Source organism: Actinomadura geliboluensis, assembly GCF_043197915.1.
Lineage (GTDB): Bacteria > Actinomycetota > Actinomycetes > Streptosporangiales > Streptosporangiaceae > Spirillospora > Spirillospora geliboluensis.
In genome coordinates, this window is record NZ_JBICUA010000017.1 from 55904 (window position 1) to 142542 (window position 86639).

The 86639-nt window shown below is 72.3% G+C and carries 91 protein-coding genes and 2 pseudogenes (1 of these 93 cut by a window edge); 61 read left to right on the top strand and 32 right to left on the bottom strand.

Annotated features, from left to right (window positions below):
* Nucleotides 1-416: the 5' portion of a winged helix-turn-helix transcriptional regulator gene (locus ACGFI1_RS39700; protein WP_392792848.1), read on the bottom strand. It extends 1 nt beyond the left edge of the window; only the first 416 of its 417 coding nucleotides appear in the window; it begins with the start codon at nucleotides 414-416; its stop codon straddles the left edge of the window (only 2 of its three bases are visible, at nucleotides 1-2).
* An 87-nt stretch (nucleotides 417-503) separates the two neighbouring features.
* On the opposite strand from ACGFI1_RS39700, the gene ACGFI1_RS39705 reads away from it, so the two are divergent.
* The 5 genes from ACGFI1_RS39705 to ACGFI1_RS39725 all read left to right on the top strand — a co-directional run bounded on the left by ACGFI1_RS39705 (nucleotide 504) and on the right by ACGFI1_RS39725 (nucleotide 4958).
* Nucleotides 504-1151, top strand: a complete 648-nt coding sequence (locus ACGFI1_RS39705; protein ID WP_392792850.1) for an NAD(P)-dependent oxidoreductase — start codon at nucleotides 504-506, stop codon at nucleotides 1149-1151.
* A 90-nt stretch (nucleotides 1152-1241) separates the two neighbouring features.
* Nucleotides 1242-2222 (top strand): polymorphic toxin-type HINT domain-containing protein, encoded by a 981-nt coding sequence (locus ACGFI1_RS39710; protein ID WP_392792851.1) that lies wholly within the window; start codon nucleotides 1242-1244, stop codon nucleotides 2220-2222.
* A gap of 5 nt (nucleotides 2223-2227) precedes the next feature.
* Complete coding sequence (locus tag ACGFI1_RS39715; RefSeq protein WP_392792852.1) at nucleotides 2228-2725, top strand: SUKH-3 domain-containing protein; 498 nt, start codon at nucleotides 2228-2230, stop codon at nucleotides 2723-2725.
* A 1076-nt stretch (nucleotides 2726-3801) separates the two neighbouring features.
* On the top strand, nucleotides 3802-4587 hold the full coding sequence (locus tag ACGFI1_RS39720; protein ID WP_392792854.1) for a polymorphic toxin-type HINT domain-containing protein: 786 nt from the start codon (nucleotides 3802-3804) through the stop codon (nucleotides 4585-4587).
* 95 nt (nucleotides 4588-4682) lie between these two features.
* Nucleotides 4683-4958, top strand: a complete 276-nt coding sequence (locus tag ACGFI1_RS39725; RefSeq protein ID WP_392792855.1) for a hypothetical protein — start codon at nucleotides 4683-4685, stop codon at nucleotides 4956-4958.
* A gap of 99 nt (nucleotides 4959-5057) precedes the next feature.
* Here ACGFI1_RS39725 and ACGFI1_RS39730 read toward each other — a convergent pair whose 3' ends face one another.
* Nucleotides 5058-5378 (bottom strand): hypothetical protein, encoded by a 321-nt coding sequence (locus tag ACGFI1_RS39730; RefSeq protein WP_138638372.1) that lies wholly within the window; start codon nucleotides 5376-5378, stop codon nucleotides 5058-5060.
* A gap of 195 nt (nucleotides 5379-5573) precedes the next feature.
* On the opposite strand from ACGFI1_RS39730, the pseudogene ACGFI1_RS39735 reads away from it, so the two are divergent.
* A pseudogene (locus tag ACGFI1_RS39735) lies at nucleotides 5574-5726 on the top strand (helix-turn-helix domain-containing protein); the annotation flags it as partial.
* 127 nt (nucleotides 5727-5853) lie between these two features.
* Here ACGFI1_RS39735 and ACGFI1_RS39740 read toward each other — a convergent pair.
* From ACGFI1_RS39740 to ACGFI1_RS39765, 6 genes and pseudogenes are all read right to left on the bottom strand, one after another.
* Nucleotides 5854-5998 (bottom strand): annotated as a pseudogene (locus ACGFI1_RS39740) (helix-turn-helix domain-containing protein); the annotation flags it as partial.
* 48 nt (nucleotides 5999-6046) lie between these two features.
* On the bottom strand, nucleotides 6047-6403 hold the full coding sequence (locus ACGFI1_RS39745; protein WP_392792857.1) for a DUF397 domain-containing protein: 357 nt from the start codon (nucleotides 6401-6403) through the stop codon (nucleotides 6047-6049).
* The gene (locus ACGFI1_RS39750) at nucleotides 6355-6558 is read right to left on the bottom strand and encodes a DUF397 domain-containing protein (protein WP_392792858.1); all 204 of its coding nucleotides are present in this window, start codon (nucleotides 6556-6558) and stop codon (nucleotides 6355-6357) included. The genes ACGFI1_RS39745 and ACGFI1_RS39750 overlap by 49 nt, the downstream gene beginning before the upstream one ends.
* Before the next feature lie 49 nt (nucleotides 6559-6607).
* Nucleotides 6608-6862 (bottom strand): DUF397 domain-containing protein, encoded by a 255-nt coding sequence (locus tag ACGFI1_RS39755; protein WP_138638375.1) that lies wholly within the window; start codon nucleotides 6860-6862, stop codon nucleotides 6608-6610.
* Nucleotides 6859-7059 carry a DUF397 domain-containing protein gene (locus ACGFI1_RS39760; RefSeq protein ID WP_138638376.1) on the bottom strand — a complete coding sequence of 67 codons (201 nt, stop codon included), beginning with the start codon at nucleotides 7057-7059 and terminating at the stop codon, nucleotides 6859-6861. The genes ACGFI1_RS39755 and ACGFI1_RS39760 overlap by 4 nt, the downstream gene beginning before the upstream one ends.
* 34 nt (nucleotides 7060-7093) lie before the next feature.
* Nucleotides 7094-7924, bottom strand: a complete 831-nt coding sequence (locus tag ACGFI1_RS39765) for a helix-turn-helix domain-containing protein (RefSeq protein WP_240808008.1) — start codon at nucleotides 7922-7924, stop codon at nucleotides 7094-7096.
* Nucleotides 7925-8153: 229 nt separating this feature from the next.
* On the opposite strand from ACGFI1_RS39765, the gene ACGFI1_RS39770 reads away from it, so the two are divergent.
* From ACGFI1_RS39770 to ACGFI1_RS39780, 3 genes are all read left to right on the top strand, one after another.
* Entirely contained in the window at nucleotides 8154-8438 is a 285-nt protein-coding gene (locus tag ACGFI1_RS39770; RefSeq protein ID WP_392792860.1) for a hypothetical protein, read from the top strand.
* Nucleotides 8435-8842, top strand: a complete 408-nt coding sequence (locus tag ACGFI1_RS39775; protein ID WP_392792861.1) for an ATP-binding protein — start codon at nucleotides 8435-8437, stop codon at nucleotides 8840-8842. Before ACGFI1_RS39770 ends, ACGFI1_RS39775 begins: the two co-directional genes overlap by 4 nt.
* Before the next feature lie 69 nt (nucleotides 8843-8911).
* On the top strand, nucleotides 8912-9781 hold the full coding sequence (locus ACGFI1_RS39780; protein ID WP_392792863.1) for an alpha/beta hydrolase: 870 nt from the start codon (nucleotides 8912-8914) through the stop codon (nucleotides 9779-9781).
* Here the strand turns inward: ACGFI1_RS39780 and ACGFI1_RS39785 are convergent.
* From ACGFI1_RS39785 to ACGFI1_RS39805, 5 genes are read right to left on the bottom strand one after another with little or no spacing between them, the layout of a single operon-like run.
* The gene (locus ACGFI1_RS39785) at nucleotides 9771-10697 is read right to left on the bottom strand and encodes a LysR substrate-binding domain-containing protein (protein WP_392792865.1); all 927 of its coding nucleotides are present in this window, start codon (nucleotides 10695-10697) and stop codon (nucleotides 9771-9773) included. The two genes, ACGFI1_RS39780 and ACGFI1_RS39785, sit on opposite strands and share 11 nt — an antisense overlap.
* A gap of 44 nt (nucleotides 10698-10741) precedes the next feature.
* On the bottom strand, nucleotides 10742-12577 hold the full coding sequence (locus tag ACGFI1_RS39790) for an ABC transporter ATP-binding protein (RefSeq protein WP_392792867.1): 1836 nt from the start codon (nucleotides 12575-12577) through the stop codon (nucleotides 10742-10744).
* The gene (locus ACGFI1_RS39795) at nucleotides 12577-13605 is read right to left on the bottom strand and encodes an MvdC/MvdD family ATP grasp protein (RefSeq protein WP_392792869.1); all 1029 of its coding nucleotides are present in this window, start codon (nucleotides 13603-13605) and stop codon (nucleotides 12577-12579) included. The genes ACGFI1_RS39790 and ACGFI1_RS39795 overlap by 1 nt, the downstream gene beginning before the upstream one ends.
* 3 nt (nucleotides 13606-13608) lie before the next feature.
* Nucleotides 13609-13929 (bottom strand): hypothetical protein, encoded by a 321-nt coding sequence (locus tag ACGFI1_RS39800; protein ID WP_089327252.1) that lies wholly within the window; start codon nucleotides 13927-13929, stop codon nucleotides 13609-13611.
* Between the two features lie 49 nt (nucleotides 13930-13978).
* The gene (locus tag ACGFI1_RS39805) at nucleotides 13979-14266 is read right to left on the bottom strand and encodes a hypothetical protein (protein WP_392792870.1); all 288 of its coding nucleotides are present in this window, start codon (nucleotides 14264-14266) and stop codon (nucleotides 13979-13981) included.
* Between the two features lie 232 nt (nucleotides 14267-14498).
* Here ACGFI1_RS39805 and ACGFI1_RS39810 point away from each other — a divergent pair, with 232 nt between their 5' ends.
* The 8 genes from ACGFI1_RS39810 (at nucleotide 14499) to ACGFI1_RS39845 (ending at nucleotide 21199) form a co-directional block, all read left to right on the top strand.
* The gene (locus ACGFI1_RS39810; protein WP_392792871.1) at nucleotides 14499-15935 is read left to right on the top strand and encodes a 2-hydroxymuconic semialdehyde dehydrogenase; all 1437 of its coding nucleotides are present in this window, start codon (nucleotides 14499-14501) and stop codon (nucleotides 15933-15935) included.
* Between the two features lie 11 nt (nucleotides 15936-15946).
* Nucleotides 15947-16732 (top strand): 2-keto-4-pentenoate hydratase, encoded by a 786-nt coding sequence (locus ACGFI1_RS39815; protein WP_274704649.1) that lies wholly within the window; start codon nucleotides 15947-15949, stop codon nucleotides 16730-16732.
* Nucleotides 16732-17475: a 2-keto-4-pentenoate hydratase gene (locus ACGFI1_RS39820; protein ID WP_392792873.1), complete on the top strand. Its 744-nt coding sequence runs from the start codon at nucleotides 16732-16734 to the stop codon at nucleotides 17473-17475. Before ACGFI1_RS39815 ends, ACGFI1_RS39820 begins: the two co-directional genes overlap by 1 nt.
* Nucleotides 17472-17924 (top strand): RidA family protein, encoded by a 453-nt coding sequence (locus ACGFI1_RS39825; protein WP_205719498.1) that lies wholly within the window; start codon nucleotides 17472-17474, stop codon nucleotides 17922-17924. The genes ACGFI1_RS39820 and ACGFI1_RS39825 overlap by 4 nt, the downstream gene beginning before the upstream one ends.
* Nucleotides 17921-18493: a 3-hydroxyanthranilate 3,4-dioxygenase gene (locus ACGFI1_RS39830; protein ID WP_392792875.1), complete on the top strand. Its 573-nt coding sequence runs from the start codon at nucleotides 17921-17923 to the stop codon at nucleotides 18491-18493. Before ACGFI1_RS39825 ends, ACGFI1_RS39830 begins: the two co-directional genes overlap by 4 nt.
* A 10-nt stretch (nucleotides 18494-18503) precedes the next feature.
* Complete coding sequence (locus tag ACGFI1_RS39835) at nucleotides 18504-19556, top strand: amidohydrolase family protein (RefSeq protein ID WP_392792876.1); 1053 nt, start codon at nucleotides 18504-18506, stop codon at nucleotides 19554-19556.
* Nucleotides 19553-20806, top strand: coding sequence for a kynureninase (gene kynU / locus ACGFI1_RS39840; RefSeq protein ID WP_392792878.1), 1254 nt, complete (start codon nucleotides 19553-19555; stop codon nucleotides 20804-20806). The genes ACGFI1_RS39835 and kynU overlap by 4 nt, the downstream gene beginning before the upstream one ends.
* A gap of 189 nt (nucleotides 20807-20995) precedes the next feature.
* On the top strand, nucleotides 20996-21199 hold the full coding sequence (locus ACGFI1_RS39845) for a cold-shock protein (protein WP_067468803.1): 204 nt from the start codon (nucleotides 20996-20998) through the stop codon (nucleotides 21197-21199).
* Nucleotides 21200-21290: 91 nt separating this feature from the next.
* Here the strand turns inward: ACGFI1_RS39845 and ACGFI1_RS39850 are convergent, their stop codons facing one another.
* A complete protein-coding gene (locus tag ACGFI1_RS39850) occupies nucleotides 21291-22466 on the bottom strand; it encodes an MFS transporter (RefSeq protein WP_392792880.1) in 1176 nt (391 codons plus the stop codon).
* A gap of 73 nt (nucleotides 22467-22539) precedes the next feature.
* Between ACGFI1_RS39850 and ACGFI1_RS39855 the strand changes: the two genes are divergently transcribed.
* Nucleotides 22540-23559: an ROK family transcriptional regulator gene (locus tag ACGFI1_RS39855; protein ID WP_392792881.1), complete on the top strand. Its 1020-nt coding sequence runs from the start codon at nucleotides 22540-22542 to the stop codon at nucleotides 23557-23559.
* A gap of 45 nt (nucleotides 23560-23604) precedes the next feature.
* Here the strand turns inward: ACGFI1_RS39855 and ACGFI1_RS39860 are convergent, their stop codons facing one another.
* Together ACGFI1_RS39860 and ACGFI1_RS39865 are read right to left on the bottom strand one after the other, a co-directional pair.
* Nucleotides 23605-24267 carry a TetR/AcrR family transcriptional regulator gene (locus tag ACGFI1_RS39860; RefSeq protein WP_387075802.1) on the bottom strand — a complete coding sequence of 221 codons (663 nt, stop codon included), beginning with the start codon at nucleotides 24265-24267 and terminating at the stop codon, nucleotides 23605-23607.
* A complete protein-coding gene (locus ACGFI1_RS39865; RefSeq protein WP_392792884.1) occupies nucleotides 24264-25487 on the bottom strand; it encodes an acyl-CoA dehydrogenase family protein in 1224 nt (407 codons plus the stop codon). The genes ACGFI1_RS39860 and ACGFI1_RS39865 overlap by 4 nt, the downstream gene beginning before the upstream one ends.
* A 46-nt stretch (nucleotides 25488-25533) precedes the next feature.
* On the opposite strand from ACGFI1_RS39865, the gene ACGFI1_RS39870 reads away from it, so the two are divergent.
* The gene (locus ACGFI1_RS39870; protein WP_392792885.1) at nucleotides 25534-26280 is read left to right on the top strand and encodes an SDR family oxidoreductase; all 747 of its coding nucleotides are present in this window, start codon (nucleotides 25534-25536) and stop codon (nucleotides 26278-26280) included.
* 29 nt (nucleotides 26281-26309) lie between these two features.
* Nucleotides 26310-27266: a quinone oxidoreductase family protein gene (locus ACGFI1_RS39875; protein WP_138635811.1), complete on the top strand. Its 957-nt coding sequence runs from the start codon at nucleotides 26310-26312 to the stop codon at nucleotides 27264-27266.
* Nucleotides 27267-27276: 10 nt separating this feature from the next.
* Here ACGFI1_RS39875 and ACGFI1_RS39880 read toward each other — a convergent pair whose 3' ends face one another.
* On the bottom strand, nucleotides 27277-27951 hold the full coding sequence (locus ACGFI1_RS39880) for a response regulator (protein WP_138635812.1): 675 nt from the start codon (nucleotides 27949-27951) through the stop codon (nucleotides 27277-27279).
* Nucleotides 27952-28066: 115 nt separating this feature from the next.
* A complete protein-coding gene (locus ACGFI1_RS39885; RefSeq protein WP_138635813.1) occupies nucleotides 28067-29317 on the bottom strand; it encodes a sensor histidine kinase in 1251 nt (416 codons plus the stop codon).
* Nucleotides 29318-29463: 146 nt separating this feature from the next.
* Here ACGFI1_RS39885 and ACGFI1_RS39890 point away from each other — a divergent pair, with 146 nt between their 5' ends.
* From ACGFI1_RS39890 to ACGFI1_RS39905, 4 genes are all read left to right on the top strand, one after another.
* The gene (locus tag ACGFI1_RS39890; RefSeq protein ID WP_138635814.1) at nucleotides 29464-30096 is read left to right on the top strand and encodes a class I SAM-dependent methyltransferase; all 633 of its coding nucleotides are present in this window, start codon (nucleotides 29464-29466) and stop codon (nucleotides 30094-30096) included.
* A gap of 52 nt (nucleotides 30097-30148) precedes the next feature.
* A complete protein-coding gene (locus tag ACGFI1_RS39895; protein WP_387075794.1) occupies nucleotides 30149-31612 on the top strand; it encodes a sugar porter family MFS transporter in 1464 nt (487 codons plus the stop codon).
* A gap of 263 nt (nucleotides 31613-31875) precedes the next feature.
* On the top strand, nucleotides 31876-33861 hold the full coding sequence (gene thrS, locus ACGFI1_RS39900; RefSeq protein ID WP_386875886.1) for a threonine--tRNA ligase: 1986 nt from the start codon (nucleotides 31876-31878) through the stop codon (nucleotides 33859-33861).
* Between the two features lie 155 nt (nucleotides 33862-34016).
* Complete coding sequence (locus tag ACGFI1_RS39905) at nucleotides 34017-34625, top strand: hypothetical protein (protein WP_392792887.1); 609 nt, start codon at nucleotides 34017-34019, stop codon at nucleotides 34623-34625.
* On the opposite strand, the gene ACGFI1_RS39910 is transcribed toward ACGFI1_RS39905, so the two are convergent.
* Entirely contained in the window at nucleotides 34607-35236 is a 630-nt protein-coding gene (locus ACGFI1_RS39910; RefSeq protein WP_392792889.1) for an Asp23/Gls24 family envelope stress response protein, read from the bottom strand. The genes ACGFI1_RS39905 and ACGFI1_RS39910 overlap by 19 nt on opposite strands.
* 155 nt (nucleotides 35237-35391) lie before the next feature.
* Between ACGFI1_RS39910 and ACGFI1_RS39915 the strand changes: the two genes are divergently transcribed.
* Both ACGFI1_RS39915 and ACGFI1_RS39920 read left to right on the top strand, forming a co-directional pair.
* On the top strand, nucleotides 35392-36018 hold the full coding sequence (locus ACGFI1_RS39915; RefSeq protein ID WP_386875892.1) for an HIT family protein: 627 nt from the start codon (nucleotides 35392-35394) through the stop codon (nucleotides 36016-36018).
* A gap of 14 nt (nucleotides 36019-36032) precedes the next feature.
* Nucleotides 36033-36437 (top strand): thiol-disulfide oxidoreductase DCC family protein, encoded by a 405-nt coding sequence (locus tag ACGFI1_RS39920; protein WP_138635819.1) that lies wholly within the window; start codon nucleotides 36033-36035, stop codon nucleotides 36435-36437.
* Between the two features lie 23 nt (nucleotides 36438-36460).
* Here the strand turns inward: ACGFI1_RS39920 and ACGFI1_RS39925 are convergent, their stop codons facing one another.
* The 3 genes from ACGFI1_RS39925 to ACGFI1_RS39935 form a co-directional block, all read right to left on the bottom strand.
* Nucleotides 36461-37402 (bottom strand): hypothetical protein, encoded by a 942-nt coding sequence (locus ACGFI1_RS39925; RefSeq protein ID WP_386875895.1) that lies wholly within the window; start codon nucleotides 37400-37402, stop codon nucleotides 36461-36463.
* Nucleotides 37399-37854, bottom strand: a complete 456-nt coding sequence (locus ACGFI1_RS39930) for a hypothetical protein (RefSeq protein WP_138635821.1) — start codon at nucleotides 37852-37854, stop codon at nucleotides 37399-37401. Before ACGFI1_RS39930 ends, ACGFI1_RS39925 begins: the two co-directional genes overlap by 4 nt.
* Before the next feature lie 92 nt (nucleotides 37855-37946).
* The gene (locus ACGFI1_RS39935; RefSeq protein WP_387075783.1) at nucleotides 37947-40115 is read right to left on the bottom strand and encodes an elongation factor G-like protein EF-G2; all 2169 of its coding nucleotides are present in this window, start codon (nucleotides 40113-40115) and stop codon (nucleotides 37947-37949) included.
* Between the two features lie 327 nt (nucleotides 40116-40442).
* Here ACGFI1_RS39935 and pgsA point away from each other — a divergent pair, with 327 nt between their 5' ends.
* From pgsA to ACGFI1_RS40020, 17 genes are all read left to right on the top strand, one after another.
* Nucleotides 40443-41102 carry a phosphatidylinositol phosphate synthase gene (pgsA, locus tag ACGFI1_RS39940; protein WP_392792890.1) on the top strand — a complete coding sequence of 220 codons (660 nt, stop codon included), beginning with the start codon at nucleotides 40443-40445 and terminating at the stop codon, nucleotides 41100-41102.
* Nucleotides 41099-42043, top strand: coding sequence for a phosphatidylinositol mannoside acyltransferase (locus ACGFI1_RS39945; protein ID WP_392742957.1), 945 nt, complete (start codon nucleotides 41099-41101; stop codon nucleotides 42041-42043). The genes pgsA and ACGFI1_RS39945 overlap by 4 nt, the downstream gene beginning before the upstream one ends.
* Nucleotides 42044-42053: 10 nt before the next feature.
* Nucleotides 42054-43214, top strand: a complete 1161-nt coding sequence (locus ACGFI1_RS39950; RefSeq protein ID WP_392792892.1) for a glycosyltransferase family 4 protein — start codon at nucleotides 42054-42056, stop codon at nucleotides 43212-43214.
* A gap of 11 nt (nucleotides 43215-43225) precedes the next feature.
* The gene (locus ACGFI1_RS39955) at nucleotides 43226-43768 is read left to right on the top strand and encodes a hypothetical protein (protein ID WP_392792894.1); all 543 of its coding nucleotides are present in this window, start codon (nucleotides 43226-43228) and stop codon (nucleotides 43766-43768) included.
* Nucleotides 43769-43876: 108 nt separating this feature from the next.
* A complete protein-coding gene (locus tag ACGFI1_RS39960) occupies nucleotides 43877-44914 on the top strand; it encodes a DUF3048 domain-containing protein (protein ID WP_392742964.1) in 1038 nt (345 codons plus the stop codon).
* 131 nt (nucleotides 44915-45045) lie between these two features.
* Nucleotides 45046-45969: a pyridoxal 5'-phosphate synthase lyase subunit PdxS gene (pdxS, locus tag ACGFI1_RS39965; protein ID WP_364551743.1), complete on the top strand. Its 924-nt coding sequence runs from the start codon at nucleotides 45046-45048 to the stop codon at nucleotides 45967-45969.
* 107 nt (nucleotides 45970-46076) lie between these two features.
* Nucleotides 46077-46691 carry a DUF6928 family protein gene (locus ACGFI1_RS39970; RefSeq protein ID WP_138635829.1) on the top strand — a complete coding sequence of 205 codons (615 nt, stop codon included), beginning with the start codon at nucleotides 46077-46079 and terminating at the stop codon, nucleotides 46689-46691.
* 103 nt (nucleotides 46692-46794) lie between these two features.
* Nucleotides 46795-47412, top strand: coding sequence for a pyridoxal 5'-phosphate synthase glutaminase subunit PdxT (gene pdxT, locus ACGFI1_RS39975; RefSeq protein ID WP_138635830.1), 618 nt, complete (start codon nucleotides 46795-46797; stop codon nucleotides 47410-47412).
* A 3-nt stretch (nucleotides 47413-47415) separates the two neighbouring features.
* Nucleotides 47416-48171: a YebC/PmpR family DNA-binding transcriptional regulator gene (locus ACGFI1_RS39980; protein WP_387075773.1), complete on the top strand. Its 756-nt coding sequence runs from the start codon at nucleotides 47416-47418 to the stop codon at nucleotides 48169-48171.
* Nucleotides 48172-48348: 177 nt separating this feature from the next.
* Complete coding sequence (gene ruvC / locus ACGFI1_RS39985) at nucleotides 48349-48924, top strand: crossover junction endodeoxyribonuclease RuvC (protein WP_392792896.1); 576 nt, start codon at nucleotides 48349-48351, stop codon at nucleotides 48922-48924.
* Complete coding sequence (gene ruvA / locus ACGFI1_RS39990) at nucleotides 48921-49523, top strand: Holliday junction branch migration protein RuvA (RefSeq protein ID WP_138635833.1); 603 nt, start codon at nucleotides 48921-48923, stop codon at nucleotides 49521-49523. The genes ruvC and ruvA overlap by 4 nt, the downstream gene beginning before the upstream one ends.
* Nucleotides 49523-50644, top strand: a complete 1122-nt coding sequence (ruvB, locus tag ACGFI1_RS39995) for a Holliday junction branch migration DNA helicase RuvB (protein WP_392792932.1) — start codon at nucleotides 49523-49525, stop codon at nucleotides 50642-50644. Before ruvA ends, ruvB begins: the two co-directional genes overlap by 1 nt.
* A 177-nt stretch (nucleotides 50645-50821) precedes the next feature.
* A complete protein-coding gene (gene yajC, locus ACGFI1_RS40000) occupies nucleotides 50822-51328 on the top strand; it encodes a preprotein translocase subunit YajC (RefSeq protein WP_386875909.1) in 507 nt (168 codons plus the stop codon).
* Between the two features lie 42 nt (nucleotides 51329-51370).
* Nucleotides 51371-53164 carry a protein translocase subunit SecD gene (gene secD, locus ACGFI1_RS40005; RefSeq protein ID WP_392792897.1) on the top strand — a complete coding sequence of 598 codons (1794 nt, stop codon included), beginning with the start codon at nucleotides 51371-51373 and terminating at the stop codon, nucleotides 53162-53164.
* Nucleotides 53165-53167: 3 nt separating this feature from the next.
* Nucleotides 53168-54349: a protein translocase subunit SecF gene (gene secF / locus ACGFI1_RS40010; RefSeq protein WP_386875913.1), complete on the top strand. Its 1182-nt coding sequence runs from the start codon at nucleotides 53168-53170 to the stop codon at nucleotides 54347-54349.
* Between the two features lie 18 nt (nucleotides 54350-54367).
* Entirely contained in the window at nucleotides 54368-54892 is a 525-nt protein-coding gene (locus ACGFI1_RS40015; protein ID WP_387075765.1) for an adenine phosphoribosyltransferase, read from the top strand.
* A 103-nt stretch (nucleotides 54893-54995) separates the two neighbouring features.
* A complete protein-coding gene (locus ACGFI1_RS40020; RefSeq protein ID WP_449202397.1) occupies nucleotides 54996-57719 on the top strand; it encodes a RelA/SpoT family protein in 2724 nt (907 codons plus the stop codon).
* A 61-nt stretch (nucleotides 57720-57780) separates the two neighbouring features.
* On the opposite strand, the gene aspS is transcribed toward ACGFI1_RS40020, so the two are convergent.
* From aspS to ACGFI1_RS40035, 3 genes are read right to left on the bottom strand one after another with little or no spacing between them, the layout of a single operon-like run.
* The gene (gene aspS / locus ACGFI1_RS40025) at nucleotides 57781-59541 is read right to left on the bottom strand and encodes an aspartate--tRNA ligase (RefSeq protein ID WP_386875917.1); all 1761 of its coding nucleotides are present in this window, start codon (nucleotides 59539-59541) and stop codon (nucleotides 57781-57783) included.
* Nucleotides 59538-60818 (bottom strand): histidine--tRNA ligase, encoded by a 1281-nt coding sequence (gene hisS, locus ACGFI1_RS40030; RefSeq protein WP_386875919.1) that lies wholly within the window; start codon nucleotides 60816-60818, stop codon nucleotides 59538-59540. Before hisS ends, aspS begins: the two co-directional genes overlap by 4 nt.
* Before the next feature lie 11 nt (nucleotides 60819-60829).
* Complete coding sequence (locus tag ACGFI1_RS40035; RefSeq protein WP_387075762.1) at nucleotides 60830-61570, bottom strand: MBL fold metallo-hydrolase; 741 nt, start codon at nucleotides 61568-61570, stop codon at nucleotides 60830-60832.
* 213 nt (nucleotides 61571-61783) lie between these two features.
* Here ACGFI1_RS40035 and ACGFI1_RS40040 point away from each other — a divergent pair, with 213 nt between their 5' ends.
* Nucleotides 61784-62530, top strand: a complete 747-nt coding sequence (locus ACGFI1_RS40040; RefSeq protein WP_364551759.1) for a peptidylprolyl isomerase — start codon at nucleotides 61784-61786, stop codon at nucleotides 62528-62530.
* Nucleotides 62531-62602: 72 nt separating this feature from the next.
* A complete protein-coding gene (locus ACGFI1_RS40045; protein ID WP_386875923.1) occupies nucleotides 62603-63838 on the top strand; it encodes a DUF349 domain-containing protein in 1236 nt (411 codons plus the stop codon).
* Nucleotides 63839-64152: 314 nt separating this feature from the next.
* On the opposite strand, the gene ACGFI1_RS40050 is transcribed toward ACGFI1_RS40045, so the two are convergent.
* The 4 genes from ACGFI1_RS40050 to ACGFI1_RS40065 form a co-directional block, all read right to left on the bottom strand.
* On the bottom strand, nucleotides 64153-64716 hold the full coding sequence (locus ACGFI1_RS40050; RefSeq protein ID WP_364551763.1) for a TIGR03086 family metal-binding protein: 564 nt from the start codon (nucleotides 64714-64716) through the stop codon (nucleotides 64153-64155).
* Between the two features lie 65 nt (nucleotides 64717-64781).
* Nucleotides 64782-65408, bottom strand: coding sequence for a DUF305 domain-containing protein (locus ACGFI1_RS40055; protein WP_392792900.1), 627 nt, complete (start codon nucleotides 65406-65408; stop codon nucleotides 64782-64784).
* On the bottom strand, nucleotides 65405-66022 hold the full coding sequence (locus ACGFI1_RS40060) for a DUF3105 domain-containing protein (protein ID WP_392742981.1): 618 nt from the start codon (nucleotides 66020-66022) through the stop codon (nucleotides 65405-65407). The genes ACGFI1_RS40055 and ACGFI1_RS40060 overlap by 4 nt, the downstream gene beginning before the upstream one ends.
* A gap of 103 nt (nucleotides 66023-66125) precedes the next feature.
* Nucleotides 66126-66530 carry a hypothetical protein gene (locus ACGFI1_RS40065; RefSeq protein ID WP_392792901.1) on the bottom strand — a complete coding sequence of 135 codons (405 nt, stop codon included), beginning with the start codon at nucleotides 66528-66530 and terminating at the stop codon, nucleotides 66126-66128.
* Nucleotides 66531-66766: 236 nt separating this feature from the next.
* On the opposite strand from ACGFI1_RS40065, the gene ACGFI1_RS40070 reads away from it, so the two are divergent.
* The 7 genes from ACGFI1_RS40070 (at nucleotide 66767) to ACGFI1_RS40100 (ending at nucleotide 74033) form a co-directional block, all read left to right on the top strand.
* On the top strand, nucleotides 66767-68029 hold the full coding sequence (locus ACGFI1_RS40070) for a replication-associated recombination protein A (RefSeq protein WP_392743049.1): 1263 nt from the start codon (nucleotides 66767-66769) through the stop codon (nucleotides 68027-68029).
* Between the two features lie 103 nt (nucleotides 68030-68132).
* Nucleotides 68133-68549, top strand: coding sequence for a DUF948 domain-containing protein (locus ACGFI1_RS40075; RefSeq protein WP_138635406.1), 417 nt, complete (start codon nucleotides 68133-68135; stop codon nucleotides 68547-68549).
* Complete coding sequence (locus ACGFI1_RS40080; RefSeq protein ID WP_089327206.1) at nucleotides 68546-68881, top strand: hypothetical protein; 336 nt, start codon at nucleotides 68546-68548, stop codon at nucleotides 68879-68881. The genes ACGFI1_RS40075 and ACGFI1_RS40080 overlap by 4 nt, the downstream gene beginning before the upstream one ends.
* 2 nt (nucleotides 68882-68883) lie before the next feature.
* Entirely contained in the window at nucleotides 68884-71553 is a 2670-nt protein-coding gene (gene alaS, locus ACGFI1_RS40085; protein ID WP_138635405.1) for an alanine--tRNA ligase, read from the top strand.
* Nucleotides 71554-71593: 40 nt separating this feature from the next.
* Entirely contained in the window at nucleotides 71594-72052 is a 459-nt protein-coding gene (gene ruvX, locus ACGFI1_RS40090) for a Holliday junction resolvase RuvX (protein ID WP_138635404.1), read from the top strand.
* Nucleotides 72049-73218: an endolytic transglycosylase MltG gene (gene mltG / locus ACGFI1_RS40095; protein WP_386875930.1), complete on the top strand. Its 1170-nt coding sequence runs from the start codon at nucleotides 72049-72051 to the stop codon at nucleotides 73216-73218. Before ruvX ends, mltG begins: the two co-directional genes overlap by 4 nt.
* Nucleotides 73215-74033 carry a shikimate dehydrogenase gene (locus ACGFI1_RS40100; protein WP_392792903.1) on the top strand — a complete coding sequence of 273 codons (819 nt, stop codon included), beginning with the start codon at nucleotides 73215-73217 and terminating at the stop codon, nucleotides 74031-74033. Before mltG ends, ACGFI1_RS40100 begins: the two co-directional genes overlap by 4 nt.
* 13 nt (nucleotides 74034-74046) lie before the next feature.
* On the opposite strand, the gene ACGFI1_RS40105 is transcribed toward ACGFI1_RS40100, so the two are convergent.
* Complete coding sequence (locus ACGFI1_RS40105) at nucleotides 74047-75360, bottom strand: prenyltransferase/squalene oxidase repeat-containing protein (protein ID WP_392792904.1); 1314 nt, start codon at nucleotides 75358-75360, stop codon at nucleotides 74047-74049.
* Nucleotides 75361-75591: 231 nt separating this feature from the next.
* Between ACGFI1_RS40105 and ACGFI1_RS40110 the strand changes: the two genes are divergently transcribed.
* Entirely contained in the window at nucleotides 75592-76311 is a 720-nt protein-coding gene (locus ACGFI1_RS40110; protein ID WP_392792905.1) for an HIT family protein, read from the top strand.
* Here ACGFI1_RS40110 and ACGFI1_RS40115 read toward each other — a convergent pair.
* The gene (locus tag ACGFI1_RS40115) at nucleotides 76287-77225 is read right to left on the bottom strand and encodes a carbohydrate kinase family protein (protein ID WP_392792906.1); all 939 of its coding nucleotides are present in this window, start codon (nucleotides 77223-77225) and stop codon (nucleotides 76287-76289) included. The genes ACGFI1_RS40110 and ACGFI1_RS40115 overlap by 25 nt on opposite strands.
* 7 nt (nucleotides 77226-77232) lie before the next feature.
* Complete coding sequence (locus ACGFI1_RS40120; RefSeq protein WP_138635399.1) at nucleotides 77233-77727, bottom strand: NUDIX domain-containing protein; 495 nt, start codon at nucleotides 77725-77727, stop codon at nucleotides 77233-77235.
* 678 nt (nucleotides 77728-78405) lie between these two features.
* Between ACGFI1_RS40120 and infC the strand changes: the two genes are divergently transcribed.
* The 8 genes from infC to pheT all read left to right on the top strand — a co-directional run bounded on the left by infC (nucleotide 78406) and on the right by pheT (nucleotide 86503).
* A complete protein-coding gene (infC, locus tag ACGFI1_RS40125; protein ID WP_364551780.1) occupies nucleotides 78406-78933 on the top strand; it encodes a translation initiation factor IF-3 in 528 nt (175 codons plus the stop codon).
* Between the two features lie 180 nt (nucleotides 78934-79113).
* Nucleotides 79114-79308: a 50S ribosomal protein L35 gene (gene rpmI / locus ACGFI1_RS40130; protein ID WP_392792908.1), complete on the top strand. Its 195-nt coding sequence runs from the start codon at nucleotides 79114-79116 to the stop codon at nucleotides 79306-79308.
* A 70-nt stretch (nucleotides 79309-79378) separates the two neighbouring features.
* Complete coding sequence (gene rplT / locus ACGFI1_RS40135; protein ID WP_089327197.1) at nucleotides 79379-79756, top strand: 50S ribosomal protein L20; 378 nt, start codon at nucleotides 79379-79381, stop codon at nucleotides 79754-79756.
* Between the two features lie 34 nt (nucleotides 79757-79790).
* Nucleotides 79791-80606 (top strand): TrmH family RNA methyltransferase, encoded by an 816-nt coding sequence (locus ACGFI1_RS40140; RefSeq protein WP_392743004.1) that lies wholly within the window; start codon nucleotides 79791-79793, stop codon nucleotides 80604-80606.
* A gap of 307 nt (nucleotides 80607-80913) precedes the next feature.
* Entirely contained in the window at nucleotides 80914-81423 is a 510-nt protein-coding gene (locus tag ACGFI1_RS40145) for an STAS domain-containing protein (protein ID WP_392792910.1), read from the top strand.
* Nucleotides 81424-81678: 255 nt separating this feature from the next.
* Nucleotides 81679-82767 (top strand): sensor histidine kinase, encoded by a 1089-nt coding sequence (locus ACGFI1_RS40150; protein WP_240807318.1) that lies wholly within the window; start codon nucleotides 81679-81681, stop codon nucleotides 82765-82767.
* 134 nt (nucleotides 82768-82901) lie between these two features.
* A complete protein-coding gene (gene pheS, locus ACGFI1_RS40155) occupies nucleotides 82902-84011 on the top strand; it encodes a phenylalanine--tRNA ligase subunit alpha (RefSeq protein ID WP_138635395.1) in 1110 nt (369 codons plus the stop codon).
* Nucleotides 84011-86503 carry a phenylalanine--tRNA ligase subunit beta gene (pheT, locus tag ACGFI1_RS40160; protein WP_392792913.1) on the top strand — a complete coding sequence of 831 codons (2493 nt, stop codon included), beginning with the start codon at nucleotides 84011-84013 and terminating at the stop codon, nucleotides 86501-86503. Before pheS ends, pheT begins: the two co-directional genes overlap by 1 nt.
* Nucleotides 86504-86639: the final 136 nt, after the last annotated feature.

The window sequence follows — 86639 nt, forward strand, 5'->3', positions numbered from 1 at the left end:
TACTTGTCGCGATCCCCGGAGTCGGAAGAAGGCCGATTCGCGCGGTCGTACGCTTCCCGCGCCGCCGACCAGTCGTCAAGGTACGCGATCGCCCATTCCTCCAGCGCGCGCAGCGGCTCGCGCAGGGTGCGGCCCGCCTCGGTGAGGGAGTACTCGACGCGGACCGGTACTTCGGGGTGGACGGTGCGGTGCACGAGCCCGTCCCGTTCGAGCCCGCGGAGGGTCTGGGTGAGCATCTTCTGGGAGATGCCCTCGATGCGTCGGCGCAGCTCCGAGAAGCGGGCGGTGCCGTCCCAGAGGGCGCCCACGATGAGCACGGTCCAGCGGTCGCCGATGCGATCCAGGATGCGGCGGGTCGGGCAGTCCGCGCGGTAGGGACTGCCGCGGAGCACCGGCTCGTCCGGGGTGGTTACCACAAAGTGCCTTCTTCCCGATGGAGAGTTGGGCTCGTACGGTAACCACTGCGCCCGTTCGGCGCCACCCGTCCTGGAGAAAGGCACCTCATGTCTCGCATTACCGTCATCGGAGGCACCGGCTATGCCGGCTCGGCCATCGCTGCGGAGGCAGCCGCTCGCGGCCACCAGGTCACCGCACTGAGCCGCTCAGGCCCCACCGCGCCGATCCCTGACGTGACCTATGTCCAAGGCGACGCCTCCGACGAAGCAACGCTCGCCGCAGCCATCGAGGGCACGGATGTCGTAGTGGCCGCACTCGCCCCACGCGGCCCGCTGACCGGCACCTTCCGTGACGTCTACCGCGCCGTCGCGCGCCTGGCCGAGGCCGCAGGCGCGCGCCTGTTCGTCGTCGGGGGCTACTCGTCACTACGTCCCGCGCCCGGGGCGGACCGTTTCGTCACCGACCTCAGCCGCGTTCCCGAAGAGCTCCACGACGAGATCCGCGCGGGTGCGGCGCTCATCATCGAGGACCTCCCGGCCGCGCCCGCGACGCTCGACTGGGTCTTCGTGAGCCCGGCGCTCAGGTTCGGCGCGCACATGCCCGCCGAACGACTCGGCCGCTACCGGCTCGGCGACGACGTCGCGGTCCAGCCCGATGACGGCGGCGCGATCTCCGCCGCCGACTACGCCCTAGGTTTCCTCGACCTGATCGAAAAAGGCGACCACCACAGAACCCAGGTCAACCTCGCCCACTAACACTCCACCCGCACCTGGAACAGCCTGATTCCAAGAACGAGCCGTGGCCCCACCGACCCGTGAGGTGCGGCGCAAGTACGGGGTGCATCGTTGGACGGTGCTTCCGTTCAAGCCGGTGATCGATCAGATGTTGTGGGCGGACCTGGACGTGCCGCGCAAGCATTCCCCGGCGATGACGACATCCTGCGGACCAGTGACCTGCTCGCGGTCCAGCACTGCCCGATATTCGGGGACGTGTCCGGCCAGGCCGAACTGTTCTGCGGCCCGGTCACGGACGCCGGATGCGTCGGCCGTCACGCTGACCAGCAGCCCGGCGACCACCCGCGGAGCAGGGCGCCCCGCGGCCCCGACCCGACCACCGGCAAGACCGCACCCCAACCCGTCCTCGCCACCATCACCCGCACCGGAGCGAAGCACCTCGTCCAACTCACCATCGACACCGACGGCGACCACGGCGACAAGACCGGCGCACTGATCGCCACCAACAACCACCCCTTCTGGGTCCCCGCAGCCGGCAAATGGATCGACGCAGGCAAACTCAAGCCCGGCATGTGGCTCCGCACCAGCGCCGGCACCCACGTCCAACTCACCGCAACCAAAGCCTGGACCAAGTACCAGCGCACTCACAACCTCACTGTCGCCACCGACCACACGTACTATGTGCTGGCGGGGGTTACGCCAGCCCTCGTTCACAACCGCACCTGTGGCGATCCTGATCCTTTGGTGGAGTACGCCGATGGGGTTCGCAACGAACGGGGGGTGAAGTTCGTCTCTGAGTACACGTCTCCGTCGGGTCAGAAGTACTATGGGCGCGATAGGCACGGCCTGCAGGCGAAGGGTTTTCTCTCAAAGGTTTTAAGACTCGGCGGCCATCACGGAGGTTGCGCCGAGGTGCACTGCCTCATTCAGGCCCAGGCAGCCGAAGGGCGTTCCGCTATCAAGGGAGGTACGATGCGTACGGTGCACTCGAGAAATAACTCGATGCCGAACTCGAACCCGGTTGGTCATGGCGAGCCAGCTGAACCCTGCGGCCGCTGCGGACGATTGCTGGGGCTTCTTGATATCGGTTAACCGCCATGATCAGACTCAATTCGCTGCACCCCGATCTGCGGCAGGCTCTTTATAACTCTGGCTGGTGCCCCCAGAGGAGGGTGGATGCCGGTGCCTGGTTCGCCTCCTTGCGATGCGAAGGGTACGTACTAAATTCTAAGGCTGAGGATATTCTGTGTACGTTTGGCGGTCTGGCCATTGAGCCGATTAATCAATCGGGTCCAAATTTTGCCAACGATGAACCATTCAATTTCGACCCTATTTCGGCCGGTGCGGGCCAGCGCGGCTTGGCGCTAGAGATCGAAGAAGCTCTGGGTGGGAGTTATTTTCCGATTGGCGAATGGCTCAGCTATTCGAGCGTTTTTGTCGAGTCCGGCGGGACGGTTGTTGCAGCGGGCCTTGGGTGGATCTGGGGAATGGGGTCTTCTTTCGAAGCTGCATTGGAATTGGCGGTCTGTGCAAGTCGCCCCTTGATTTGTCTACATTCCGACCCAGGGCTAGACCCCTGGCCTCGATGGCAGTGAATCCGATGCCTTCGGGGCCGGGCGATCTGGCGTAACAGCTAATGCCCGGATCTACTGTGCGAATCTGGGTGATCGACAACTTGCAATTCACAGATTTGAGGCATGCGATGCAATGGCGCCTTTAATCTTTGAGTGACCTTGCAGTTCTGTAGTACTGCGATTGCCTTGACGAGATGGCTGACCTTGTCAGGACTTGCGTGGCTCGCCTATCTCGCTATTCAATTCTCAAGCTATTGCACTTATTGAGATGGTCTCGATAGTTAATTCGGCGCCGGTAGTGGTATGCTATATTCTCGAATAGTAATTGGTGTGGCAGTGTGGGTGCGCGGACGAACGGCGAGTCCAGAGATAGGCGTGGATTTCTCGGTAGAAGAAGTCTCACCGCAAGCTCGTTTTCGTGGCCTGAAGGACTCCCTGTGGCCGGTTAGCATGCCATGCACGACGTGCCGAGCGAAGCTGTGCAGCGCGTGGTGGGGTTTCTGCACCGGTATCGGTGCGAGCCGGGGCATACTCTCAAGCGGTCGTAGCAGTTGATCTCGCAGTGGTGTAGTTCTGCTCGGTGACTTATCGTCGGGGAGTTGCCGGGGCGGTGCGTCAAATGCTGACATTGCAGGACCGGGGAGGAAATCTTCCGGGGAGTCGCCGAGGGACTTGAGGGCAGGACCATCGCGGGATTCGCAGCTGGCGGCATATGCCTAGCTGCAACCAGTGGCACCGGAACCGTAGGCTGCGCCGCCGTCGCCGGATGGGTCTACGGAGCAGTCAGCTACCACCAGAACACACCCGCTGACCAACAAACTCTTTTGGGTGGCTTCAAGGCCAGCCTTACCGGCGCAGTAATAGAGGTCGGCCTAACTGTAACTGGTGCGAAAGTTGCCAAGGTCGCGGCTCCGCTACTCAAGAGAGTAGCTCCCAAGATCATCCAAAAGCTCGCAGGTAGAGCCAAGGGCGGCTCACCAGGTCGCGGCGGCAGCGCAGCAAAGAAAGCACCGGCGGCCGCCAAGAACCCGGCAAAAGCCGCAGACGACGCACCTGCCTCAGGCAGCGGAGGTGGGTGCCTCCGACCAAGCAGTTTCATGCCCGGCACCGCCGTCCTGATGGCCGACGGATCAACGAAACCGATCGACAAGATCAAGGTCGGCGACAAGGTCCTGGCCACCGATCCGACCACCGGCAAGACCGCACCCCAACCCGTCCTCGCTACCATCAGCCGCACCGGAGCTAAGCACCTTGTTCGGCTCACCGTCGACACCGACGGTGACCACGGCGACAAGACCGGCACACTGGTCGCCACCGACAACCACCCCTTCTGGGTCCCCGCAGCAGGCAAGTGGATCGACGCAGGCAAACTCAAGCCCGGCACGTGGCTCCGCACCAGCGCCGGCACCCACGTCCAACTCACCGCAACCAAGACCTGGACCCAGCACCAGCGCGTCCACAACCTCACCGTTGCCATCGACCACACGTACTATGTGGAAGCTGGCGACACCCGTGTCCTCGTGCACAACTGCCCAGAGATGGCGAGGGGGGCTCTGAATGATGAAGCGTACTCTCGAATCGAGAATGCCTACGGCCCTAAAGTTGCCGAAGGGGTGGATCATAATGTTCAGCGGATGCATGATGGTTCTGCGACTGCAGTTGATCACGATATCCCCAGGATTGGGCACGATCCGGATGCGCTTGGTGAATACTTTGCGGATTGGCTTTCGCGAGATATGACGCACGTTGATACGACGACCGGTGCACGGGTTGCATATGATTCCGAGCGTGGGGTACTTATTATCCAAACTGCGTATCGTATCCACGGATACGTTTACAACGAAGACACCTTCGAGGCGAGCGGGAGGTATGTCCTGTCGTGAGGTCATCGATTCGTGTTGTCTTTCGAAGTGGAGGCAACTATGGGCTGTTGCTAAGTGATGAGCAACGAGACGCGATAACGTCGAGCCTCGAACTCATGGCCAGTATTGTACAACCTGCTATCTCGCTAAAGGTTCAAGTGGGGGCCTCTAAGTCGGATCTATGCGAGATTGGAGAAAAAATTGGGAAGGGTGACGCCGAAACGCCTGTGGCTCTTTCTTCTCAAGAGCTGCACATCATCCATTCTGCGCTACTTTCCACGCTTATTCAATTCCGCCGAGAGGAGGACTTCTATATTCGAGTAGGATTCTTTCGGGACAACTTGATGCGATTGAGTGAAGGGATCGCAAAAGCTGCTGCTGTGGCTGGGTGATAGGGAACTTGCGGCGGTACGAGCAACTGTTCCAGGCCTCAGATGGCCATGTCGCTGGCGCTAAGTGGTCTGCGCCGTAAGTTCCTCGGGGGTGTGTGGTCAGCAACCGAGGTAGAGGCCGCAGGCGCAGTCGAGGGCTTCTTGAGGGCTGCCGGCGGTCATGCCGGTGGGCAGGATTTGGTTCTCGTACTTGCCGCTGCTGGCCAGGTAGAGGCCGAATCCCCAGATTGAGGCCGATCCGCCGTAGCGGAGCCGGATGAGCGGTAGCCGGTCCCCGCCTCCGAGTTCGCCTTCGACATAGGCGAACTGGCCGTGGTAGCGGATGTGCAGGTCGCTGAGCTGGGGCCAGTGCTCGCGGGCGTGCTGGCGCAGCCGTTGTGTCAGGGAGGTCTTGGTCGAGGCGGGGATCGCGGGCGGCATGGCGACCATCTTGCCCTTGCGGCGCGTCCGGCGCGCCTGCCGCAGACGAGCACGGCAAGATCAACACTTTCGCCGTGATCTTGTCAGGAAAGTGTCCCCGTGCCCGTTCTGTGTGCCCGTCAGATCAGTGTGACCGCCGGCGACCGGCGTCGACTCACCAAGCTGGCGTCCTCCCGCACCGCCCCGCACCAGCAGGTGATCCGTGCCCGGATCGTGCTGGCAGCCGAATGCGGCCTGTCCAACAACGCGATCTCCCGCCGCCTGGGCATCAGCGTGGACACTGTCCGGTGCTGGCGCGGCCGCTATGGCGACCACGGTTTGGCGGGACTGGCCGACCGACCCCGGTCCGGGCGACCGCCCTGCCTCAGCCCCTGCAGATCGCCGAGGTCAAGGCGCTGGCCTGTCAGCTGCCGGCCGAGACCGGGGTGCCGCTGTCGCGGTGGAGCTGCCCGGAGCTGGCCGACGAAGTCATCAGCCGCGGCATCGCGTCGGCGATCTCGGCCTCGCCCAGCTCCCGGTACCGCGTGGCCCATCGCCGGGCGGTACCGGCCGAGCTGGAACCGTTCGGCGGCCCGCCGCAGCGGCCAGCAGTCATCGACCACGCAGCGGGCCAAGCGCAAGCGTCCGGCCTTAGTTAGCGGGGCGTTACGGTGGGGTGTCGCATACCGTTACCCCCGCTGCCAGGTTGGCCACCTCAACGTAGTCTCCGGAGGGCGGGGCGCCGTCGGCGTGGAGGCGGACGGGTTTACGGAAGGTCGTACCGGCCGTCTCGAACGTTGGAGACGAATGCGGTCCAGTTCCGGGGGCTGCGGGAGAGGTGTCCGGCGTCGGGGGCCCTTGCTGTCTCGTACTCCGATCTCTGCGGCTAGTCCGGCTACCTCTACGCAGTTGCCGCCGGCGCCGTTGCTGCGTCGGCTCTTCCGCCAGGTGGTGTGTGGGAAGTCGCTGGCGTGCCTGATGTGCCTTCGGTGGTTGCCTAGTGGTCGTAGCGTCTGGCTCGTGCGCCCTTGATGAAGGTGGCCCATGCTCGGTGGCTCAGCGTGATGTGTCCGGCGTCTGGGGCCTTGCTGTCGCGGACGGCGACCGCACCGGCGATGTGGGTTATCTCGACGCAGGCGCCGTTCTGGCCGCTGCGGGTGCTCTTTCGCCATCTCGTCTGCGAGGGGTCGGTGGCGTCCATGCCGTGTCTCCGGACGTGGGTGGGCTGGTCGGCTTGGAAGCGGCCAGGCTTATGGAAGGTCGTATCGGCCGTTTCGTACGTCGGACACGAACACGGTCCAGGTCTGCGGGTTGAACGAGAGGTGCCCGGCGTCCGGGGCCTTGCTGTCCCGTACTCTGACCTTCGCGGCGAGCACGGCAACCTCGGCGCAGTTGCCGTTCTGGCCACTCCGGGAGCTTTTGCGCCATGCGGCACGGGGCGAGTTCGGGGTGTCCTTGCCGCGTCTCTGTTGGTGGCTCGAGGGCGTTGGGATGGCCGGGTTCATGGGAGGTCGTACCGGCCGCTTTGGACATCGGTTACGAACGCGGTCCAGTTCTGCTTGTTGAACAAGAGGTGTCCGGCGTCGGGGGCCTTGCTGTCCCGCACTCCGATCTCTGCTGCGAGTCCGGCTACCTCTACGCAGTCGCCGCCGGCGCCGTTGCTGCGGGTGCTCTTGCGCCAAGTGGCGCGGGAGGTCTGCATGGTTCCGCCCTCCTTGCTTCTGTAGTTGTGGGGCTCACGTCATGGTGTCGGCCGCGCGAGCGATGAGCGCCAGTGAGTCGCTTGGACGCAGGGCCGCCGCGCGCAGATGGTCAAATGCCAGCGTATATCGGTTGATTTCGTGTGCCTTCTCCAAGTAGAGGCTGCCCGTTTGAGTCTCCATGAACACCACCTTCGGGTCGGATGGCTCCGGGAACCTCAGTAGCGTGAACGAACCGCTCATCGCCGGGTGTGCGCCAGCATCAAACGGAAGGACCTGAAGCGTGACGTTGGGGAGCTTCGCCATCTCGCCCAAGTGATGAAGTTGGTCCTGCATGGTCTGGGCACCGCCGACCTGTCGGCGGATGACCGCCTCGTTGAGGACTGCCCAGAACTTGGGGCCGCCGTCTGCCGTGAGGTACTCAGAGCGCGCCATACGGAGCGCGACGCGCTTCTCTATCTCGGTCTCGTCCTCGATTGGGAACGCTGTAAAGACGCTATGTGCGTACTCGGCGGTCTGGAGTAGGCCGGGGACGTGCTCGGCGTCGTACCGCTCCATGGACACCGCGTCGGACTCAAGCCCGACGTAGACCTCGAACCATGTCGGGATGGCTTCGCCGTAGCTGTGCCACCAGCCCTTTTGGCGTGCCTCGCGGGCCAGGGCCATGAGGACGTCTCTTGCCTCTCCCTCCACGCCGTAGACGTTGAGCAGGTACTTGACGTCGCGCGGTAGGACGCCGACCCGGGCGTTCTCGATCCGACTGACCTTGGCGGTAGACCATTCGAGTCTCTCAGCCACCTCCTCGATGGTGAGACCGAGCCGCTCCCGCTGTTGGCGCAGCTCAGCGGCCAGACGGCGACGCTTCACGGTGGGTGCACTCCGCGCAGTCAAGTCGATACCCCTTGTGATCAGTATCTTGCATCTGTATGTTGCAGATGCTCTGTTCGTGCGTGGACAGTGTTCCATCGGTTGCGGAGTGTGTGCAGCCGAAACCCGAACGGCCCTGGGCCGGTGGTGGCTCACCGCGTCCCAGGGCCTCGCCCGACTGGAAAGGAGTCGGACTGTGTGCAATCTACCGAAGCCCCCGGAGCGTGAGGTGCCTGGCGGGCTGGGGCGGGACGGGGTGACGCTGGAGCGGTTCCGGGTGCTGGTTCGGCTCATGTGGGCGTTGCGGAAGGTCGGACAGGGGTCCGTGCTCTACCTCGACGCCACGGCGGAGCCCGTGCTCTCGGTTCCGCTGGTCGCGCGGCGGCGGTCGCTGGCGGTGCTCGGCGTCCAGGAGCGGGACGGGCGATGGGCCTACCTGTGGGACGCGGCCTGCAAGGTACCGGCCGAGTCGGTGCGGCTGGCCGCTCGACGGATCGCGGGGGTGTCGTCGTGATCGTCTGGGAGCGGAGGGACGTTCGGCTGTCCTCCAGCGAGGGGCTGGGTGTGCGGGACATTCGTACTTACGTGCGGCGGGCGCTGGAAGGGATTGGGCATTCGTTCGACCTGGACGACGTGGACCTGATGGTGTGCGAGATCGCCACTAACGCCGTCCGTCACACGGACAGTGGGTTGCCTGGGGGTGGGGTGCGGGTGTCCGTGCTCGTCTCGGCTACCCGGCTGCGGGTCGAGGTCCAAGACGAGGGTGGGGCGTCGGGGCGGCCGATCGTGCCGGCTCAGCGGGCCGGACTGAGCGAGTCCGGGCGGGGGCTCATGATCGTGGACGGGCTCGCCGACCGGTGGGGGATCGTCGACGGCAAGGAGGGGCTCTCCGTGTGGTTCGAGGTGGCGAGCGGATAGCAGAGTGGTGATAGCCGCCGGGTGAATCGGTATTTGCCCGGCGGCGCGGGGTGGGAGGAGGGTGGGAGCGTGGACGATCTAGATGACTGGCCGGGGAGCGGGCTCAGCGACGAGGAACTGGACGTCGCCTACAACGTGCGGCGGAAGGCCGGGCCGGAGCTCTTCGAGCGGCATATGGCGCGGTACCGGGAGCTTTCGGAGCAGGCCGTGGACGGGCTGCCCGGCCGTCCAGGGATCGTCTACGACGAGGCGAGCGGCGAGCGGCTCGATGTGTGGGGGACCGGGGACGACGGCCTGCGGCCCGTGTTCGTTTTCCTGCACGGCGGCTATTGGATGGCGCTCTCGCGGGACGTGTCGTCCTTCATGGCGCGGGCCTTGTACGAGCAGGGCGTCGCGACCGTGGTGCCCGACTACACGCTGGCGCCGAAGGCATCGCTGGACGAGATCGTCCGGCAGGTGCGGGCGGCCGTGGCGTGGGTGTACCGGCACGGACGGGATCACGGGCTCGATCCCGGGCGGATCGTGGTGGGTGGTAGTTCGGCGGGCGGGCATCTGACCGGGATGACGATGGTCGGCGGATGGCAGGACGACTTCGGGCTTCCGCGGGACGTGGTCAAGGCCGCGATGCCGTTCAGCGGGCTGTTCGACATCCGGCCGATCACTCGTGTGTATGTCAACGAGTACGTGAAGCTCGATCTGGAACGGGCTGCCGCGCTGAGCCCCGCTCTGCTGGACGCCGACTATCGGTGTTCTGCGGTCTTCGCGGTGGCTGAGGACGACGGAGACGGTTTCCTGGAGCAGTCGAGGCTGTTCCAGCCGCAGTGGGGTGCCGGTGAGTTGCTGATCGTGCCTGGCCGCGACCACTTCGACGTCGTGCTCGATCTCGCGGACCCGGAGTCGCGGGTGAGCACGGAGCTGATGCGCCTGATCAGGCGGTGAGCGCCGCCGCCTCGCGTTCGAGGTGGTCGAGCATCAGGCGGGCCGACGGCGTCGGGGTGCGGTCCGCGGGGAGCGTCACGCCGACCTGGCGGCGGACCGTCTCCAGCGGGACGGGCAGCGGCGCTATGTCGGCGTCGGTCCGGGCCACCAGTTCCGGGAGCGCGGCGATCATGTCGGTGTCGCGGACCAGGGTCCGGACGGTCAGGACGGACGTGCACTCGACCAGGTTGCCGGGGAGCGTCAGGCCGGAAGCGCGGAAGACCTGTTCCAGCTCGGTGCGCAAGGCCGTCTGCTCTAGGGGCAGCACCCACGGGTAGGCGAGGAGGTCGGCCAATGCGAGGTCGGGTACGGCGCGAGCCGGGTGGTCTTGGCGGGCCACCAGGAGAACTGGTTCGCCGTAGAGGGTGAGCTGGCGGAGGCCGCGCAGATCGTCAATCGGGTTGAGGCGGCCGAGGATCAGGTCGATCTCGCCGTCCAGAAGGCGCGGCACCTGGGCGTCGAACGTCGCCTCCTGGACGATGACCGTGATGCCCGGCCGGTCCTTCTTGAGCGCGGCGATCGCGCGGGGGAGCAGGACGTTCGAGCCCGCCAGGAGAGTGCCGATCGTGACCGTCCCGACCTCGCCGTCCGCCAGGCCGGTGATGCGGTCGCCGGCGCGGCGGAGTTCGGCCAGGACGGCGCGCGCGTGCTCGATGAACGCCTCCCCGAACAGCGTCGGCGTCACGCCGCGCGGGCCGCGGGTGAACAGGTCGACGCCGAGGATGCCCTCCACTTCGCGCAGGCTCCGGGTGACGGCGGGCTGCGCCAGGTGCAGGTGCTCGGCGGCCCGCAGGACGCTGCCTTGATCGGCGATGGCGACGACGAGCACCAGGTGCCGGAGCTTCAGCCGTCCGTTGAGGAGGTCGATCGCGCGCATGCCGACTTGGTATCACAGGACGGTGATAGCTGAATCCGCCAACCTCAAGCACTGGGTATGTCTGACGGGTCCAGGTACGCCTCGGCCTGGAGCGTGAACAGCTCGGCATAGCGCCCGCCTGCGGCCATGAGCGAGTCGTGGGTGCCGTGTTCAGCGACCTGGCCGTCCGCCAGCACGTAGATGTGGTCCGCCATCCGGACGGTCGAGAACCGGTGCGAGATCAGCAGGACGGTCCGTCCGGCGAGCAACGTCCGCAGGCGGTCGAACAACTCGTGCTCGGCGCGGGCGTCCAGTGTCGCGGTCGGCTCGTCCAGGATGACGAACGGAGCGTCCCGGAAGAACGCGCGGGCCAGCGCCACCCGCTGCCACTGGCCGCCCGACAGGTCCGTGCCACCCGCGAACTGGGGGCCGAGCAAGGTCGAATAGCCGTCCGGCAAGCCGCGCAAGAAGCCGTCCGCCCCGGCCGCGCGGGCGGCCCGCGCGATGGCCTCGGCGTCGGCTGGTGCCTCAGGGCGGCCCAGCGCGATGTTGTCGGACGCCGGGAGCACGTAGCGCTCGAAGTCCTGGAACAGCACGGCGATCGACTCGCGCAGGCCGTCAGCAGAAGCGCCCGAGACGTCCACGCCGTCGTACAGAATCCGCCCCGACTCCGGCCGGTACAGATGCGACAGCAGCTTCGCCAGCGTCGTCTTACCCGACCCGTTCTCGCCCACCAGCGCGACGACCTGCCCCGCCTCGATCCGCAGATCAACGCCGTCCACGGCAGGACGCGCGGCCGACGGATACGTGAACGAAAGGTTCTCAGCCGTCAGCACGCCGAACGGCGGAGGCGGCGAGCCGGACGGCCCGCGCTCCGGCGGAGCCAGGAACGAGGTCAGGTCCTGGACGAATGGCGCCGCGTCAAAGAGCTGGTCGGTACCCGCGGCGGACATCCGAAGACGCGCGGCCAGCAGCATTACGGCGGTGGCGGCGGCGCCCGCGTCGGCCACCGGCATTCCGCCCGTCGCCGTGTACGCCAGCAGCAGCCCGAGCACCGCACCGAGCGCGATGCCGCTCACGCACCGCGCCGCCAACGTAATGCGCAGGCGGGTTCGAACCGTGCGGCGGATCTCCTCAAGACGCTCCTCGGTCCGCGCCTCCCAGCGGCCGCGCAGATGCGGGGCCAGGCCGAACGCCCGGACCTCCGCAGCCGAGCGGCGGCTGGTCAGCACATCCTGCAGATAGCTGCGTTCCCGCTCGGCGGGCGTGAGCCGGAACAGTGCGCCGTACAGCACCTGCCCGCTCTTCAGCCCGGCCAGCCACAGCGGCGCCCCGGCGGCCAGCGTCGCGGGGACGAGCCACGGCTCGATCGCCGCGAGCGCCAGCGCGACCCCGGCGGTGGCCATCAGCGCGCTGGTCAGCGCCCCCAGCCCCTGGACGACCTGGTGCGGCCGGATCCGAGCGCTCATCGAGGCGCGCTCCAGCCGGTTGTGGAAGGCGGGACGCTCGAATTCCGCGAGGTCGACCGTGCAGGCGACGTCCAGGATCCGGCCCATCGCGTACCGGTTCAGCAGCTCGCTCAGCACGTCGTCCCGCGACGACGCGACCGAGACCGCGACGGCGATCAGCCCCGTCATTGCGAGGACGACTGCGCCCTGCACCAGGACGTCGGCGATATCGGCGCCGCCGAGCGCCTGGTCGAGGAGGCGCCGCCCGCTGAGGAGCGGCAGCACGAGGCCGAGGCCGGCGACGGCCTGGAGCGCCGTGATGAGGGCGTACTCCCGGGGCGCCGCCGACGCCGCGAGGCGGACGGCGCCCCAGACGAGCCGGGGCAGCCGCCGCAGGCCGACCTGCGGCGGCTGCGACCACTCGGCCGCGGTGACGGGCGGTGGATCGTCCATCAGTAGCCGATTTGCTCCACTTCACCGCGCCGGCCCGCATGGCCCTTCATCAGCAGGTCGGCGATGCGGTCGCTCATCGGCAGCCCGAGGTCGTTCTGCATCCACATGAACTGGCCGTTGGGGTTGGACTCCAGGAACACGTGCTCGCCGTCCGGGGTGACGATGAAGTCGACGGCGGCGTACACGAGCCCGAGCTCGTCGAGCAGTGCCCGGGTGCGGCGGATGACGTCCTCCGGCAGCGGCCGGTAGTCGCCGTAGTTCATCTGGATGTCGGCCCGCCAGTCGACCTTGGTCCGCTCCGCGCCCTGCGAGTCGATCACCACGGGGAAGTAGCTGTCGCCGATGACGGTGAGCCGGACCTCGTACGCCTTCTCGATGTACTCCTGGAACTGGCAGATGGTGTGCCGGACGCGAGGCAGGTGCTCGTCGATCTCCTCGCCCAGCACGGCTGTGAACAGGCCGGACGGGAACGCGCCCGGGTAGTGGATCACCCCGCCGCTGAGCGACTTGTAGACGAGCTTGCCCTCGCCCTCCTGCTTCGCCAGCCGCGCGACCTCGTCCGGGTCGTTGGTCAGCAGTGTCCGCGGGACCCGCAGACCGGCCTTCTTGGCGAGCTTCAGCTGGTAGGGCTTCAGGTCGGCGACCGCGTCCAGGTCGGGTCGGTTCATCCAGAGGGCGTCGGTCGAGCGGAAGATGCCGCCGACGCCGTGCTGTGCCTCGTAGCGGGCGAACTCGCGCTCGGCCTCGCCCATGTCGTCGCCGAACTCGAACGCGGTGGGCCGCCGGTACCAGACGCCGGACAGGGCGTTGAGGTCGACCTCGCGGTCGATCTCGCCGTCGTGGTGGCGCATGACGGCCCGGTCCACGCCGTCGAAGTCGGACGTGGCGAAGCTGAGCCGGCGGGGGAAGTAGCTGGTGTCGACCCGGAAGACCCGGGCGCCCTTGGCCGTGAGGCTTCGGACGACCGGGTCGACCGTCGGGTCGAAGTCCTGGGTGAGGATCAGGACCTCTGGCCGATCGTCGTTCACGCGTCAGGCGCACACATCGTCGAGGATCTTGTCGCCCCACGGCGGTTGGCCCGAGCCGGTGACGGTGTACGAGCTGTACCCCGCGGTGATGTCCTCACCGTTGGGGCCGACCCAGGTCTGGGTGGCGGGGTCGTAGTGCCCCGCCTGCGGGTCGGCGGCCGGGGCGCCCTCGTCGGGCGTCCCCCACGGGGTGGAGTAGGCGTAGCCGAACGGCCGCTCGTCGCCGTCCGGGGTCGGGATCGCCGCCGGGTCGAAGCCGGCGTGGTCGGGTGAGATGAACGCGCGGGTCGTGCGCAGGGCGGGCCTGGTCAGGGTTCCGGGCATGGCTGTGCCTTTCGGGACGGGGTGTGCCGGACACTCGTGCGCGGGGCCGCTACGGGGAGGTGGGCTCGGTGAGCCCGATGATCCCCGGGATGTCGCCGGAGAACGACCAGGTGAGGGTGGTCGTGTCGTAGTGGCCGGCCGCGAGTCGGGTGGTGTGCTCGGGTTCGTGCTCGTCCGGGGCCTCGTAGAGGTAGGCGAGCGGGGCGGAGGGGCTGGTTCGGGTCCGGGCGCGGGACGCGGTCGGCCGGGCGCGGACGACGAGGTCGCCGCCGTCGAGTTCGGGCGGGTCGAGGCGGAGGAAGGACGGCGGGTCGAGGGGGCCGGTGCCGTGGGTCATGCTCCGGTGCCGTGGGTCATGCTCGGGGCCTCCCGAAGATCACCGGCGGTACATGATCAAAGTGACATGGGCGGCGGGCCCCGGCAAGCCCGCGATCTTGGCCGCATCCGGCCACCCGGCCGGCCGGCGAATCTATATCCGATGAGTGATAGCGCTTGGGGGATTTGGTATTTGCCAGGCATAGCTCGCGGGGCAGAGGATCGGACCTGTCGAGCCATGCGGGAGGACACGGATGAAGGCTGAGCACTACGTCGGCGGCGTCTTCCGCTCGGACGGACCCGGCTTCCCGCTCGTCGATCCCGTGACCGGCGCCGAACTCGGCACCGTCCCCGAGGCCACCCGCGAGGTCGTCGACGACGCCGTCACGGCGGCGCGGGCCGCGCTGAAGGGCGGGTGGGGCGCGGCCGGCGCCGAGGAGCGGGCCGCCGCGCTGCGGCGCGTCGCCGACGGCATCGACGCCCGGTTCGAGGAGTTCGTCGAGGCGGAGGTCGCCGACACCGGCAGGCCCCGCTCGTTCGCCGAGACCGTCGACGTCCCGCGTGCGGCCGGGAACTTCCGCGCGTACGCCGACCTGCTGTACGGCCGTCCCGAGCGGGCCTACGTGACGCAGATCCCCGGGTGGAGCGCGGGCACGGGCGAGGCGCTCAACTACACCGTGCGGCGGCCGCTCGGCGTCGTCGCGATCATCTCGCCGTGGAACCTCCCGCTGCTGCTGTCCACCTGGAAGATCGCCCCGGCGCTCGCGTGCGGCAACGCCGTCGTGGTCAAGCCGTCGGAGGAGACGCCGTCCACCGCGACGCTGCTCGCCCGCGTCATCGACGAGGCCGGGGTGCCGGACGGCGCGTTCAACCTGGTGCACGGGCACGGCGCGGGCGCGGCCGGCGAGTTCCTGACAGGGCACCCCGGAGTGGACGCGATCGCGTTCACCGGCGAGTCGGCGACCGGCGCCGCGATCATGCGCAACGCCGCCGAGCACGTGACGCCCGTGTCGTTCGAGCTGGGCGGCAAGAACCCCGCGCTGGTCTTCGCCGACGCCGACCTCGACGCCGCCGTGGACGGGACGGTCCGCTCGTCCTTCACCCACTCCGGGCAGATCTGCCTGTGCACCGAGCGCGTCTACGTCGAGCGGCCCGTCTACGAGGAGTTCGTGGAGCGGCTCGGCGCCCGTGCGCGCGAACTCGACGGGTACGGGCCGATGATCTCGGCCGAGCACCGCGACAAGGTCCTGTCCTACTACCGGCTCGCCCGCGAGGAGGGCGCCACGGTCGTCGCGGGCGGTGGGGTGCCGGAGTTCGGCGACGAGCGCGACGGCGGCTTCTTCGTCGAGCCGACCGTTCTCACCGGCCTGCCCGAGACCGCCCGCACCGTCCGGGAGGAGATCTTCGGGCCGGTGTGCCACGTCGCGCCGTTCGACACCGAGGACGAGGCCCTCGCGCTCGCCAACGACAGCCCCTACGGCCTCGCCTCCACCGTCTGGACCACCGACCTGTCGCGGGCGCACCGGGTGGCGCCGCGCGTCGAGACCGGGATCGTCTGGGTGAACTGCTGGAACCTGCGCGACCTGCGCACCCCGTTCGGCGGTGTCAAGGCGTCCGGAATCGGGAGGGAAGGGGGAGAGTACTCCCTGGACTTCTTCTCCGAACCCGTCAACGTCTGCATCCAGATCTGAGAGCGAGCCCCGTGACGACCACCATCGACCAAGCCGCCGACCGGCTGCTCGGCGCCTACGCCGCCGGCACGCCGTGCGCGCCCGTCCGCGACCTGATCACCACGGCCGACGACGCCTACGCCGTCCAGGACCGGCTCACCGAGCGGTGGCTGGCCGAGGGCCGCCGCCTCGCCGGCCGCAAGATCGGGCTGACCTCCAAGGCCGTCCAGCGGCAGATCGGCGTGGACAGCCCCGACTTCGGGATGCTGTTCGCCGACATGGCCGTCCCGGACGGCGAGGAGATCCCCGCCGGCGCCGTCCTGCAGCCGCGCGCCGAGGCGGAGGTCGCGCTCGTGCTGGAGCACGACCTCACCCACGAGCGGCACACCGTCGCCGACGTCATCCGCGCGACCGCGTTCGCGCTGCCCGCGATCGAGGTCGTCGGCAGCCGCGTCCGCGACTGGGACATCACGCTCGCCGACACCGTCGCCGACAACGCCTCGTCCGGCATGTACGCGCTCGGCAACCGGCCCGTCCTCCTCAAGGACGTCGACCTGCGCCTGTGCGGGATGGTGATGGAGCGGCGCGGCGAGCAGGTCTCCACCGGCAACGGCGCCGCCTGCCTCGGCCACCCGCTGAACGCGGCGCTGTGGCTCGCCGACACGCTGGTGCGCGTCGGCCGCCCGCTGCGCGCCGGCGACACGGTGCTGACCGGCGCGCTCGGCCCGGTCGTCCCCGCCGCGCCCGGCGAGGTGTTCGAGGCCCGCATCGACGGGCTCGGCGACGTCCGCGTCGCCTTCGGCAAGGAGAGTGCCTGATGGTGGACGTGACCGCGCTCGCGCGGACCCTCGACGACGCCGCCCGCGACGTCCGCGCGGTCCCGAAGCTGACCGACACGACGCCGTTCGACGTCCCCGCCGCCTACGCGGTGCAGCGTGCTGGGATGGAGCTGCGCCGCCGCCGGGGCGAGCGTCCCGCCGGGATCAAGATGGGCTTCACCAGCCGCGCCAAGATGGTGCAGATGGGCGTCGACGACGTCATCTGGGGCCTGCTCACCGACCGGATGCTCGCCGGGCCCTCGGTGGACGTGTCGCGCCTCATCCACCCGCGCGTCGAGCCGGAGATCGCCTACCTGATCGGACGGGAGGTCCGCTCGGTCGCCGAGGCCGAGTCGGCCGTGGCCGGCGTCGCGGTCGGGTTCGAGATTCTCGACTCCCGCTACCGGGACTTCGAGTTCACCCTCCCGGACGTCATCGCCGACAACGCCTCGGCGGCGCGGTTCGGGTACGGGGCCTGGCACCCGCCGCGCGACCTGTCGAACGCCGGGCTCCTGCTGGAGATCGACGGGCGCCCGGTGCAGGCCGGGTCGTCCGCCGCGATCCTCGGCGACCCGGCGCGGTCGCTGCGCGCGGCGGCGCGGCTCGCGCTCGGCGCCGGGATCACCCTCGAACCCGGCTGGATCGTCCTCGCGGGCGCCGCCACGGCGGCCGTCCCGCTGCCGAAGGACGCGCACGTCCGCGTCACCGGGGCCGGCCTCGGCGCGGTCGAGGTGGCCACATGATGGGCGACGCGTTCCTCGTCGACGGCAAGGCCAAGCCGCGGGGACGGTTCCCGCACCTCAAGCGGGCCGGCGACTTCGTGTTCGTGTCCGGGACGAGCTCGCGCCGCCCGGACGGGACGTTCGTCGGGGCGAGCGCCGACCCGATGGGCGTCACCGACCTCGACATCCGGGCGCAGACCCGCGCCGTCATCGAGAACATCCGCGACCTGCTCGCCGCCGCCGGGGGAGACCTCCGCGACGTCGTCAACGTCACCGCGTACCTGGTGAGCATGAACGACTTCGGCGGCTACAACGAGGTCTACGGCGAGTACTTCGACGAGAGCGGCCCGGCCCGCACCACCGTGGCCGTCCACCAGCTCCCGCACCCGCACCTGCTCGTCGAGATCTCGTGCGTCGCGCACATCCCGCAGACAGACACGTCGCAGAGAGGCAAGGAGGCCGGGGCATGACCCTGCCGCAGCTGTCGCACGGACACCCGTTCAACTTCCAGGCATGGATCGACGAGCACCGCGACCTGCTCAAGCCGCCCGTCGGCAACGTCCAGGTGTTCGACGAGGCCGGGCTGATCATCATGGTCGTCGGCGGCCCGAACCAGCGCACCGACTTCCACGACGACCCGACCGAGGAGTTCTTCTACCAGCTCCGCGGCAACATGGTGCTGCGCGTCATGGAGGAGGAGGGCCGCCCGCCGACCGACGTGCAGATCAACGAGGGCGACGTCTTCCTGCTGCCGCCGCACGTCCGGCACTCGCCGCAGCGCCCCGAGCCCGGCTCGATCGGCCTGGTCGTGGAGATCCCCAGGCCGGAGGGGCTGACGGAGGCGTTCGAGTGGTACTGCACCGAGTGCCACCACCTCGTCCACCGCGCCGAGCTGCAGGTCCGCTCCATCGTGGACGACCTGCCGCCCGTGTTCGAGGGCTTCTACGGCGGCGACCGCACGTGCCCCAACTGCGGAGCCGTCCACCCGGGCAGGACATGGCCGCGGGCCATGACCCCGACCACCGCGCCCCGGGCCTGACGGGGGCGCCGTGACGGTCATCGACGTCCACGCCCACGTCTTCCCGGAGCTCACCCGCGACGAGGGCTGCGTGCTCGCCGACGAGGGGCAGCCGTGGCTGCGCCTCGACGGCGGCGGCACCGGCATGATGATGTCCGGGGACGAGGAGTACCGGCCGGTCGGCGCGGCCCTGTGGGACCCCGCGCGCCGCGTCGCCGACATGGACGCCGCGGGCGTGGACGTCCAGGCCGTCTCCTCAACCCCGCTGATGTTCGGGTACGCGGCCGAGCCGTCCCGCGCCGCCGACTGGTGCGACCTGGTCAACGACCGCATCCTCGCGTTCTGTGCGCACGCACCGGACCGGCTGCTGCCGCTCTGCCAGGTCCCCCTCCAAGACCCCGAGCTCGCCTGCCGGGTCGCGACCCGCGCGAAGGCGGCCGGGCACCGCGGCGTCCACATCGGCAACCACGTCGGCGACCGCAACCTCGACGACGACGGCATCACCGCGTTCCTCGCGCACTGCGCGGAACTCGGCCTGCCCGTGCTGGCGCACCCGTGGGACATGCTCGGCGCCGACCGGATGCGCGGCCACATGCTGCCGTGGCTGTCCGGGATGCCCGCCGAGACGCAGCTGAGCATCCTCGGGCTGATGCTGTCCGGCGCGTTCGAGCGGATCCCCGCGTCGCTGCGGATGTGCTTCTGCCACGGCGGCGGCAGCTTCGCGTTCCTGCTCGGGCGGGCCGACAACGCCTGGCACCGGCGCGACATCGTCCGCGCCGACTCGCCGCGCCCGCCGTCGGAGTACCTCGACCGGTTCCACGTCGACTCCGCCGTGTTCGACCCGCGCGCGCTCCGGCTGCTCGTGGACGTGATGGGCCCCGGCCACGTCATGCTCGGCACCGACTACCCGTTCCCGCTCGGCGAACTGGAGCCGGGCGCGACGATCCGCGCCTGCCCCGGGCTGGACGACGCCGACCGCGCCCGCCTGCTCGGCGGCAACGCGGCGGAGTTCTTCGCCCTCGCCGAGGCGCCCGAGCCCGCGCCCGCGCCCGCACTCGTGACCACCGAAGGAATGACGCAGTGACCCTGGAAGACGAGGCGCGGCGGCTCGACGAGACCGACCCGCTGCCCACGCTGCGCGGCGAGTTCCTCGTCCCGCCCGCGCCCGGCGGCCGGTACGAGGAGGCCGCGTACTTCGCCGGCAACTCCCTCGGCCTGCAGCCGCGGAGCGTCGCGGGACGGCTCCGCGAGGAACTGGACGACTGGGCGCGCCTCGCCGTCGAGGCGCACACGCAGGGGCGCCGCCCGTGGGTGGACTACCACGTGCTGCTCCGCGAACCCGCCGCCCGGCTCGTCGGCGCGCTGCCGCACGAGGTCGTCGCGATGAACTCGCTCACGGTCAACCTGCACCTGCTGATGGCGAGCTTCTACCGGCCCGCCGGGACGCGCACCCGCATCCTCATCGAGGACTCGGCGTTCCCGTCCGACTCGTACGCGGTCGCGGGCCAGGCCGTCCACCACGGGCTCGACCCGGCCGCGGCGGTCGTGCGGTTGAAGCCGCGCCCCGGCGAGGACAACCTGCGCACCGAGGACGTCCTCGCCTTCCTCGAACGCGAGGGCGGCACGGTCGCGCTCGTCCTGCTCGGCGGCGTCAACTACCTGACCGGCCAGCTCATGGACATCCCCGCGATCACCAAGGCGGGCCGCGCGGCCGGCGCCGTGGTCGGCTGGGACCTCGCGCACGCCGCCGGGAACGTCCCGCTGCGGCTGCACGACTGGGACGTCGACTTCGCCGCCTGGTGCACCTACAAGTACCTGAACTCCGGTCCGGGCGCGGTCGCGGGCTGCTTCGTGCACGAGCGCCACGTCCGGGACGCCTCCGTGCCGAAGCTGTCCGGCTGGTGGGGGACCGACCCGGCCGTCCGGTTCCGGATGGACCCCGAGATCGCGCCGCCCGCGTCCGCCGACGCCTGGCAGGTGTCCAACCCGCCGATCCTCGCGCTCGCGCCCGTGCTGGCCTCCCTGGAGATCTTCGACCGGACCGGGATGGCCGCGCTGCGCGCCAAGAGCGAGCGCCTCACCGGGTACCTGGCCGGCCGGCTCGCCCCGCTCGGCGGCGTGGAGGTCATCACCCCGGCCGACCCGGCGGCGCGGGGCGCCCAGCTGTCGCTGCGCGTCCCGGACGCCGGCGGGCTCGTCCGGCGGCTCGCCGCGGCGCACGGCGTGGTCGCCGACGCCCGCGAACCCGATGTCGTCCGGCTCGCGCCCGTCCCGCTGTACTGCACGTTCCACGACTGCCACCGCGCCGCCGAGGCATTGTCGGATCTTGTTTAGGTGTGTCGGTGCATAAGTCGCGCCGGTATCGGGTAGGTTCGGACGCGTTGCACGATGGCGTCGGCCAGTCCGGCGTCGAGCAGTCTCGAAAGCGTTTTTCCGGGCGACCGGCGGACGTGGGATGAGTCCGCTTGCAGCCCGGTCCGCCGTCCGGCGGGCCGGTGAGGTTACCCAGAAGGAAAAGACAGCATGGCCGAAGGCACCGTGAAGTGGTTCAACGCCGAAAAGGGCTTCGGGTTCATCGCGCCTGACGGCGGCGGCCCCGACGTGTTCGTCCACTACTCGGCGATCACCACCAGCGGGTACCGCAGCCTGGACGAGAACCAGCGCGTCGGTTTCGAGATCACGCAGGGCCAGAAGGGCCCGCAGGCCGAGGGCGTCTACCCGCTCTAAGGCTTCGCCCTTCTCGATGTAGACCCGACGAAAGGCCGGGGACGCTCGCCGTCCCCGGCCTTTCGCATGCCCGCGGCGAGGCCGGCGGGCGCTAGTGCAGCGCCTTCGCCGACGCCTCGGTCGCGGGCGCCGCTGTGCCCGGCTCGCGCGGGCGCAGCGCGCCGGCCGACAGCGTCATCACCGCGACCACGCACGTGATCATCGCGAACGCCGCCCGGTAGGACAGCGCGCCCGCCGTCCAGCCGGTCACCGCCGGCGCGGTCAGCCCGGACAGGTAGGTGATCGTCGCGACGCCGGCCACGCCCTCGCCGGGCGTCGCGCCGATGCCGGCCGCCGCCGCGAACACCAGCGGGACGACGGTGGCGATCCCGATGCCGACCAGCGCGAACCCGGCGACCGCGGCCCACGGCGCGCGGGCGGCCACCACCATGATCCCGCCGGCCACGGCGACCGAGCCGCCGCACCGGATGACCGCCGCCGGGCCGAACCGCCGCACGAGCCGGTCGCCGGCCAGCCGGGTGACCGCCATGCAGGACATGAAGACCGTGAACGCGGCGGCGGCGAGGCCGGGGCCCGCGTGCGTCACCTCGGTGAGGTAGACGGCGGACCAGTCGGCGCTCGCGCCCTCGGCGAACGTCCCGCAGAACCCGACCGCGCCGATCGCGGCGACGGCCCTGGTCGGCAGCGCGAACCGGCGCGGCGCCGGGACGCCCTCGGCGGGCCGGTCCGCGAGCAGCCCCCGCCCGGCGAGCAGGCCCGCCGCCAGCAGGACGAGCGCGACCAGCCCGAGGTGCAGGCGCGCGTCGATCCGGGCGTGCGCGGCGGCGATTCCGGCGCCGCCCGCGGCGAGGCTGCCGACGCACCACAGGCCGTGCAGCCCCGACATGACCGGGCGGCCCACGGCCCGCTCCACCGCGACGCCGTGCGAGTTCATGACGACGTCCGACATGCCGGCGGTCGCGCCGTACAGCAGCATCGCCGCGAACAGCCAGGCGGGCGCGGGCGCGAGCGCGGGGAGGGCGAGCGCCGCGCACCAGGCCGCGATCAGCAGCCGGACGGTGCGGCGCTCGCCGATCCGGTGCGCCACGCGGCTCGCGGTGGGCATCGCGGTGAACGCGCCGAGGGACGGGCACAGCAGGGCCAGCCCGAGCACGGTGGGGGAGAGGTCGAGGCGGTCCTGGATCCAGGGGAGGCGGGTGGCGAGGGTGCCCGCCACGGCCCCGTGGACGGCGAAGACCGCGCCGATGGCCCGGTGGGGAGAGGTCATGGACGGAAAAACTAACAGGAAGGCTTCCTGATGAAAAGTGTATTAGGCAGGAACCCTGACTACTATGTGGGCCGTGAAGACCGCCGACCCGACCATGGCCCGCGCGATCAACGACCGGCTGGCCCTCGACCTGCTGCTCGAACGCGGGCCGCTCACCGCCCCGCAGCTGCGGACGCTGACCGGGCTGTCCCGGCCGACCGTGTCCGACCTGATCGAGCGGCTCCGGGCGGCCGGGCTCGTCGAGGTGGCCGGGGAGACCGGCGCCGAGCGGCGGGGCCCGAACGCCCGCCTCTACGGACTCGTCGCCGACCGCGCCCACATCGCCGGGGTCGACCTGCGCCGCGACGCCGTCCACGTCGTCGTCGCCGACATCGCCGGGAACGAGACCGGCACCGCGACCCGCCCCCTGCCGGCCGCCCCCGACCTGGCCGCCCTCGTCGCCGCGGCGGTCGCGGAGGCGGCGGACGGCCGCGCCCTGCACACCGTCGTGCTCGGCACCCCCGGCCCCGTCGACCCGCGCACCGGCCTGGTGACCGACAGCGGCGTCCCCGGCGGCCGCCCCGACCTCGGCGCGGCGCTCCGGGACCGCCTCGGCGCGCCGGTGCGGCTGGAGAACGAGGTCAACCTCGGCGCGATCGCCGAGCACCGGGAGGGCGCCGCCGCGGGCCGCGCCGACTTCGCGCTGCTGTGGCTGGACGACGGCATCGGCGGCGCGGTCGTCCTGGACGGCCGGCTGCGGCGCGGCGCGTCCGGCGGCGCCGGCGAGGTCGGGCTGCTGAAGTTCGGCGGCACCGACTTCTGCCACCTGCTGGACCGGGCCGCCGTCGCCGGCCTCGCCGACGAGCAGGTGGCCGCCTGGATCGCCGAGGCCGCGTTCGCGCTCGTCGCCGTCCTCGACCCCGGGCTCGTCGTGCTCGGCGGCGAACTCGGCCGCTCGGGCGGCGACCGGCTCGCCGGGCTCGTCGCCGACCGGCTCGGCGCCCTCGGCCCGGCCCCCACCGACGTGCGGGCGAGCCGCGTCGAGGGCGACGCCGTGCTGCGCGGCGCGGTGCTGACCGCCCTCGACGTCGTCCGCGACGCCGTGTTCGGTTAGACCCCGTGTTCGGTTAGACCCGTGCCTGGCTGAGCCTGTACAGGGCTACTCCTTGGGCAGGCGCTCGCCGTTGCGGAGCCGGTCGAGGCCGAGCCAGATGAACTCCACCGCCATCTGCTCGGCGCGCTCGCGCGGCGTGTCGGGATGCTCCAGCCACCACGACACCATCGACAGCATCGACCCGTACATCAGCGGGACGAGCAGCCGCGCCCGCCGCTCGTTGACCTCCAGCGCGGCCGGGGACAGCGCCGGGTCGGCGCGGCGGCGGCGCAGCAGCAGGTCGGCGAACGCGGTGCCGAGCCGGTCGCGCAGCTCCCGCAGCTCCAGCCCCACCTCCGGCTTGTCGAGGTGCCGGACGACCAGCGCCCACGCGTCCGGCTCGGCGGTGGCGTAGTCGAACAGCACCCGGATCATCGCCCGGATGCCGTCCGCGGAGCCGTGCGCGGCGAGCACGGCCTCGTTCAGCCGGCCGGTGAGCTCGCCGACGATCGCCTCCGTCACCTCGGCGAACAGCTCCTCCTTGGACGTGAAGTGCTGGTACAGCAGCGCCTTGGACACCTGCGCCGCCCCGGCCACGTGCTCCATCTGGGTCAGGTGGTAGCCGCGCCGGCCGAACTCCGCGAGCGCCACCTGCAGCAGCTGCTCGCGCCGCCGGGCGTACGGCATCCGCCGCCGCACGCCCGCCGTCTCCCCCGTGCCACTGGTCATTTACCGAGATACCTGCCCAGCTCCGCGCGGGCCACGGACCGCACGTGCACCTCGTCCGGGCCGTCGGCGAGGCGCAGCGTGCGCAGCCCCGCCCACATCGCGGCGAGCGGCGTGTCGTCGCTGACCCCGGCGCCGCCGTGCACCTGGATCGCCTTGTCCACGACGTCCAGCGCGACCCGCGGCGCGATCACCTTGATGGCCGCGACCTCCGACCGGGCCGCCTGCACGCCGTGCTTGTCGATCAGCCAGGCGGTCTTCAGGGTGAGCAGCCGGGCCTGCTCGATCGCCATCCGCGACTCGGCGATCTGCTGGCGGACGACGCCCTGCTTGGCCAGCGGGCCGCCGAACGCCACCCGCGACGCCGCGCGCTCGCACATCAGCTCCAGCGCCCGCTCGGCCATCCCGATCGCGCGCATGCAGTGGTGGATGCGGCCGGGGCCGAGCCGCGCCTGCGCGATCGCGAAGCCGCCGCCCTCCTCGCCGACGAGGTTCTCCACCGGCACCCGGACGTCGGTGAAGGTGATCTCGCAGTGGCCGTGCTGGTCGGAGTAGCCGAACACGGGCAGCGGCCGGACGACCTCCACCCCCGGCGCGTCGAGCGGCACCAGCACCATCGACTGCTGCCGGTACGGGTGGCCGTCCGGGTCGGTCTTGCCCATCACGATCATGATCTTGCAGCGCGGGTCGGCGGAACCGCTGATCCACCACTTGCGGCCGTTGATGACGTAGTGGTCGCCGTCGCGCTCGATGCGGGTGGAGATGTTGGTGGCGTCGGAGCTCGCGACGTCCGGCTCGGTCATCGCGAACGCGCTGCGGATCTCGCCGTCCAGCAGCGGCCGCAGCCAGGTCTCCTTCTGCTCGGGCGTGCCGAACAGGTGCAGGACCTCCATGTTGCCGGTGTCGGGCGCGGCGCAGTTGGTGGCCTCGGGCGCGAGGCTGGGGGAGCGGCCCGTCACCTCGGCGAGGGACGCGTAGTCGGTGACGCTCAGGCCGTGCGCCGGGTCCTCGCTGTCGGGCAGGAACAGGTTCCACAGGCCGCGCTTGCGCGCCTCGACCTTGAGGTCCTCGACGACCGGTGGGACGGTGTGCTCCTGCCCGGCCGCGCGGAGCTCCGCCCGCTGCGCGGCGTAGACCGGCTCGGCCGGGTAGACGTGGCTGTCCATGAAGTCCTGGAGGCGGCCGAGGTACTCCTGGGCCCGCTCGCTCAAACCGAAGTCCATTCCGCTAGAGTAACTGACGAGTCAGTTACTTCGAGAGGGAGTCCCCATGGCAGCCTTCGACGGCACCGGCAAGGTCGCGCTGATCACGGGCGGATCCAACGGCATCGGGGCCGCGGTGGCGCGCCGGCTCGCCGGCGCCGGCACCCGCGTCGTCGTCGCGGACGTCGACGCCGACGCCGGGACCGAACTCGCGAAGGAGCTGGACGGCGCGTTCGTCCGCTGCGACGTCCGCGAGCCCGCCGACAGCGAGGCCGCCGTGGCCGTCGCCGTCGAGCGGTTCGGCGGCCTCGACGTGGCGTTCCTCAACGCCGGCGTCGCCGGCGGCGGGGGAGTGGGCGACGACTTCGACCTCGCCGCCTACCGGCGCGCCATGGGCATCAACCTCGACGGCGTCGTGTTCGGCGCGCACGCCGCCCTGCCCGCCCTGCGCGCCCGCGGCGGCGGCGACATCATCGCCACCGCCAGCATGGCGGCGCTCACCGCGACCCCGTTCGACCCGGTGTACGGCGCCAACAAGGCCGCCGTCGTCGGGCTCGTCCGCGCCCTCGGCCCCACGTTCGCCGCGGAGGGCATCCGGGTGAACGCCCTGTGCCCCTCCTTCGCCGACACCGACATCCTCGTGCCGCTGAAGGGGCATCTCCAGGAGACCGGGTTCCCGATCCTGGACGTCGCCGACGTCGTCGAGGCGTTCATGCGGATCCTGGAGGCCGACGGCGCGGGCGAGGCCTGGTACGTGGTGCCGGGCCGCCCGTCCGAGCCGTTCACGTTCCGCGGCGTCCCAGGCCCCCGCTGAGCCGCCCGCCCGACACCGACAGGAGAGACATGCGCGCGATCCAGATCACCGAGTTCGGCGGGCCCGAGGTCCTCACCGTCACCGAGCTGCCCGAGCCGACCGCCGGCCCCGGGCACCTGCTCGTCGACGTCGCCCGGGCCGGCGTCAACTACGCCGACACCCACCAGGCGGAGAACAGCTACCTGTCGGCGTCCACGCTGCCGATGGTGCCCGGCGGCGAGGTCGTCGGCACCACCCCGGACGGCCGCCGCGTCGTCGCGCTCGTCGGCACCGGCGGCTACGCCGAGAAGGCCGTCGCGTCCGAGGCGCTGGCCTGGGAGGTCCCCGACGGCATCGACGACGTCACCGCCCTCGGCATGATCGTCCAGGGCGCGTCCGCGTGGGTGCTGCTGCGCCGCAGCGTCCACCTCGCGCCGGGCGAGTCCGTCGTCGTGCACGCCGCCGCCGGCGGCGTCGGCACGCTCGCCGTCCAGCTCGCCAAGGCGTGGGGCGCCGGCCGGGTCATCGCCACCGCCTCCTCGGCGGACAAGCGCGCCCTCGCCCTCGACCTCGGCGCCGACGTCGCCATCGACGCCAACGAGCCCGACCTCAAGGCCGCGCTCATCGACGCCAACGGCGGCCGCCGCGTCGACACCGTCCTGGAGATGACGGGCGGCGAGGTCACCGACCAGAGCCTGCGCGCCCTCGCCCCCTTCGGCCGCCTCGCCTTCTACGGGATGGCGTCGCGCAAGGAGCCCTCGCCCGTCCGCCCCGCCACGCTCATGGCGCACTCCACCACGATCTCCGGCATGTGGCTCGCGCACGTCTTCCAGCTGCCCGGCGACGTGATGCGCACCGCGCTGGAGGAGCTGTTCGGCCTCGTCGCCGACGGCCGGCTCCGCGTGGTCGGCGGCGGCGAGTACGGGCTCACCGAGGCCAGGCGGGCGCACGAGGACCTGCGGGCCCGCCGCACCACCGGCAAGCTCGTCCTGGACCCCTCGCGCTGACCCGCCGCCGCTACCCCACCAGGCCGTTCTCGTAGGCGTACACGACGGCCTGGGTGCGGTCGCGCAGCGCCAGCTTCGTCAGCACGTGCCCGACATGCGTCTTGATCGTCTGCTCGGCCAGCACCAGCTCGGCCGCGATCTCGGCGTTGGACAGCCCGCGCGCCATGAGCCGCAGCACGTCCAGCTCCCGCGGCGTCAGCCCCGCGGTCGCCTGCGGGCTCGGCCGCTGGTGCCGGCGCCGGCGCGCGAAGTCGCCGATCAGCCGCCGGGTGATGGACGGGGCGAGCAGCGCGTCGCCCGCCGCCACCACCCGCACCCCGTTCACCAGGTCGGCGGCCGAGGCGTCCTTCAGCAGGAACCCGCTGGCGCCCGCGCCGAGCGCCTCGTAGACGTACTCGTCCAGGTCGAACGTGGTCAGCACCAGCACCTTCGGCCGCGCGTCCGCCGGGTCGGCCGCCGGATCCGGCGGCCCGACCAGCTCGGCGGTGGCGGCGAGGCCGTCCATCTCCGGCATCCGGATGTCCATCACGATGACGTCCGGATCGAGCGCGCGGCCGAGCTCCACCGCCTCGCGGCCGTTGCCCGCCTGCCCGACCACCTCGATCCCCGGATCGGAGGACAGCAGCGCCGCGAGCCCGTCGCGGATCATCACCTGGTCGTCGGCGATCAGCACCCGAATCGTCACGCCGCAAGCCTACGGCCGGCGATCACCTGTTTTCTGGGGGACGACCCCCAGACCCCCGGAAGGGGCGGACTGACCGTCGCCCTCCGCTCCGCTGGCGCTCCGCTCCGGGCGCCGGTCAGTCCGCGTCTCCGTACGGCAATTCGGCGGTGACGGACCAGCCGTCGGCGCGGGGGCCGGCGTCCAGGCTGCCGCCCAGCATCGTGACGCGCTCGCGCATCCCGACCAGGCCGTGGCCGCCGCCCTGCGACTCCTCCGGCGTGCTGCGGGCCCCGTCGTCGGTGACCGTCACCGACAGCGCCTCGGCCCCGTACTTCACCTCGACGTGCACCTGGGAGCCCGGCGCGTACCGGGACGCGTTGCTCAGCGACTCCTGAACGATCCGGTACGCCGACAGGTCGACGCCCGCGTTCAGCGGGCGCGGCATCCCGACCACGACCGTCGCGACCGACAGCCCGGCGCGGCGGGCGGCGGCGACGAGGTCGTCCAGCCGCTCCAGGCCGGGCTGCGGGGCGCGCTCGGCGCCCTCGTCGTCGGCGCGCAGCAGCCCCACGACGCGGCGCGTCTCGGTGAGCGCCTCGCGCGCCGCGTCCCGCACCACCCCGAACGTCTGCCGGGCCGCGTCCGGCAGGTCGGGGATCTTGTAGGGGGCCGCCTCCGCCTGCATCGCGATCACCGACATGTGGTGCGCGACGACGTCGTGCAGCTCGCGGGCGATGCGGGCGCGCTCCTCCAGCACCGCCTGCCGGGCCAGGTCCTGCCGGTGCTGCTCCTCGCGGCGGCGCAGCTCCTCCACCGCGGAGTGCCGCCCGCCGACCGCGTCCCCGAACGTCAGCGCCAGTACCGCGATGCCCGCGAGGATCATGCCGAACCAGCCGGGCATTCCGAACAGCACGGCGGGCACCAGCACGCCGGCGACCGTCACCGCGCCGACGCCGACCGTCGTCTGCCGGTCCGCGCCGACGCCGGTGAAGAACAGGATGACGACGAGCGCGAGGATCGCGGTGACCGGCCACGGCATGAAGCCCGCGCCGTGCCGGACGAACACCGTCAGCAGCAGCCCGGCCGCCGCGACCCGCCAGGCGGCGAGCGGCCACCGCACCGCGAAGATCAGCGGCGCCCCCTGCAGCACGCCGAGCGGCCACGCCAGCCCGGGGTCGACGTGGTACCCCGAGATCGCGATCGCGATGGAGCCCGCGGTGAAGCCGATCGTCAGCGCGGCGAGCAGGGCCAGGATCGGCACCCGCAGCGGCATGGGCGCGGGCAGCAGGGTGACGGGCGGGCCGTCCCCGCCGGGCAGCAGGGCGGCGCGGACCCCGGCGGCCAGCCGGGTGCGGCCGGCGGAGGCGGCGCGGTCTGAGTCGTTCATTTGACCGGAAGCCTAGAACCCGCGCCGCCCGGACCGCCTGACCCCGGGGAGGGAGATCCGATCCGCCCCTCCGGTATCAGCCTGAACTGCGCCGTCGTCCGCGTGCGATCTTGCGGTGACCGGGTCCGGCGGCGGAGACTGCGGGCATGACCGATCTCAGCCACCCGATCTTCGCCCGGCTCTACCCGCGGCTGGACGCGGGCTGCGCCAAGGCGGGCGGGACCGCGCACCGCGCCGAGCTGCTCGCCGGCGCGTCCGGCCGCGTGCTGGAGGTCGGCGCCGGATACGGGGCCAACTTCGCGCACTACCCGCCCGAGGTGACCGAGGTAGTCGCGATCGAACCGGAGCCGCGGCTGCGCGCCCAGGCCGACCGCGCCGCCGCGCGGGCGCCCGTGCCCGTCACGGTGCGCCCCGGCCTCGCCGAGGACCTCGACCTGGACGACGCCTCCTTCGACGTCGCGGTGGCCTCGCTCGTGCTGTGCTCGGTGCGCGACCCCGTCCGCGCGCTGGCCGAGCTGAGGCGCGTCCTCCGGCCGGGCGGCGAGCTGCGCTACTACGAGCACGTCCGGGGGAGGACGCCGGGCAAGACGCGGTTCCAGCGGTACGCCGACGTCCTGTGGCCGTTCTTCGCCGCCGGCTGCCACGTGTCCCGCCCGACGGACGAGTGGATCGCCGGATCGGGCTTCACCGTCCGGACCGAGCGGCACTTCGAGTTCCCCGAGGGAGGCCGGGGGAACCCCGCCTCACCGCACGTGCTCGGCGTCGCCGTGCGCGACTGAGGAACGGGCAGATCCCCGCATAAGGTCGATCTCCCGGGGAAGATCAGGGCGCATGACCACGACCGGCAGCGCACCGCGACCCTCGGACGACCCGGAGCGGGACGGCCCCTCGCACGCCACGGCCACCGCCGTGCTGCTCGCCGGCGCCGCCGCCCTCGGCGGCTTCCTGTTCGGCTACGACTCCTCGGTGATCAACGGGACCGTCGACGCGCTCAAGGACCGGTTCGAGCTGAGCGGCTTCGCGGTCGGGTTCGTCGTGTCCGCCGCGCTGCTCGGCTGCGCCGTCGGCGCCTGGTTCGCCGGGCCGATCGGCGACCGGATCGGCCGCGTCCGGGTGATGCTCCTCGCCTCCGTGCTGTTCGTCATCAGCTCGATCGGCTCGGCGCTGGCCTTCAGCGCGGTCGACCTGACCGCCTGGCGGCTGGTCGGCGGCCTCGCCATCGGCGCCGCGTCGGTGATCGCGCCCGCCTACATCGCCGAGATCGCGCCCGCCGAGCTGCGCGGCCGGCTCGGCTCGCTGCAGCAGATGGCGATCGTCCTCGGCATCTTCGCGGCCCTGGTCGTCGACTACGTCATCGCGCGGGTGTCGGACGGCGGCGCCACTGGAACGTTCCCCTGGGGCGGCGACGCGTGGCGCTGGATGTTCGCCAGCGCCGTCGTGCCCGCCGTCATGTACGGCGTGATCGCCACGACCATCCCCGAGTCGCCCCGCTACCTGGTCAAGAAGCACCAGACCGCGCGCGCCCGCGAGGTGCTCCGGCGGGTCATGGGGCACGGCGACGTGGACCTGAAGATCAGGGAGATCGTCCGGTCGATCGCCGAGGACCGGCCCGTCCACCTGCGGGACCTGCGCGGCCACCGGCTCGGGCTGCTGCCGATCGTGTGGGTCGGGATCCTGCTGTCGGTCTTCCAGCAGTTCGTCGGCATCAACGTGATCTTCTACTACTCGTCGTCGCTGTGGCAGGCGGTCGGGTTCTCCGAGAACGACGCGATGCTCACCTCGGTGATCAACTCGCTGGTGAACGTCGGTTTCACGCTGGTCGCGATCGCCCTGGTGGACCGCATCGGGCGCCGGCCGCTGCTGCTCGGCGGCGCCACCGGCATGGCGCTGTCCCTCGGCACCCTCACCGTCTGCTTCGCCACCGCCCCGGTGGTGGACGGGCAGCCCAACCTCGGCGATGTCGCCGGGCCCGTCGCGCTCGTCGCCGCCAACGTTTTCGTCGCCTCCTTCGCCGCGACCTGGGGCCCGGTCGTGTGGGTGATGCTCGGCGAGATGTTCAACAACTTCATCCGAGCGTCCGCGCTCGCCGTCGCCGCCGCCGCGCAGTGGATCGCCAACTGGGTGGTCACCACCACGTTCCCCGGCATCTCCGGCTTCTCGCTCGGCCTCGCCTACGGCCTCTACACCCTGTTCTCCGTCCTCGCGATCCTGTTCGTGATCCGCGCCGTCCCCGAGACGAAGGGCCGCGAACTGGAGGACATGGACGAGCTCGCCGCCCCGAGGGCGCGCGCATGACCGCGCCCCTCGGTTACAGTGGTGGCATGCCGCACGTCAGCATCGAGACGACGACGCCGGGTCACTCCCGGCACCGCGGCATGCACTGACCTTGCACGCGGAAGGGCCCCGGGAGCGATCCCCGGGGCCCTTCCGCTTTCCGGGGACGCCGCGGGCCCTCCACGACGAGAGGAGACCCGATGGAACCGGATGCGTCCGGCGCGGACGCCGAGTCGATAGCATCGGAACCCGCTGATCCCAGACCACCATCGCGAGGAGTACCCGTGTCCACCGTGCCCGAACTGCGCATCAGACTCGACGGCGGCGAGCGGGCGGTACCGGCGGGCACCACCGCGGGCGAGGCGCTGGACGCCGACGGCCGCACCGTGATCGCCGCCCGGGTCAACGGCGAGCTGCGCGACCTCGCCGCCGGGCTGGCCGACGGCGACGCCGTCGAGCCCGTCGAGATCGGCTCCGCCGACGGCCGCGCGATCATGCGGCACTCCGCCGCGCACGTGATGGCGCAGGCCGTCCAGGAGCTGTTCCCCGAGGCGAGGCTCGGCATCGGCCCGCCGGTCGAGAACGGCTTCTACTACGACTTCGACGTCGCCGAGCCGTTCACCCCCGAGGACCTCAAGCGCATCGAGAAGCGGATGCGCGAGATCGTCAAGCAGGGCCAGCGGTTCGCCCGCCGCCCCGTCTCCGACGACGACGCGCGCGCCGAGCTGGCCGCCGAGCCCTACAAGCTGGAGCTGATCGGCCTGAAGGGCTCCGGCCCGGTCGGGGACGCCGCGGACGGCGCCGACGTCGAGGTGGGCGGCGGCGAGCTGACCATCTACGACAACCTCGACGCCAAGTCCGGCGAGCTGCGCTGGAAGGACCTGTGCCGCGGCCCGCACCTGCCGTCCACCCGCGTCATCCCCGCGTTCAAGCTGATGCGCTCCGGCGGCGCCTACTGGCGCGGCAGCGAGAAGAACCCGCAGCTCCAGCGGATCTACGGCACCGCGTGGGAGTCCCGCGACAAGCAGGACGAGTACCTGAAGTTCCTCGAGGAGGCCGAGAAGCGCGACCACCGCCGGCTCGGCGCCGAACTCGACCTGTTCTCCTTCCCGCCGGAGCTCGGCAGCGGCCTGCCGGTCTTCCACCCCAAGGGCGGCATCATCCGCAAGGAGATGGAGGACTACATGCGCCGCCGGCAGCAGGAGGCCGGCTACGAGTTCGTCAACACCCCGCACATCACCAAGTCGTCGCTGTTCGAGACCTCCGGCCACCTGCCGTACTACGGCGAGGACATGTTCCCGCCCTTCGAGGTCGACGACGTCGAGTACCGCGTCAAGCCGATGAACTGCCCGATGCACAACCTGATCTTCCGGGCGCGGGGCCGGTCCTACCGCGAGCTGCCGCTGCGGCTCTGCGAGTTCGGGTCGGTGTACCGGTACGAGAAGTCGGGCGTGGTGCACGGGCTCACCCGCGTGCGCGGCATGACCCAGGACGACTCGCACATCTACACCACCAAGGAGCAGATGGGCGACGAGATCAAGTCGCTGCTGACCTTCGTGCTCAGCGTCCTGCGCGACTTCGGTCTCTCCGAGTTCTACCTGGAGCTGTCCACCCGCGACGACTCCGACAAGTTCATCGGCGAGGAGGCCGACTGGGCGGAGGCCACCGCGGCGCTGCGCCAGGCGGCCGAGGAGTCCGGGCTGGAGCTCGTGGACGACCCGGGCGGCGCCGCGTTCTACGGCCCGAAGATCTCCGTGCAGGCCAAGGACGCCATCGGCCGGACCTGGCAGCTGTCCACCATCCAGCTCGACTTCAACCAGCCGAAGCGGTTCGGCCTGGAGTACCAGGCGGCGGACGGCACCCGGCAGACCCCGGCGATGATCCACCGGGCGCTGTTCGGGTCGGTGGAGCGCTTCCTCGGCGTGCTCGTCGAGCACTACGCGGGCGCGATGCCGCCGTGGCTGTCGCCGGTGCAGGCCGTCGGCATCCCGATCGGCGACGCGCACGTCCCGCACCTGGAGCGGGTCGCGGCGAAGCTGCGCGAGCGGGGCGTCCGCGTCGAGGTCGACACCTCCTCCGACCGGATGCAGAAGAAGATCCGCAACGCGCAGAAGCAGAAGATCCCCTACATGCTGCTCGCGGGCGACGACGACGTGGCCAAGGACGCCGTGTCGTTCCGGTACCGCAGCGGCGAGCAGAAGAACGGCGTCCCGATCGACGAGGCGGTCGACGAGATCGTCAAGGCCGTCGAGGCCCGCGTCCAGATCTGAGCGCGGGCGCCACCGCACCGGGACCGCGGGCGCGGGCCCGGTGCGGTGACGGCGGCTCCGGCGGCGGGCGGCTCCGGCTCCGCTGACGGCGGGGTGCGGGCCGCCCGGAGTTGGTAGCCTCTTCGATCAATTGCCACGACGGGGAGACGGCGGAGATGAAGTCCAGGAGACCGGCGCGGCGGGGCCGGCCGCCCCGTCTCTGGGGCCGGATCGCGGGCTACGGCGGCACGCTGGCGCTCGTCGCCGCCGCCGTCGTCGTGCTGCTCCAGCCGCTGATGGACGACGGGAAGAAGGGCGCTGCGGGCGCGCAGGGCCCGGCGAGCCCGTCCGCGTCGGCCGTCCCGGGGCAGGCCGGTGTCCCGGGCGCCCCGGGGGCCTCGGCGACGCCGACCAACCCGGTGCCGCAGCAGAACGGCGGCGGCCGGCCGTACCCGACCGCCGGGACCGGCGGGCAGGGCGGCGGCCCCACGATTCCCGAGCAGAACACCGGCGACACCCTCGACTGGTGCCCCGACGGGACGGGCCTCTACCGCGTCACGTCCGCCGGGGTGAACGTGCTCGTCACCGTCTCCGCCAGCGGGCTGATCCGGGCCGAGCTCGTGCTGCGGGGGCGGGCGCCGAAGTCGCAGCAGGCGACCGCGAGCGCGGGCCGGCCGCACACCTTCTACTTCGCCGGCGTCTCGGGGGGCCTCGTCGAACGCGTGAAGGTCACGACCGTGTCGGTCGGCGGCGGCATGCAGAGCTGCTACGCGCGGGGCGTCTGACCCGCCGCGCCGCGGCCCTGTGACGGCGCGGCCGGCATCCGGACGTCCGTCACGGACACGTTGACCGCCGCCACCCGCGAGCCGAGCATCAGGCCCGCGATCCGCGCCACGTTGCCCTGCACCATCGCGGCGACGTCCTTGATCACGGTGCCGTACTCGACCGCGATGGCGACGTCGACGGTGGCCTCCTCGTCGCCCACGGCGACGCGCGCGCCCGCCGGGGCGAGGCCGGCGACCCCCGCCACCTCCTGCGCCGCCAGCTCGGCGATCTTCGCCAGCACGGCGTCGTCGATCGTGACGCGGCCCTCCACCGCCACGGTGACGTCGTTGGCGGAGCCGTGCAGCGTCATCGGCGGCGCGGCGGCCGCCCCGGGCAGCGGTGGCGGGCCCGCCACCCCGGGTGCCGGCGCCGCCGGGCCGGGCGCCGCCGGGCCGGGCGCCGCCGGGCCGGGCGCCGCCGCGCCGGGTGCCGGTGCGGGCGGGGCCGGCAGCGGGACGCCGGGCGGCGGCACGGTCGTCGCGCGGTCCGGCGCCCCCGGGAAGAACGGTTTCGCGCCGGGGTCCGGCCTCGACTCGCCGCCGCCGCTCTGCCGCCTGTCGAGCCCGGTCATGATCGCTCCCATGGTGAGTTGAGATGACCATGGTGTCGGAGTCACCGGCAAACGTCACGCGCGAACCCGTGCCCTGGAGGGGATCCCGGCTACAGCCCCGGCCGCTTCTCTCTCTATGCTGCTGGTCAGGCCGTGAACAAAAGGAGACCACCGCCTTGACCGCAGAGCCGGAGGAGTCCGTGGTGCAGCAGGGGCGCGAGGACGCGCCCGGGGCCGGCGCCGGGAACGCGCGCACGCCCCGCTTCGAGGAGGAGAGAGGCGGCGCGGGCACACCCGACAACTTCCAGCGGCTCTGGACCCCGCACCGGATGGCCTACATCAAGGGGGAGGGCAAGCCGAGCGGCGCGGGCGCGGGCGACGGCTGCCCCTTCTGCGAGATCCCCCAGATGGACGACGACGAGGGCCTCGTCGTGGCCCGCGGCGAGTCGGTGTTCGCGGTGCTGAACCTCTACCCGTACAACTCCGGGCACCTGATGGTCGTCCCCTACCGGCACGTCGCCGACTACACCGAGCTGGAGGAGCCGGAGTACGTGGAGCTGGCGACGTACACCCAGCGCGCCCTCACCGCGCTGCGCAAGGCCAGCGGCGCGCAGGGCTTCAACGTCGGCATGAACCTCGGCCTCGTCGCGGGCGCCGGGATCGCGGCGCACCTGCACCAGCACGTCGTCCCGCGCTGGGGCGGCGACACCAACTTCATGCCGGTGGTCGGGCACACGCGCGTGCTGCCCCAGCTGCTGCGCGACACCCGCCAGATGCTCGCCGACGCCTGGCCCGTCCGATGACGGGCGCGGCTCCCATGGCGGGCGGGGTGGAACCGCCGGTGCTGGTGTTCGACGGCGACTGCGGGTTCTGCACATCGTCGGCGCGGTTCCTGGAGCGGCGCGTGCCCGTCCGGGCGGCGGTCGTCGCCTGGCAGTTCGCCGACCTGGACGCGCTCGGCACGACGGCTGAGCGGGCCCAGTACGAGGTGCTGTGGGTCGACCGGGCCGGACGGGTCAGCGGCGGCGCCGAGGCCATCGGGCGGATGCTGACGGCCGCCGGCGGCCTGTGGCGGGTGCCCGGCGTGCTCCTGCGGGTTCCGCCGGTGAGCTGGCTCGCGCACGGCGTGTACCGGCTCGTCGCGAACAACCGGCACCGGATGCCGGGCGGAACGGCCGCGTGCATGCTGCCCGCCGACCGGCGTCCCGGCGCCGGGACCTGACCCGGCGCCGGTGCGCCCCCGTCTCAGGCGGCGGGCTCTGCGGCGGGCTCGGCGGCGGGCCTGCCGCCGCCCAGGCGCTCGGGCAGCAGCCCGGTCAGCCGCTCCAGCGGCAGGAACGCCGCGAGCCAGATCGCGTGCGGCAGGAAGTGGATCGTCATCAGCGCGTAGGTGACGACGTGGAAGCCGGCGAAGAACAGCACGAGCGCGTACAGCGGCCGGCCCCGGACGAACAGCATCACCGGGGACAGCGCCTCCGCGAGGAACATGAACCACTGGCTGGCCTTCAGCATCACCGGGTAGTCGATGAAGCTGCGGCCGAGCGGCGTCCCGCGCCGGCTCAGCGCCCACTGGACGGTCGACCCGTTCGGCCACGCCGGGAACCCGCCGATGCGCACCTTCGCCCACGCGGACAGGAAGTACGCCGCGACCACCCCGATCTGGACGCACCGCACCGACCACGCCGACGCCTCGCAGCGCCGCGAGTCGCCGATGCCCGCGCGGCCGACGCTCGGCAGCACGAACAGCGCCACGACGAGCGCCAGGTGGTCGTGGTCGACCTTGCCGTACGACATGCTGATCGTGACCCACCACAGGTACCCGCACGCGGCGACGTAGCCGCTCGCGCGCGGCAGCACCCGCCCGGTCATGGCCACGAGCCCGGCCGCGATGGTCACCACCAGCAGCGTGTACATCGACCACGGCGTGGGCGCGGGCAGGTGCAGCAGGCGGGCGAGCAGCACCGGCTGGTACAGGTCGGCGGGCAGCCGCGCGTGCGACAGCGAACTGCTGGTCAGCAGGAGCATGTCGAACGGCAGGAACACGTAGCCGAGGACCCGCAGCCAGGCGATCCGGGCGCGCGGCACCGGCCCGAACCACCAGCGGTCCCACGGGGTGCGGGCCGGTTCGGGCGCGTCCCCGGCGGGCCGCACCGGCCGGGGCGCCTCCGGTGTCGCCGCGGCCGTCACCGGACGTCCCAGACGACGCGGTTCTGCCGCATGGTCGACACGACCTTGCCGCTCTTCAACTTCTTGATCTCCTGCACGACGTAGATCCGGGTGAGCCGGGGCTGCCCGGGGTGGAGCCTGCGCTGCCCGTCGGCGATGCCCTGCAGCAGCGACGGGTCGCGGACGATCCGCGACATCTGCCCTTCGATCTCGGCGCGCTTCATGCCCGTCCCGACGGCGTCGAAGGACAGCTTCACGTGCGCGCCGGCGGCGGTGTCGGCCTCCAGCCAGTAGGAGCTGATCGTGCCGCCGTCGTTCTTCACCGAGAACGCGAACTGCGTCATCGGGCCGAGCGGGAACGCGTCGTTGCTCCCGTACGCGCTGGTGTAGAACAGGGCGCCGACGACCACGGCGCCCGAGAGTGACCGCCAGAGCCGCGCGCGAGGCCCCAGCCGGAGGGCAGGAAGATCCACCCGGCAAGCCTAAAGCCCCGCCCGGCCAGTGCGGGCGGGGCTTTAGGCATGCGCGCGGCACCCGCGCGGCGCCCGAACGCGGCGCCGCGCCGCTAGTCGTCGCGGGACTCGGCGGCGACCTTGTCGGCCAGGTGGGTCGGGAGCGGCTCGTAGCGCAGGAACGTGCGGTTGAACGTGCCGGTGCCCTGCGACATCGACCGCAGGTCGATCGCGTACCGGACGATCTCCAGCTGCGGCACCTCCGCCTTGATCATGGTGCGGCCGCCGGGCACCGCCTGGGAGCCGAGGACCCGGCCGCGCCGCGAGGTGAGGTCGGACATGATCGGCCCCACGTACTCGTCGGCGATCAGCACCTCCACCTCGTCGACCGGTTCCAGCAGCAGGATCGGCACCTGGCTCGCCGCGTCCTTCAGGGCCAGCGCCCCGGCGGCCTGGAACGCCATGTCGGACGAGTCGACCGAGTGCGCCTTGCCGTCGTGCAGGGTGACCTTGACGTCCACGAGCGGGTACCCGGCGGACACCCCGCGCGCCATCTGCTGCCGGACGCCCTTCTCCACCGACGGGATGAACTGCCGCGGCACCACCCCGCCGACGATCTTGTCGACGAACTCGAAGCCCTCACCGGACGGCAGCGGCTCCACGTCGATGTGGCAGATGCCGTACTGGCCGTGCCCGCCGCTCTGCTTGACGTGCCGGCCGAGGCCCCGGGCCGGCCCGCCGAACGTCTCCCGCAGCGGGACGCGCAGCTCCACCCGGTCGACCTCGACGCCGTACCGGGTCTTGAGCCGGTCGATGAGCACGTCGGCGTGGGCCTCGCCCATGCACCACAGCACCAGCTGCCGCGTCTCGGGGTTGTTCTCCAGGCGGAGCGTCGGGTCCTCGGCGACGAGCCGGCCGAGCGCCTGGCTGAGCTTGTCGTCGTCGGCCTTGGACTTGGCGCGGATCGCCACCGGCAGCAGCGGGTCGGGCATCGACCAGGGCGCCATCAGCAGCGGCGCGCCGGGGTCGGAGAGGGTGTCGCCCGTCTCGGCGCGGCTCAGCTTCGCCACCGCGCAGATGTCGCCCGCCGAGCAGGACGCCGCGGTGCGCTGCGTCTTGCCGAGCGGGGAGGTGAGCGCGCCGACCCGCTCGTCGACGTCGTGGTCCTCGTGCCCGCGGTCGGCCATGCCGTGCCCGGACACGTGCACCGTCGTGTCGGGGCGCAGCGTCCCGGAGAACACCCGGACCAGCGAGATCCGGCCTACGTACGGGTCGGACGTGGTCTTGACGACCTCGGCGACCAGCGGCCCCTCCGGGTCGCAGGTGATCTCCTTGGGCGGCCCGCCGCTCACCGCCGTGACCGGGGGGATGCCGTGTTCGAGCGGGGAGGGGAACGCCTGGGTGACGACCTCCAGCAGCTCCAGCATCCCGATGACCGGGCCGGGGTGGTCGCCGTGCGGGACCGACGTCGCGAGGACGGGGTAGAAGCTGCCCCGCGCGACCGCCGTCTCCAGGTCCCCGATGAGCGCCTTGACGTCGATGTCCTCGCCGGACAGGTACCTGTCCATGAGGGTCTCGTCCTCGCTCTCCTGGATGATCCCCTCGATCAGCGACGCGCGCTGCTCGGCGATCTGCTCCAGGTACTCCGGGTCCGGATCGCACTCGGTGCGCCGCCCGGTGGAGTAGTCGAGGCAGCGCTGCGACAGCAGCCCGATCAGGCCCTTCAGCCCGCCGTCCCCGCCGGCCGCGGGGAAGTACAGCGGGGCGACGCCCTCACCGAAGACGTCCTGGCAGGTCATCACGACGTCGTCGAAGTCGCCGCGCTGCTGGTCGATCTTGGTGATGACGACCGCGCGGGGCATTCCCACCGCCGCGCACTCCTCCCACAGCATCCGGGTGAGGCCGTCGATGCCGTCCACCGCGGAGATCACGAACAGCGCCGCGTCGGCGGCGCGCAGCCCGGCCCGCAGGTCGCCGACGAAGTCGGCGTACCCCGGCGTGTCGATGAGGTTGACCTTCACGTCGCCGTGCATGAGCGGGGCGAGCGCCAGGTTCACCGAGCGCTGCTGGCGCACCTCGACCTCGTCGAAGTCGCTGACCGTCGTGCCGTCCTCGACCTTGCCCGCCCGCTGCACCGTGCCCGTCGCGGCGAGCAGCGCCTCCACGAGCGTGGTCTTGCCGGCTCCCGAATGGCCGACCAGCGCGACGTTGCGCACCCTGTCGCACCCGCCGGCCTCCGGTGCCCTGCCGGGGGCTCCCGGGTGGCCTCCCTTGTCCGCCATGACTACCTCCTCGGACGGGTCTCCGCGCGGAGGCCCGCGTGCGGCTTGGGCCCGGCCCGGCGGGCCCGGCCCCGACGTCCGAGTGCGGCGTCCGACCTCGTCCCATCGCGCGTGACCGACGTCACACCCGTACCACCACCCTTTCCCGTGATGGCCGGGACCACAAGGGGGGAACCGCAATCAACCGTCATCTGTCCGGGCCGCCCGGCCCCCAAACCCGGCGCCGACCACGTCTCCGCCCCGGCCGCACTACGATGGGCGCGCTGCGGAGGCCCGCCCCCGGCCGGAGCAGGGCCCGCACCCCGGAGACCACGAGAACGGACGGCGATGCTCAACAAGATCAGGCCCGCGCTGGGGCGCGTCCTCACCCCCGTCGGGCAGACGGTCGCGCGGACCGGAGTGTCGCCCAACGCCATCACCGTCATCGGCACGGTCGGCGTGGCCGCCGGCGCGCTCGTCCTCTTCCCGCGCGGGGAGTTCTTCTGGGGGACGATGGTCATCACCGCGTTCGTCCTGTTCGACATGCTGGACGGCGCGGTCGCCCGGGTCACCGGCAAGATCTCCAAGTTCGGCGCGTTCCTGGACTCCACCATGGACCGCGTCGCCGACGCCGCGATCTTCGCCGGGCTGATGATCGGCCTGTACCGGGACGGCCAGGAGCCGCTCGCCGGGGTCGCGCTGTACTGCCTCGTCGCCGGCGTCGTGGTGTCCTACGCCAAGGCCCGCGCGGAAGGGCTCGGCTACACCTGCAACGTGGGCATCGCCGAGCGCGCCGAGCGCCTCATCGTCGCGCTCGTCGCGGCCGGGTTCGACGGCCTCGGCGTCCCCTTCATCCTCGCCGTCGCCCTGTGGGTGCTCGCCGTGCTGAGCACCGTCACCGTCGGGCAGCGGTTCGCCACGGTGTACGTCCAGGCGAAGGACGCCCCGGCCATGGACGGCGCCGAGAAGGAGAACGGCGCGGCGAAGACGCCGGAGCCGCGGCCGTGACCACGCCCCGCCGCGGCGGCGCGCCGCCCTCGCTCCGCGACGAGGTGACCGACGCCGTCTACGCGCTGGGCTGGACGGTCGTCCGCAAGATGCCCGAGAGCATGGCCCGGCTGGCCTTCACCGCGATCGCCGACCGCACCTGGCACCGGTACGGGTCCGGGGTGCGGCAGCTGGAGAAGAACCTTTGCCGCGTCCTCGGCAAGGACGCCGTCGACGACGAGGTCCGCGTCCTCAGCAAGAAGGTGCTGCGCTCCTACCTGCGCTACTGGCTGGAGGTCTTCCGGCTGCCCGAGTACGACAAGGCCCGGATCCTCGGCCGGATGCGCGTCACCGGCGAGAAGAAGATCTTCACCAACCTCGACTCCGGGCGCGGCGTGATCCTCGCGCTGCCCCACATGGGCAACTACGAGCACGCGGGCGCGTGGCTCGTGCACTGCGGCTACCCCTTCACCACCGTCGCCGAGCGGCTGGAGCCGGCGTCGCTGTTCGACCGGTTCGTCGAGTTCCGCGAGAGCCTCGGCATGGAGGTCCTCGCCCACCGGGGCGCCTCCGCGTACGGGCGGATGGCGCAGCGGCTGCGCGCCGGGCGGCCGGTCTGCCTCGTCGTCGACCGCGACCTGACCGAAAGCGGCATCGACGTCGAGTTCTTCGGCGCCACCGCCCGGATGCCGGCCGTTTCCGCGGCGCTCGCGGTCCAGACCGGCGCCGCCCTCATTCCCGTGACACTCTGGTACGAGGGGGAGTACTGGGCGGCGCGCGTCCACGAGGAGATCCCCGTCCCGGACGCGGGCGCCAGACAGGAGAAGATCCAGGCCATGACCCAGGAGCTGGCGCGCGCCTTCGAGGAGGGCATCGCCGCGCACCCCGAGGACTGGCACATGCTGCAGAAGGTCTGGGTGGACGACCTGCCGGGCCGCCGGGGAGCGGGCGGCGGGGGATGAGAGCCGGCCGATGAGGATCGGAATCGTCTGCCCGTACACCTGGAACGTCCCGGGCGGCGTGCAGCAGCACATCGGCGACCTCGCCGAGGCGCTGCTCGGGCTCGGCCACGACGTGTCGGTGATCACACCGGCCGACGACGACGCCGAGCTGCCGCCCTACGTCGTGTCCGCCGGGCGCGCCGTTCCCGTCCCCTACAACGGGTCCGTGGCGCGGCTGGCGTTCGGGTTCCTGTCCGCCGGGCGGGTCCGGCGGTGGATCCACGACGGCGGGTTCGACGTCCTGCACGTCCACGAGCCCGCCGCGCCCTCCCTCGGGCTGCTCGCCTGCTGGGCCGCCGACGGGCCCATCGTCGGCACCTTCCACGCCTCCTACGAGAAGTCGCGGGCGCTGTCGGTCACCGCGCCGATCCTGCAGAGCGCGCTGGAGAAGATCACCGGCCGGATCGCGGTGTCGGAGGCGGCCCGCACCACCCTCGTCGAGCACCTCGGCGGCGACGCCGTGCTCATCCCCAACGGCGTCGCGACCGAGCGGTACGCGATGGCCGAGCCGCTGCCCGGCTGGCGCGGCCGCGCCGAGGCCCCGCACGGCGGCGACGACGGCGCGCTCGGGTTCCTCGGCCGGATGGACGAGCCCCGCAAGGGCCTGCAGGTGCTGCTGCGCGCCTTCGAGATCCTCGGCAGCCGCCGCCCCGGGCTGCGGCTGCTGCTCGCCGGGCCCGGCGACGCCGACGACGTGATCGCCCGGGTGTCGCCCGAGCTGCGCGACCGCGTCGCCGTGCTCGGCATGGTCAGCGAGGCCGACAAGGTCCGCGCCTACCACTCGGTGGACGTCTTCGTCGCGCCGAACCTCGGCGGCGAGAGCTTCGGCATCGTGCTCGCCGAGGCGATGTCGGCGGGCGCCCCGATCCTCGCCAGCGACATCGAGGCGTTCGACCGGGTGCTGCTCGGCGGCCGGGCCGGGGCGCTGTTCCCGACCGGTGACCACGCGGCGCTCGCGGCGGCGGCCGGCGAGCTCCTCGACGACCCGGCGCGGCGCAAGCAGCTGTCCGCGGAGGCCCGCGCCGCCGTGCGCGCCTACGACTGGTCGGCCGTGGCGCGCGACGTGCTGCGGGTGTACGAGACCGTCACCGACGACGGCGCCGGGGTCGTCGAGTCCGGCCTAGGGCTGTAGGAGCGCACCCCATGTCCTACGACTGGATCATCGACGTCCTGTTCTGGATCGCCGTCGTCTTCCTGGTCGGCGTGTACGTGTCGTGGCGCGCCACGCGCCTCGACCGGCTGCACGTCCGGGTCGAGACCGCCCGCGCCGCGCTGGACGCCGCGCTCGTGCGGCGGGCCGCCGCCGCGCTGGAGCTGGCCGCGTCCCGGCTGCTGGACCCCGCCACCAGCCTCGTGCTGGCGACCGCCGCGCACGAGGCGCGCACCGCCGACGCCGAGCGCCGCGAGTATGCCGAGAGCGACCTGTCCCGCGCGCTGCGCGCGGTCGTCGACCAGCCCGAGTTCGTCGGCACGATCAGCGCGCGGGGCGCGGGCGACGGCAAGGAGGTGCTGGACGAGCTGTCCTCCGCCGCCGCGAAGGTCGCCTACGCCCGCCGCTTCTACAACGACGCCGTCGCCCAGGCCAGGACCGCGCGCCGCAAGCTGCTCATCAGGGTGCTGCCGCTCGCCGGCCGCGCCGCGCTCCCCGACTTCTTCGAGATCGACGACGATCCGCCCGGAATCTGACCGTGCGACGTTGATCACACCGGGGCCCCGGATCCGTACCGCTGGACGGGCGGGCGCACCGGGCGGCGTTCGCTACCCTCTGGCAGACCGTCCAAGGAGGGGTACATCGTGCGATCCGCATGGACCGGCACCGCCTACGGCCGCACGGCCGCGGGGTTCGGCGCCCTCGTCCTCGGCGCCGGCCTGGCCGCCTGCTCCGGCTCGGAGAAGCCGCGGAGCGCGCCGCCGCCGCGGAGCACGGGAACGCCCGCGCCGCCGTCCGAGACGCCCGAGCCCGCCGTCCACCCGTTCAACGGCGGCACCAGGGGGCTGGCGAACCCCGTCCTCGCCGTCAAGATCGAGAACACCGCGCCGGCGCTGCCGCAGAGCGGGGTGAAGGACGCCGACATCGTCTACGTCGAGCAGGTCGAGGGCGGCGAGACCCGGCTGATGGCGGTCTACTCGTCCAAGCTGCCGAAGCGGGTCGGGCCGGTGCGCAGCGCTCGCATCTCCGACCTGCACATCCTGCCGCAATTCGGCCGCCCCGCCTTCGCGTTCTCCGGCGTCCAGAGCAAGATGAAGAAGTACATCCGCAAGGCGCCGGTGTACGACCTCTCCCAGGAGAAGGCGGGCGGCGCCTACTCCCGCTCCAGCGCCAAGCGCATCCCCTACAACCTGTACGCCGACCCGAAGGACCTGCTCAAGCGGGCGCCGAAGGCCGCGAAGCCGCGCGACATCGGCTTCCGGTTCGGGGCCGCCCCCGAGGGCGGCGAGCCCACCCGGTCCTTCACCGCCCGCTGGCCCAGCGCGACGATGGGCTTCACCTGGTCGGCCCAGCAGAAGCGGTGGCTCGCCAGCTGGGGCGGCCGGCCCGACCGCGCCGCCGAGGGCGGCCGGCTCGGCGGCAAGACCGTCGTCATCCAGTACGCCAAGACCACCCGCTCGAAGTTCCACGACTTCCTCGGCAGCTACACGCCGCTGATCCACACCACCGGGAGCGGGCGGGCGGTCGTCCTGCGCGACGGGAAGTCCTACAAGGCCAAGTGGTCGCGCCCCTCGGAGGACAAGGGCACCACCTTCACCACCGCCGACGGCAAGCCGATGACGTTCGCGCCGGGCCAGGTCTGGGTGCTGCTCGTCAACGACGGCAAGCCCTACACCCCCTGACCCGCCGTCCCGGACGGGCCGTCGGTCACTCCGTAAGCGCGCGGGCGTGGCCGTTGACACTCTGCGGGGTCGAGAGGTCCCGCGAGCAGGCAATATCATGGAAAGTGATTTGTCGTCCGTCCACGTGAGGAATGCCCGTGTCCACTTCCACTCCCGCCACTGACAACGCCGCTCCCGAGACCGGGACCGCCCGCGTCAAGCGCGGCATGGCGGAGATGCTCAAGGGCGGCGTGATCATGGATGTCGTCACGCCCGACCAGGCGAAGATCGCCGAAGACGCGGGCGCGGTCGCCGTCATGGCCCTGGAGCGGGTGCCCGCCGACATCCGCGCCGAGGGCGGCATCTCCCGGATGAGCGACCCCGACATGATCGACGGGATCATCGGCGCGGTCTCCATCCCGGTCATGGCCAAGGCCCGTATCGGCCACTTCGTCGAGGCCCAGGTGCTGCAGGCCCTCGGCGTCGACTACATCGACGAGTCCGAGGTGCTCACCCCGGCCGACTACGACAACCACATCGACAAGTGGGCGTTCACCGTCCCGTTCGTGTGCGGCGCCACCAGCCTCGGCGAGGCCCTGCGCCGCATCACCGAGGGCGCGGCGATGATCCGCTCCAAGGGCGAGGCCGGCACCGGCGACGTCTCCAACGCCACCACCCACATGCGCAAGATCCGGCAGGAGATCCGCCGCCTGCAGAACCTGCCCGAGGACGAGCTGTACGTCGCCGCCAAGGAGCTCCAGGCCCCCTACGAGCTGGTCAAGGAGGTCGCGCAGGCCGGGAAGCTGCCGGTCGTGCTGTTCACCGCCGGCGGCATCGCCACCCCCGCCGACGCGGCCATGATGATGCAGCTCGGCGCCGAGGGCGTCTTCGTCGGCTCCGGGATCTTCAAGTCCGGCAACCCGGCCCAGCGCGCCGAGGCCATCGTGAAGGCCACCACCTTCCACGACGACCCCGACGTGATCGCCAAGGTCTCCCGCGGGCTCGGCGAGGCCATGGTCGGCATCAGCGCGGCCTCCCTCGGCGAGGACCAGAAGTTCGCGGGCCGCGGCTGGTGAGGTGACCGGGACCCGGGCTCCACACCGCGGCCTGACAGGGTTAACCTGGCGGCGTGGCCGGCGAGGGGCGCACCCCCGGGCGGTGTCCGGCCGCGGGAGGGGAGAGCATGGCTTGGTCGGTCGCGCTGGCATGTGCGAGCGCGGGTGAACCCACCGAGGTGTTCGGGCCGGGCCTCGAGCCCGACCCGGACGCCGCCGCGCGGATCGCCCGCCGGCTCTACCCCGCGGCCGTCCTGACCGAGACCGGTGACACCGTCCTGGACTTCGCGCTCTGGCCGTACGAGGACGAGCTGTTCGTCGGCGCGTACGACCGCGCGCTGCTGCTGTGCGACCGGCGGCTGTTCTGCCTCGACGACGACGCCCGCCGGATCGCCGACACCGCCGCGGCGGCGCTGCCCGGGTCCCGCTGCGGCGTGCTCGTCCTGCACACGGTGATCCGCGGGTGCTGGTTCCGCTGGTACGAGTCCGGGACGCTGCTGCGCGACGTGTTCGTCACCGCCGAGGACGGCGTCGTCGTCGACCAGGGCGACCGGCTGCCCGCCGAGCGCCCGTTCTGGGCCGCCGTCGACGCGGGCGCGCCGGACGTCCCGCTGCCGTTCGACCCCGAGGAGTTCGGGCTCGCGCTCGCCGCGGAGCACATGTTCGGCCGCGGCATCGCCGACCGCGGCAAGGACGGCTTCCTGCCCCTCGAACTCCCGCTGCGCCGCTTCAAACTGGCCTGACCGCCGCCCCGGAACGCCCGCGCGGGGGGAAGATCGGGCAGGTCGCGCCGCGTTGTAAGGAACGTCTAGGGTTTGACGCGGCCCCTCACCCGGAAGGTTTCCCGTGACCACTGTGCCGACGATCGGTGTGCTCGCTCTGCAGGGGGACGTGCGCGAGCACGTCCGCGCCCTGGAGGCCGCGGGCGCGCGCACCCTGGCCGTGCGCCGCCCCGAGGAGCTGGAGCGCGTCGACGGCCTGGTCCTGCCCGGCGGCGAGTCCACCACGATGTGGCGGCTCGCGCGCTCGTTCGAGCTGCTCGACCCGCTGCGCAAGCGGATCGAGGGGGGACTGCCCGCCTACGGGTCCTGCGCCGGCATGATCATGCTGGCGGACCGGATCCGGGACGGCGCGGCCGGCCAGGAGACCGTCGGCGGGATCGACATGACCGTGCGGCGCAACGCGTTCGGCCGGCAGGTCGACTCCTTCGAGGCCGCGGTGCCGCTGACCGGCATGGGGGACACGCCGTACCACGCCGTTTTCATCCGCGCACCCTGGGTCGAGTCCGTCGGCGCCGCCGTCGAGATCCTCGGACGCGCCGAGAGCGGTCCGAACGCCGGTAGGATCGTCGCCGTTCGTCAGGGACGTCTCATGGCGACCTCGTTCCATCCGGAGTTGACAGGCGACTTCCGCGTGCACCACTACTTCGCCGATCTGGTGCGCCGGACGACAGAGGAGGAGTGACAGATGTCCGGCCATTCCAAGTGGGCGACGACCAAGCACAAGAAGGCGGCCCTCGACGCCAAGCGGGGCAAGCTCTTCGCGAAGCTGATCAAGAACATCGAGGTGGCGGCCCGCACCGGCGGCGGCGACCCCGACGCGAACCCCACCCTCTACGACGCCATCTACAAGGCGAAGAAGAACTCGGTCCCCAACGACAACATCGAGCGGGCCCGCAAGCGCGGCGCCGGCGAGGAGGCCGGCGGCGCCGACTGGCAGACGATCACCTACGAGGGCTACGCGCCCGGCGGCGTCGCCGTCCTGATCGAGTGCCTCACCGACAACCGCAACCGCGCCGCCTCCGAGGTCCGCGTCGCGCTCACCCGCAACGGCGGCTCCCTCGCCGACCCGGGCTCGGTGTCGTACATGTTCAACCGCAAGGGCGTCGTGATCGTCCCGAAGGCCGGCACCAGCGAGGACGACGTGATGATGGCCGTCCTCGACGCCGGCGCCGAAGAGGTCAACGACCTCGACGAGGAGAACTTCGAGGTCGTCAGCGAGGCCGGTGACCTGGTCGCCGTCCGCACCGCGCTGGTCGAGGCCGGGATCGACTACGAGTCGGCGGAGAGCAAGTTCCTGCCGAGCGTCACCGTCCCGCTCGACGAGGACAACGCCAAGAAGGTGTTCCGCCTCCTCGACGCCCTGGAGGACTCCGACGACGTCCAGGACGTCTACGCCAACTTCGACGTGTCCGACGAGGTCATGGCGTCCATCGACGCCTGACGCCCGCGCGCCCAGGCTCCCGACGCCGCCGTGCCCCCCATCCGGGACGCGGCGGCGTCGCGCGTCCGCCCCGGATCCCTAGCGATCCCGTGCGGGGACACGCCCGGACGGCCCCTCCACGGGGAGCCCTCCGGATTGGTAGCGTTGGCGGCCGAACAGATGATCGAAGGAGCGGCCGTGCGGGTGATGGGGGTGGACCCCGGGCTCACCCGGTGCGGGGTGGGCGTCGTCGACGGCGACCCGGGCAAGCGGCTCCGGCTGGTGCACGTGTCGGTCGTGCGGACCGCCCCCGACGAGGACCACGCCCTGCGCCTGGTGGGCATCGAGGCCGGCATCGAGGCCCTGATGGAGGAGTTCCGGCCCGACGCCGTCGCCGTCGAGCGGGTGTTCTCCCAGCACAACGTCCGCACCGTGATGGGGACCGCGCAGGCCGCCGGCATCGCGATGCTGGCGGCGGCGCGCCGCGGGCTGCCCGTCGCGCTGCACACCCCGAGCGAGGCGAAGGCCGCCGTCACCGGCAACGGCCGCGCCGACAAGGCGCAGGTCACCCGGATGGTGACCCGGCTGCTGGCCCTGGAGACGGCCCCCAGCCCGGCGGACGCGGCCGACGCGCTCGCCCTCGCCATCTGCCACGTGTGGCGCGGGGGAGCGCAGCAGCGGCTCGCACAGGCCCGCCGGTCGCGCGTCGAGGAGGCGGCCCGGGCCGAGCGGGCGCGGCTCGCCGCCCGCAGCAGAGGAGGAAGTGTCCAGTGATCGCCTTCGTCAGCGGCCGGGTGGCCGCCGCCGGGCCCGACGGGGCGGTGATCGACGTGCACGGCGTCGGCCTGTCGGTGCAGTGCACGCCCGCGACCCTCGCCGGGCTGCGGGTCGGCGACCCGGCGCACGTGCCGACGTCCCTCGTCGTCCGCGAGGACTCCCTGACCCTGTTCGGGTTCGCCGACGACGACGAGCGCGGGGTGTTCGAGCTGCTGCAGACCGCCAGCGGCATCGGGCCGCGGCTCGCGCTGGCGATGCTCGCCGTGCACACCCCCGACGCGCTGCGCCGCGCCGTGGCCGCCGAGGACGTCACCGCCCTGACCAAGGTGCCCGGCATCGGCAAGAAGGGCGCCCAGCGCATCGTCCTGGAGCTGAAGGACCGCCTCGGCGGGCCCGTCGGCGGCCCCGGCGACGTCCGCGCGCCCGCCCGCGCCGAGGCGTGGCGCGACCAGGTCCAGATGGGTCTGGTCAACCTCGGCTGGTCGGCCAAGGACGCCGACGCCGCCGTGGACGCCGTCGCCGCCGACCTCGACGGCGGCGAGACCCCGCCGGTGGCCGCGCTGCTCAAGGCCGCGTTGAAGAAGCTCAGCAAATGATGCGCGACGAAGCCGAACCGGGGGGCGCGGGGGGCCGCCCCCAGCAGGGCGCAGGGCGTGCGGAGTTCGAGCGGCTGGTCTCGGCGGACGCCGACGGGATCGAGGAGCAGCGGATCGAGGCCGCGCTGCGGCCGAAGAAGCTGGACGACTTCGTCGGCCAGGAACGGGTCCGCGAGCAGCTGTCGCTGGTGCTGCACAGCGCGCTGCGGCGCGGCAGGACGCCCGACCACGTGCTGCTGTCGGGCGGTCCCGGCCTCGGCAAGACCACCCTCGCCATGATCATCGCGGCGGAGCTCGGGCAGCCGCTGCGGATCTCCTCCGGCCCCGCGATCGAGCGGGCCGGCGACCTCGCGGCGGTGCTGTCGACCCTCGCCGAGGGCGAGGTCCTGTTCCTGGACGAGATCCACCGGCTGGCGCGGCCCGCCGAGGAGATGCTCTACATGGCGATGGAGGACTTCCGGGTCGACGTCGTCGTGGGCAAGGGGCCCGGCGCGACCGCGATCCCGCTCGACATCGCCCCGTTCACGCTGGTCGGCGCCACCACCCGGGCGGGCATGCTGCCCGGCCCGCTGCGCGACCGGTTCGGCTTCGTCGCGCACATGGACTTCTACGAGCCCGCCGAGCTGGAGGTCATCGTCCGGCGGTCGGCGAAGCTGCTCGACGTGGAGATCGCCGACGACGCCGCCGCCGAGGTCGCCGGCCGGTCCCGCGGCACGCCCCGCATCGCCAACCGGCTGCTGCGCCGCGTCCGCGACTACGCCGAGGTCCGCGCCGACGGCGTCATCACCAAGGAATCAGCGCGGGCGGCGCTCGCGTTGTACGAGGTGGACGAACGGGGACTGGACCGGCTCGACCGGTCCGTCCTGGAGTCGCTGATGCGCAAGTTCGGCGGCGGCCCGGTCGGGCTGTCCACCCTCGCCGTCTCGGTGGGGGAGGAGCCGGAGACCGTCGAGGTCGTCGCCGAGCCGTTCCTCGTCCGGCAGGGACTGCTGGCGCGGACGCCGCGCGGCCGGGTCGCCACGGCCGCCGCGTGGGCGCATCTGGGTCTCGCCCAGCCGCCGACGGCGCCGCTGGCGGGGACCCTCTTCGAGGTGGACGAGGACGCGGGCCGGCCGGAATAGTGATCATCCGGTAACGGCTTGGGAACTTCCCGGCGTCGCCGCTCGTCGCGTCGTTGCCGGGGTCTCGCGTACTCTCTAGACTCCGGGACTTGGTTCACCGTCTCCAGCCGGCGGTCCCGTGCGCGTGGCCGTTCCGGTCACAGGCTGGGCAATCGACATCGGAAGGATGCTCCCGTAATGGGCAGCGACATGATTCTCGCGGCGGAAAGCGGCGGCAGCGGGGCCTTCAATGTGCTCCTGCTGCTGGCCATTCCGCTTGTCTTCTACTTCCTGCTCATCCGCCCGCAGAGCAAGCGGCGCAAAGAGCAGATGCAGATGCAGAACGACATCCAGCCCGGCGCCCGCGTGCTGACGACCAGCGGCATGCGCGCCACCGTCGTCGAGATCGACGACGACGGCCTCGTGCTGGAGATCGCCGACGGTGTCGAGGTGCGCTTCGTCAAGCAGGCGGTCATGCAGGTCCTGAAGGACGACGAGCCCGACGAGATCGACGACGAGCTCGACGAGGACGACGACGAGCAGGACGACGACGCGGTCGACCTGTCGAAGGACGGCGCCGAGGTCGACCTGTCCAAGGACGGCGACACCCGCGTCGAGGACACCGCGGCGGACGAGGACGGCGAGCCCGCGTCCGAGCCGAAGGGGAAAACGAAGGTCAAGGCGGCGGACAAGCCCTCCGCCTGACCTCTCCCACGGCGACGACAAAGACGGGAAGTACGACGACCAGTGGCTCCGTCCAGAAACGCTCCCAGTCCCGGGCGCACGCTCCTCGCGCTGTTCGCGGTCCTCGTCGTCCTCGCCGGCCTGGCGGTCTGGCAGGGGCGCACGACGCCCAAGCTCGGCCTCGACCTCGCCGGCGGGACGACCGTGACCCTCACGGCGAAGACCCCGAACGGCAAGAACCCCCCGGCGGCCCAGATGGACCAGGCCGTCAAGATCATGACGCAGCGCGTCAACGGTCTGGGGGTCTCCGACGCCGAGGTCGCGAAGCAGGGCAGCAACAACATCGTGGTGAACGTCCCCGGTGAGGGGCAGAGCCGCGTCGTCAGCCTGATCGGCACCACGGCGAAGCTGCAGTTCCGCCAGGTGTTCGCCAGTGCCGACGGGCGCCCGGCCACCGCGGCGAACCCGTCGCCGTCGCCGAGCCACACCGCCAAGGGGGGAGAGGGCGGCGACAAGAGCCCGTCGCCGTCCTCCTCGCCGTCCGGGAGCACGTCGCCGTCCACGTCGGCGACCCCGCGCGGCCGGGCGCTGTCGGGGGCGCTGACCGCCCCGACGCCGAAGCCGTCGGACGGGGCGAGCCCGTCGGCGGCCCCGTCGTCGCCGCTGGTCCCGCCGTCCGGGCAGCCGGCCCCCGCCGGCGACTACCCCGGCGTGACCGACAAGGCCGTGGTCAAGCAGTTCGAGGCCCTCGACTGCTACACCGGCGACCGGCACGCCTCCGGCGCGAACGACCCGAAGCGCGCGTTCGTCGCCGCCTGTGACCAGGACGAGGAGAACGGCCAGGTCACCAAGTACATCCTCGGGCCCGTCCGGGTCCTCGGCGAGAACGTCGACTCCGCGAACGCGATGCCGCCGAACGGCCAGCAGGGCCAGGCGAGCTGGTCGGTCTCGCTGAAGTTCGACGGCAAGGGCGCCAAGGAGTTCGGCGCGGTCACCACCGACGCCTCCCGCGCCTACCAGGCGAACCCGTCCGCCCCGCAGGCCCAGGTCGCGATCGTGCTGGACGGCCAGGTCGTCTCGGCGCCCGCGATCCGGGAGGGCCCGATCACCGGCGGCACCGCCAGCATCGACGGGCCGCCCGAGAGCTTCGACCAGCAGTACGCGACCGACCTCGCCAACGTGCTGAAGTACGGCGCGCTGCCGCTGGAGTTCACGCAGAGCTCCATCGACGAGGTGTCGTCCACGCTGGGCTCCGACCAGCTCACCGGCGGCCTCATCGCCGGCGCGATCGGCCTCGGCCTGGTGGTGCTGTACTGCCTGTTCTACTACCGGGGCCTCGGCCTGGTCGCCGTGTCCAGCCTGGTCGTGGCATCCGCCGTCACCTACCTGGCGGTGGTGATCCTCGGTGAGGGCATGGGCTTCCGGCTCTCCCTCCCGCACATCATCGGCCTGATCGTCTCGATCGGCATCACCGCCGACTCGTTCATCGTCTACTTCGAGCGGGTGCGGGACGAGCTGAGAGCGGGCCGCAAGCTGCGCTCGTCGGTGGAGACCGCCTGGAAGCGGGCGCGCCGCACCATCCTCGTCGCCGACGCCGTCACCTTCCTCGCCGCGCTGGTGCTGTACTTCCTCGCGGTCGGCGGCGTCGCCGGGTTCGCGTTCGCGATGGGCCTCACCACGCTGATCGACATCATCGTGGTCTTCTTCTTCACCAAGCCGATGGTCGCGCTGCTGTCGCGGACCAAGTTCTTCGGCCGCGGGCATCCGATGTCCGGGCTCGATCCGAGGCGGCTGCACCAGCCGACCCGGGACGCGGCCGCCGCCGGCACCGCCCGCAAGACGAGCCAGGAGGCCTGACCCATGGGACTGCGCGCGGCCACCTCGCGGATCTACCGGGGCGAGATCAGCGCCGACATCGTCGGCCGTCCGAAGATCTGGTACACGATCTCCGGGCTGCTGCTGGCGCTGTCGATCGCCGGCCTGCTCGTCCAGGGGCTGAACTTCGGCGTCGAGTTCAAGGGCGGCTCCGTCTTCACCTTCAAGGCGCCGAGCGCCTCGATCGAGCAGGTGCGCACCGCCGTCGGCGACGGCGGCGCCCACCAGGTGATCGTGCAGAAGGCCGGCGAGGACTGGCGGGTCACGACGGAGAGCATGAGCTCCTCGCACGTCACCGAGGTCAAGACGAGCATCACCGAGGAACTCAAGGTTCCCGCCGCCAAGGTCAGCACCCAGGTCGTCGGCGCCTCGTGGGGCGGCGAGATCCAGAAGAAGGCCTGGCAGGCGCTGATCGTCTTCATGATCTTGATCATCGCCTACCTGTCGGTGGCGTTCGAGTGGCGGATGGCCGTGGCCGCGGTGGTCGCGCTGGTCCACGACCTCGTGATCACGGCCGGCATCTACGCCTGGTCCGGTTTCGAGGTCACCCCCGCGACGCTGCTCGGCTTCCTGACGATCCTCGGCTACTCGCTGTACGACGCGGTCGTGGTCTTCGACATGATCAAGGAGGTCACGAAACCGCTCGGCCCGACCTCCAAGACCACCTACAGCGAGGCCGCGAACCAGGCCCTCAGCAGCACGCTCGTCCGCTCGCTGAACACCTCGCTGGTGGCGATCCTGCCGGTCGGCGCGATCCTGTTCATCGGCACCACCCTGTTCGGCGCCGGGACGCTGAAGGACCTGTCGCTCGCGCTGTTCGTCGGCATGATCGTCGGGACGTACTCCTCGATCTGCGTGGCGACGCCGCTGCTCGTCCAGTTCAAGGAGCGCGAGCCGAAGTACCGCCAGATCCGGGAGAACATCGCCCGCCGCGAGCGGAACGCCTCCAAGCAGGTCAAGACCGCCAAGGTCACGGCCGGCGCGGGCGCGGCGGGCAAGCCCGCCGCGGACGACGCGGACGACGCGGGCGACCACGCCCCGGACGACGACGCCTCCGGCGACCGGGACGACGTGCGCAGTACCGTCACGGTGCGCAAGGTCGTGCAGACCGGATCGCGGCAGCAGCCCAAGCGCGGGACGCGGCAGCAGCGCCGCGGCGGCAAGTAGGCGGGGGAGTACCGGAACGTGGACCTCGGAAAGCTGATCCAGGAGCGGATCCGCGACATCCCCGACTACCCGAAGCCCGGGGTGATGTTCAAGGACATCACCCCGCTGCTGGCCGACCACGTCGCGTTCGCCGGCGTGGTCGACACGATCGTCAACCACCACGGCCGCGGCACCATCGACAAGATCGTCGGTATCGAGGCGCGCGGCTTCATCCTCGCCGCGCCCGTCGCCTACCACTTCGGCGCGGGGTTCGTCCCGGTGCGCAAGAAGGGAAAGCTGCCCGCGGCGACGCACGGCGAGACCTATGATCTCGAGTACGGGACCGAGACGATCGAGATCCACGCCGACGCCCTCGAGCCCGGCGACCGCGTACTGATCGTCGACGACGTCCTGGCCACCGGAGGGACGGCCCGGGCCGCCGCCGAACTCGTCCGCCGCGGCGGCGGGGACGTGGCCGGACTGTCGGTCCTGCTGGAGCTCTCGTTCCTGCGCGGGCGCGACAAGCTGGGGAATCTGGACGTCCATTCGCTGGTTACGGTCTAGTACGAAATGACCGCCGGATACACTGGCGCAATCAGGGTCCGGTGAGGACGGGCGCTCCTCGCGGGGTGTGCAGGGCGGCGCCCGGATGGACAGAGGAGGCTGGGTGCCCGGTGAGGCGGTATCGACCGGCGCGGTGAGCGACACGGCCGCGGCGCACACGGCGGCGGCGCGTCCGGCGCGGGAGTCCGCGGGGGAGCGGGCCGTCAAGGCGGCCGGGGCCTCCACCGCGCCACCGCGGCGGCCCGACCACCGTCCGCCGCCGCAGCCGTCCGGACCCCCCGCCGAAGGCCCCCCGCCCACAGAGACCCCCGCCGCCGAGACTCCCGCGAGCGAGACTCCCGCAAGCGAGACACCGGCCACCGAGACATCGGCCGTTGACAAACCGGCTGTTGACAAACCGGCCGCTGAGAAACCGGCCGGCCGGGCCGCCGTCGCCGGTCCCCCCGCCGCCGACGATCCCCCGAAGGGGAGACCCGCCGCGCGGGCCCCCCGACCGCAGAGCCCCCCCGCCGAGGCCCCAGGATCCACGGAGGACGCCGATGGCGCGTCCAAGCCCGATGCCCCGTCCAGGCCCACGCCGGCCACGATCCCACCGTCCGCCGCCAGGGTGCGCCGCAGGCTCGCCAGGCTGGGCGCCCAGCGCGGCTCCGCTATGAACCCGGTACTCGAACCACTGATCAAGACGGTCCGCAACACCCATCCCAAGGCGGACCTGCGGCTCATCGAGCGCGCCTACGACGTCGCCGCGCACTACCACCGCAACCAGAAGCGCAAGAGCGGCGACCCGTACATCACGCACCCCCTCGCGGTCGCGACCATCCTCGCCGAGCTCGGCATGAACACCGAGACGCTCTGCGCGGCGCTGCTGCACGACACCGTCGAGGACACCCCCTACACCCTCGACCAGCTCGGCGCCGAGTTCGGCGACGAGATCGCCGCGCTGGTCGACGGCGTCACCAAGCTCGACAAGGTCAAGTACGGCGAGGCCGCCGAGGCCGAGACCGTCCGCAAGATGGTCGTGGCGATGTCCCGCGACATCCGCGTCCTGGTGATCAAGCTCGGCGACCGGCTGCACAACATGCGCACGCTGCGCTACATGCCGCGCCACAAGCAGGAGAAGAAGGCCCGCGAGACCCTGGAGGTGTTCGCGCCGCTCGCGCACCGCCTCGGGATGAACACGCTGAAGTGGGAGCTGGAGGACCTCGCGTTCGCCACGATGTACCCCAAGCGGTTCGACGAGATCGCCCGGCTGGTGTCCGAGCGCGCCCCGCGCCGCGACGTCTACCTGCAGGAAGTGATCGAGAACGTCTCCACCGACCTGCGCGACGCCCGGATCAAGGCGACCGTGACCGGCCGGCCGAAGCACTACTACTCGATCTACCAGAAGATGATCGCGCGGGACGTCTCCTTCGACGACATCTACGACCTGGTCGGCATCCGGGTCCTCGTCGACAGCGTCCGCGACTGCTACGCCGCCCTCGGCTCGATCCACGCGCGATGGAACCCGGTCCCCGGCCGGTTCAAGGACTACATCGCGATGCCGAAGTTCAACATGTACCAGTCGCTGCACACCACGGTGATCGGCCCCGAGGGCAAGCCCGTCGAGCTGCAGATCCGCACCTGGGGCATGCACCGCCGCGCCGAGTACGGCGTCGCCGCGCACTGGAAGTACAAGGAGGAGACGGTCGGCGGCCGCAAGGCCGGCGACATGCAGTGGCTGCGCCAGCTCCTCGACTGGCAGAAGGAGACCGCCGACCCGGCCGAGTTCCTGGAGTCCCTGCGCTTCGACCTGTCGGTCTCCGAGGTGTTCGTGTTCACCCCGAAGGGCGACGTGATCGCGCTGCCGCAGGGCGCGACGCCCGTCGACTTCGCGTACGCGATCCACACCGAGGTCGGGCACCGATGTATCGGCGCCCGCGTCAACGGGCGGCTCGTCCCCCTCGAATCGGCCCTGGACAACGGCGACACCGTCGAGGTCTTCACCTCCAAGTCGCCGGACGCGGGCCCCTCCCGCGACTGGCTCGGGTTCGTCAAGAGCGCCCGCGCCCGCAACAAGATCAAGCACTGGTTCTCCAAGGAGCGCCGCGACACCGCGATCGAGTCCGGCAAGGACGCCATCGCCCGCGCGATGCGCAAGCAGAACATGCCGCTCCAGCGGATGATGTCCGGCGAGGCCCTGCTCGCCCTCGCCCGCGACATGCGCTACCCGGACGTCTCGTCCCTGTACGCCGCCGTCGGCGAGAGCCAGGTCTCCGCGCAGCACGTCGTCCAGCGGCTGGTCGACGCCCTCGGCGGGGTGGAGAGCGCCGAGGAGGACCTCGCCGAGATCGCCCTGCCGACCCGCCGCAAGCGGGGCCGCCCCGCCGGTGACCCCGGTGTCGTCGTCGCCGGCGACCCCGACGTGTGGGTGCGGCTGTCGCGCTGCTGCACCCCGGTGCCGGGCGACGACATCGTCGGCTTCGTCACCCGCGGCCACGGCGTGTCCGTGCACCGCGCCGACTGCGCCAACGTCGCCAGCCTGAAGACGCAGCCCGACCGGCTGATCGACGTCAAGTGGTCCCCGAGCGAGGACTCGGTCTTCCTCGTCGCCATCCAGGTCGAGGCGCTCGACCGGCCCCGGCTGCTGTCGGACGTGACCCGCGTCCTGTCCGACCAGCACGTCAACATCCTGTCGGCCTCGGTCACCACCACCCGCGACCGCGTGGCCGTCAGCCGCTTCACCTTCGAGATGGGCGACACCAAGCACCTCGGCCACGTGCTGAAGGCCGTCCGCTCCATCGACGGCGTCTACGACGTCTACCGGGTGACGAGCGGCGCCACGAGGTAGCGCCGGGAGCGAACGAAAGGCGGCCGCCCACCGGCGGCCGCCTTTCGCGTGCGGGAGGGGCTCAGTCCTCGGCGGGCTCGTCCTCGGGGACGACGTCCACGCCGGCCTCGTCGCGCTGCTGGGGGGTGATCGGGGTCGGGGCGGCGGTCAGGGGGTCGTAGCCGGACGCGGCCTTCGGGAAGGCGATCACGTCGCGGATGGAGTCCTGGCCGGCGAGGAGCATGACCGTGCGGTCCCAGCCGAACGCGATGCCGCCGTGCGGGGGCGGGCCGAACTTGAACGCCTCCAGCAGGAAGCCGAACTTCGACTCCGCCTCCTCCTTGGAGAGGCCGAGCACGTCGAAGACCCGCTGCTGCATCTCGGCGCGGTGGATGCGGATGGAGCCGCCGCCGATCTCGTTGCCGTTCAGGACGAGGTCGTAGGCGTCGGCGAGGGCGCTGCCCGGGTCCTCGTGGAAGGTGTCGGCGTACTCCGGCTTCGGCGCGGTGAACGGGTGGTGGACGGACGTCCAGCCGATCTGCTCGCCCTTGTCGTCCTCGACGGGCTCGAAGATCGGGGCGTCCACGACCCAGACGAACTTCCAGGCGGACGCGTCGATCAGGTCGCGGCGGCGGCCGATCTCCAGGCGGGCGGCGCCGAGCAGTTCCTGGGTGGCGTGCCGCTTGCCGGCGCCGAAGAAGACCGCGTCGCCGGGGGCCGCGCCGGTCTTGGCGGCCAGGCCCTCCTTCTCGGCGTCGGACAGGTTCTTCGCGACCGGGCCGCCGAGGGTGCCGTCCTCCTGGACGAGCACGTAGGCCAGGCCGCGGGCGCCGCGGGCCTTCGCCCAGTCCTGCCAGCCGTCCAGCTCCTTGCGGGTCTGGGCGGCGCCGCCCGGCATCACGACCGCGCCGACGTACGGAGCCTGGAACACGCGGAACGACGTGCCGGCGAAGTACTCGGTCATGTCGGTCAGTTCCAGGCCGAAGCGCAGGTCGGGCTTGTCGGAGCCGTACCGGGCCATCGCGTCGGCGTAGGTGATGTGGGGGATCGGCCGGGGGACGTCGTAGCCGGCGATGTCCCGCCAGAGCCGGGCGATGAGGTCCTCGCCGACCTTGAGCACGTCGTCCTGGTCGGCGAACGACATCTCGATGTCGATCTGGGTGAACTCGGGCTGCCGGTCGGCGCGGAAGTCCTCGTCGCGGTAGCAGCGCGCGATCTGGTAGTAGCGCTCCAGCCCGCCGACCATCAGCAGCTGCTTGAACAGCTGCGGCGACTGCGGCAGCGCGTACCAGTGGCCGGGCTTGAGCCGGACGGGGACGAGGAAGTCGCGGGCGCCCTCGGGCGTCGACCGGGTGAGGGTCGGGGTCTCCACGTTGACGAAGCCGTGCTCGCGCATCACCTCGTGCACGAGGAACGACGCCTCCGAGCGGATCCGCATCGCGCGGGCGACGGCGTCGCGGCGCAGGTCGAGGTACCGGTACTTGAGCCGGATCTCCTCGTTGACGTTGACGTCGCCCTCGATGGGGAACGGCAGCGGCGCCGCGTCCGACAGCACCTCGATGTCGGTGGCGGCGACCTCGATGTCCCCGGTGGGCAGCTCGGGGTTCTCGTTGCCCGCCGGGCGGACGCGCACCTCGCCGACGACCTTCACGCAGAACTCCGAGCGCAGGTCGTGGGCGGCGTCCTCCTCGCGGAAGACGACCTGCGCGGTGCCGGACGCGTCGCGCAGGTCGATGAACGTGACGCCGCCGTGGTCGCGGCGGCGGCCGACCCAGCCGGCCAGCGTGACCTGCTGCCCGGCGTGCTCCTTGCGGAGCGTGCCCGCCTCGTGGGTGCGGATCATTGGGAGAGCCTCTCCTTCAGCGTCGTGATGAGGTCGGTGAGCGGGACGGCGGTCTGCTCGCCCTCGGCCAGGTCCTTGACCTGGGCGACGCCGTCCGCGATATCTCGCTCCCCGAGGATCACGGCGTAGCGGGCGCCGGAGCGGTCCGCGTCCTTCATGGCGCCCTTCAGCTTCTTGCCGCCGAACGCCATGTCGGCGGCGATCCCGGCGCGGCGCAGCTCGGCCACGAGCGCGAACATGCGGCGCTCGGCGGTGTCGCCGAGCGCGACGCCGAACGCCTCGCAGCGCGGCTTCGCGGCGAACGCCGCGCCCCGCCCCTCCTGCGACTCGGCCTCCAGCGCCAGGATGGTGCGGTCCAGGCCGAGGCCGAAGCCGATGCCGGGCAGCGGCGGGCCGCCGATGTCCTCGGAGAGACCGTCGTAGCGCCCGCCGCCGCCGATGCCGGACTGGGCGCCGAGCAGCGGGTGGTCGAACTCGTAGGTCGTCCGGGTGTAGTAGTCCAGGCCGCGGACGAGGGTGGGCGTGTCCTCCCAGGCGATGCCGAGGTCGGCGAGCAGCTCCCGGACCCGGTCGTGGTGGGCCTTGCACGCGGGGCACAGGTGGTCGGCCATCAGCGGCGCGCCGGCGAGCTGCTCGCGCACCCTGGGGCGCTTGTCGTCCAGCACCCGCAGCGGGTTGATCTCCACGCGGGCGCGGGTGTCCTCGTCCAGGTCGAGGCCGCGCAGGAACTCCTGCAGCAGGGCCCGGTAGGCGGGGCGGCACTCCTTGCAGCCCAGCGAGTTCAGCAGCAGCCGCACCCGGGTCAGCCCGAGGGACCGGTACCAGTTCGCCGCGATCGCGATGGTCTCCGCGTCGACCTGCGGGTCCTCGCTGCCGATCGCCTCCAGGTCGAGCTGGTAGAACTGCCGGTAGCGGCCCTGCTGCGGGCGCTCGGCGCGGAACGCGGCGCCCGTCGTCCACACCTTCACCGGCAGCGCGCCCTTGTGCAGGTTGTTCTCCAGGACGGCGCGCAGCACCGACGCGGTGAACTCGGGGCGCAGCGTCAGCGACCGGCCGCCCCGGTCCTCGAAGGTGTACATCTCCTTGGACACCACGTCGGTGGACTCGCCGACGCCGCGCCGGAACAGGTTGGTGTCCTCGAAGACGGCCAGCTCCAGGTAGCCGTATCCGGCCAGCCGCGCCTGCTCGGCGAACGCCTCCCGGATGGCGTAGAAGAGGTCCGCGCGCGGCGGGACGTATTCACTGACCCCCTTGGGGGCCCGGAAGCTCGAACTCATGGTCTCTCGGCTCAGAATCCCTTGTTGGGTCCGTCCGCGGGCGCAGCCGTCCCGTTCAGGGGGGACGACCCCCCTGCACCCCCCGGCAAGAGCCCGGTGAGGAACGGATTCGTGGCGCGCTCGCGGCCGATTGTGGTCTGCTCACCGTGGCCGGGCAGCACGGCCGTGTCGTCCGGCATGCTCAGGCACACCCGCGACAGGCTGGCGAGGATCTCCTCGTAGGAGCCGCCCGGCAGGTCGGTGCGCCCGATCGACCCCGCGAACAGCAGGTCGCCGGTGAACATCACGTCCGGGATCCGCTCGGTCTTCGGGGTGCGGAACGTCACCGACCCGGGCGTATGGCCCGGCGCGTGGTCGACGGTGAAGCTCAGCCCGGCCAGCTCCAGCGCCGCCCCGTCCGCGAGCTCCCGCACGTCGTCCGGCTCGGTCAGCTCCAGGCCGCCGAACAACTGCTGCCCGGCGCCCAGCGACAGGCCCTTCGCCGGGTCGGTCAGCAGGTCGCGGTCGTCCGGATGGACGTAGGCCGGGACGTCCTTGGCGCCGCAGACCGGCGCCACCGACCAGACGTGGTCGATATGGCCGTGCGTCAGCAGCACCGCGACGGGCTTGAGCCGGTGCTCGCGCAGGATCTCCTCGATCCCGGCCTCGGCGTCCTGCCCGGGGTCGATGATCACGCACTCCTCACCCGCGGCGGGCGCCACGACATAGCAGTTCGCGGCGAACGATCCAGCGGGGAACCCGGCGACGAGCACGGTCGTCCTTCCTTAGAACCATCTCGGGTGGGCGTGTCCGAGGGTACCGGCGGGGCCGCGGCCACCGCGAACGAGATGCGGCCGTCGCCGTGTCGCGTCCGGCGCCCGCCCCGGCGCGGGGCGGCGCTCCCTGAACGCGGAGGCGCGTTTACTCCCGGGTACCGCTACTATGCGCTGCACGTTCACCTGATCACACCGGAGGGGCGAGGCACCGTGGCGGGGAAGGACCGCAAGAAGCAGCTCGCGCGGCAACGGTACGAGCGCCAGCAGCAGCGCCAGGCGCAGGAGGCGGCGCGGGCGCGCCGGCTGAAGATCATCGGCTCGGTCGCCGCGGTGGCGGTCGTCGTCGCCGGTGTCGCGGTGTTCATGGTGCTCAGGGAGGACGAGTCGACCGCGGCCTCCCCGCGGTGCGTCTACAAGGGCGACACGCAGGGCAGCGTGCCGAAGGACGTCGGGCGCCCGCCTGGCGAGCCCGCGCACCCCGGAATCGTCCAGACCACGGTCAAGACGAGCCAGGGCGATGTGGAGATGCAGCTGTACGGCGACAAGGCGCCGTGCACGGTGAACTCCTTCGCGTTCCTGGCGCAGAAGAACTTCTACGACAAGACCGAGTGCCACCGCATGACCAGTGGCGGCCTCAACGTGCTGCAGTGCGGCGACCCGACGGCGTCGGGCAGCGGCGGGCCCGGCTACCGGTTCGCCAACGAGAACACCGACGGCGCCACCTACACCGAGGGCACCCTCGCGATGGCGCACTCGAGCCAGCCGGACTCCAACGGCAGCCAGTTCTTCATGGTCTACAAGGACTCGCAGCTCCCGCCGGACTACACGGTGTTCGGAAAGATCACCAAGGGGCTGGACGTGCTCAAGAAGATCGCCGAGGGCGGGTCGGACCCCAAGGGGGACGGCAAGCCCAAGAAGAAGGTCGAAATCCAGGACGTCACGATCGCCGGGAAATAGGCGAACGGGATACTAAGGTGTGGAGGGTCCGGAGAGCGTAAGTTGTCCGGACCCGCGATTCAGGAGGCAAGGGTGTCCAGCGCGACCGATCCCTGGGGCCGGGTGGACGAGGACGGCACCGTCTATGTCAGGACGGCCGACGGCGAGCGGGTCGTCGGGTCCTGGCAGGCCGGCGCGCCCGAAGAGGCCCTGGCCTACTTCAAGCGCAAGTACGACGCGCTCGTCACCGAGATCGGCCTGCTCGAGCAGCGGGTCCGCACCACCGACCTGCAGCCCGCCCAGGCGCAGCAGAGCATCGACCGGCTCCGCGAGGCCGTCGCCGAGGCGCACGCCGTCGGCGACCTCGACTCCCTCGCCCGGCGCCTCGACGGCCTGACCGACCAGGTCGGCCGGCGCCGCGAGGAGGTCAAGGCCCAGCGCGAGCAGCACCGCCACGAGGCCCGCGAGGTCAAGGAGCGGATCGTCGCCGAGGCCGAGCGCATCGCCGCCGAGGAGACGCACTGGAAGAACGGCGGCGAACGCCTCCGCCAGCTCGTCGAGGAGTGGAAGGCCGCCGACCGCATCGACCGGCCCACCGAGACCGCCCTGTGGAAGCGGCTGTCGTCGGCCCGCAACGCCTTCACCAAGCGCCGCAAGGCCTACTTCGCCACCCTCGACGACCAGCGCGAGGAGGCCCGCCGCGAGAAGGAGCGCCTCGTCGCCGAGGCCGAGGCGATGGCCGGCTCCACCGACTGGGGCGAGACCGCCGCCGTCTACCGCGACCTGATGCGCCGCTGGAAGCTCGCCGGGCGCGCCTCCCGCGACGCCGAAGAGGACCTGTGGGCCCGCTTCAAAGGCGCGCAGGACACCTTCTTCCAGGCCCGCAGCGCCGCGTTCGCCGAACGCGACGCCGAGTTCCGCGGCAACGCCGAGGAGAAGGAGAAGATCCTCGCCGAGGCCGAGCGGCTGCTGCCCGTCAAGGACGTCCGGCAGGCCCGCCAGGCGCTGCGCGCGATCCAGGAGCGCTGGGAGGCCGCCGGCATGGTCCCGCGCGACCAGCGCGACCGCCTCGAAGGCCGCCTCCGCAAGATCGAGGACACGATCCGCTCCGCCGAAGAGAACGAGTGGCGCCGCACCAACCCCGAGGCCCGCGCCCGCGCCGAAGCCACCGTCGGCCAGCTGCGCAGCTCCATCGAGCAACTCGAGAAGCGCCTCGGCAAGGCCCGCGACGCCGGCCGCGACAAGGACATCAAAGAGGCCGAGGAAGCCCTCAACGCCCGCCGAGCCTGGCTGGAAGAGGCAGAACGCACCCTGGCTGAGTTTTCGTAATCCACCCAGGGGGCTGTGTTTGCCCAGGGGGGCGACCCCCTGGAACCCCCGTTGCGGCCGAGAGGCCGTTTCCCGATCCGCTGGCGCGTCTCGTGAAACAGCCTCTCGGCCGGCGGGTCATGCGGCCTCCGGGCGCTAGGGCGCCCTCCGGCCGCCCGACCCGTGACCGGTGGCTGAGGCTCGTCCTGCCGGGGCTGGGTGTCAGCCTGCTGGGCTGAGGTTCGTCCTGCCGAAGTTGAGGTTCAGCCTGCCGGGCTGAGGCGCAACCTGCCGGGGTTGAGCTGCAACCTGCCGGGGTTTAGGTGGGGGCTGGTTCAGGTTGTTCGGCCCAAGAAGGCGAGCATTCTTGTTTGTTCGTCGGCGCCCTGTCGGGCGCCTAGGGGTGGGGCCAGGTGGCCTTCGGCGCGTAGGGGGGCCGCTACCACCTGGGCCGTGGCGAAGGCGTGGTGGACCAGGTCCGGGTCCAGGCGGGACGGTTGGGCGGTGGCCTTCGCCAGGTCCCAGGCGTGCACCAGAGGCTCCAGGATGTAGCCCTCCAGGTAGTCGGCCAGCGGCAGGTCGCCTAGGCCGCCGAACGGGATGGGGCGGCGCAGGGCGTCGGGGGTGAGGGCCGCGGCGCACTCCTTGCGGGCCGTCCGCCAGCTCATCAGGACGTCGCCCGGGACGAAGCGCGCCGGGTCCCGGTGGACGTCCGGCTCGGGCTCGCCGCCGGCCAGCGCCCGGATCAGGTGCTGGCCGCCGGTCACATGGCCGGCGACGTCCCGCGCCGTCCACCCCGCGCAGGGCGACGGCGCGTCCCAGCCGTCGCGGGACACGCCGGCGACGAGGCCCTCGAACAGGTCGAGGGCCCGGTGGTAGCCGCTGAGGTTGTGAGCCATGGTGGTCAGTGACCCGCGATCCGGCCGCGCTGTCAAGCGCTATCGGCAAGCTCGCGGGTCACGGTTCACGCGGTGGCGGCGCCCCGCTCCCGGAGCATCGCGTTCATCAGCGTGATCTCCGACCGCTGGCCCTCCACCATGGTGCGGGCGAGGCGCCGGACCCCGTCGTGCCCAGTGCGGGCCAGCACCGCCTCCGCCATGTCGACCCCGCCGCGGTGGTGGGCGATCATCAGCCGCAGGAACCCGACCTCGGCGTCCTCGCCCGACGCCTTCTCCAGGTCGGCGAGCTGCTCGCGGGTGGCCATCCCCGGCATTGCGGACGCACCGCCCCGGTGCCCGCCGTGCCCGGACATCCAGCGCATCGCGCCGGACGGGTCGGCCTTCGGGAGCTCCCACTCGTCCAGCCAGGCCGTCATCATGCCGATCTGCGCCTGCTGGGTGGTGATGATGTCGTAGGCCAGCAGCTTCACGTCGGCGTCGCCGGTGCGGTCCCTGATGATGAACGACATCCGCACCGCCTGCGCGTGGTGGGCGCTCATGTCGCGGGCGAACCCGGCCTCGGGGCCGTCCGTGCCGGGCCGGTCCGAGCGGGCGACGGCCAGCGCCACCAGGACGGCGCCGACGGCCAGGACGAGCACCGCGAGGACGGCGGTGGCCCGCCGCCCGCGCGGTGCCGCGGTGCCCTCGCTCACGCGGCGTCCTTGGCGCCGTTGCAGGCCGCGCCCGGCTCCGGCGTCTGCGGGCCCTTGACGTAGGCGCGCAGGAACTGGTCCACCCGCGCGTCGGAGGCGTCGTCCAGCTTGAGCTGGTAGCCCCAGGCGGTGAGCTTGACCGGCGCGTCCTGGGACGGGTAGGGGCTCAGCATCGTGTAGTCGGTGCCGGAGACCTTGGTCTTGAGCGCGTCGAGCTGGTCGGCGGCGAGGCCGGGCCTGTAGGTGATCCAGACGGCGCCGTGCTCCAGGGAGTGCACGGCGTTCTCGTTCTGCAGCGGCGCGTCGTAGACGCGGCCGTCGCAGTTCTGCCACATGGGGTTGTGGTCGCCGCCCATCGGCGGGGCGTCGTCGTACTTGACGGCGCCGGTGGTGTGGTCGCGGCCGAGGTCGTCCTTGGACACCACGCCCGCGATGGACGAGTCCGCGGACGACGACCTCGTCTGCATGAAGGTGAAGCCGATCGCGACCACCGCCACCAGGCCGATGACGGTGAAGAAGGCGATGCCGCCCCACGGGACCTCGCGCTGCGTCAGCGCGTTCTTCTTGCGGGCCTTCTGGTTGCGTGCGTTCTTGACACGGGCGCTCTTGGACATGAGAGCGGTCCTCTCAGGGGTGCTGTGGATCCGTACGGGGATGCGGGACAGCGCCGCATCGCGACGGCGATACGGCGTTGCGTGCGGCCTTACGGCCGGCTCGTCACAGCCGGAGCACCTGGAGGACGGGTGGGAACGCGGCGGCGGACGCCGCAGCGGACGGCGGCGCGAGCGCCCAGCCGGCCCGCGCGGGCAGGCGGGACAGGGGCCGGCGCAGCCCGATGGCGAGCGCGAGCAGCATGAGGGTGAACAGGACCGCCATGCACAGGCAGAGGTCCAGCGGCAGCGCGGGGGCCTTGACGGGCGCGCTGAGCGCCGCGGTGGCGTGGATCGAGTCCCCGGCGGCCGCCGCCGTGCCGACGGGCACGGTCACGGCGTGCTCGGTGCACACGCGGAGCGGCGGGCCGTGGCCGCCCAGCCCGTAGCTGAACACCAGCCCGGCCACGACGAACAGCGCCACGAGCAGCCCAGCCGTCCCGTGGCGACTCCGAGGGGCCGTACCGGACACCGTCACGCTCCTGAAATGCGCCTTCCGGGCTGTTCCAACGCCGGAGCCTACCGCCGGGTTCCCCGTCCCGGCCTGTCCGTGCCCCGAGATAGTGTCGGAGCGTGACCAGCAGGGCGGAATCGGGCGAGCCGGAGGGCCTTTTCGACGCGCCGGGGCGTGAGCCGTCCGGCCCCGCCGCGGTGCCCGCTCCCGCCGCGCCGGGCGCACCGGGCGCGGAGCAGCCGCTCGCGGTGCGGATGCGGCCCCGCGCCCTCGACGAGGTCGTGGGGCAGGGCCATCTGCTCGGCCCCGGCACCCCGATTCGGCAGCTCGTCGACCGGGACGTGCCGATGTCGCTCGTCCTGTGGGGCCCGCCGGGGACGGGCAAGACGACGCTCGCCACGGTCGTCAGCCATGTCACCTCCCGCCGGTTCGTGGAGATCTCCGCGGTCAGCGACGGGGTCAAGCGGGTCCGCGCCGAGATCGACCTGGCCCGCCGCGAGCTCGGCATGGCGGGGCGGCAGACGGTCCTGTTCGTCGACGAGGTCCACCGGTTCAACAAGGCCCAGCAGGACGCCCTGCTCCCCGCCGTGGAGAACCGGTGGGTGTCCTTCATCGGCGCCACCACCGAGAACCCGTTCTTCTCCGTCATCAGCCCGCTGCTGTCGCGCTCGCTGCTGCTCACGCTGGAGCCGCTCGGCGACGACGACCTGCGCGAGGTGATCCGCCGGGCGCTCACCGAGGAGCGCGGCCTCGGCGGCGCGGTCACCCTCGACCCCGCCGCCGAGGACCACCTCGTCCGGCTCGCCGGCGGCGACGCCCGCCGCACCCTGACCTACCTGGAGGCCGCGTCGCTCGTCGTCGACGACGGCGGCGTCATCGACGCGGACGTGCTGGAGCGTGCCGTCGACCGGGCCGCCGTCCGCTACGACCGCGAGGGCGACCAGCACTACGACGTCATCAGCGCGTTCATCAAGAGCATCCGCGGCAGCGACGTCGACGCGGCGCTGCACTACCTCGCCCGCATGATCGAGGCCGGGGAGGACCCGCGGTTCATCGCCCGGCGGCTCATCGTGCACGCCAGCGAGGACGTCGGGATGGCCGACCCGACCGCGCTGCAGACCGCGGTCGCCGCCGCGCAGGCGGTGGAGTTCGTCGGCCTGCCCGAGGCGCGCATCAACCTCGCCCAGGCGGTCATCCACCTGTCCCTGGCGCCGAAGTCCAACGCGGTGATCACGGCGGTGGACGAGGCGCTCGGCGACGTCCGCAAGGGGCTCGCGGGGCCCGTCCCCGGGCATCTGCGCGACGCCCACTACAAGGGCGCCGCGAAGATCGGGAGCGGGAAGGGCTACAAGTACGCCCACAACCACCCCGGCGGTGTGGTCCGGCAGCAGTACGCGCCCGACTCCGTGGACGGACGGGAGTACTATCGCCCGACCAGGCACGGCGCCGAGTCGCGCTTCACCGAGGTCCTCGCGCGGATCCGCTCGGTGCTGCGCGGCGCCGGGGACCGGCACTGATCGTTCCCGCGGGTCCGGTGATACCGCCACAAGGCCGTGCCGACCGGTAAGGTCTGTCACGCCGTTACCGGCCCGAACCGAATTCGCACGAACGGAAAGCCCGATGCTCACTGGTGGACAGCTGGCAGGTCTCATCGTGGCCGTGTTCTGGGCGGTGCTCGTCGCGTTCATCTCGCTGACCCTGCTGAAGCTCTCCCGGCTCCTCGGCGAGGCCGGCGACGTGGTCCGCGAGCTCGGCGACCAGGCGGCCCCGCTGATGGACGACATGGCCCGGACGGTCAAGCGCGCCAACGAGCAGCTCGGCCGCACCGACGTCATCACCAAGCAGGTCGCCGGCGTCACCCAGAACGTCTCCGCCGTCACCACGGTCATGACGTCCGTGGTGGGCGGGCCGCTGGTGAAGGCCGCGGCCTTCTCCTACGGCGTCCGCAAGGCCCTGAGGAACGGCGACGGCGACGGGCGCGCCGCGTCCGGCCGGCCGCAGCTTCAGGCCCGCTCCACGGGGAAGGGACGCCGATGAGACGGCTGTTCTGGCTCTCCGTCGGCGCCGGTGCCGGCGTCTACGTCACCCACCGCGTCAAGCGGCGCGTGGAGCGGGTCGCGCGGAGCCTGTCCCCCGAGGGGGTCGCGATGCGCGCGGTGGCGACCGGTAAGGGCACCGGGGAGCGGCTGAGGCATTTCGCCGCCGACGTCCGTACCGAGATGCGGGCCCGCGAGGAGGAGCTGCGCGAGGCCGTCCGCATGGACCAGGCTCCGCCGGACGCCGAGGTTCCCGGGCTGCGGGGCTCCCCGCCCCGCCGGGTGCTGAAGGCGCGATACACGATCATCGACGACGACAAGGATGGCCACTGATCATGGAGTCGGCAGAGGTCGCACGCCGCTTCCTCAGGTTCTTCGAGGAGCGCGGGCACACGGTGGTGCCCTCGGCCAGCCTGGTCGCCGAGGACCCGACCCTGCTGCTGGTGAACGCCGGCATGGTGCCGTTCAAGCCGTACTTCCTCGGCCAGCGCACCCCGCCGTCGGTGCGGATGACCAGCGCGCAGAAGTGCGTGCGGACGCCCGACATCGAGGAGGTCGGCAAGACCACCCGGCACGCCACGTTCTTCCAGATGCTGGGCAACTTCTCGATCGGCGACTACTTCAAGGAGCAGGCGATCCCGTTCGCCTGGGAGCTGCTGACCCGCTCGCGCGAGGACGGCGGCTTCGGGTTCCCCGAAGAGAAGCTGTGGGTCACCGTCTTCCAGGACGACGACGAGGCGCAGGGCATCTGGCACGACAAGGTCGGCGTCCCCCTCGACCGCATCCAGCGGCGCGGCATGGAGGACAACTTCTGGTCGATGGGCGTGCCCGGCCCGTGCGGGCCCTGCTCGGAGATCTACTACGACCGCGGCCCCGAGTACGGCCGCGAGGGCGGCCCCGTCGCCGACGAGGACCGCTACCTGGAGGTCTGGAACCTCGTCTTCATGCAGTACGAGCGGGGCCCCGGGGAGAGCAAGACCGATTTCCCGATCCTCGGCGACCTGCCCGCCAAGAACATCGACACCGGCATGGGCCTGGAGCGCATGGCGGCGATCCTGCAGGGCGTCGACAACATCTACGAGACCGACACGCTGTGGCGGGTCCTCGACCGCGCCGCGGAGCTGACCGGCGCCAAGTACGGCCGCGACCACCGCGCCGACGTGTCGCTGCGCGTCGTCGCCGACCACGTCCGCAGCGGCACGATGATGGTCGCCGACGGCATCCGCCCCGGCAACGAGGGCCGCGGCTACGTGCTGCGCCGCATCCTGCGCCGCTCCATCCGCAACCTGCGGCTGCTCGGCGGGCAGGACGCCGGCCTCATGCACGAGCTGACCGCCGTCGCGATCGGCGCGATGGGCGAGCAGTACCCGGAGCTGGTGCGCACCGCCGCCAACATCCACACCGTCATCGACGCCGAGGAGGACTCCTTCCTCCAGACGCTCCGCACCGGCACCGCCATCTTCGACACGGCGGTGGAGGAGACCAAGCGGTCCGGCGGCGCGACGCTGGCCGGCGAGCAGGCGTTCAAGCTCCACGACACCTACGGCTTCCCGATCGACCTCACCCTGGAGATGGCGTCCGAGCAGGGCCTCCAGGTCGACGAGGACGGCTTCCGCCGGCTCATGCAGGAGCAGCGGGACCGCGCGAAGAAGGACGCCCGCGACAAGAAGACCGGCAACCTCGACGTCTCCGTGCTGGACGAGCTGCTCACCGGCGCCGGCGGCAAGGTCGACTTCACCGGCTACGGCAGCCTCGCCGGCGACGCCCGCCTCGTCGGGCTGCTGGTCAACGGTGCGAACGCGCCCGCCGCCGGCGAGGGCACCGAGGTGGAGGTCGTCCTCGACCGCACCCCGTTCTACGCCGAGGGCGGCGGCCAGCTCGCCGACCACGGCCTGATCCGGCTCGGCAACGGCGCCGTCATCGAGGTGACGGACGTGCAGTCGCCCCTCGCCGGGCTGATCGTGCACCGCGGGCGGGTCCGCAGCGGCGAGGCGCAGGCCGGCGACACCGCCTACGCCGAGGTCGACGTGGAGCGGCGCCGCGCGATCTCCCGCTCGCACACCGCGACCCACCTGGTGCACGCCGGGTTCCGCCGCGCGCTCGGCGAGTCCGCGGCGCAGGCCGGCTCGGAGAACTCGCCCGGCCGGTTCCGGTTCGACTTCACCGCCTCCGGCGCCGTCCCGCCGAGCGTGCTGCGCGACGTCGAGGACGAGGTCAACGAGGTGCTGGTCGGCGACCTGGACGTCCGGGCTTTCCACACCTCGATCGACGAGGCCCGCGCGATGGGCGCGCTCGCGCTGTTCGGCGAGAAGTACGGCGACGAGGTCCGCGTGGTCGAGGTCGGCGACTACTCCCGCGAGCTGTGCGGCGGCACCCATGTCGCGCGCTCCGGTCAGCTCGGCCTGATCAAGGTGCTGGGCGAGTCGTCGATCGGCGCCGGCGTCCGCCGCGTCGAGGCGCTCGTGGGCATCGACGCGTTCCGGTTCCTGGCCCGCGAGAGCGTGCTCGTCGCGCAGCTCGCCGAGCAGCTGAAGGCGCGCAAGGAGGAGCTCCCCGAGCGGATCTCCGGCGTCGTCACCCGGCTGCGGGACGCCGAGAAGGAGCTGGAGAAGCTCCGCTCCCAGCAGGTCCTCGCGATCGCGGGGTCGCTCGCCGACGGCGCGGCGGACGTGAACGGCATCGCGTTCGTCGGGCACCGCGCCCCGGACGGCACGGGCGCCGACGACCTGCGCAAGCTCGCCGTCGACGTGCGGGGCAGGCTGACGGCCCGGCCCGCGGTCGTGATGGTCACCGGCGTGCCGAAGGACCGCCCGGTCGTGGTCGTCGCCGTCACCGAGGGGGCGCGCGAGCGCGGCCTCAAGGCGGGCGCGCTGGTCGGCCTCGCCGCCAAGGCCCTCGGCGGCGGGGGCGGCGGCAAGGACGACCTGGCGCAGGGCGGCGGCGCGAACCCCGCCGCCGTCGGCGACGCGCTCGCCGCGGTCGAACGAGCAGTAGGGGCCGCGTGAGCCCGGCACCACGGGGCATGATGCGACCGGAGCCGGCGCCATGAGGCAGGGCGTGCGGCTCGGGGTCGATGTGGGGAGCGTGCGGGTGGGGGTCGCCAAGTGCGACCCCGGGGGAATCCTCGCCTCCCCGCTGGAGACCGTGAAGAGCGGGAAGGGCGACGTCGACCGGCTCGTGGCGCTCGCCGCCGAGTACGAGGCGATCGAGGTCGTCGTCGGCCTGCCGACGTCGCTGTCGGGCCGGGAGGGCCCGGCGGCGGTGTCGGCGCGCAAGTTCGCGTCGCGGCTCGCCGACCGCCTCCCCCCGGGGGCGGTCCGGCTGCACGACGAGCGGCTCACCACCGTCACCGCCGAGAGCGGGCTGCGGGCCGGCGGCGTGCACGGCCAGGCGCGCCGCAAGGTCGTCGACCAGGCCGCCGCGGCGGTGCTGCTGCAGGCCGCGCTCGACGCGGAACGGTTGACGGGCAACCCCCCAGGGGAGATCGTCCGGGGGAGCTCATGAACGACTTGGACCTGTTCTCAGACCCGCACCGCGATCCGTACGGGGACGGCCGGCCGCCGCAGCGGCGCGGCCGGCGCGACCAGCGGCGCGTCCGCACGCGGCAGAAGCGGCGCCGCCGCAACGGCCGCGCCGCGGCGCTGTTCGCGATGGCGTTCCTGGTGGCGGTGTTCGGCACCGGCGGCGTTCTCGGGTACGCGTGGCTCGACAACAAGCAGAACCCGCCGGACTACGAGGGCCAGGGCACCGGCAAGGTCACGGTCCAGATCAAGGAGGGCGCCAGCGGCTCGGTGATCGGCGCGACGCTGGAGGAGCACAGCGTGGTCAAGAGCGCCCGCGCGTTCGTGAAGGTCTACACCAAGGAGACGCGGGCCTCCAGCATCCAGCCGGGCTTCTACCAGATGCGGCGGAAGATGTCGTCGGCCGCGGCGATGTCGCTGCTGCTGAACCCGAAGTCGCGGGCCGGGAACCAGATCACGATCCCGGAGGGCAAGCGGGCGATCGAGACGTACGAGCTGCTGGCGAAGAAGACCGGGATCACCGTCAAGGAGTTCCAGGCGGCCGCGAAGAAGGGCAAGGCGCTCGGGCTGCCGTCGTACGCCAAGGGCAAGGTGGAGGGCTACCTGTTCCCGGGCCGCTACGACCTCGACCCGAACGGTTCGGCCGAGCAGATCCTGAAGCAGATGATCGCGCGGTTCAACGAGGAGGCGCGCAGCAGCGACCTCGTCGCCAAGGCCCGCGAGGCGAAGCTGAACCCGGCGACGGTCATCACGCTCGCCAGCCTCGTCCAGGCCGAGGGCGGCAAGCCCAGCGACCTGCCCAAGATCTCCCGGGTGATCTACAACCGGGTGGAGAAGGGCATGAAGCTGCAGTTCGACACCACGGTGCTGTACGCGCTGAACGAGCGGCGGCTGACGGTCACCGAGAAGGACCTGGAGATCGCGTCGCCCTACAACACCTACCTGCACGCCGGCCTGCCGCCCGGCCCGATCTCCAACCCCGGACCGGACGCGATCGACGCGGCGCTGAACCCCGAGGACGGGACGTGGCTGTTCTTCATCGCCACCGACCCGACCAACAAGATCACCAAGTTCGCCACGACGGAGGCCGAGCGGGTGAAGATCGAGGAGGAGTTCCGGGAGTGGCAGCGCAAGAACCCGGGCCAGTGACCCGCGCCGCGGTGCTGGGGTCGCCGGTCGCGCATTCGCTGTCCCCGGTGCTGCACCGCGCGGCGTACGCGGCGATGGGCCTGGACGGCTGGACCTACGAGGCGGTCGAGTGCGGCGAGGACGGCCTCGCCGCACTGCTGGACGGCCTCGGCCCCGAATGGGCGGGCCTGTCGCTGACCATGCCGCTCAAGCGGGTCGCGCTCGACCTCGCCGACACGGTGACCGACCTCGCGGCGCGGATCGGCGGCGCGAACACGCTCGTCCTGCGGGACGGGCGGCGGCACGCCGACAACACCGACGTGCACGGCATCGAGACCGCGCTGACCGAGGCGGGCGTGAAGGCCCCGCCGTCGGTGCTGGTGCTGGGCGGCGGCGCGACCGCGGCGTCCGCGCTGGCCGCGCTCGCCCGGCTCGGCACGGCGGAGGCGGTGCTCGCGGCGCGGACCCCCGAGCGCGCCGCCGGCGCCGCCGAGGTGGGGGAGCGGTTCGGCCTCGCGGTCCGGGTCGTGCCGCTGGACCGGGTCGCCGCGCACCTGCCGGCCGACCTGGTGGTGTCGACGCTGCCGGGGCGCGCGGCCGACGCGCTCGCCGAGCCCGTCGCCGGGTCGTGCGCGGCGCTGTTCGACGTGGTGTACGCGCCGTGGCCCACGGCGCTCGCGGCGGCGGTGGAGCGGGCCGGCGGGACGGTTGTCGGCGGCTTCGCGATGCTGCTGCACCAGGCCGTCCGGCAGGTGGAGCTGATGACGGGCCGCGCGGACGTCCCGGTGGCGGCGATGCGCGCCGCCGGGGAGGCCGAGCTGGCCCGCCGCGCCTGAAGCCGCCCGCCGCTCACGGCGGTGCGGGCGGCGGGCCGCGCGGGGTGCGGCGCCGCTTCACCGACTCGTCGATGCCGGTGAGGACGACCGGCAGGATCACGCTCAGCCAGAAGTCCTTCCAGCCCCACAGGCCCGCGGTGACGCCGAGCGCGCTGGCCGCGCACACGAGGCTCAGCAGGAACGCCGCCCAGTGCCGCCGGGCGAGGCCCACCGGGTCGACGAGCCGGCGCCGCGGCAGCAGCTCGGCCAGCGTCCGCTCCCGCGCGTGCGACCGCTGCACGACGGTCGCGTCCGGCAGCCAGTGCAGGAGGTCGGCGGCCCCGGCGAGTGGGACGCGGCGCAGCGCGATCAGCGTCTCCAGCCGCCACCACAGCGTCCACAGCGACGTGCGCCCGCCGCCCGGGTGGCCGTTGCGGCGCGGGTCGGCGAACTCGCTGCGCGCCAGCGTCCGGAACGCCCGGGCGACGACGGGCCCGTGCGGGCCGCGCGGGTCCTTCAGCAGCGCGGTGAGCGCGATGGGCAGCCCGTAGTGCCACAGGGCCAGCCGCCAGACCGGGTCGGAGTCCGCGCCGTGCTCGGCGGGGCCCGCGCCGGCGCCGTGCGGGGAGACGTCGTAGGTCTCGATCCAGGTGTGGTCGTCGTCGGGGTCGAGGTGCTCCAGCAGCCAGTCGTAGGCGTCCAGCAGCCGCTCGGTCCGCAGTTCCGGGCGCGCCTCGGCCAGGGTCACCAGCGCGAACGCGGTGTGGGTGACGGTGGGCGGGGAGTCGGGGGTCGGCCCCCAGCCGGGACGGTGCGCGGTCCGGTCGGCGGTCAGCCACTCCACGCCCCGGTCGACCGCCGGGTCGTAGGGGTTGAGCTGGCTGAGCGCGCGCAGCGCCAGGCAGGTCAGCCACACCCGGGACGGGCAGCCGCGCAGCGAGCCCCAGCCGCCGTCGGGGTTCTGGTTGCGCAGCAGCCACCGGTAGGCGCGCCGGGTGTCGGGGGCGTCCTCGCGCAGGTCGCAGCGGGCGCGGGCGAGGAACCGGGCGATCCAGCCGGTCGCCTCCACGACCGGCATGCCGAGGCTGGTCTTGGTGGCCCAGCCGCCGTCGCGCAGCGCGTCGCGGGAGCGGGTCTGCCGGGCGGCGAGGAAGGCGAGGCCGGCGTCGAAGTGCTCGAAGGGGCGTCCCGCCTCGGTGAAGGCCAGCAGCCCGAGCGCCGTCGCGGTGGTGCCGGGCTCGGGCCGCGCCAGCTCGTGGTACCAGCCGCCGCCGGAGCCAAGCGCGGGCGCGTAGGTGTCGCGCAGCACGTCGAGCGATTCGTTCAGCCGGGTCTCGAGGACGGCCATGTCGATGAGCGGGGCGCCGGCGCGGAGGGCCGGCCGGAAAGGCGGGGGTCTCTGGTTCACTCTTTTTCGGTGTTGTTCGTTGTTCTTTATTCCTTTTTGTTCCCGTAAGGGCAGGCTTTGTACCCCGCGGGTGCCAGCTATGTGGCCCCGGCCGCACAGATCGCCCGGGCCGGGCGGCGGGCACGCTGGAGGGAGAGCGGATGCCCCCGTCCCCCTGGTGCTGGAGGAGGCTTGGCCGAGCCGACGGCGTGGCGCGAGCCCGGTCACGACTGCGTCCTGTGCCCGCCCCTGCGGTTCCGCTTCAACGGCATGGCCGATCTGCCGGGCGAGACCGGTGTGATCGCCCGCGACCGCGACTTCCTGCTCATCCCGGACGTGGCGCCCCTCGCCGAGGGCCACGTCCTGCTGGTGACCCGCGACCACTACGCCTCTGCGGGGGAGTTCCGCCCGCGGATGTGGGCGCGGGCGCTGCGGTGGCGCGACCGCGTCGCCGGGCTCTACCGCGCCGCCTATGGCAGCGCTGAACTGGTGCTGTTCGAGCACGGGCCCGCGACCCCGCAGGGCGGCGGCGCGTGCATCGACCACGCGCACTGGCACCTGCTGCCGGGGACTCCCGGCGTCCGCGCCGTGGTCGAGGGCTGGGGCCGCCCCGGGACGCCCGCCGACCGGGCCGTCCTCCGGGCCCGCCTCCGCGCCAGCCGGTCCTACCTGCTGATCGAGGAGGCCGGCGCCATGACCGTCCACCCGGGGGACGGCGCCGAGAGCCAGCTCCTGCGCCGGGCCGCGACGGTCGCCCTCACGGCCGCCGGGGCGGACGAAGCCTGGCGCTGGCAGGAGACGTTCGGCCTCCCCGCCAGCAGGCGGCGCTTCCTGCGCACGCTTACGGCGCTGCGCGCCGCCCACAAGGGGCTCCCGCCGGGCGGTGATCACCCGCCCGAGAGCCACCAGTAGAGCTCGCACGCGGCCAGCCGGTCCCCGAAACCCGCGCGCTCCACGCCGTCCCGGTAGCCGGTGGGGTACTCCATCAGCAGCCGTCCCCGCCGGTAGGCGAGTACCCGCTCCAAGGACGTAGGCCCGAACCGCAGCAGCCATAGCGGACGCCCCGGCACGGCGCCGTCCAGCACGGGCAGCAGCCCGCGCGGCGCCTCCCCGCCTGTCGGCGGCGGCTGCCCGAGCAGGCGCGCCAGCGTGTGCGCCTCGGAGAAGACCAGGTCGGCGCGGGCCAGCACCGGCAGCACGTCCGCCGCGGGCAGGCGAGCGTCGATGTCATGCGGGACGAGGTCGAAGGCGACCCGCGTTCCCGCCGCGCCCGCGATGCGCGCCGCCTCCTCCAGCGCCGCGCGCGAGACCGGGGACAGCACCGAGTAGCCGTCGAGCGCCAGCACGTCCGCGGCCGCGATCGCGGGGGCCGCCGCCGCGACCTCCGCCGCGGTGAGGCGGCGTCCGGGCGGCTCGTCCTGGACGACCAGGAGCCGCACGCCCGGCCCGTCGCCGCGCGGCCGGTCGCGCAGCATCACCGACACGCCGTTCGGCGCGCCCTCCTCGACCCGCAGGTGGTCGGCCGCGCCGATGCTCCGCAGCTCCTGTCGGACGACCGGGGTGTACGCGTCGTCGCCGATCTTCGCCAGCACCCCCACCCGGCGGAAGTGGCGGACCGCGCACCGCGCGAGGTTGACCGCCGTCCCCGCGACCACCGCGCGCGCCGGGGCGTAGCAGAGCCGGTCGGCCCGCAGGCCGGCGAACCGGACGTCCGGCAGCGACGCGCGGACCTCGATGCCCGCGTCGCCGATCACGAGCAGCGCGAACCGGCGCTCGGCCGCGCCGTCCAGGCCCGGCCACTCGGCGGGCGAACGCGGCGGGACCACGCGGCCGTCAGCGGGCCGCCGCCAGGAACGCCCGCATCACCGGGCGTAGGCTCGGGATGAGGTCGTACCCGCCGATCTCCGCCAGCGGCACCCAGGCGCAGCCGTCCAGGTGGTCGCCCGCGTCCTGGTTGCCGAGGGTCGCGTCCAGGGTCACCGGCCGGCAGCGACGCGCCGCCGCGACCACCCGCACCCGTGCGCCGCGCGGCCCGCCGCGGTCGGGCATGAACCACTGCCACAGGTGGAACGGCGGCCCCGGATCGATCTTGAGGCCGACCTCCTCCCAGACCTCCCGCCGGATGTGGTCGTCGAGATCGAGGTCGGCGGCCACCTCCAGGCGCCCGCCGGGCACCTCCCAGCGGCCCGGCTGGAACGGGTCGGACGCGGACTTGCGGACCAGCAGCAGCCGCCCGCCGGACACGATGAACGCCTTCTGCGCGAACTGCAGCGCGATGGGCGCCAGCGAGGTGAGGGGGCCGGCGGCGCCGGCGTCGACCGGGGGCATCGCGGGAACAACCTCCCTGGTGCCGGCCCCACGGGGCCGTCTCCGCTCCACCGTAACAACGACCGCCCCGCGGGCCGAGACGCCCGCCGGGCCACAACACCCTCACCTCCCCGCCCGCCCCCACCGTTCGGGACCGCGCACGCGGCGGGGCCGGCCGGGGAATGGCCGGGGCCTCGACACTGTTGAGGAGGGTGTCGTACCTCACCAAGGCGTACTCATCGGGGCCCGAGCCCGCCGGGGCGGCGGGAGCGGAAACGCCCGGCGGGAGCGGGCGAGGCTTGCTCCGGGCGGCCCCCGGAGGTGGTATTCTTGGTGGTCGACCGGCCCAGTGCGCGCGATCCAAGCGATGGTGTGCGCCGGGCGCTCAAGCGGAGGCCACCTCCCACCTGACCGGCCGAGGCCGCGGACCGTGCACGCCGCCCACCTGGGCGGCTTCGCCGAAGCCCGCGGTACCCATCTGGGGACTCTCCAGACCCAAGGCCGGTGGGTTTCGGTCCGGCGAACGGGCACCGCGTGCCCGTCGCGCCGTCGTCCCCGGACGGTCCGTCCGTCCAGGGAGACCGAAGGTGGCCCCGTGCGTGAGTCGTGCGGGGCTTTTCTCGTGGAAGCCTCGGGGTACGACCGGTCCAACGAACTTGAGAACGGCCCCAAGGAGGTCTCATCAGCGCCGAACCGCGTATCAACGACCGCATTCGCGTGCCCGAGGTCCGGCTCGTCGGCCCGAACGGCGAACAGGTGGGCATAGTGCCCATCGCCAAGGCCCTTGAACTCGCGCGTGAGTCGGACCTCGACCTCGTCGAGGTGGCGCCCACCGCGCGTCCGCCCGTCGCGAAGCTCATGGACTACGGCAAGTTCAAGTACGAGTCCGCGATGAAGGCGCGTGAGGCGCGGAAGAACCAGGCGCACACGGTCATCAAGGAGATCAAGCTCCGCCCGAAGATCGACCCGCACGACTACGAGACCAAGAAGGGTCACGTGGTGCGGTTCCTGAAGGCCGGGGACAAGGTGAAGGTCACGATCATGTTCCGTGGTCGTGAGCAGTCCCGCCCCGAGCTCGGGTACCGGCTCCTGCAGCGGCTCGCCGACGACGTCGAGGACCTCGGCTTCGTCGAGTCGCGCCCCAAGCAGGACGGCCGGAATATGATCATGGTGATCGGTCCGCACAAGAAGAAGGCGGCCCGCGGGCAGGAGACCGAGACCGCCTGACGGCCGCCCGGGACCGGCCCAGCGGCGGCCCCGACACCGCGACCTCGCGGCTGAGCGGGGTCGCGGCGCACGTACATTGAAGCCTGACCCGGCGCCCCACGGAGCCCCGTGCGGAGCGCCGATCAGGCGCGCCCCCGTGCGGGAGCACGGGGGCCGGGAACGAGGGAGACGACGGCGACCATGCCGAAGACGAAGACCCACAGCGGTGCCAAGAAGCGCTTCAAGCTGACCGGCTCCGGCAAGGTGATGCGCCGCCGCGCCAACAAGAACCACCTGCTCGAGCACAAGCCCACCAAGCGGACGCGCCGCCTGTCCGGCCCGGCCGTGGTGGCCGACGTCGACGCCAAGAACATCAAGAAGCTGCTGCGCAAGTAGCACTCGACCAGGAACATCAGCGACCGGCCGAGGCCAAGCACGGCCCGGCCCCCCACGAAGGAGTCAGCACGTGGCACGCGTCAAGCGGGGAGTCAACGCCGCCAAGAAGCGTCGGGTCGTCCTGGAGCGGTCGAGCGGCTACCGCGGTCAGCGTTCGCGCCTGTACCGCAAGGCCAAGGAGCAGCAGCTCCACTCGATGACCTACGCCTTCCGGGACCGCAAGGACCGCAAGGGCCAGTTCCGTCGGCTGTGGATCCAGCGGATCAACGCCGCGGCCCGCGCCAACGGCATCACCTACAACCGGTTCATCCAGGGCCTGAAGGCCGCGGAGGTCGAGGTCGACCGCCGCATGCTCGCCGAGCTGGCCGTCAACGACGCCGCGGCGTTCGCCGCGCTCGTCCAGGTCGCCAAGGACGCCCTCCCCACCGAGGGTTCGGAGGCGGCCTGAGCCGGGCGACCGGCATACGGGCGAGTACGGCGACATGGCGGGCCGCGAGCTGACCTCCCTCCGATCACCACGGGTGAAGTCCGCTCGGCGGCTCGCCAAGCGAGCCTTCCGGCGCCGCGAGAACCGGTTCCTCGCCGAGGGGCCGCAGGCGGTCCGGGAGGCGCTGGAGATCCCCGGCGGCCTCGCCGAGCTGTTCACCACCGCCGAGGCGGAGGCCCGCCACCCCGAGCTGATCGCCGCGGCCGAGCGCGCCGGCGCGCCAGTGCTGCGGGTCAGCGGCGAGGTCATGGCGGAGCTGGCGCAGACCGTCACCCCGCAGGGGCTGCTCGCGGTCTGCGAGTTCGTCGACGTCCCGCTCGCCACGGCCCTGCAAGCCCGGCCCCGGCTGGTGACCGTCCTCGCGCACGTCCGCGATCCCGGCAACGCGGGCACGGTGCTGCGCACCGCCGACGCGGCCGGGTCGGAGGCGGTCGTGTTCACCGACGCGTCCGTCGACCCCTACAACGGCAAGTGCGTGCGGGCCTCGGCGGGCAGCCTGTTCCACCTGCCGGTCGTCACCGGCCCGCGGTTCGACACGCTGATCCCCGAGCTGAAGGGCGCGGGGCTGAGCGTCCTCGCCGCCGACGGCGCGGGCGACCGCACCCTCGACGACGCGATCGACGCGGGGCTGCTCGCGCGCCCCACGGCGTGGGTGTTCGGGAACGAGGCCTGGGGCCTGCCCGACGAGATCCTCCGGCACGTGGACGAGGTCGTGCGCGTGCCCATCTACGGCCGTGCCGAGAGCCTGAACCTGGCGACGGCCGCGGCCGTATGCCTCTACGCCTCGGCGCGCGCCCAGCGCGACATGTGACGCCTCCGCACCTTTCCGGCCCGTACGGGCGGGAGGTCGCGGCGGTTCACTGCATTCTGTGATCGGATGGCCGCAAGCGGTCGCGTTCGGCGCCGCTGTCCGGCCGGTGAGCTGGGAGGATGGACCGCGCATGCGCGGCGGGCGGGGGCCCGCCGCGGCCGTGCGGCTCGTCCGCAGGTAGGAGGCGGGGTGGGGACCGGCGGGGGATTACGCCGTCCCGGGCCCGTCCCTACCGTGTTGATCAGTGCGTTGACCAGGGCGTTGACCAGGGGCGGCGAGGACGCCGTGCAGAGTGGGGGCGAACGTGATGACCGAGGGGACCAGACCCGCCGGGAGGGCGGGCCGGCGCGCGCCGGAGGTGCGGTGCCGGGCGGGCGCGGTCGCGGGCCGCGCCCCGGGCGGGGCGCCCGCCGCGGCCGGCTCCGCGCCCTCCGCCGGGGCCGCCGGGCTGCGGATCGAGGTCGCCCGGGTCCGCGGTGACACGGCCGTCGTGACCGTGGCCGGGGAGATCGACCTGCGCACCGCGGGCGCGCTGCGCGACGGGCTCGTCGAGCTGCACGGCCGGCTGCCCGGTACGGGCCCGCGCCGGCTGGTGGCCGACTTCAGCGCCGTCCCGTTCTGCGACGCGGCCGGGCTCGGCGCGCTGGTCGCCGCGCACAACCAGATCGCGGCGGACGGCGGCGAGATCGCGCTGACCGGGGTCCGGCCCGCCCAGCTGCGGCTGCTCCGCATCACCGGGCTGCACCGGCTGTTCGCGATCAGCGCCGGGGGCGACGTCGCCTGCGCGGGCTACGGCCCGTCGGCGGGGTCCCGCTGACGGACCCGGGCCCGGGTTTCGGTCAGGACCCCGGGTCAGGAACCCGGCCCGGCCGCCGCGGGAGGGGCGCCGGTCCGGGCTGGTGAGGCCGCCCGCGGGCGGGGCGGCACCCCGCCCGGGAGGCTACAGATGCCTTGCCGCCGGGCGGTTTCCGGGTCCCGCAAGATGGCCGACTCCGGCTAGAGTCTCTTTTCGACAGGCCGCGTTCTCAACGGTGTTCTGGAGGCCGCTGTGGGCGGAGAGGAGTCCCCTCTCGTGGCCGCGCGCGTGCCCGGGCGAGGGAACGCGGCGGGCACCGAGTGGGACGCCGCGGACGACCTGCCCGACGGGCTGCTGGTCGCCGGCCGGGACGCCCGCGTGATGGTGTTCAACGCCGCCGCCGCGCGGATCACCGGTGTCCGCGCCGAGTCCGCCGTCGGCCGCGACTTCCGCGACGTCCTGCCGCTGCACGATGCCGAGGGGCGCGACTGGTGGAAGTGCCTGGCCCCGTATGAGGGCCTGCGCACCCGCACCCGCCACCCCGAGCGCGTGCTGTTCCTGCCCGGCGGCACCGAGGTCCTGGTGACGGCCGCCTACCGGCGCGACGAGCGGGGCCGGGTGGAACGGTTCACCGTGTCGCTGCGCGACGCCGTGCACCGCGCCCGCCAGGAGCGCGACCGCGCCGACCTCGTCTCCACCGTGGCGCACGAGCTGCGCTCCCCGCTGACCAGCGTGAAGGGCTTCACCGCGACGCTGCTGGCCAAGTGGCACCGCTTCAACGACGACCAGAAGCGCGTCATGCTGGAGACGGTCAACGCCGACGCCGACCGCGTCACCCGGCTGATCACCGAGCTGCTGGACGTGTCCCGCATCGAGGCGGGCCGGCTGGAGATGCGCCGCCAGGTCGTCGACCTGCCCGAGGAGGTCCGCAAGGTCATCGCGGGCCGGGTCGCGGCCGGCGACCCGGAGGACCGGTTCCGGTTCGAGGCGCGCGGCGCGCTGCCCGAGATGTGGCTCGATCCCGACAAGATGGACCAGATCCTCGGCAACCTTGTGGAAAACGCGGTGCGGCACGGAGCGGGTACCGTCACAATCGTGGTGGAGCCGGACGCGCATGGGGAGGGAGCCGCCGTGTCGGTACGCGACGAGGGCGAGGGCATACCGCCCGAGGCCGCCCAGCGCGTCTTCCGGCAGTTCTGGCGCGGCCCCGGCGGCAACCGCCGCGGCGGCACCGGCCTCGGGCTCTACATCGTCAAGGGCCTGGTCGAGGCGCACGGCGGCGTGATCACCGTGCGGCGGGCGCCCGGCGGCGGCGCCGAGTTCCGATTTACCGTGCCCGCAGGGGCCCCCGACTACGCCGGCTGAGCGGCGCGCCGCCGCCACGGCACGGCACCGGGCCCCTGGTCGGGCCAGCGCGTCACGCGCACGCTTTCCGGATCCCCACCGCCCGCGCACTAGACTGCGGGCGTCCCACGCCGACCGGAGTCGATCACACCACCATGTCTGCACCCAACAAGTCCTATGACCCCGTCGAGGTGTCCGCGCTGCAGCCCGAGGAGCTGGAGCGGGCCCGCACGGAGGCGCTCGCGGCGATCGCCGCGGCCGCCGACCTCGACGCGCTGAAGCAGGTACGCCTGGCGCACGCCGGCGACCGTTCCCCGCTGGCCCTCGCCAACCGCGAGATCGGCGCGCTGCCGCCCGCCGCCCGCGCCGACGCCGGCAAGCGCATCGGCGCCGCCCGCGGCGCGGTGTCCAAGGCGCTGAAGGAGCGCCAGGCGGAGTTGGAGGAGGAGCGCGACCAGCGCGTCCTCGTCGAGGAGACCGTCGACGTCACCCTCCCGTGGGACCGGGCCCCGCGCGGCGCCCGCCACCCGCTGACCACGATGCAGGAGCGGATGGCCGACGTCTTCGTCTCCATGGGCTTCGAGGTCTCCGAAGGCCCCGAGGTCGAGGCGGAGTGGTACAACTTCGACGCGCTCAACTTCCTGCCCGACCACCCGGCCCGCACCATGCAGGACACGTTCTTCGTGGAGTCGGAGGGGTCCGGCCTGGTGATGCGCACGCACACCTCGCCGATGCAGATCAGGTCGCTCCTGTCGCGGGAGCTGCCGGTGTACGTGGTCGCGCCGGGCCGCACGTTCCGCACCGACGAGCTGGACGCCACCCACAGCCCCGTCTTCCACCAGCTGGAGGGGCTCGCGGTCGACGAGGGCCTGACCATGGCCGATCTGCGCGGCGGCATCGACGCGTTCGTCACCGGGATGTTCGGCGCGGGGCTGAAGACCCGGTTCCGGCCGTCGTACTTCCCGTTCACCGAGCCGTCCGCCGAGGTGGACATGCAGTGCTTCGTGTGCCGCGGCGCGTCCGCGGAGCCGGGCGGCGACCCGTGCCGGACGTGCAGCTCGGAGGGCTGGATCGAGCTCGGCGGCTGCGGCATGGTCAACCCGCGGGTGCTGGTGGCGTGCGGCGTCGACGCGGACCGCTACAGCGGCTGGGCGTTCGGGCTGGGCGTCGAGCGGACGCTGATGTTCCGGCACGGCGTGGAGGACATGTACGACATGGTGGAGGGCGACGTCCGGTTCACCCTCCCGTTCGGGATGGAGATCTGATGCGGGCCCCGCTTTCCTGGCTGCGCGAGTACGTCCAGCTGCCCGCCGGCGTCACGGGCCGCGCCCTCGCCGCGGAGCTGATCGCGGCGGGCCTGGAGGTCGAGACCGTCGAGCAGGCCGGCGCCGACATCGCCGGCCCGCTGGTCGTCGGCGAGGTGCTGGCGTTCGAGGACCTGACCGGCTTCAAGAAGCCGATCCGCTACTGCCAGGTGGACGTCGGCGACGCCAACGGCACCGGCGAGCCGCAGAACATCGTGTGCGGCGCGACCAACTTCGCGGCCGGCGACCGCGTCGTGGTGATCCTGCCCGGCGGGGTGCTGCCCGGCGGGTTCGAGATCGGCGCCCGCAAGACCTACGGGCACCTGTCCGAGGGCATGATCTGCTCGGTCAACGAGCTCGGCATCGGCGACGACCACAGCGGCATCCTCGTCCTGCCGCCGGACGCGCCGGTCGGCGCGGACGCGGTGGAGCTGCTCGGGCTGCGCGACGACGTCCTCGACATCGCCGTCACGCCCGACCGCGGCTACGCCCTGTCGATCCGCGGCATCGCCCGCGAGGCCGCCACCGCCTACGGCGTCCCCTTCAAGGACCCGGCCGACGTGGAGCTCCCCGCCGAGGACGGACCGGGCGGCGGCGGGGGGGCGTACCCGGCGAGCATCGGTGATCCGTCCGCGTGCGACCGGTTCGTGCTGCGGGAGGTGCGCGGGTTCGACCCGGACGCCGAGACCCCGATGTGGATGCGGGTCCGCCTGCACCGCGCCGGGATGCGGCCGGTGTCGCTCGCCGTCGACATCACCAACTACCTGATGCTGGAGCTCGGCCAGCCGCTGCACGCCTTCGACCGGAGCAAGCTCACCGGCCCGATCGTGGTGCGGCGCGCCGCCCCCGGCGAGAAGCTGGAGACGCTCGACCACGTCCAGCGGACCCTCGACCCCGACGACATCCTCATCACCGACGCGTCGGGGCCGATCTCGATGGCCGGCACGATGGGCGGGCTCGCCACCGAGATCGACGACCGGTCGTCCGACATGGTCATCGAGGCCGCGCACTTCGACGCGATGGGCACCGCCCGGATGAGCCGCCGGCACCGGCTGCACAGCGAGGCGTCGCACCGCTTCGAGCGCGGCGTCGACCGCGAGCTGCCGCTGTACGCCTCCTACCGGGCGGTCCGGCTGCTCGCCGAGCTCGGCGGCGCGGAGGTCGTGCCGGGGGTGACGCACGCGGAGGCCCCGGTCGAGCGCGTCGAGATCACGATGCCGGCGGGGCACCCCGACAAGGTCGCGGGCGTCTCCTACGGGCGGGACGCGGTCGTCCGCAGGCTGGAGCAGGTCGGCTGCGCGGTCGCCGGCGAGGACGTGCTGACGGTGACGCCGCCGTCGTGGCGCCCCGACCTGACGGATCCCGCCGACCTCGCCGAGGAGGTCATCCGCCTCGAAGGCTACGAGGACATCCCGGCGCGGGCGCCACGCCCGGCCGCCGGGCAGGGCCTGACCCCGCACCAGCGGGTGCGCCGCCGCGTCGGCCGCGCCCTCGCCGGCGCGGGCTACGTGGAGGCGCTGGCCTTCCCGTTCATCGCCGAGAAGGACCTGGACGGCCTCCAGCTCCCGGCCGACGACGCGCGGCGGCGGACGCTGCGGCTCGCCAACCCGATGTCGGAGCAGGAGCCGCTGCTGCGCACCACGCTGCTGCCGGGCCTGCTGAAGGCGCTGGCGCTCAACGTGGGGCGCGGCTTCGGCGACACCGCGCTGTTCGAGCTGGGCGTGGTGTTCCGGCCCCGTCCGGACGCCCCGGACCGCGCGCCGCGCCTCGCGGTCGACCGCGGCCCGACGGCCGAGGAGATCGCCGAGCTGGAGGCCGCGCTGCCCGACCAGCCGCACCGGGTGGCGGTCGTGCTGTCCGGCGACCGGGAGCCGGCCGGCTGGTGGGGCGAGGGCCGCCCGGCGCTGTGGGCGGATGCGATCGAGGCCGCCCGCACGGTGGCCCGCGAGGTCGGGGTGGAGCTGACGGCGAAGGCCGACCAGCACGCGCCCTGGCACCCGGGCCGCTGCGCCGCGCTGTACGCGGGCGACACCCTGGTCGGCCACGCCGGCGAGCTGCACCCGCGCGTCACCAAGGCGTACGGGCTGCCGGCGCGGTCGTGCGCGATGGAGCTGGAGCTGCGCCGCCTGGGCGAGCCGGTCTCCGTCCGCGCGCCGCACGTGTCGTCCTACCCGGTCGCGACGCAGGACGTCGCGCTGGTCGTCGACGCCGGGGTGCCCGCAGCCGATGTCGAGTCGGCGCTGCGCGACGGCGCCGGCGACCTGCTGGAGGCGATCCGGCTGTTCGACGTCTACACGGGCGAGCAGGCGGGGGAGGGCCGCAAGTCGCTGGCGTACTCGCTGCGGTTCCGCGCCCCGGACCGCACGCTGACCGCCGAGGAGGCGTCGCAGGCCCGCGACTCCGCCGTGGCGGTGGCGTCCGAGCGCACCGGAGCCGTCCTGCGCGGCGCCTGACGCGTCCGGGGGGGGGGGGGGGGGGGGGGGGGGGGGGGGGGGGGGGGGGGCCGGGGGGGGGGGGGGGGGGGGGGGGGGGGGTCGGGGGGGGGGGGGGGGGGGGGGGGGGGGGGGGGGGTGTTTTTGGGGGGGGTGT

What these genes read in the sequence shown, in the direction of transcription:
- ACGFI1_RS39705 (WP_392792850.1), top strand. Translation starts at nt 504, where the DNA reads ATGTCTCGCATTACCGTCATCGGAGGCACCGGCTATGCCGGCTCGGCC.
- ACGFI1_RS39715 (WP_392792852.1), top strand. Translation starts at nt 2,228, where the DNA reads ATGATCAGACTCAATTCGCTGCACCCCGATCTGCGGCAGGCTCTTTAT.
- ACGFI1_RS39720 (WP_392792854.1), top strand. Translation starts at nt 3,802, where the DNA reads ATGCCCGGCACCGCCGTCCTGATGGCCGACGGATCAACGAAACCGATC.
- ACGFI1_RS39725 (WP_392792855.1), top strand. Translation starts at nt 4,683, where the DNA reads ATGGCCAGTATTGTACAACCTGCTATCTCGCTAAAGGTTCAAGTGGGG.
- ACGFI1_RS39730 (WP_138638372.1), bottom strand. Translation starts at nt 5,378, where the DNA reads ATGCCGCCCGCGATCCCCGCCTCGACCAAGACCTCCCTGACACAACGG.
- ACGFI1_RS39745 (WP_392792857.1), bottom strand. Translation starts at nt 6,403, where the DNA reads ATGGGCCACCTTCATCAAGGGCGCACGAGCCAGACGCTACGACCACTA.
- ACGFI1_RS39750 (WP_392792858.1), bottom strand. Translation starts at nt 6,558, where the DNA reads ATGGACGCCACCGACCCCTCGCAGACGAGATGGCGAAAGAGCACCCGC.
- ACGFI1_RS39755 (WP_138638375.1), bottom strand. Translation starts at nt 6,862, where the DNA reads ATGAACCCGGCCATCCCAACGCCCTCGAGCCACCAACAGAGACGCGGC.
- ACGFI1_RS39760 (WP_138638376.1), bottom strand. Translation starts at nt 7,059, where the DNA reads ATGCAGACCTCCCGCGCCACTTGGCGCAAGAGCACCCGCAGCAACGGC.
- ACGFI1_RS39785 (WP_392792865.1), bottom strand. Translation starts at nt 10,697, where the DNA reads ATGCGCGCGATCGACCTCCTCAACGGACGGCTGAAGCTCCGGCACCTG.
- ACGFI1_RS39790 (WP_392792867.1), bottom strand. Translation starts at nt 12,577, where the DNA reads ATGGACGATCCACCGCCCGTCACCGCGGCCGAGTGGTCGCAGCCGCCG.
- ACGFI1_RS39800 (WP_089327252.1), bottom strand. Translation starts at nt 13,929, where the DNA reads ATGCCCGGAACCCTGACCAGGCCCGCCCTGCGCACGACCCGCGCGTTC.
- ACGFI1_RS39805 (WP_392792870.1), bottom strand. Translation starts at nt 14,266, where the DNA reads ATGACCCACGGCACCGGCCCCCTCGACCCGCCGTCCTTCCTCCGCCTC.
- ACGFI1_RS39810 (WP_392792871.1), top strand. Translation starts at nt 14,499, where the DNA reads ATGAAGGCTGAGCACTACGTCGGCGGCGTCTTCCGCTCGGACGGACCC.
- ACGFI1_RS39820 (WP_392792873.1), top strand. Translation starts at nt 16,732, where the DNA reads ATGGTGGACGTGACCGCGCTCGCGCGGACCCTCGACGACGCCGCCCGC.
- ACGFI1_RS39825 (WP_205719498.1), top strand. Translation starts at nt 17,472, where the DNA reads ATGATGGGCGACGCGTTCCTCGTCGACGGCAAGGCCAAGCCGCGGGGA.
- ACGFI1_RS39830 (WP_392792875.1), top strand. Translation starts at nt 17,921, where the DNA reads ATGACCCTGCCGCAGCTGTCGCACGGACACCCGTTCAACTTCCAGGCA.
- ACGFI1_RS39845 (WP_067468803.1), top strand. Translation starts at nt 20,996, where the DNA reads ATGGCCGAAGGCACCGTGAAGTGGTTCAACGCCGAAAAGGGCTTCGGG.
- ACGFI1_RS39850 (WP_392792880.1), bottom strand. Translation starts at nt 22,466, where the DNA reads ATGACCTCTCCCCACCGGGCCATCGGCGCGGTCTTCGCCGTCCACGGG.
- ACGFI1_RS39860 (WP_387075802.1), bottom strand. Translation starts at nt 24,267, where the DNA reads ATGACCAGTGGCACGGGGGAGACGGCGGGCGTGCGGCGGCGGATGCCG.
- ACGFI1_RS39865 (WP_392792884.1), bottom strand. Translation starts at nt 25,487, where the DNA reads ATGGACTTCGGTTTGAGCGAGCGGGCCCAGGAGTACCTCGGCCGCCTC.
- ACGFI1_RS39870 (WP_392792885.1), top strand. Translation starts at nt 25,534, where the DNA reads ATGGCAGCCTTCGACGGCACCGGCAAGGTCGCGCTGATCACGGGCGGA.
- ACGFI1_RS39875 (WP_138635811.1), top strand. Translation starts at nt 26,310, where the DNA reads ATGCGCGCGATCCAGATCACCGAGTTCGGCGGGCCCGAGGTCCTCACC.
- ACGFI1_RS39885 (WP_138635813.1), bottom strand. Translation starts at nt 29,317, where the DNA reads ATGAACGACTCAGACCGCGCCGCCTCCGCCGGCCGCACCCGGCTGGCC.
- ACGFI1_RS39890 (WP_138635814.1), top strand. Translation starts at nt 29,464, where the DNA reads ATGACCGATCTCAGCCACCCGATCTTCGCCCGGCTCTACCCGCGGCTG.
- ACGFI1_RS39895 (WP_387075794.1), top strand. Translation starts at nt 30,149, where the DNA reads ATGACCACGACCGGCAGCGCACCGCGACCCTCGGACGACCCGGAGCGG.
- ACGFI1_RS39905 (WP_392792887.1), top strand. Translation starts at nt 34,017, where the DNA reads ATGAAGTCCAGGAGACCGGCGCGGCGGGGCCGGCCGCCCCGTCTCTGG.
- ACGFI1_RS39910 (WP_392792889.1), bottom strand. Translation starts at nt 35,236, where the DNA reads ATGACCGGGCTCGACAGGCGGCAGAGCGGCGGCGGCGAGTCGAGGCCG.
- ACGFI1_RS39920 (WP_138635819.1), top strand. Translation starts at nt 36,033, where the DNA reads ATGGCGGGCGGGGTGGAACCGCCGGTGCTGGTGTTCGACGGCGACTGC.
- ACGFI1_RS39935 (WP_387075783.1), bottom strand. Translation starts at nt 40,115, where the DNA reads ATGGCGGACAAGGGAGGCCACCCGGGAGCCCCCGGCAGGGCACCGGAG.
- pgsA (WP_392792890.1), top strand. Translation starts at nt 40,443, where the DNA reads ATGCTCAACAAGATCAGGCCCGCGCTGGGGCGCGTCCTCACCCCCGTC.
- ACGFI1_RS39950 (WP_392792892.1), top strand. Translation starts at nt 42,054, where the DNA reads ATGAGGATCGGAATCGTCTGCCCGTACACCTGGAACGTCCCGGGCGGC.
- ACGFI1_RS39955 (WP_392792894.1), top strand. Translation starts at nt 43,226, where the DNA reads ATGTCCTACGACTGGATCATCGACGTCCTGTTCTGGATCGCCGTCGTC.
- pdxS (WP_364551743.1), top strand. Translation starts at nt 45,046, where the DNA reads ATGCCCGTGTCCACTTCCACTCCCGCCACTGACAACGCCGCTCCCGAG.
- ACGFI1_RS39970 (WP_138635829.1), top strand. Translation starts at nt 46,077, where the DNA reads ATGGCTTGGTCGGTCGCGCTGGCATGTGCGAGCGCGGGTGAACCCACC.
- ACGFI1_RS39980 (WP_387075773.1), top strand. Translation starts at nt 47,416, where the DNA reads ATGTCCGGCCATTCCAAGTGGGCGACGACCAAGCACAAGAAGGCGGCC.
- ruvB (WP_392792932.1), top strand. Translation starts at nt 49,523, where the DNA reads ATGCGCGACGAAGCCGAACCGGGGGGCGCGGGGGGCCGCCCCCAGCAG.
- yajC (WP_386875909.1), top strand. Translation starts at nt 50,822, where the DNA reads ATGGGCAGCGACATGATTCTCGCGGCGGAAAGCGGCGGCAGCGGGGCC.
- secF (WP_386875913.1), top strand. Translation starts at nt 53,168, where the DNA reads ATGGGACTGCGCGCGGCCACCTCGCGGATCTACCGGGGCGAGATCAGC.
- aspS (WP_386875917.1), bottom strand. Translation starts at nt 59,541, where the DNA reads ATGATCCGCACCCACGAGGCGGGCACGCTCCGCAAGGAGCACGCCGGG.
- hisS (WP_386875919.1), bottom strand. Translation starts at nt 60,818, where the DNA reads ATGAGTTCGAGCTTCCGGGCCCCCAAGGGGGTCAGTGAATACGTCCCG.
- ACGFI1_RS40050 (WP_364551763.1), bottom strand. Translation starts at nt 64,716, where the DNA reads ATGGCTCACAACCTCAGCGGCTACCACCGGGCCCTCGACCTGTTCGAG.
- ACGFI1_RS40060 (WP_392742981.1), bottom strand. Translation starts at nt 66,022, where the DNA reads ATGTCCAAGAGCGCCCGTGTCAAGAACGCACGCAACCAGAAGGCCCGC.
- ACGFI1_RS40070 (WP_392743049.1), top strand. Translation starts at nt 66,767, where the DNA reads ATGCGGCCCCGCGCCCTCGACGAGGTCGTGGGGCAGGGCCATCTGCTC.
- ACGFI1_RS40075 (WP_138635406.1), top strand. Translation starts at nt 68,133, where the DNA reads ATGCTCACTGGTGGACAGCTGGCAGGTCTCATCGTGGCCGTGTTCTGG.
- ACGFI1_RS40080 (WP_089327206.1), top strand. Translation starts at nt 68,546, where the DNA reads ATGAGACGGCTGTTCTGGCTCTCCGTCGGCGCCGGTGCCGGCGTCTAC.
- alaS (WP_138635405.1), top strand. Translation starts at nt 68,884, where the DNA reads ATGGAGTCGGCAGAGGTCGCACGCCGCTTCCTCAGGTTCTTCGAGGAG.
- ruvX (WP_138635404.1), top strand. Translation starts at nt 71,594, where the DNA reads ATGAGGCAGGGCGTGCGGCTCGGGGTCGATGTGGGGAGCGTGCGGGTG.
- mltG (WP_386875930.1), top strand. Translation starts at nt 72,049, where the DNA reads ATGAACGACTTGGACCTGTTCTCAGACCCGCACCGCGATCCGTACGGG.
- ACGFI1_RS40105 (WP_392792904.1), bottom strand. Translation starts at nt 75,360, where the DNA reads ATGGCCGTCCTCGAGACCCGGCTGAACGAATCGCTCGACGTGCTGCGC.
- ACGFI1_RS40120 (WP_138635399.1), bottom strand. Translation starts at nt 77,727, where the DNA reads ATGCCCCCGGTCGACGCCGGCGCCGCCGGCCCCCTCACCTCGCTGGCG.
- rpmI (WP_392792908.1), top strand. Translation starts at nt 79,114, where the DNA reads ATGCCGAAGACGAAGACCCACAGCGGTGCCAAGAAGCGCTTCAAGCTG.
- ACGFI1_RS40140 (WP_392743004.1), top strand. Translation starts at nt 79,791, where the DNA reads ATGGCGGGCCGCGAGCTGACCTCCCTCCGATCACCACGGGTGAAGTCC.
- ACGFI1_RS40145 (WP_392792910.1), top strand. Translation starts at nt 80,914, where the DNA reads ATGACCGAGGGGACCAGACCCGCCGGGAGGGCGGGCCGGCGCGCGCCG.
- pheS (WP_138635395.1), top strand. Translation starts at nt 82,902, where the DNA reads ATGTCTGCACCCAACAAGTCCTATGACCCCGTCGAGGTGTCCGCGCTG.
- pheT (WP_392792913.1), top strand. Translation starts at nt 84,011, where the DNA reads ATGCGGGCCCCGCTTTCCTGGCTGCGCGAGTACGTCCAGCTGCCCGCC.